This window comes from Psychrobacter sp. UBA5136, from assembly GCF_002414005.1.
GTDB lineage: Bacteria > Pseudomonadota > Gammaproteobacteria > Pseudomonadales > Moraxellaceae > Psychrobacter.
The window spans coordinates 1-89193 of record NZ_DHYG01000052.1 but is presented as its reverse complement, the minus strand read 5'-3'; the positions used below and the strand labels follow the sequence as shown (position 1 = coordinate 89193).

67 protein-coding genes, 3 tRNA genes and 1 pseudogene are annotated in these 89193 nt (G+C 43.8%); 42 read left to right on the top strand and 29 right to left on the bottom strand.

The window, feature by feature from the left end; all coding sequences use genetic code 11:
* On the bottom strand, window positions 1-172 hold a 172-nt coding region (locus B4240_RS07620; protein WP_296237999.1), incomplete at its 3' end, for a transposase.
* A 355-nt stretch (window positions 173-527) separates the two neighbouring features.
* On the opposite strand from B4240_RS07620, the gene tnpB reads away from it, so the two are divergent.
* Together tnpB and gspE are read left to right on the top strand one after the other, a co-directional pair.
* Window positions 528-1679, top strand: coding sequence for an IS200/IS605 family element RNA-guided endonuclease TnpB (gene tnpB, locus B4240_RS07615; RefSeq protein ID WP_296237993.1), 1152 nt, complete (start codon window positions 528-530; stop codon window positions 1677-1679).
* A 255-nt stretch (window positions 1680-1934) separates the two neighbouring features.
* Window positions 1935-3476, top strand: coding sequence for a type II secretion system ATPase GspE (gene gspE / locus B4240_RS07610; RefSeq protein ID WP_296237991.1), 1542 nt, complete (start codon window positions 1935-1937; stop codon window positions 3474-3476).
* 41 nt (window positions 3477-3517) lie between these two features.
* On the opposite strand, the gene B4240_RS07605 is transcribed toward gspE, so the two are convergent.
* Both B4240_RS07605 and B4240_RS07600 read right to left on the bottom strand, forming a co-directional pair.
* Window positions 3518-4006 carry a RidA family protein gene (locus B4240_RS07605; RefSeq protein ID WP_296237990.1) on the bottom strand — a complete coding sequence of 163 codons (489 nt, stop codon included), beginning with the start codon at window positions 4004-4006 and terminating at the stop codon, window positions 3518-3520.
* Between the two features lie 63 nt (window positions 4007-4069).
* Window positions 4070-4816, bottom strand: a complete 747-nt coding sequence (locus tag B4240_RS07600; RefSeq protein ID WP_296237988.1) for a DUF4442 domain-containing protein — start codon at window positions 4814-4816, stop codon at window positions 4070-4072.
* A gap of 398 nt (window positions 4817-5214) precedes the next feature.
* Here B4240_RS07600 and B4240_RS07595 point away from each other — a divergent pair, with 398 nt between their 5' ends.
* The 5 genes from B4240_RS07595 (at window position 5215) to B4240_RS07575 (ending at window position 8883) form a co-directional block, all read left to right on the top strand.
* Window positions 5215-6648, top strand: coding sequence for an McrB family protein (locus tag B4240_RS07595; protein ID WP_296237986.1), 1434 nt, complete (start codon window positions 5215-5217; stop codon window positions 6646-6648).
* An 18-nt stretch (window positions 6649-6666) separates the two neighbouring features.
* Complete coding sequence (locus B4240_RS07590; protein WP_296237984.1) at window positions 6667-8265, top strand: McrC family protein; 1599 nt, start codon at window positions 6667-6669, stop codon at window positions 8263-8265.
* 240 nt (window positions 8266-8505) lie between these two features.
* Window positions 8506-8582 (top strand) — tRNA-Pro (locus B4240_RS07585).
* Between the two features lie 109 nt (window positions 8583-8691).
* Window positions 8692-8768, top strand: a tRNA-Arg gene (locus B4240_RS07580).
* A 39-nt stretch (window positions 8769-8807) separates the two neighbouring features.
* Window positions 8808-8883 (top strand) — tRNA-His (locus B4240_RS07575).
* Between the two features lie 258 nt (window positions 8884-9141).
* Here the strand turns inward: B4240_RS07575 and B4240_RS11600 are convergent.
* Window positions 9142-9525: a transposase family protein gene (locus tag B4240_RS11600; RefSeq protein ID WP_414707106.1), complete on the bottom strand. Its 384-nt coding sequence runs from the start codon at window positions 9523-9525 to the stop codon at window positions 9142-9144.
* A gap of 8 nt (window positions 9526-9533) precedes the next feature.
* A complete protein-coding gene (locus B4240_RS07570; protein ID WP_296237982.1) occupies window positions 9534-9974 on the bottom strand; it encodes a transposase family protein in 441 nt (146 codons plus the stop codon).
* Between the two features lie 557 nt (window positions 9975-10531).
* On the opposite strand from B4240_RS07570, the gene B4240_RS07565 reads away from it, so the two are divergent.
* The 17 genes from B4240_RS07565 (at window position 10532) to B4240_RS07485 (ending at window position 30709) form a co-directional block, all read left to right on the top strand.
* Window positions 10532-11479: an AraC family transcriptional regulator gene (locus B4240_RS07565; protein ID WP_296237980.1), complete on the top strand. Its 948-nt coding sequence runs from the start codon at window positions 10532-10534 to the stop codon at window positions 11477-11479.
* 372 nt (window positions 11480-11851) lie between these two features.
* Window positions 11852-12934, top strand: coding sequence for a hypothetical protein (locus tag B4240_RS07560; protein ID WP_296237978.1), 1083 nt, complete (start codon window positions 11852-11854; stop codon window positions 12932-12934).
* Between the two features lie 79 nt (window positions 12935-13013).
* Window positions 13014-14216: a type II secretion system inner membrane protein GspF gene (gene gspF, locus B4240_RS07555; RefSeq protein WP_296237977.1), complete on the top strand. Its 1203-nt coding sequence runs from the start codon at window positions 13014-13016 to the stop codon at window positions 14214-14216.
* A gap of 445 nt (window positions 14217-14661) precedes the next feature.
* Window positions 14662-15111 (top strand): type II secretion system major pseudopilin GspG, encoded by a 450-nt coding sequence (gspG, locus tag B4240_RS07550; RefSeq protein WP_296237996.1) that lies wholly within the window; start codon window positions 14662-14664, stop codon window positions 15109-15111.
* A gap of 370 nt (window positions 15112-15481) precedes the next feature.
* On the top strand, window positions 15482-15967 hold the full coding sequence (locus B4240_RS07545; protein WP_296237975.1) for a protein-disulfide reductase DsbD N-terminal domain-containing protein: 486 nt from the start codon (window positions 15482-15484) through the stop codon (window positions 15965-15967).
* 112 nt (window positions 15968-16079) lie between these two features.
* Window positions 16080-18266: a protein-disulfide reductase DsbD domain-containing protein gene (locus B4240_RS07540; protein WP_296237973.1), complete on the top strand. Its 2187-nt coding sequence runs from the start codon at window positions 16080-16082 to the stop codon at window positions 18264-18266.
* Between the two features lie 300 nt (window positions 18267-18566).
* Window positions 18567-20048 (top strand): phospholipase A, encoded by a 1482-nt coding sequence (locus B4240_RS07535; protein ID WP_296237971.1) that lies wholly within the window; start codon window positions 18567-18569, stop codon window positions 20046-20048.
* Between the two features lie 27 nt (window positions 20049-20075).
* Complete coding sequence (locus B4240_RS07530; protein WP_296237969.1) at window positions 20076-20891, top strand: ComF family protein; 816 nt, start codon at window positions 20076-20078, stop codon at window positions 20889-20891.
* A gap of 321 nt (window positions 20892-21212) precedes the next feature.
* A complete protein-coding gene (locus tag B4240_RS07525) occupies window positions 21213-21689 on the top strand; it encodes a pilus assembly FimT family protein (protein ID WP_296237968.1) in 477 nt (158 codons plus the stop codon).
* Window positions 21689-22246, top strand: coding sequence for a type IV pilus modification protein PilV (pilV, locus tag B4240_RS07520; protein WP_296237966.1), 558 nt, complete (start codon window positions 21689-21691; stop codon window positions 22244-22246). Before B4240_RS07525 ends, pilV begins: the two co-directional genes overlap by 1 nt.
* The gene (locus B4240_RS07515; RefSeq protein WP_296237964.1) at window positions 22246-23355 is read left to right on the top strand and encodes a PilW family protein; all 1110 of its coding nucleotides are present in this window, start codon (window positions 22246-22248) and stop codon (window positions 23353-23355) included. Before pilV ends, B4240_RS07515 begins: the two co-directional genes overlap by 1 nt.
* A 50-nt stretch (window positions 23356-23405) precedes the next feature.
* Complete coding sequence (locus B4240_RS07510) at window positions 23406-24329, top strand: pilus assembly PilX family protein (protein ID WP_296237961.1); 924 nt, start codon at window positions 23406-23408, stop codon at window positions 24327-24329.
* A gap of 496 nt (window positions 24330-24825) precedes the next feature.
* Window positions 24826-28359 (top strand): PilC/PilY family type IV pilus protein, encoded by a 3534-nt coding sequence (locus tag B4240_RS07505; RefSeq protein ID WP_296237959.1) that lies wholly within the window; start codon window positions 24826-24828, stop codon window positions 28357-28359.
* Complete coding sequence (locus B4240_RS07500; protein WP_296237958.1) at window positions 28352-28957, top strand: type IV pilin protein; 606 nt, start codon at window positions 28352-28354, stop codon at window positions 28955-28957. Before B4240_RS07505 ends, B4240_RS07500 begins: the two co-directional genes overlap by 8 nt.
* Window positions 28958-28959: 2 nt before the next feature.
* Window positions 28960-29385, top strand: a complete 426-nt coding sequence (locus B4240_RS07495; RefSeq protein WP_296237956.1) for a type IV pilin protein — start codon at window positions 28960-28962, stop codon at window positions 29383-29385.
* 298 nt (window positions 29386-29683) lie between these two features.
* Window positions 29684-30052, top strand: a complete 369-nt coding sequence (locus B4240_RS07490) for a prepilin-type N-terminal cleavage/methylation domain-containing protein (protein ID WP_296237954.1) — start codon at window positions 29684-29686, stop codon at window positions 30050-30052.
* A 246-nt stretch (window positions 30053-30298) separates the two neighbouring features.
* Window positions 30299-30709, top strand: coding sequence for a pilin (locus B4240_RS07485; RefSeq protein WP_296237953.1), 411 nt, complete (start codon window positions 30299-30301; stop codon window positions 30707-30709).
* Between the two features lie 4 nt (window positions 30710-30713).
* Here B4240_RS07485 and B4240_RS07480 read toward each other — a convergent pair whose 3' ends face one another.
* The 3 genes from B4240_RS07480 to mutS form a co-directional block, all read right to left on the bottom strand.
* The gene (locus B4240_RS07480; protein WP_296237951.1) at window positions 30714-32609 is read right to left on the bottom strand and encodes a PglL family O-oligosaccharyltransferase; all 1896 of its coding nucleotides are present in this window, start codon (window positions 32607-32609) and stop codon (window positions 30714-30716) included.
* Between the two features lie 190 nt (window positions 32610-32799).
* The gene (gene fdxA, locus B4240_RS07475) at window positions 32800-33123 is read right to left on the bottom strand and encodes a ferredoxin FdxA (protein WP_296237949.1); all 324 of its coding nucleotides are present in this window, start codon (window positions 33121-33123) and stop codon (window positions 32800-32802) included.
* A 105-nt stretch (window positions 33124-33228) separates the two neighbouring features.
* A complete protein-coding gene (mutS, locus tag B4240_RS07470) occupies window positions 33229-36357 on the bottom strand; it encodes a DNA mismatch repair protein MutS (protein WP_296237948.1) in 3129 nt (1042 codons plus the stop codon).
* Between the two features lie 444 nt (window positions 36358-36801).
* Between mutS and secA the strand changes: the two genes are divergently transcribed.
* Window positions 36802-39579: a preprotein translocase subunit SecA gene (gene secA / locus B4240_RS07465; protein ID WP_296237946.1), complete on the top strand. Its 2778-nt coding sequence runs from the start codon at window positions 36802-36804 to the stop codon at window positions 39577-39579.
* Between the two features lie 165 nt (window positions 39580-39744).
* Window positions 39745-40305, top strand: a complete 561-nt coding sequence (locus tag B4240_RS07460; RefSeq protein WP_296237944.1) for a hypothetical protein — start codon at window positions 39745-39747, stop codon at window positions 40303-40305.
* 77 nt (window positions 40306-40382) lie between these two features.
* Here B4240_RS07460 and B4240_RS07455 read toward each other — a convergent pair whose 3' ends face one another.
* From B4240_RS07455 to B4240_RS07435, 5 genes are all read right to left on the bottom strand, one after another.
* The gene (locus tag B4240_RS07455) at window positions 40383-41150 is read right to left on the bottom strand and encodes a YsnF/AvaK domain-containing protein (RefSeq protein ID WP_296237942.1); all 768 of its coding nucleotides are present in this window, start codon (window positions 41148-41150) and stop codon (window positions 40383-40385) included.
* A 203-nt stretch (window positions 41151-41353) separates the two neighbouring features.
* On the bottom strand, window positions 41354-42202 hold the full coding sequence (locus B4240_RS07450) for a PRC and DUF2382 domain-containing protein (protein ID WP_296237941.1): 849 nt from the start codon (window positions 42200-42202) through the stop codon (window positions 41354-41356).
* A 493-nt stretch (window positions 42203-42695) separates the two neighbouring features.
* Window positions 42696-43877 (bottom strand): thiolase family protein, encoded by a 1182-nt coding sequence (locus B4240_RS07445; RefSeq protein WP_296237939.1) that lies wholly within the window; start codon window positions 43875-43877, stop codon window positions 42696-42698.
* 141 nt (window positions 43878-44018) lie between these two features.
* Window positions 44019-45404 (bottom strand): homoserine dehydrogenase, encoded by a 1386-nt coding sequence (locus tag B4240_RS07440; RefSeq protein WP_296237937.1) that lies wholly within the window; start codon window positions 45402-45404, stop codon window positions 44019-44021.
* Window positions 45405-45626: 222 nt separating this feature from the next.
* A complete protein-coding gene (locus B4240_RS07435) occupies window positions 45627-46487 on the bottom strand; it encodes a DsbC family protein (protein WP_296237935.1) in 861 nt (286 codons plus the stop codon).
* Between the two features lie 395 nt (window positions 46488-46882).
* Here B4240_RS07435 and B4240_RS07430 point away from each other — a divergent pair, with 395 nt between their 5' ends.
* Complete coding sequence (locus tag B4240_RS07430; RefSeq protein ID WP_296237933.1) at window positions 46883-47806, top strand: DUF808 domain-containing protein; 924 nt, start codon at window positions 46883-46885, stop codon at window positions 47804-47806.
* Between the two features lie 127 nt (window positions 47807-47933).
* On the opposite strand, the gene B4240_RS07425 is transcribed toward B4240_RS07430, so the two are convergent.
* The gene (locus B4240_RS07425; RefSeq protein ID WP_296237931.1) at window positions 47934-52214 is read right to left on the bottom strand and encodes an Rne/Rng family ribonuclease; all 4281 of its coding nucleotides are present in this window, start codon (window positions 52212-52214) and stop codon (window positions 47934-47936) included.
* A 1237-nt stretch (window positions 52215-53451) separates the two neighbouring features.
* On the opposite strand from B4240_RS07425, the gene B4240_RS07420 reads away from it, so the two are divergent.
* Together B4240_RS07420 and B4240_RS07415 are read left to right on the top strand one after the other, a co-directional pair.
* Window positions 53452-54477, top strand: coding sequence for an RluA family pseudouridine synthase (locus tag B4240_RS07420; protein ID WP_296237929.1), 1026 nt, complete (start codon window positions 53452-53454; stop codon window positions 54475-54477).
* Between the two features lie 153 nt (window positions 54478-54630).
* Window positions 54631-55341: an HAD-IA family hydrolase gene (locus B4240_RS07415; RefSeq protein ID WP_296237927.1), complete on the top strand. Its 711-nt coding sequence runs from the start codon at window positions 54631-54633 to the stop codon at window positions 55339-55341.
* A 242-nt stretch (window positions 55342-55583) separates the two neighbouring features.
* Here B4240_RS07415 and B4240_RS07410 read toward each other — a convergent pair whose 3' ends face one another.
* The 3 genes and pseudogenes from B4240_RS07410 to yihA all read right to left on the bottom strand — a co-directional run bounded on the left by B4240_RS07410 (window position 55584) and on the right by yihA (window position 58250).
* Entirely contained in the window at window positions 55584-56738 is a 1155-nt protein-coding gene (locus B4240_RS07410; protein ID WP_296237925.1) for an RNA-guided endonuclease InsQ/TnpB family protein, read from the bottom strand.
* Window positions 56739-56794: 56 nt separating this feature from the next.
* Window positions 56795-57349, bottom strand: a pseudogene (locus B4240_RS07405) (IS607 family transposase).
* 163 nt (window positions 57350-57512) lie between these two features.
* Complete coding sequence (gene yihA, locus B4240_RS07400) at window positions 57513-58250, bottom strand: ribosome biogenesis GTP-binding protein YihA/YsxC (RefSeq protein ID WP_296237923.1); 738 nt, start codon at window positions 58248-58250, stop codon at window positions 57513-57515.
* A 398-nt stretch (window positions 58251-58648) separates the two neighbouring features.
* On the opposite strand from yihA, the gene B4240_RS07395 reads away from it, so the two are divergent.
* From B4240_RS07395 to B4240_RS07380, 4 genes are all read left to right on the top strand, one after another.
* A complete protein-coding gene (locus B4240_RS07395) occupies window positions 58649-58984 on the top strand; it encodes a c-type cytochrome (RefSeq protein WP_296237921.1) in 336 nt (111 codons plus the stop codon).
* A gap of 417 nt (window positions 58985-59401) precedes the next feature.
* Window positions 59402-60070 (top strand): c-type cytochrome, encoded by a 669-nt coding sequence (locus B4240_RS07390; protein ID WP_296237919.1) that lies wholly within the window; start codon window positions 59402-59404, stop codon window positions 60068-60070.
* A 294-nt stretch (window positions 60071-60364) separates the two neighbouring features.
* Window positions 60365-61507 (top strand): hypothetical protein, encoded by a 1143-nt coding sequence (locus tag B4240_RS07385; RefSeq protein WP_296237918.1) that lies wholly within the window; start codon window positions 60365-60367, stop codon window positions 61505-61507.
* Window positions 61495-61923, top strand: a complete 429-nt coding sequence (locus B4240_RS07380) for an RnfH family protein (RefSeq protein WP_296237916.1) — start codon at window positions 61495-61497, stop codon at window positions 61921-61923. The genes B4240_RS07385 and B4240_RS07380 overlap by 13 nt, the downstream gene beginning before the upstream one ends.
* Before the next feature lie 179 nt (window positions 61924-62102).
* Here the strand turns inward: B4240_RS07380 and B4240_RS07375 are convergent, their stop codons facing one another.
* A complete protein-coding gene (locus B4240_RS07375; RefSeq protein ID WP_296237914.1) occupies window positions 62103-62522 on the bottom strand; it encodes an outer membrane protein assembly factor BamE in 420 nt (139 codons plus the stop codon).
* 323 nt (window positions 62523-62845) lie between these two features.
* Between B4240_RS07375 and fur the strand changes: the two genes are divergently transcribed.
* A complete protein-coding gene (gene fur, locus B4240_RS07370; RefSeq protein WP_068406404.1) occupies window positions 62846-63280 on the top strand; it encodes a ferric iron uptake transcriptional regulator in 435 nt (144 codons plus the stop codon).
* Window positions 63281-63445: 165 nt separating this feature from the next.
* On the opposite strand, the gene B4240_RS07365 is transcribed toward fur, so the two are convergent.
* Complete coding sequence (locus B4240_RS07365; RefSeq protein ID WP_296237912.1) at window positions 63446-64567, bottom strand: PilT/PilU family type 4a pilus ATPase; 1122 nt, start codon at window positions 64565-64567, stop codon at window positions 63446-63448.
* A 186-nt stretch (window positions 64568-64753) separates the two neighbouring features.
* Window positions 64754-65809, bottom strand: a complete 1056-nt coding sequence (locus B4240_RS07360) for a type IV pilus twitching motility protein PilT (RefSeq protein ID WP_296237910.1) — start codon at window positions 65807-65809, stop codon at window positions 64754-64756.
* 364 nt (window positions 65810-66173) lie between these two features.
* On the opposite strand from B4240_RS07360, the gene B4240_RS07355 reads away from it, so the two are divergent.
* Complete coding sequence (locus tag B4240_RS07355; RefSeq protein ID WP_296237908.1) at window positions 66174-66908, top strand: YggS family pyridoxal phosphate-dependent enzyme; 735 nt, start codon at window positions 66174-66176, stop codon at window positions 66906-66908.
* 101 nt (window positions 66909-67009) lie between these two features.
* Here the strand turns inward: B4240_RS07355 and B4240_RS07350 are convergent, their stop codons facing one another.
* On the bottom strand, window positions 67010-68287 hold the full coding sequence (locus B4240_RS07350; protein ID WP_296237906.1) for a hemolysin family protein: 1278 nt from the start codon (window positions 68285-68287) through the stop codon (window positions 67010-67012).
* A 310-nt stretch (window positions 68288-68597) separates the two neighbouring features.
* Entirely contained in the window at window positions 68598-70301 is a 1704-nt protein-coding gene (locus B4240_RS07345; protein ID WP_414707105.1) for an NAD+ synthase, read from the bottom strand.
* An 847-nt stretch (window positions 70302-71148) separates the two neighbouring features.
* Here B4240_RS07345 and B4240_RS07340 point away from each other — a divergent pair.
* The 3 genes from B4240_RS07340 to epmA all read left to right on the top strand — a co-directional run bounded on the left by B4240_RS07340 (window position 71149) and on the right by epmA (window position 74748).
* On the top strand, window positions 71149-72303 hold the full coding sequence (locus tag B4240_RS07340; protein WP_296237904.1) for an AI-2E family transporter: 1155 nt from the start codon (window positions 71149-71151) through the stop codon (window positions 72301-72303).
* Window positions 72304-72437: 134 nt separating this feature from the next.
* Window positions 72438-73592: a 4-phosphoerythronate dehydrogenase gene (locus tag B4240_RS07335; protein ID WP_296237903.1), complete on the top strand. Its 1155-nt coding sequence runs from the start codon at window positions 72438-72440 to the stop codon at window positions 73590-73592.
* A gap of 130 nt (window positions 73593-73722) precedes the next feature.
* Entirely contained in the window at window positions 73723-74748 is a 1026-nt protein-coding gene (gene epmA, locus B4240_RS07330; protein ID WP_296237901.1) for an EF-P lysine aminoacylase EpmA, read from the top strand.
* A 298-nt stretch (window positions 74749-75046) separates the two neighbouring features.
* On the opposite strand, the gene B4240_RS07325 is transcribed toward epmA, so the two are convergent.
* The 6 genes from B4240_RS07325 to B4240_RS07300 all read right to left on the bottom strand — a co-directional run bounded on the left by B4240_RS07325 (window position 75047) and on the right by B4240_RS07300 (window position 80417).
* Entirely contained in the window at window positions 75047-75685 is a 639-nt protein-coding gene (locus B4240_RS07325; RefSeq protein WP_296237899.1) for an NAD(P)H-binding protein, read from the bottom strand.
* A gap of 280 nt (window positions 75686-75965) precedes the next feature.
* A complete protein-coding gene (locus B4240_RS07320; protein WP_296237897.1) occupies window positions 75966-76415 on the bottom strand; it encodes a YaiI/YqxD family protein in 450 nt (149 codons plus the stop codon).
* Window positions 76415-77773 carry a 5-(carboxyamino)imidazole ribonucleotide synthase gene (locus tag B4240_RS07315; RefSeq protein WP_296237896.1) on the bottom strand — a complete coding sequence of 453 codons (1359 nt, stop codon included), beginning with the start codon at window positions 77771-77773 and terminating at the stop codon, window positions 76415-76417. Before B4240_RS07315 ends, B4240_RS07320 begins: the two co-directional genes overlap by 1 nt.
* Window positions 77774-78013: 240 nt before the next feature.
* A complete protein-coding gene (purE, locus tag B4240_RS07310) occupies window positions 78014-78592 on the bottom strand; it encodes a 5-(carboxyamino)imidazole ribonucleotide mutase (protein WP_296237894.1) in 579 nt (192 codons plus the stop codon).
* Between the two features lie 98 nt (window positions 78593-78690).
* Window positions 78691-79656, bottom strand: a complete 966-nt coding sequence (locus B4240_RS07305) for a metallophosphoesterase (RefSeq protein WP_296237892.1) — start codon at window positions 79654-79656, stop codon at window positions 78691-78693.
* A 152-nt stretch (window positions 79657-79808) separates the two neighbouring features.
* A complete protein-coding gene (locus tag B4240_RS07300) occupies window positions 79809-80417 on the bottom strand; it encodes a rhomboid family intramembrane serine protease (protein ID WP_296237890.1) in 609 nt (202 codons plus the stop codon).
* A gap of 777 nt (window positions 80418-81194) precedes the next feature.
* Between B4240_RS07300 and B4240_RS07295 the strand changes: the two genes are divergently transcribed.
* The 3 genes from B4240_RS07295 (at window position 81195) to B4240_RS07285 (ending at window position 85195) form a co-directional block, all read left to right on the top strand.
* A complete protein-coding gene (locus B4240_RS07295; RefSeq protein ID WP_296237889.1) occupies window positions 81195-82910 on the top strand; it encodes a hypothetical protein in 1716 nt (571 codons plus the stop codon).
* A 204-nt stretch (window positions 82911-83114) separates the two neighbouring features.
* Window positions 83115-83255: a hypothetical protein gene (locus tag B4240_RS07290; protein ID WP_296237887.1), complete on the top strand. Its 141-nt coding sequence runs from the start codon at window positions 83115-83117 to the stop codon at window positions 83253-83255.
* Window positions 83256-83473: 218 nt separating this feature from the next.
* Window positions 83474-85195 (top strand): OmpA family protein, encoded by a 1722-nt coding sequence (locus B4240_RS07285; protein WP_296237885.1) that lies wholly within the window; start codon window positions 83474-83476, stop codon window positions 85193-85195.
* Window positions 85196-85350: 155 nt separating this feature from the next.
* Here the strand turns inward: B4240_RS07285 and nagZ are convergent, their stop codons facing one another.
* Window positions 85351-86421 carry a beta-N-acetylhexosaminidase gene (nagZ, locus tag B4240_RS07280; protein WP_296237883.1) on the bottom strand — a complete coding sequence of 357 codons (1071 nt, stop codon included), beginning with the start codon at window positions 86419-86421 and terminating at the stop codon, window positions 85351-85353.
* A 503-nt stretch (window positions 86422-86924) separates the two neighbouring features.
* On the opposite strand from nagZ, the gene B4240_RS07275 reads away from it, so the two are divergent.
* Complete coding sequence (locus B4240_RS07275) at window positions 86925-89135, top strand: carboxy terminal-processing peptidase (RefSeq protein ID WP_296237881.1); 2211 nt, start codon at window positions 86925-86927, stop codon at window positions 89133-89135.
* The last annotated feature ends 58 nt before the right edge of the window (window positions 89136-89193 follow it).

Sequence of the window (89193 nt, the reverse complement as noted above, 5' to 3'; positions counted from 1 at the left end):
TTTTCCACGAACATAACTCTTCAGGTATGTCACGCCAAGGCGCGCCTGTGCGTAGTTTCCACAGTATGGCTTCCATGACCTCTCGACTGTTTTGAGTTTGATAGCAGCCATGCTTTGTCATTGTTGATTGAAGTTGATCCCAAAGCGTATCTGTTAGTGCTGTTCTTGCCATGACTTGTACTTCTCGCATCGTCTCAATAGATGCGGTATTGTAACTATTATTTATGGCTTATCCAATTGAAGACACGCCCTAGTCATCATAGGATAAATAGATGCTTGTGCTGTCTTGAGCCTCATCATACTGATGCTTAAGCGACGAAGCGATAAATCATATGAAAGCCTTGCTACTTGTATAAAACAAAATGTTATTATAACAAACTCATAGGCGCTTACTGATAATCTTTACCAAAAACCGCGCAGAAAGCCCCTACTTCTAAAGTAGCGAGATGAATGCGTTATTGGTAGCAGTCCTTACTACCTATGGTATTATAATTAATAATCATACCACTTATTAACAACAAGCAGCGATGCCAAAGCAAATCTTAAAAGCCTATAAAGTCAGACTATATCCGACCATTGACCAGCAAGTATTCTTTGCCAAGTCATTCGGCTGTGTGCGCTTTATTTGGAATAAGATGCTTAGCGATAAGATTGAGCACTATAAAGAAGCTAAAACAACCCTCAAAAACTACCCTGCTCAGTATAAAAAAGAGTTTGAGTGGCTACAAGAGGTCGATAGCCTGGCATTGTCTAAAGTTGAACGTCATTTGCAAAAAGCCTATCAGTCGTTCTTTAAAAACGGCACAGGCTTCCCCAAGTTCAAGAAAAAAGGGCAACGCGATAGCTACACTACAAACAACCAAAAGGGCACAGTGGCGATCACAAACAACACCGTTAAACTGCCTAAGATTGGCCATATCTCTGCTAAATTCCCGAATAAAATAAACGGTTTGATTAAGAGCGCTACCATCAGTAGAACTCCATCAGGCAAATACTATGTCAGCTTATTGGTTAAAACCATTGCCGCACCACTACCAAAAACACACTCTAACATCGGTATTGATTTAGGATTAACTGACTTCATCGTCTTATCGGACGGGACTAAAGTAGCTAATCCTAAGTTTTTATCGAAGTTGCAAGACAAATTAGCTCGCGCACAAAAGATTTTAACCAAACGTAGAGCAGTTGCCGAACTTGCTAATCGCAAACTGAGTGACAGTCGCAATTATCAAAAGCAAAAATTTAAAGTTGCTAAAGTTTATGAGAAAATAACCAATAGCCGCACTGACTTTCTACACAAACTCTCATTTAATCTCATCAAAAACCACGATGTGATTGCCATAGAGGATTTAAACGTCAAGGGTATGGTTAAGAACCATAAACTCGCCAAAGCCATATCAGACAGTTCATGGTCAACATTCACCACCATGCTTGCTTATAAAGCGGAATGGTATGGCAAAACGCTTGTTAAAATTGACCGATGGTATCCATCCTCTAAAACCTGCTCAGGCTGCAACCACTTGCTGACCAAGGCTGAATTACCCTTGTCATTGCGATCATGGGATTGCCCTAGTTGTTTGCAAACCAATGATCGGGACATTAACGCCAGTATCAACATTCTCAATGAGGGTTTGAAACTGGCCACACTCAAAACCGTCGGTGCGACGGAGTTAGCTTAGTCAATTTACCTAACCGCTGATACAGAATACCGTATCAAGTATGGGTATTACCTAAGAAACCCCTACCTCTAAGGTAGCGGGTAGTTCATCCAGTTTAACGATTTAGGCAGGCGGCTTTAAATAGTCAGGTCAGTAGTGTTTTTTAGAATGTATTAGATTGTGTTTTCAAGACTGTTTTCAAAGCCATTTTCAAAGTTATTTTATAAGTTGTTTTTTAAGTTCTTTTTTAAATTAACCACTCATTAGGTCGTCTTTATGCTGCAGCTGCCGTACAGTTTTGCAAAACGCCATCAACTTTTGGCCATTCTTGCTATTGATCCTGAGTTGCCGCCGACCTTGGTGTTGACCAAAACTACGCCATTGTCCGCCATTAATGAGGCGGTGCGTTTTTTACAGCAGCAAGGCGTACGCGGTGTGCCAAATTATGAAAGTATAAGCATTGAAGATTTCGAAAAACGCATGAATGCCGCTTATGCTGGTAACACGGGCGAGTCGCAGCATATTGCTGCTGGGCTTGAAGACCATCCTGATCTTGATAGCTTGGCCGATAGCGTCCCTGAAACAGAAGATTTGATGGATCAGCAAGACGATGCGCCGATTATTCGTTTGATTAACGCGTTATTGTCCGAAGCGATTCGTCTAAATGCTTCTGATATTCACATTGAAACTTTTGAGAAGCGCTTAGTGGTGCGCTTTCGTGTTGATGGCGAGCTAAAAGAAATCATCACCCCAAAGCGCCAATTAGCGCCGTTACTGGTCTCGCGTATCAAAGTCATGGCCAAACTGGATATCGCCGAAAAGCGCATACCGCAAGATGGACGTATTAGCTTGCGCTTAGCAGGGCGTGAGGTCGATGTGCGGGTATCAACACTGCCGTCAAGCTTTGGCGAGCGGGTGGTGATGCGCCTGCTCGATAAACAAGCTGGTCGTCTCAATATGACGTACCTTGGACTCTCTGATAATGACTACACCGAGCTTAAACGTTTAATCCATCGTCCGCATGGCATTATTTTGGTAACGGGACCAACGGGTTCAGGTAAAACCACCACGCTATATTCTGCATTAACGGATTTGAACGACCAGACGCGCAATATCTTAACCGCTGAAGATCCGATTGAGTTTCAGCTCGATGGCATTGGGCAAACGCAGGTCAATAATAAAGTCGATATGACCTTTGCGAAAAGTTTGCGCGCCATGTTACGCCAAGACCCAGACGTGGTCATGGTTGGTGAAATTCGAGATTTAGAAACCGCTGAAATTGCTGTACAAGCGTCGCTTACTGGACATTTGGTATTATCCACGCTGCATACCAATACCGCTATTGGTGCGGTGACGCGTCTGCAAGATATGGGCGTTGAGCCATTTTTACTGTCGTCATCGCTGATTGGTGTCGTCGCCCAGCGCTTAGTGCGGACGTTATGCACACATTGTCATGACTGGCAAGCTGCCGATAGCGAACAGGTTAAATTATTTACTGAAATTGGTATGACGACAAATGCGAAAAGTTTAACGGAAACAGCGATTAACCTGCCCAGACCCGTTGGCTGTGATAAATGTAATAATTCAGGTTTTAAGGGGCGAACGGCAATCTATGAAGTGGTGCCGATTGACGATACCTTGCGCCGCATGATTCATAGTAATACGGCTGAATACGAGTTAGAAGAGTACGCCCGCCAGCAAACGCCATCGATACGCGCTGATGGACTACGTAAAGTGATAGAAGGGCGAACGACCTTAGAAGAAGTACTACGCGTAACCAAAGAAAGCGCCCTAACTGATGACGCTATTCTTGGTTAACAGTAATAAATATTTTACCTATAAGTACTTTTATAGCGCGGCTATTTTGCGGCGATACATTCTATTTCGACGCTTGCGCCCGCGGCTAGCTCTGCGACACCAAAGGCTGAGCGCACAGGATAAGGCTTCGCCAGTTCTGCTTTATAGACTTTATTAAAGTCATCAAAGTCGTCCATGTCAGTCAGCATCGCCATACATTTGACGATGTCTGACTTTTGGTAGCCATACTTTAATAAGGTTTCATTAATATTATCGAGCGCTTGTTTGGCTTCGGCTTTGACGCCGCCTTTGACCAATTTGCCGTCTTTAAAACCAATTTGGCCTGACATGTATAAGGTGTCGCCGACCCGTACCGCTTCTGAAAACGGATAATTGCCACCGTCACCAAGAAACACAGGACTAGATTTGGTAATGGCTACGTTATTGGTCGCTGGTGCCGCATTGGCACTAACTGCAACGCCTAGTGAGCAGGCGCTAATCAGCACCGCTTTAGATAAATTGGTCGTCAATTTATTGATATATTTCGACATGGCTGTCTCCTTATTATGATGTTTTCTAAATCCATTTTTAGGTGTCATCGTTTTTTTAATCCATTACAATTCATTGCTCTCTAAGTTTTCTTCAGAAGACGAATTGTCTTCTTCACGCTCAGTTTGGGCATTGTTAGATTGTTCATTTGCAAAATTCTCATTTTCTAACTGTTTAGCGGCTTTACCTTGACGGCGCGCTTCTAATTCAGATTTGGGTATCCAAGCCCAGGTCATTTCAACGACGATGGGGTCGCGCTCGCTATCAGATTCACGGTCATGAATCACGCAGGGTATGATCATCTCACCTTTTGGCGTATTTAAAATATCCAAACGCTGCTCGTCAGACAATGAGGCCACAGCGGCAATTTGACCTTTTTTAATCGGGCGATAAAAATTCACCGAATAAGATTTAATCAATAATACGCGGTCAGAGGGTAGGTTTAAACCCAAAATAAATCCGGTCGCGGTTTCAGCAAGTAAGGTAATGGCGACGGCATGGACTGAGCCAATATGATTTTGCACCGCTTTAGTATTGTTTAAGCTGACCACCACTTGATTGGGATCGACGGTCTCATAATAGATGCCCGTTGTGCCCACATACGGCACTACTTTGCCAAAGGCTTTCGATAAAATGCTGGCGCGCGCACCCGCAGGCAAATATTTGGTGACAGATAGCAGCTTGGTAAATTGGTTGCTGATGGGTTTTAGCGTGCTATTTGGCTGTTCGACTGGCACTTTGGTGTTGTCAGAAACCTTGGCTGGCAGTTTGTTGCTCAGTTTGCTAGGGAGTTTTTTTAATAATCCTGACATACAACGTTCCTTAATTTGAAGTGGGATTTGCGATATTTACTACTGATGCTTTGCTGCTGATATTTTGTTACTGGGATAAAAATATTGAGATGATGGATAAGTTAGCGAATTTTGTCTATCCTAACAACTATTTTAGTTATGGTACATCAAGCGCCGTATCGCTACTATTATTAACATGAACTACCGCGCTTATGAAATATGAGTAAGGTAACGATATCGTAGAGGCGAGAAATAACGCCACTGTCTGTTAGGCCAGTTATTCCTGCGAGGTCGCTTAACGTTAGCGGGTCACGTAATACAGGTTATAGTAATACACGTTATAATAGTCAGGTTTTAACGCGGCTAAAGTATTTTTCCGTGATTTTCTTATGCTAGACAATGCGATGCTGGATAACGCTATGCCTGATATATCTCCTTACATACCAACCAATATCATCTATACGGGCGTCGCTGGTACGGGTAAAACTTATCGTTTGCTGCAAATCGCTAAGCAATATACCGATGATTTGCCGCGCGTAAATGATGAGCAATTATTGGCGCAGCTGCTGCAATCGTTAAGCTGGCGTGACGTTGTTTGCTTGATATTTTTGGATTTTAAATCAAAAAAGCAAGACTTGATTAAGGTGCCAGAAATTATCAATCATGAGTTTTTTCTTAGTAAAGCGGCGCAAAATGCGCGTGATAAAAACTTAAGTAATACCGCTTGGTCTGTGCTGCAAATGCATACGCCTAGCAGTTCACAAACGGTGAGTTATAAAAACCGCGCTAGCCAAGCCTATTTTGACAAAGACCCTAGCGGCGCGTGGTATTTGTTGCCAGAAAGTATAGATTTATTAGGCGATTTAGCGCAGCAATTGGCCGAGTTTCAGCAAGTACAGCGCGAAAACAGTAGCCAAAAGCAAGAGTTTCGCCAGCAGCGCTTTAGTATGGTCAGCTTTCATCAAGCCTACGGTTATGAAGAGTTTGTCGAAGGTATTCGCCCAGTCATGACAGCGTCCGAGCATACAACGAATAGTGCGCCGCAAATGAATTATGCCATTCAAGACGGGGCATTCTTAAAATTATGCCAGCGCGCTGCTAACGACCCCGAACAGCGTTATGCCATATTAATCGATGAGATTAATCGAGCTAACGTCTCTCGGGTTTTTGGCGAGCTATTGAGTTTGATTGAGGCCGATAAGCGCGCTGGTATGGCAAACGCGATGACGGTCAATTTGGCCTATTCGGGACGGCCCTTTAGCGTCCCTGCCAACGTCGATATTTATGCTACCATGAACACCCAAGATCACTCATTAGCGCCGCTTGATATGGCCTTACGTCGGCGCTTTCGCTTTATTGATTGTCCGCCAGAGCCTGAACTATTACCTATGATTTATCTTAATCAAGGCTTAGAAGCAGATAATTCAGCAACGATAGACTTGGCTAAATTACTAGCTGGTTTAAATAAACGCATCGCGCAAACGCTAGGGCTTGATGCGCAATTGGGTCATGCGTTTTTATGGTCAGTAGACAGTCTTGAACAATTGCAAACGGCACTTATTGAGCAAATCATTCCGCAATTAGCACAAGCAGCGAGTGGCCAAATCACTATTTTGCAATATATCTTTCAAGATGAGCAGCAGCCGATATGCGCGCAATTTATACAAGACAGCCAAGCGCTCATGAATGATGCAAATAACCTAGCCAATGCTAACAGCTCAAATTCAATGTTTACCGACCCGCACGCATTTCTCGGGCAGCCTATGAGTGCTAGTAGTTATAAAATTAATGCAGATTTAATCAATAATACGGCTGAGTTTGCAAAGCCATTTGTCTATCAGCGTTTATATTAAAAGGATTGTCAGCAAGTGATGAGTAGGGTATTAGCGTCTGATGGCAAAGCGATAGGTAGCAACGTTAATAGCGGTGTTAATAACGCCAATACGACTACGCATGAAGCTCATATCATCACCGTATTTGAGCACCAGCGTTTAACGGCGCACGATTTTACGCACGTAGCGGATTTTCACTGGTTAATGGCGCAAGAATTTAGCGTTTTTACTATTAAACGCCAGCAAGGTCAATGGCAGCTCAAGGTTGGCCATTATATTGGTGTTATTTTATTGCCAAGTGGTATGACGCTTGAGATATTGCCCAAGCTGATGACAAAAAGGCCCACCGATTATCAGCAGCAATATCAGTCCTCTAGCGCCAACGATATCAATCAGACGCGCCAGTGGGTACAAAATATGCTGGCAGATTTAGCCAGTAGCAATCATGATAAAAACAAGCACTCTAAAAACAAGCTTCATAACACAAAAAACCTAGGCCAATTTAGCTCTCAGCTAGCAGCGCTACCGATCAAAGCACTGCCATTATCTGACTGGCTTGTCGCTCAATTTTTACAGCGTCTGATACATTATCAACCGATCAAGCATTATCAGACGCAAATTCATAATCAAGCAGCGCTCCAAGGACGCTTGCTGATAAAAGAGCAGTTACGTCTTAATAGCATGCAGCCGCATAAGTTTATCTGTGAAAGCAGTGTGCTAAGCCAAGAGATGCTCAGTAACCGCTTGATTAAAAGCGCGCTCAACCTACTTGCGCCGCTATTGTCAGCGTCAATGTCACTCCCATCGTTACAGTTATGGCAAAAAATCCCTGCGTTAAATCGTCATGAGCTACAGCGCCTAGAACCGTTATATCAACAAGCAAAGCGCCAATTAGCGCTGCAGCCTTTATCTCGCCAGCAATTACAAGCGGCGCAGCAGTTAGTAGAATTGGCCTATTGGCTATTACAACACTCTGCTGCGCATACGGGCAATGGTATTAATCCGCGAACATCAGTAAATCAGAGTGCCTCTCAACCGCGCTTATGTTTATTGTTTGATATGAATCAAGCGTTTGAGCAATGGGCAAGCCAGCGTATCGCGGACCAGTTTCAGCAAATTAATTTGGCTTATAAACCTTTGTTTCAAGCCCAACGTGTGTGGCTACATGATGCAAAAGGGCAGGCGTGTCTTTCTATTCGTCCTGATTTATTGATATATAAGAATTCTAATGCGCCTACTGGCAAGAATCATAATGGCAAAGATGATGGGGCGATTAATGTAGCTACCGTAGAGTCTAGCTCGCATACATCCTTTCACTCACCGCAATCAGGCAATTATAGTCATGTGATTGATATTAAATGGAAGTATCTGCCACATGCAGGCGCGATTAGTGCGAGCGATGCCTATCAGTTGAGCAGTTATGCGCAGGCTTATCATGCAGAGCAGGGGTGGCTGGTTTATCCGGTACAGGACGCTAGCAGCCAACCAATTCTGCTAAAGCAACAAGCTTATAATGACGCAGGCGCTCACAGGTTAAGTGATCAGCAGTCAAGCCCTGCCAAATTATGGCTAATACCTTTTAATGTACTCACCGGCACTATAAACGGTGGCTTGCTTCCGGATTGGAATGTAGTATAATAAGCGCATCGGCAATTGAGTATTAGGGCTGGTAAAAACCAACGTTGCGACACCGCCATTTTTATAAAAAATGAGTATTTTTGAAAGAATTTAACGATTCTTTAAAATAATCAAAAATAGGTGTTGACACAATCGGCTTTTCCCCTTAATATGTGCACCTCGATAGCGAGGAACATTAACAAGTTGGCAGTATTACTGATAACGAGTTAAACAACAAGCTATCGTGATAATAGAGAATTTCGGAGTGTGGCGCAGTTTGGTAGCGCATCTGGTTTGGGACCAGAGGGTCGTAGGTTCGAATCCTATCACTCCGACCATCTATTTCAAGAGCCTTACAGGCTTTTTTTTATGTATAATGATATTGTTTTTTATCTTAGAAGTTTCTGATATGATAAACAATTCAAGATATGTAAAAGTCCTCTAAGAGCGCCTGTAGCTCAGCTGGATAGAGCATCTCCCTTCTAAGGAGGTGGCCGCAGGTTCGAATCCTGCCAGGCGCGCCATTTAGCCTGTCAATCTTGCCTTATCAGGTAATAGTTATGGCGGTTGTAGCTCAGTTGGTAGAGCCCCGGGTTGTGATCTCGGTTGTCGTGGGTTCGAGTCCCATCAGTCGCCCCATATTTTATTCTGCATTACCCTTCTTATTTAATTAAAAAATCTTTTTTAAATTATTCTATGTGCCTTTATTGGCATTTTTTTTTGCCTGTTTTTTATCTATCCTTTACCTATTAACGAATGTCGCCGAAATTAACGCGAATTATAGACGTCTCACATTTAATTATCTCAGTATTTACTAGCGTTTTTTTGCATTTTTTCTTATGATAGTTATTTTTAATAAAGATTTATTAGACCTCTTGCAAAAGTCATAGTCAAAAGTCATAGTCTAAGCTCGGAATTAATGATACCAGCAAACAGCTTCATTCTAAGATCATAGCGCTGACGACGGTTGCGATATTTATGAGCCACGATTTTGAACCGTTTGATTAAGCCTATTTTGTGTTCAACCATAATACGAAACTTTGCCAGATAGTGATTGGCCTGTTTGCATATCTCCAATAACTGACCACCACGAGGTTTCTTAAATGGTGTGAAAGTTTGGTTATGTAGCTTTGCTAACCCTTGATAACCACTGTCTGCTAGATAGTTAGTACTCTCAGGTAACCAATCAGGACAAGTATCTTTATACAGCTTAAAATCGTGGATTGACCCTTTGGACGTTTGAACATCTAATATTAAGCCTGTTTTCCAATGGACGATCACTTGCGCTTTTAAGGTATGTTGTTTCTTCTTGCCACTATAGTAGTCTCTTTGGTTTTTTTTGGACGCTCAATAGGGGTTTCGGTAGCATCGACAATGACGACTGACCAATTGATGTCGTCATCGACTCTACTAGGCAGCTTTTTAGGTAATTCAAACTTACCTGAATCGATAAGTACGTCTTCTACTTTACGAATGATACGGCTAGCAGAAGACTCATGAATACCAAAGTCCATACTGATATGATAAAGCGTGCGGTATTCACGCCAATAAGTCAGAGCTAGTAGTATCTGCTCCTTAAGACTGAGCACACTTGGTCTACCTGATTTGGTCTTAGATGCTTCATGCTCTTGTATGGCCTCAAGCATGTCATAAAAGGTGGCTTTATGAATGCCAGTGTAGCGTTTAAAACCAGCGTCACTTTGTTTGAGTAGCTTATCTATGTTTGGCATATCTATTAAGTAAGTAGAGTTCAATAATATACGTTGTGTCTTACAACTACTTTTGCAAGAGGTCTATTAAAAGCGTTCCCTCAGACGTTTTATAGTCAGTTTCAAGACAGTTTAATATAAAATACCTTTAAAAAGGCGCGCTGCTGGAGTAAACTTCCCGCGCTTGCTGTGTGCTTTGCACTTCAGAGGCTTTACAATTCAAAGGCCTTGTACTCCAAAAGCTTTGCAAGTTTTATCCCAGTCTCGTTAAATTTTTTATGCTTAACGGACTGACGTTTTCCGACAGTTTTTAGGATTAATAGCTTTTAAGGATAGTTTTCTAAAACTAGTCACTTGGCTTTCAGGTTTTAAGGCAGTTCATTTATTTTGTATTTTTTGGATAACTTTTTATTTGGCACCCATCCTTATTTTAAAAATGGCGTTAAAAATAAAATAAATTATAGTCAAACAAAAAATAATTTTTACCTCAAACGCATCAAGCGAGTTTACGGTTAGAGCAGTTTTACTTTTTGTCTACATTGACGGCTACCGAGCCCCTATTATTGAGGAAATGATGGATGGACGCACTGAGCGTGCTGCTACAAAATGTGCATTTATTCGAAACGAAATATTATCGTTTAAATGGCGCGGGCAATTGGTCTTATTCAATCACCAGGCAAGATACGATTTTATTTTATTTGGTCATGTCGGGCGGCTTTTGTATTGATGTCGGCAATGGCCCACGAGAGACGCGTGCCGGTGACATGATTATGATTCCAAGCGCGCATAAACATGTGAGTTACGCGCTCAATTACAATGGTAATGAGGCTCAGCCGTTAGATGAGCTGCTGAACGATTGTGAAGATCGGACGCTGGAACTTAAAGGCGACGGCAGTGGTGATGGTGAACTTGATTCATCATTAATATTGATTGAATGTAAGTATGATAAAGCGATGATTCGTCCTTTATTATCAGTGTTGCCATCGATACTGCCCGAAGTTAACGATGAGGCTGATGGTAGGTTTGAAGTCATTGATGTCGAGATTAGGCTCCTGACTTTGGAGGCTGAGCACGAGCGCATGGGTAAAACTGCGGTCATCAATCATTGGGCAAGTATTATGATGATTGAATGTTTGCGGGTGTATATTGAGCGTCTGCCTGAAGCCACTGACAATTGGCTAACCGCCATGAAAGACCCGTTTTTGACCAAGGCGCTGGTAGCCATGCATGAGATGCCAAGCGAAAATTGGACGATTAATAAGCTCGCTGAGGTAGCAGGGATGTCACGCTCCAGCTTTGCGCAGCGCTTTAAAGAGGTGGTTGGTATACCGCCACTGACCTATTTGATGGATTATCGCTTGCGCTTGGCCGCCCGTTATCTGCGTCTGCAGCAAAACAGCATTAGCCGTATTAGCGAGCTAGTTGGTTATGCTTCGGACTCGACTTTTAGCCAAGCCTTTAAGCGCGTCTATGGCATCTCGCCAAAAGCTTATCGCCAGCAATACCAACAACAAACGCTTGCTTAGTCAGCTTTTCCATTCTCCATATTTCTAAAAAACGCTAAGGTGATTTATTTATCCTTAGCGTTTTTTTATACCTCAGCGTTTTTTATATTGGTCATACTGGTTTTTTTGGATGTTTTCACTGTTCAATTTAGACTTTATTATTTATTTTGATGCCTAGCATTTCGGCGATGGACAGCTGACAATGTACTTAGGTTCAGGTACTATAGAATAGTGAGTCGCCCAAGCAGGTTAGATGCGAGGATGCGAGATTTTTAGCGCACTTTGTAGCAATAGATGACCGTATGTACTTGACAGTAGCTATATATTAGTAATAGTAGACTACTCACTTAGGGTAACTTGGGCGAAGTTTATTTTTGTAGCTGATGGTATTTTATGACTGAACCGACCGCCAAGCCAACCGTATCAAATAGCCAACACGGCGCTACTGCGTCTGCCACACAGGCAGGCAGCACTAATAAAAATGACGCTAAAGCTAAGGCAAAAAACAAGCAACGTGCGGTAAAAAATAAGCAAAAAGATAACGTCACGCCTGCGCTTGATAAAGCGGCGTTGCTCGCGTTATTTACTTTGCCAAATACTAAATCCAATCCTGAATTAAGCTCTGAGCAGGCACATCTAAATACTGTCAGTAGCAACGAAACGAATAGTAGTAAAACGAACAGCAGCGAGACCAATGTCGCCGCGCAGCGAATAGCGCTTTATCGCAGCCAGCATGAGCGCACGCGTCAGCTGTATATGGCGTCCGCCGCTACCCGTCCTACGTATCTTGTGCAAACGCTAAAAACACAGTTTGCTGAATATCAGCAATATTTACTGGCGCAGCAGCTTGATAAACGTGGTCTTATGGACACCGATGGGCTAGAGCGTTTATGGCAACAGCTGCATGTGGTCGATGACATTATCGAGGACATCGTACGCCATATGCCGGCGCAGCAGCCCGCAGGTTGGCAGCTGACGACACAAGATGGCCATAATCCGCTGCGTTTTCCTACCGTTGGTAAGCTCAAACATGACAAACCTATTTTGGACCAAGGCAGCTTAAACAGTTATGTCCTTGGGCACTTTGGCGTCAGTAGTTTTACTTATGACCGCGCTTATTATATTGGTCATGTGGTTGGTTACTTATTTAGCTGCTATTTTTGCGCCCATTTGTCTATCAGTTATGGGGTTAGCGCACTTGGTCCGCAGGTCGTAAGTGATTACGAATATGCTAGCCTTGAGACGCCGCATATGGTGAGATTGCTACAAGGCTTGGATGGTTATTGCAAAAAACGTGTGTATCAGCTGGCGGTCATTTGCGCGCGCCTTAGCGTCTTTGCCAGTGATAAGCGCATCGAGAGAATGCTGATTGCTGAGGTCAATGACTTTGATAAAAAATTGCAACAACAGCATTTAGATGTTTTATTATTACAAGGCTTAATGCCAGATAGTAGTGATTCTACGCCGCTTTTTTAAGGTTTTTATTCGCTAAAATTTACTTTAAAATTCCTGCTTATCAGCATTTCTCATTGACCACCTTAGGATATTTGCCGCTATGCCCGCTTATCATTATAAAGCGTTAGACGACCATGGCAGTGTCCAAAAGGGTTTGATCGAAGGCGACTCGGCGCGCCAAGTGCGTCAGCAGCTGCGCGATAAACAGTGGACCCCCGTTGAAGTCAACGCGGTCAATGACAGACAAAGTCAACACAAAAGCCGCTATAAAAAACCCTCTGCTTACGAGTTGGCGTTGCTGACGCGTCAATTATCGGTATTGCTTGCCGCTGGCATTCCTTTGGAGGAAACGCTCGCTGCCGTCGCCAAACAATCGCCAAAAACCCATATCAAATCATTGATGCTTGCCGTGCGCTCGCACGTACTAGAAGGCTTGAGCCTTGCGCGCGCGCTGCAACAAGCGGCCAGTTTTCCGCCACTTTACATTGCTACCATTGCCGCAGGGGAGAAGTCCGGTCATTTAGACTTAATTCTCAATCAGCTGGCAGACTACACCGAAAACCGTTTTGCCCTACAAAAGAAAATCCAAGGGGCGATGGTCTATCCAATCATGCTGATGGTGATGGCGGTTGGGGTGATTATGGGCTTGATGAGCTTTGTGGTGCCCAAAATTGTCAAAGTCTTTGAACAATCTGAGCAAGCGCTGCCCTTAATTACCCAAGTGGTTCTGAGTTTATCAAATCTTATCACCCAGTGGTGGTGGCTAATGCTGCTGGTCTTGGCAGGCGCGGCGTTTTTGTTTTATCGCTTTGCCCAAACGCAGGCAGGTAAATTAGCCATAGACAGTATGGTGCTTAAATTGCCGATATTGGCTAGGTTGTCAAAAGGGCTTAATGCGGCGCGCTTTGCCAGTACGCTTGCGATATTGGTACGCTCGGGGGTGCCGCTGATTGAAGCGCTGCATATTGGCGCGGCGGTGACGACCAATTTACACATTCAAAAAACCATTATCACCGCAGCCGATAGGGTAACGGAAGGCTCAAGCTTATCGAGTCAATTAGAAAAATCCACTTACTTCCCGCCGATGATGGTACAAATGATTAAAAGTGGGGAGAATTCAGGCGAGCTTGAAAACATGCTCAGCCGCGCCGCTACCATGCAAGAAGCGGAAGCAACCAACTTTATCAGCACCTTGCTATCGTTACTTGAGCCTTTGATGTTGGTATTAATGGGCGTGGTGGTCATGATTATCGTAATGGCCGTGATGCTACCGATTGTGAATATGAATGATTTAGCTGGTTAGTACGCGCTTAAACCTTTTTAAAATCCCACCAGCTAGTTCAAATTCCATTACCACTATCTTGCTAAAACTTCCGTTAACTTTCTTAAGAATTGCTTACTGTTGTAGATTGTTGACAGCGGCGTATTTTTACTAGAGCAAAACCAAGCTGCAAGCTATAGTGAGCGCTAGTCAAAAGTTCTGCTGATGCAGCGCTGGATAAAAATAAAATCATGGTTTATAGTGATAAATCGGTTTGGTGTTCATTAATTTCCAGTTATTGAATTTATCAAGTAACTTAATGCGCTCTGAACGCCATTTTTCCTATAAGCCGTTTCCCTATTTATATCACCTGATACTAAAAGCGATGACAAAAGCGATGACTACAATTGACACGATGCAAGTAAAGACGATGCCAAAAAACGCTATGAATAACGATAAGTTTCAGGCAGAAAATATAAGCAAAGATATGCCCGCTGCGCTAAAGGACCGTCCGTTACTGCATCATAGCCAATCTGGATTTACCTTGATCGAGATTATGGTAGTGATTGTCATTTTGGCCATTCTTGCAGGTTTAGTCGTGCCAAAAGTAGTTGGGCAAAGCGATAAAGCACGCGTTAAAACCACTGAAACGGCGCTGGCGACGGTATCCAATGCGCTTGATATGTACAAGGTTGATAATTCGCGTTATCCAACCACCGCGCAAGGTCTAGAGGCATTAATCACACCGCCTGCCGACGCCAAAAACTATCCTGATGGCGGCTATATCAAAGGCGGCTATCCGACCGATGGTTGGGACAACGAGCTGCAATATGTCGCGCCAGGTAGCGAAGGTCGCCCTTATGATTTATTTTCGTTGGGGGCTGATGGGCAACAAGGCGGCGAAGGGCAGGACGCTGATATTTATGCCCAGCTATAAGCTTAGCCTTAAAGTAATTAGAGATGAGCCATACAGCATTTTCTAATAATCACACTTTATGCAGTAAAGCGGCGTTAAATTTTCTAGATATCAACCAATAAGGCATTATTGGTTGATATTTTTTATTAAAGCATAAAATAGGTACAAAAGTGCTCCTGGGATAAATTTTGCTTGCTTGCTGTGCCGACATAGCTCGATGCGGCGCAAAATTTCTCTTAATAGCACTGCGTTTTTTATAGTGAACTTACGATTGTCAGTTATTAAAACCCGTCACTAAAGGTAGTTATCTATGTCCATAAAAACAGCAATTTTAACAACTGTCATCAATAAACGCCCTTCTAAAAAATCTCATCTATTGATAATTACGCTTATGAGCACCTCGTTGATGACAGGTTTATCAATGACGACTTTGAGCGCGCAGGCGGCGGGACTAGGCGAATTGTTTGGCAACAATAATGCCGCGCAAGCGAAATTTTTGCCTGTCGGTGAAGCCTTTCAAGTGGGCAGTGTGACCAAAGCAACGTCTAAAGGCACGCAGTTATCGATTACCTTTGATATCACGCCCGGGCATTACGTTTATAAAAACAAGCTGACGGTAAGTTTTCCTAAGGGCATCAGTGCGACGCCACTTAGCTTTAGTCAATCGCCAGTTTCTATTAATGACCCCACCTTTGGGAAAGTCCCCGTCTTTACGCAAAAAAATGTGATCGCTACCACTACGCTGACCACCAATAATGGTAAAGGCGCAAAAAATGTCCCAGTAGTCATCGGCTGGCAAGGCTGCGCCAAAGCAGGACTGTGCTATCCACCTGAGAAAATTAAAACCACAGTGAATATTGGCACAGTACGTAAATAAACAGCCACGTAAATAAACAATCATGTAAATCGGCAAACATGTAAATAAACCAGCACGTAAATAGACAGTGAATTGGTCAATTCGAATTTTGGTAATAAATAGGTAGCCCTTCATGTCCATTAAGACAGCAGAAAAGCCCCCGTCATTAACGAAAAATACATCTTCAAAAAAATCTCGTCTATTAGCATTTGCTTTAACCACCAGCTCACTGTTGACAGGGCTGGCTACTACTGGGCTAACGGTTGCGCCAATAGCCTCGCAAGCAGCAGGTTTGGGTGATTTATTTAGTAGTGATAAAAGTGCGGCACAGCCGAAATTTTTGCCCGTTGACGAAGCGTTTCAGGTCAGCAGTAGCAGCAAACCGGTCAGTAATGGGACGCGCTTAGCCATTAATTTTGACATTACGCCTGAGCATTATGTTTATAAAGACCAAATTAAGCTGACTTTGCCTGCTGGCGTAAAAGCTGCGCCGTTTACCTTTAGCCAAAAGCCTGTTTCCATTGATGACCCAACCTTTGGGAAAGTACTGGTGTTTGACCAAGCCAATATGGTCGCCAGCACCATTTTGAGCAGTAGTAATGGCAAAGGCATAGAAAATGCTGCTATGACGATAGGTTGGCAGGGCTGTGCCAAAGCTGGACTTTGCTATCCGCCGGAAAAGATAAAAACGACGGTAAATATCGCTGCCGCGCCACAATCGGCAGCCAATATTTCAAGTAATACAGCTCTAGATTCTGCGAGCAATAATAACAATGCAGAAACTGCGCAATCATCTACAGATACGACTGATGCCGATAACCTTGCCGCAGAGCAATCCTTGACTGATGATGAAGTAATTGATTATGCCTTGTTAGATGACGAAGCTCTAGACGGGGAGCTTAGTGCGACCAATACGATTTCTGGTGCCGATAAACAGACAATAGCTAGCGATGTAACAAATAATTCTGCGGCAGCAAACGATAGCAACGATAGAGATAATAGCGCGGCAACGAACAATATCGTTACGGGCGATAATGCGATTAATAGCGATCCTTTTGGTTTGGCTTCGCATCCGTGGTTGGCATTGGTGTTATTATTTTTAGCAGGATTGGGCTTGGCATTGACGCCATGCGTGTTACCAATGCTACCGATTGTCGCCAATATTGTTGCTCGCCAGCAAAACCCAACAGTTAAAAAAGGGGTCATTTTAACGACCAGTTATGCTATTGGTGTCGCCACCGCTTACGGTATTTTAGGGGCTGTCATTGCGGTATTTGGCGAGTCATTAGGCATTATTGGTTGGCTGCAAAACCCTGTTATCTTGATTAGTTTTGCCATCGTTTTTGTCCTACTAGCGCTTTATATGCTGGGTGTGTTTAACATTCGCTTACCGCGAGCGATTAGCAGTAAAATGCAAGGTCTAAGCCAAGCGGGAGATAGCAAACTTGGTAGCACGGGCGGCAGTTTAATCGCTGGATTTTTATCAGCACTCGTGGTATCGCCTTGTGTTTCAGCGCCCTTATTTGGCGCGCTATTGGCAGTATCGACGATTGGTAGCCCGCTCCTTGGGTTTGCCGCTCTATTTATGCTAGGTTTTGGTTTGTCGGCACCGCTTATCTTAATTGGCGCGACCCAAGGTAAAATCATGCCAAAAGCGGGCGAGTGGATGAATTGGGTCAAGCAGGGCTTTGCTTTACTGCTTTTTGCTGTGGCGTTATTATTAATTGAGCGCGTCTTTATCTCGCCTGTGATGCTAATGGTGTGGGCGCTCTGGTTTATGGTGGTCGCGATGTGGGCATGGAGCTGGTTGGGCAAAGGTCGTATGCTGACCCAAGCGCTCGGGTTAATTGCTGGTATTTGGGCGACTTGTTTAATCGTCGGCGCGGCATTGGGTAACAATGACAGCTTGCATCCGCTGGCATCATTAACATCGTCAAACGCCGCTCCGATGATGCAAACGGCTGCTGGTCAACCAGCTACGAGTAACGCAACAGATAAGACGGTGACGACGCTAGCTGAATTAGATGCTATTATCGCTGCCAACCCTAAAGTGCTGGTCGATGTGACTGCCGAATGGTGTATCGAGTGCCGTATTATGGATAAAAACTTATTTCATAATCGCCCCACGCAAATGCAAGATTGGCAATTGGTCAGACTTGATATCACCGACACCACAGCCGACTCTAAAGCCATCTTAGCACGCTATCAATTGTTTGGCCCGCCAGCATTGCTCTATTATCAAGACGGACAATTGATCAATCAACAAGTGGGTGAAATTGGCCGCGCAGAGTTTGAACAAACTTTAACGGCATTGGATTAGTCATTTAATCTAAATCAATACCACATTATTTTTAACGTAAATAAGCCAACGTCCTTTGATAATAGGACGTTGGTTTTTTCGATTTTATTAGACAGCGATAACGCTAGTATAGTGCACTTATTTTCATTACAATAAAGCAACATTGCTAAAGGCGCACTACTATAAGTAAGCGCTACCTTGCACCTCCACATTTATTGATTTTCTTTTAGTTCTTATTCTATTTTAGCGTTCACGCTAATGGCTATATTAATTATTACATATACTCTGCTGGCGCTCATGTCAGTGAGTTAAAGGACATTTATGTTTTCTCATATTACTCCACAGCGACCCTCGTCAGCGCTTATCAAAGCGTATAAAACCAACAATATTCAGCTATCTACGCGCTCTAAGCGCTATTTAACGGTGGCCGTTGGTATGGCACTTTCTTGTTTTACGCTACAAGCTCATGCTGCCAATAGCACTCAAACCAATGGCAACGAAAGCTACGAAGAGTTGCCTGTAGAGGCTATCGCGTTTGAGTATGAAAATAATAATTCTCCAGAGAATGTGAGTAAGCGCGTCGTCAATCCGAACGCAGCCGCCCAAAGTGACAAGGTTATCAGTAAAGAGTTTGTCGCCGAGCAAGCAAAATTGTTTTATGAATGTACCCAAGTACAGACCAGTGCCGCACGTTTGGCCTGTTTTGATAAAGTCGCTGAGCAAGGTAAGACACCGAGTTATGTCACGACCAAGCAACCAGTTGATTTGGCAAAAACCTTGCAAAGTACCCTTGCTGGTAATCCGCAAGTTGTCCTTGTAGAAGAAAACACCATCATCTCGGCAAAGGGTAATACTGGGGCTACGGGCGCGGCGAATAATGCGTCAGCCGATGGCGAAAGTTTGGATACGGTTGGACTGACACAAAGAGAAGCGGAAGTGTTAGAAAACGTCGGTGTCACCCAAACCGATATCGAAAAATTTACCCCGCTTAGTTTATCTTATGATTTGGATAAAAATAGCGAGCGCGGCACGTGGACGGTCAGACCGCACCGACCCACTTATCTTATGCCACTTTTTTATACCTTTGATCCTAATTTAAACCCAAGTACGCCTTCACAGCCTAGACCTGATCCGCTTTTAACTTCTAACGACGCGCGTAATACTGAGCTAAAATTCCAGTTGTCATTAAAGACCAAAGTGATGGAAGATTTGTTCGATACCAGCGCAGATTTATGGTTTGGCTATACCCAAGAGTCGCACTGGCAGGTGTATAACGAAGACAACTCGCGGCCATTTCGCGCCACCGATTATCAGCCTGAGATATTCTTAACCCAGCCCGTGACAGCGGATCTGCCTTTTGGTGGTCGTCTACGTATGCTAGGGGCGGGTGCAATTCACCACTCAAACGGCCAAGATGATCCCTTATCACGCTCGTGGAACCGTGCTTATTTGATGGCAGGCGCAGAGTGGGGCAAGCTATCAGTGATACCGCGCCTATGGGCTCGCGTCAATAATGAGAGTTCTAGTAGTGAGGATAATCCAGATATCGAAGACTACATGGGCTACGGTGATATTAAGTTCTTGTATGATTTGCCTGAACAGCAGAGTCTGAGTGGTACGCTACGCTACAATCCTGCTACCAATAAAGGCGCCGCGCAGATCGATTATATCTACCCATTAACCAAAAACGTCAATGGCTTTGTGCAGTTATTCCAAGGCTACGGCGAGTCCATTATTGATTACAACCACGAAAATACTTCGATTGGTTTTGGTATCGTGCTAAATGACTGGAAAGGTTTTTAGGATAAACGCAGCAATGGGCATCGAGTGATGCGACACTTAGCGCCTTATCAAACCGGATTATGGCTGGCAGAGTATGGAGACATACGCTGTCAGTTGTGCCGTCTTTATCGCAGTACGCCGCAATCACAGCTCTTACAAAACCATTCCTCACTGATCTTGCCAAACAACTCGCCAAGCAAACAGTCACTTTTTATTAAACTGCGTCAACGATTTAACGGCCGTTTTCACAGCGGATTGCTTTGCACCCGTTGCCATCACAGTATCGTCTGGCTGCCGAAACCCTTTGACGTTGATATTGCCGCTGGCAAAGCACTATCCATTCAAGCAGCGACCTATTACGACTATCCGATACGTCAAGCTATCCGCGCCTTTAAACATCACGAAGACATGACCAAGCTGCCACTATTGCTCCATGTATTGCGCCAGTTGCCCAGACCAAACGGCTGTCATTATGATAATAGCGTCATTGTTGCCATGCCAACGACAGAGCAGCGCCTTGTTAAACGTGGCTTTGACCCTGTCAGTATTTTGGCCGCGCAGCTGTCTAAGCATTGGCATATTCCGCTTTGGCATGGCGTTCAGCGTATCGACAATACCGTGAGCCAGCAAGGGCTAACGCGTGCCGAACGTTTAGGTAATTTAGACAATGCTTTTGCTTTAGTAGACACACCGCTGGTTAAGCGCTTGCTATTGTTTGATGATGTAGCGACTACCGGTGCGAGCTTGCAAGCATTAGGCCGTGCTTTAAACGGTCAATCTAAAGGGATAGCAGGAATGAATTCTCTTACCTCTCATCAGTATGATATTTCAGCGTATGCGTTGGCACATGGAAGTCAGACGTGAACTCAATTGCGCCCACTTACAACAAGTCTTGTGTTGCTAATATGTTATCTTAACGTTATATTACCAGTATATTTTGACAAAATTTTCGGTTATTTATCAGCTATTTATAAGTAGTGAATGTAAGCTGGCTGTATGGAAAGATAAAAATATAACGTGAGTTGGGGTAAATTTACTACTGTAAAACGAGCTGACTTTGTGGAATAAGAATTGCATAGCTAGGGAGGAATATGTTGATTGGCTTTTAAATGCATTAGCATGAATTTTGAATACTCGCTACTACCGTAAATATCATACTAATGGTTGCTATAAATAGGGATTTGAGTGAAGGTTTCTGAAAATAACGTAGCAAAGAAGTTACGCATGGCCAGCTCAGGGTTTACCCTGATTGAGCTGATGGTGACGATTGCTGTGCTTGCTATTATTGTTAGTATTGCGGCTCCTAATATCAGTGCGCAACTGGCCAATCAGCGCGTGAAGTCGACAACTGCGATTTTAGAAAACGCATTAAAAGAGGCACGTGCTGAAAGCTTGATTCGCAGGCAGGATATTAAGGTAGGAATTGATGACAATGAGCACATGATTAAGATTGAATTAAAAGATACAAGCTCTACTATCGTTGCAAGCTATTCTTACAATACTAAGAGTACTATCACTGGGAATGATGTAGAGTTCCAGTCCTATAAAATTGCCAATGAAGAAACTATAACCATTTGTGATAGTAACTTAGCGGCGGCTACGCGTCAGGTGATGGTCAGCGCAATTGGGCAAGTCACTAGTCAGCTTGGAGGAACCTGCTAATGCGTCAGCATCAACGGGGGGTTGGACTGGTTGAGGTATTAGTTGCGGTTCTATTGTTGGCCGTAGCGGTTCTCGGCTTTAGTGCCCTACAAATGAACGCATTAAAAGCAACAGATGAGAGCTTAAATCGAAGTCGAGCAATGAGTATATCAAAGCAACTATCGGAAAATATACGCTTGAATAACTCAGGCGCTGAAGACTTTACTAAAGAGCTGAATGCACTTAACGCAGACAGCAACAATATTATAGATTACTGTACTAAAGTTCGCCAAGGAAGTAGTAAGTTTAGTAAAGATAGTTGTAAGAAAGATTCGTGCTCTCCCTCAGAACTTGCTGCACTAAGTGCGTGGAAAGCTGCAAACTTAGCATGCGGACAAGATATTATGCTAAATATGACGACATGTCCGGAAATGACAAATATCAATACGAGACAGTGTGTCATCACTTCTTGGGGTAACACTCTACCTATACTTAGTAAGGGCAATAAGCATGCTTGCGGAGATGATAGCGGCGCATATAAGTTAGGCTCAAGCTGTTTAATTATGGAGGCTTACTAGTGAAAACTTCGTGTAATTTTCAATATGGGTTTACGCTAATAGAACTGATGATATCACTGGTATTAGGGCTATTGATATCTGCAGCAGTCATGCAAGTCTATATTATTAATACTAAGACAGCAGGTATTCAGTCTGGTGCTTCTGATGTAATTGAAAATACAGTGTTCAATACACCAATGATTGAACAAAAGATTCGTCTTGCTGGGTTGGGGTTATCTGATAAAGCAAAGGATAACGAGCCGGGCTCAGGTATTGTTTTAACGAGCGCTAATAATGCAACCAAAGATAATGACAACAAAAAGCAGCTCGATAATTTAAAAAATCCAGATGATATTGATACAAATGGTCTTAAGGACATTACACTAGACGGTAACTCACTAAAAGTTACTTTACTTACTCATACAGGTGATGAAACCGATACGGGTAAAAACAATGAGTGGACTGGCGTAAGTAGCGTTAATCTAAAAAGTGGACAGCTCACCATTCAATACCGCGCGCCACAAAATATGTATGATTGTGAAGGAAGGCTAGCTTTAGGACCGAGACAGGTAAAAGTTGGTGGTGTTCTAGAGACCATTGATGGTCAGGTAGTTATAGAGCGTTTTTATCTCAAAGCGCCCAACCCATCTAAACCCTCTGAGTTGTCTTTATACTGTGACGCTGGCAAGTATATTACTGAGATAATGGATGATTATAGGGAGCAAAGTATCCCAGAAAAAAAGCTTCCGACTTCTGTTAATTTTACAACTAACAATAGTATCCGAGATTTCAGTGATACAGGTCAAGAAATCATAACCAATGTAGATTATTTTGATATTTTGCTGATGACTAAAAAAGATCCAACTCTAGCCAGTACACCAAAAGGTGATACTACTTTACGTTATTACACCGTTAAGGAGTATCTTGGTTTAGAGTCGAGTATAAAGCCTGTTATTGTTGGAATTAAGTACGGATTGATTCTGCGCTCAGGGAATGCCGTATTGTCTGAGGATGGCCCATCAGCATTCAATGTATTAGGTAATAAGCTAACCCTTAAATCAGGTTTAAATAAAAACTATATCAGAACAGTAGTTGAATCCAATGTCACGTTAAGGAATATCAATCATTAAAGCAGTTTGGGTATGACGTGTTGAGGTTATTTTATTTGGATATTTGCACTATGAAAAGACATTCAAACTGTCAGATCAGTCACTCTCAAGAGGGAGCCACGCTCATTGCCGTGTTATTGTTTTTAATGCTTATTATTTTAGTAGGCGTTATTGCAGTTAAAAGTAGTATAACTTCTTTAAGATTAGCAACGAGTGAACAAGTTGACACTCTATTATTGACCTCTTCAGACAATACCAATAAGAATATTGAAAATATCATCAATGAGGCAAAATACGAAAATGAAAGTGTAAAGCTATTAGGACCTCTTGGTTTTTTTGGCTACTTTATGAATATTGGCGCCACCTCTAACCGTGGTGACCAAGTCGTATTTTGTTATCGCCCAAGAAAGAATTACTTTTTTAGTATGTCAGAGGCAACGGTGCTAACGCCTTCTAATAAAAGCAAGCTGATAGGGGGAGCCAATGCTTCAGGCGGATTTTGTCAAGTAAATAACGCTGAGGATTTTGTTAACGCAAGACAAAACGTTATGACACAAGTTTCAGTAACTAGACCAAACACTGTATCTATACCAGTAACGCCTTTTGGGCACGTACCTTTAGGACAATCCATCACCTCAGACGATGCAGCCAGTTCTTCACCCAATTTTCGGATTCACTCTACTTCGTTTTTGCCAGCATTATCGAGCGCCTCTGACAGTGAGATTACAGAGTGTCTCAAAAAACCTAGTGAGAATGCCAGCGCTATCGCTTCAGGTGTGGATAATGATGATACTAGCGAGATAACTTATTTCGGTGAAACTCGTAATGAGTGCTTGGCTAAAATCGGGGTGCCAGCTAAGGTTATCGTCGGCGAGGTTCAGCTAGAGAATATGAACAATACCGAAAAATGCATCAAGTTTGGTAAGGGTAGCGGCAAAATAAGCGATGAGTGCCAAAAAATATTAAATGTCACCGCAAACGGTAGTTCTAAATAGCAATCGTATTAGATCTTATATATCAAATATAGTGAGAATCGTCATGAAAACAAGTCAATCTAATAAGTGTCCGCGTCGACCGTTTCGAGCGACTACGTTGACGACGGCTATAGGGGCAATGCTGCTGACTCTTCCTATGCTTAGTCAAGCTGGAACGAGTGATGATGGGTTTGGCAATAAACGCTACAATAAGCTTGGGGACTTGACAATCTACCAGCCGAGCACAGAATCTAATAAACCAACACTCACTTTGATGCTTGATAAGTCAGGGAGTATGTGGGGTAAATATAGCTTTAAAGAAGACGATGTATATCAGCGTCAAGATATATATAAGGCTTCTAGATGTGAAGGTTTTCTTTGTTTTATAGGTATTGGTAAATTTACATATAGGAATTACATAAGTAAAGCAGATATACCAAATGATTTCACTTATGAAAGTAGTTTCAAAAAATATACTGTGCCAGGTTTAACCGGTGCAGATAAACAGTATTGTCTTATGAGTGAAAAATCCAATACTACTTATGCAGAAGACTATAATCCCATTTACGAAACTATCAATGGCGTAAGTTTGGAGTACTGTGAGAAAAATGGCGAAAGAGTTTATGATCGAATGTCTAAGCTTAAATTAGCTATGTTAGAGCTGTTAGCTTTTGACAGTGTCAATGAAGACATCATTATGGGTATCGGGGCTTTTGGTTATAACAGCTATCAAGGTCAAATTAAGGTTGCTGCAAAACCTTTGGATGCTACTCAGAAAGAAAAGATTTATGGGTTTTTAAGAGGGCTAGACCCTTCAGGTGGCACACCTATGGCAACTGCATTTACAGAAGCAGCTGCCTATATGTTAGGCAATAGTACTTATAATGGAGGATCTGATTATAGCGGTATGCGATCCACGAATGACTCATCTATCGTAAGAAACAATCAATATATCGCCCCTGAAACGCAGCAGTGCGGCGCAAAAGGTGTATATCTGCTAACAGATGGCTTTCCTAATAATATAAGTAATCAATCTAACCTAAAAAAGATGATGAAACAAGCATTGAATGTATCGAATAATATTCAGTGTTCGAGTGAACTATTGGAGGGTAATGACAGCGGAGACCAATGGAAGTGTATGGGTGAGTTTGCAACCCAGCTTCGTACCCAGCGCCAAGTCACCACCGCTATGGTGGGATTTGGTTATGATTTTACTGCTGTTGATGACCCTGATAACTATATCTCAGTTGAGCGCGTGATTGATAAATTTAAAGATAGTGACGGTAAAGCCTATAAATACAATAAAAAATATTATGATTGTAACAAGATACCAATTAGTAATCCTGATGCTCGAAATGCTTGTAACTTAGGCATGGAGTCGGGCAAGTTTGATAATGTCGGTGGCTATGGTCAGGGTGGGTTTTATTTTGCTAAAGACACCAAAGACATCGTCGGTAGTGTTTTGTCCGTCATTCAGGACTTAGAGATGGATCTGCCCAGTATTCCAGCAGGAACCATCACCGTTCCTCAAGACCCATTGAGCAGTTTGAGCGTCAAGCCCTATGCTTATTTGCCCATGCTGGAGCCTAAGGTAGGAAGTGATATTGCCATCTGGCCTGGTAATCTTAAAAAATATCACGTCGAGCAAGGCACACTATTTGGTCAAGGCGGCAAAAGGCTCTATATCGATAGCGACAATAAAGGCGGCTTTCCAGATGATCTCAACCCTGATGCTCAGGACATCTGGAGTAAAGAGAACGAGACGATCACCAATGCTGCTGGGGCGACCGTAAATGTCAATGATAGAATTACCGCAGGTGGGTTTTATGCACAATTAACCGCGCCCAAAAAAGCCAACAATACCACTCGAAATGTCTATGTTGAGAGTACTATCAATGGCTCGACTAAACTGGTCAGGGTTGGCGTCACTGATGGCAAATTGGTTGGATTTGGTGCTAATGAGCTTGATAATTCATATACCACATTAACCAAGCTGTATCTACTTGGCTTTTTGGGCTATGACGTTAGTGCTACCCAAGCGGAAGCTGATCGTATTAATAATTCTGCGCGTGGTGTGCAAAAAGAGCTTGAAAAGTTGATTGCCAATCCACCAGGAGATATTAAAGTTTTAGGCGGCGTGATTCATTCAAGACCCGCTCTAGTAAGCTATGGTGCCAATATCAATGTGACAGATAAAGATAGTGACAACGATGGCGTGATAGATGACGATGCAGGAATGGTGTCCAATGACGACGCCAGTCGCGATGATTATGTCATGTTTGGCTCCATGGAGGGTGCGTTACATATTGCATCGGCACAGACCGGTCAAGAAAGTCTGGCCTTTATACCAAAGACAATATTACAAAATCAAATCGCAGCCCTGCAACCGGGCAGTACCGTTGCTAATGCTCCCGTATTTGGGGTTGATGCCCCGTGGACGACAAAAGGCAGCTATAAATATGACTTTAGCAGAACCAGTACCAACTCATCAGGTCAAATTACTGCTGAGGAGCTGTATGTCTATGGTGGCCTACGTCAAGGCGGTAAAGGCTTGTACGGCATAGATGTCACTAAACTTAATAATCCTAAAATGCTATTTAGTATTGACAATACTTCAAATGGTTACCAAGCCCTTGGGATGGCGTGGAGCGAACCGGTTACCGGAAAAGTCAAAATAGGATCAGGTAAAGGCAGCGTTAAAGACGTCATCGTATTCGGTGGAGGCTATGATGAGTGCTATGAAGACCCTACTTTTAAGCTTAATAGTGCCGATAATAAATTTTCAGAATGTAAAAATAAGCCAGTAACAGATGGTAACGCAGTCTATATCGCTGATGCGAAAACCGGCGCGATATTGTGGTCTATTTCTGGTCGCTCTTCTGGTGTTTCCGGTAAGCATATCAAAGTGGATGAAATGAAACACAGCGTGGTTAGTAAGATTACCACATTAGATCGTGATGATGACGGACTCATCGATCATCTATACTTTGGTGATCTAGGCGGTCAAGTGTTTCGTGTAGATCTGAGAAATGGTCAAGCCGTCAGCAGTAGTACTAGTATCAATAACTTCACGCGTCGTGTGGTTAGAGTATTAAATACCAGTGGGGATAGCTCAAGCGATACAACTTCTAAAGCACTTGCGGCAAAAGGATTGCAGTATCGCTTTTATGGTCAGCCTTCAGTCAGCTTTCATAAAGACTCAGGCGTTCTCTTTGCGGTAATGAACATCGCATCAGGCGATAGAAGCAATCCTTTATCTAAACTTCGGGATAATGCCGCAAAAGAGTCCAATCGGTTGTTTGGAATTATAGACCGTGATATAGCCAAACAAAGCTTATATGGTAAAGATGAAGCGGCAACCATAATTACTAAAGATCTCACCTTAACAGATTTAACTGAGCTGCCCTATAAATCGTCGATGGGATCCAAAGAAGTGGTAAGAGCGTCTATGCGTCCCAATGCTGCTACCCAGCAAGGCTGGAGCTATCCACTCAACTTATTTGATGGTTTTAGTAATATAAAAAACGTCAAGTCGATGGGCGATGGATTGGCCATTGGAGATGTATATTATATGACAGCCTATAGTCCTGAGATGAAATACGATGAAGTCAGTGGCTGTTCTGCTCAAGTGGTGGGAGGCTCTGAGCGTCAGATGTATTGCTTGCCTTACGGTATTTGCGAAACAAAAGCACCAGATAATGATACGGCGCTCAACGGTACAGGCGGATTTGTACGAGTAGGAAAGGGCATTCAAGAGTTGGCATTTGGCGCTTTTGATCCCAAAAACCCGACCACTCGCGTTTTATTGGGAACACAAACCTTTAGTGAGTTGGTAGATAAAGATAGTAGAATAGACTATGACACTGGCAGACCGCTGACCTCGACGGGCCCAGGATTAGATACCATATGCCCTGGGGGTAGCTGCTTTGGTGTCAGTGTTCCTAATAGAAAAGGCGGTAGTGGCTCAGGGGGCGGCGAGGTAAACAGCTTAAGCTATCGGTTGTTTAACACTCGCTGGTATGAGCAAACGGTGGATCCTTTAAATGATTAGGCAAAGTGAGCGACAGAGTTGTGTCCCTGGCTTTCCGTGTCCGCGTTCTGGTCACCCTAGCGTCAGGCAACAACAAGGCTTTACCTTGATTGAGCTCATGATAGTCGTTTTTATCATTGGTGTTTTAGCGGCAATCGCTATCCCAAGCTATCGCCATTATGTCATTATCAATGCGGAGCGTGAGGTACAAGCAAAGATGCTTAGCTTACAAGTTGAGCTTGAACAGTGGCGCGCTAAGGCTTTAACTTATAAAGGCTTTGTACCGAAAACAGTAGATAGCGGCGACGATACTGAGTACGGTTATGCAGACGCGGATGACACTATTATTAATGTTCCTGCTGGTAGTGGTGACGATTATACCTATCGTATTACTTTGGTCGATGGAGATACGAGTGGCACGCCTAAGAGCTTAGTAACAGCGTCAGGCGTAGATAACATCACAGGAAGGACATGGAAGATGGTGGCAGTACCGAATACTGATCGGTATATTAAAAATGCTCATAAACTCATGCTGACTAGTATCGGAGTTAGATGCATGACGAAGGACACTATTACAGTTAAGTCAGTAGACTGTGGTAAAGATGGTCAGGTATGGTAATCATGAAAAAAAATTGTATAGAAGCAAATGATGAGCAAGGCTTTACTTTAATAGAGCTGATGATTGTGGTTGCTATCCTCGGTATTCTCGCGGCTATCGCTTACCCAAGCTATCAAGGTTATCTGGAAAAAGGCATACGTGCAGACATGATGAGCGAGATGCAAAATATCGCGAGCCAAATTGAGAGCCGAAAATTGGCACAAGGTCGTTATAGCAATGATCTATTAACTGGCCTTGGCGGCGACTATCCAGCAGACAAGCCGCTATATGAGGTCACTTTTTCCCCAAATCCGCTAACCTCTCAATGGGAAATCCGCGCTGAACCCAAATCAGGCTCACGAATGGCGAGTGACGGTACGCTCACGCTTAATCATCAGGGTTTTAGATGCCGAGATTCCGCATGCGGTACTGGCGATGAATGGAGATAAATCATTCTATCAAGTGACAAAAATTGTCAGTTAGAAGTTACAATTTTCTGTTAAATAAAATTAATGAGACAATTTCAGTAATTTGAAAGTAGCAAAGCGAAAGATTTAGAGTTTTTAACTTAAGAATAAAGCTAAAAAATCATAGATAATATTTCTAGATCGATGAATAATGCTATAAAGTAGCTATAATTATAAATTTGGCACATTATATGCAACATTTAAATTAAGAAAGAAATTCTATTTATAACTGGCAGTAAGATAAGTAATCTACTGCCATATGATCCTAAAGGACAAGTCTATGAACGCTCAAAAAGGTTTTACCTTAATCGAACTAATGATCGTGGTTGCTATTATCGGTATTCTAGCTGCGATTGCTATCCCTGCGTATCAGAACTATACTGCACGCTCTGTTGATTCTCAATGTTTGGCTACGACTAAAAACTATGCTAACCAGGTTAATCTCCATCTGAATGATCCTTCTCCAACTGATGCAGTTTCTGCACCAGAAGCTAAGAATTTTAATACAGGAAACTGTACGATTGAGGAAACTGAAGATACGCCTTATGCTGCAGGTGATACGGTCTATGCTGCAATCGAGAAGGGAGAGCATAAGTTCGCTCAGTGCGTACTTGCTACAGGTAAATGTGAACTGGTTGATACTAAATAGTAGTAGGATCGAATCATTAAAATGAAAAAAGCCAAACATTATGTTTGGCTTTTTTTTATTTGAATAAGTTATTATAAAGGCTGAAGTCATTAAATTAATACCATTCCCAAAAACTTGAGTAGCAAGGAAAAAAAGTGCAAGTACTATTAAGTAGACTAAGCGAGTTTGACACAGCTAATCGTATTTTTTTGGGTTTGGTATAACTTGAATACAGACAAAAAAGGGCAATGGCATAGTGTGTGCAAGATGAGGTTACTATCCACTACCTTTGTGATTATGATGCAACGATATACGACGCACAAGTCCGCAGTTCAAGCTGGATTTAACTTAATAGAGTTAATGATTGTGGTCGCTATCATCGGTGTTTTAGCGGCTATTGCTATCCCTGCATACCGCCTCTATGTCGCAGATGCACAGAGTAGCGCTTGTATATCAGAGGTCAGGCGCTATAGTAGTCAAGTGTATTTGGCTATTAATGACCCTGAGGCCAGTGTGTTACCGATATCGCCTGTAGTAGGTGCTTGTCAATCGATTACAGATGCGAGGGGTTGGACAGCGGTTACCCAACAAAAGATCGAAGCAGTAGCTAAAGCGCCTTCTAATGCCCGAATCGAGTGTGATATCCCTAATGGTAACCCTTGCAAGGTATTGCCTTAGTCCGTTATTCTTCTAGGGCAACTTTTGATGATTCTAGTGCGCACACAGATGTTACATTGCTTTTATTTTTATTTTCTTTGCACTGCCTATATATAACATCAGATACTTGCGTACATCCAGTCGTCATAGACAGTAAAATACTGTAAGTATCCACATTATCTGGATAGTAGTTATTGAGTTGCTTGTAATAAAGCCAGTCACTGGCGTTCCACGCTCCCTTAGCATCACACTGTGTCATTAGATAATAAAAGCTCGTTATTTTGTCAGGCCAATAATGAGCAGTTTTATATAACGATGAATCAAATTCATTAGGTAACTTGTCAGCTGATATTCCTATAATTCCCCTCAACGCTTGAACATCACTATAGAAACTCATTAATGGTTGCTGCTTGCCAATATCTATTATCTTTTTTGCAGTAATCATTCGCTGCTGTTCACTATTATCAAGCCCATGTTGATAGCTCTGCATCTGCCAATATAAAAAATACAATTGCACTGCTACCAATAAATAGCAAAATGAGCAAATAACTATCATCGCTTTTATGCTATAGCGCTTTATTTTATCATTATTTATCTTATTTGCTTTTGTTAGAGGTAGATTTGAGTGACTAGTAGTGAGTAAGATAGACAATAAAATCACGAATACTAAAAAAAAGTGTGCGTACCATAGCGGAAATTCTAGCAAGCTATGAATAGCAGTTACTATTACCATAGCCAATACGACTACCGTTTCAACTTGCCAACTTCTGCTCGATAATGGCTTAAGAAAGTAAGCAAAGCCGCCTAGAATGACCCCTGTACCAACAATACCTGTTTCCGCTAATAAATTTAGTACAATATTATGCGAATGGGTAAAGATGCCGCTACCTGACATATTACCAGCGAAACGAGGGTCTAGAGATATCATAAACCCTTGATAAGTATAGCTACCCCAGCCACTACCAAACCAAGGGTTTTCCAAAAATATCAACCATGCTTTATGCCACTCAGTCAATCTAGAATTATATTCTGGGTTATTCGTTAAGCGTTCAATACTACTTATATTGATTGCTAAATTATCTTGCAGACTGCTTATGATCGGCAGTGTAATAGCTTGAAAGATAAATACCAATGCTACAGTAATCGCCATTGTCTTGATGATCGATTGTGGTAGCTGCTTTTGCCACAATTTGGCGATAATGAGCAGTGTTAAAATCACTAACATATACAGGATGAGTGTTTTAGAGTTGACAGCACCTAGAATAGCCGCCTGAAAAATTATTACTGTCCAACCCGTAACATTAACTAGCTTCTTTTGATGAACGAGATAAGCGCTAGCTAAAATACCCCAAGACAAGTAATGAGCCAAAAGATTACGCTGACCTATATTTCCTGAATAGGCTTGACCAGGTTTGATATAGTTTATCCAGCCTCCTGTCCAATCTTGATGTAGGGTTTGCAGGATAACAACGATATCTTGCGATACAGCGCCAATCATTAATCCGTAACAAACCATAGTTAGTATTTTTTTGTAGCCTTGTTCATAACATAGGCTACTAATGATAATAGAAACTAAGCCACTGAGTAGCAACGAGCCGATATATAGCAATTGTACCGAAGGGTATACTGGCTCATTGATAAATATATCAACAATAAGATAACTTGCTATAGCTGTTAGATATAGTGTTAATCGATTGAAAATTAAAAAATGCTTAATGCCAAAACAAGCAAATAGCAAAAACATTGCTATACAAATAACGCCCGTCAACTCTGAATAAAAAGCAGCTTGCGGTGCGGCTCGCTTAAATAAAAAGAAAGGCAATATTAAAGTAAGAATTAGGAAAATATAAGCAATATCTAAAGATTTGATGCTTTTTAGCTTTTCCAAAGTAAAAGCACGTTCTTTAGATATTATTGCCATTTTCTATACTCTTTATTTTTAGCGAAAAATATGGGATTTATATTATAATGTTATTGAGACTATAAAGTATGTTTTCAAAGAATGTTCATCTCTATCAAAACTAGCTTGGTAGTAAAACAGCCATAAAAAAAGGCTGTGCTAAAAGTCACAGCCTTTATTTTAATAATCTAAACAAATAGTGATTTACGAACTACTTCTCTAAATACTGAATCTTGCCTTCCACACCATCCCACTTAGCCGCTTCTGGCAGCGAGCCTTTCATCTCTGTGATGTTTGGCCATTTTTGTGCCAGCTCTTCATTGAGCTGAATAAAGACTTCCTGCCCTTTTGGCACTTCATCTTCTGAGAAGATAGCATTGGCGGGGCATTCAGGTTCGCATAGTGCGCAGTCGATGCACTCATCTGGATCGATGGCGAGGAAGTTTGGGCCTTCATAAAAGCAGTCCACAGGACAGACTTCCACACAGTCGGTGTATTTGCAAAGAATGCAGTTATCTGTAACGACAAAGGTCATAGTGATGTCTACCTGTTATTGGTTTGAGGCTATATACAATGGTAAGTACAATAGCTGTAAAATAAAGCATATTTTAGCGCTTTTACCCCTATTTGACAAATCCCTTTACTGACTGATGATTTGCTTTAAATGATAAAGTAAGTCATGCGCTTGCTTTGGCGTGAGGTTGTCAGGATTAATTGCGGCCAGTTCATCTTGCAAGCTAAATAATTGATTTTGCTGTGGAATGCCAGCTGTGTTTTGATTATTTTGCATACTATTTATATTTTCTTTTTCTATGTCATTGTCACCAGTTTGCAAGCTTTTATCCTTTACTGACTTAGCTAATTCACTTTTATCATCAATGGTTTTCGCGCTCTCAGTTTTTAAATTATCTACTAAATACCGCTTGGCATCATTTAGCACCTGCAACGGAATACCGGCCATTTTTGCGACATGAAGTCCAAAGCTGGAGCTTGCCGCGCCATCTTTGATTTGGTGCAGTAACAGCAGTTGACCATCGACTTCACTGGCAGCGACATGTACATTGCGGATGCTGGCGTGTTGGTTGGCATGATGGCTAGCGTGTTGGTTGGCAGTACGGTTGACCAATTGCGTCAGCTCAAAGTAATGGGTGGCAAATAATGTCAGGCAGCCAATTTCGACCAGCCTGTTGACACAAGCATGGGCGATTGCTAATCCGTCTGTCGTTGCCGTGCCGCGGCCGACTTCATCCATCAGCACCAGTGACTTATTGGTCGCTTGGTTAAGGATATTGGCGGTTTCAATCATCTCAACCATAAAGGTAGATTTACCGCCTGCCAAGTCATCGGCTGAGCCAATACGGGTAAAAATACGGTCGATATCACCGATATGTGCGCTCGCTGCAGGGACAAAGCTGCCGCAATGGGCAAGTAGGACAATCAGTGCAGTTTGGCGCATATAGGTCGATTTACCGCCCATATTGGGGCCAGTAATCATCAGCAGACGCTCAGGATGACCCTCGCTGCCGAGCGTGCAGTCATTGGCAACAAAATGGCTACTAGGTTTCGTACTGCTTTGATTGACGATATTGCTCGTATGGGTTGGATTTAACGCCGCTTCAACGACGACATGACGACCTTGTTTAATATCAATATTGGTTTGGCTACCATTTTTCGAATAACTGCCATTTTTTGAGCCGTTACCCATGACTGGTCGTTGCCAATGGTAAGTTGTCGCCAGATGTGCCCAATTACTAAGGACATCTATTTGCGCGATAGCAGCGCTAAGTTGTTGCAGTTCGGCTAAATGGCTACCTAATGTGGTCAAGAGCTCGTGATATAACTGTTTTTCACGAGCTAACGCTAGGCTTTGTGCACTTAGGTATTCAGTTTCGACTTCTTTTAGCTCGTCGGTGATAAAGCGCTCGCTACTTTTTAGCGTTTGCCGTCTGATAAAATGGGCAGGGGCGTTTTTCGCTTGCATTTTGGGCAGTTCAAAGTAAAAGCCGCTGACTTTATTAAAGCCCACTTTTAGGCTGGGTAATTGGTAGTCTTGCTGCGCGCGCTCAGCCATCTCATCCAAAGTTACTTGGATATTGTCATGCAGATGCGTTAAGCGATCAAATTCTGCATCAAAGCCTGCCGCAAGCATGCCGCCATCACGGATATGGGCGGGCGGCTCTAAGATAATAGCGCGTTCAATCAGCTCGGCGACGGATTGTACTGCAGGTAGCTGATCGGGCAATTGCTGCATCAGCATGGGCAACAGACCTGCCTGCTCATGGCTGATACCTGCTGCCGTCAGTAAATTGCTGAGCTGGGCGCTACTTGTAATGCCATCAGCCAATTTACGCAAATCACGCGGTTTGGCGCTCATCAGACCAATACGGCTAGTGATACGCTCGATATCGCCGATGGTGTGTAAGGTTTCGCGTAAATCACTGACTAATGAGCTACTTGCTAAATTTTGTTCAGCTGAGATCGTTTGATTGTCCGTATTTAGCAACCTATCTATCGCATCCAAACGTAGATTAATACGCTCGTGTTGCCGCAGCGGGCGCTTCATTTGCTGAACCAGCAAACGTCGTCCCATCGGCGTTTGGCAATGATTAAGCACCGATATCAGTGACGTGCCATTGCTGCTAACTGGCGAAAATAGCTCAAGGTTTTGCTGGCTGTTGGCATCGATAATTAAATAATCGTCGCTATATTCAACGATTAGCTGATTAAGTTGCGGTATATGACGCTGCTGCGTCTGCCGTGCATAGTGTATCAGCGCCGCACAACTAGACTGACTAAGCGTGGCATCGTTAATACCAAGCCCATCGAGGCGTTGCACCTCAAACTGTTGACAAAGGGTTTCATTGGCATGTTGACGGTGAAAGTCATTTGCCGCAACTTCGATAATAGGACAGTCGAGATTTTGCCGTAGCCACAACGACCAGTTTTCACCAGTTTTTTCAGTAAGTGCTTCGCTAATGATACATTCACTTGGCGCAAAACGTGCCAGCACCGTCAGCATTTGAGTTTGCAAATCTTCGATATCGTTATGACTGTTATTATAGCTGGCGTTTAGTGTTTGCGTAGTTAACGTCCCAGCAGCCAAGTCCATTTGGCTAATCGCAGCTTGTAGCGGCTGACTGCTATTAGCTTTTGGCAGCGCAATATCAATCGCAACGACGGTTGGCGTATGATTGGGTGCAATGAGCGCATCATCGGTAATGGTGCCAGCGGTCAAGGTTTTCACCACTTCACGGCGCATAATGCTACCTGCCGCCGATTTACTTTTATCTTTTTTCTGCTTCTCACCCATCGTAGGCGCATTGGACGGGCTGCTAGTGGTTGAATCGTCAATTTGCTCACAGACAACCACCGTTTGCCCAGCCGCAATCAGCCGCGCCATATAGCTATCAGCCGCATGAAAGGGCACGCCTGCCATGGCGATGGTATTACCCGCTTTATCAGTACCGCGGCGGGTTAGGGTAATATCGAGTATCTGCGCCGCGCGCTTGGCATCGTCAAAAAATAACTCATAAAAATCACCCATCCGGTACAGCAATAATGCTTGTGGATAGTTGGCTTTCATGGTCAGATATTGCACCATCATTGGCGTATGATCGGCCAAATGATAAACGGTATCGCCTATCTGTAATTGATCGGCGTCTACCTGCTCAGACTTTATGAGCCCAGAGCTTAAAGATTTAGTGTTTAAAGGTTCAGGTTTATCGAGCTTTGAGGCGTGATGGCTTTGAGCGAATGGCTTAACGGTCATGCAGAATCTCTTATGATGCTTAAATGAGTTTACTTAGAAAAATGAGTGTTTTTTAGAATAAATAGCGAGTGAGGGCTGGCAAATATTGGTGTTAATAGATGGCACGAAAAAGCTGTCAAATTAAGGGTATAGGCGCTATTTTAACACGTTCAGCGACCTTTTTACGTCGGCAAATATCTACTCGCTACCCTTGTATCCATCGGCGTCATAACCATATATAATGACGGCACACTTAATTGGGCGATACTTCATTAAGCGACGCATCATTAGTCAGTACCTTATTAGTCCGTACTTTGTTCAGAAGGGCTTTGTTAAGAGCAACTTTGTTCAAAGGTGATTTGTTCAGAGGTACTTGGTCGGTGATGACTGTTATGTTAAGGCGGCGGTATGTGAGCCTTGGCGAATGCGCACTAATTATCGAATATTTCCATAGGTCAAAAAATTATGTTATCAAAGATTATAGGCAGTGTCGTTGGCACCAAAAATGACCGCGAACTCAAGCGCATGCGCCGCGTGGTCAGCAAAATCAACGCACATGAGGCTGAAATACAAGCCCTGTCTGATGAGCAATTACAACAAAAAACCGCAGAATTTAAAGAAAGACACCAAAATGGCGAAAGCTTAGACGCCTTATTACCAGAAGCGTTTGCCGTCTGCCGCGAGGCATCCTTGCGCGTTAACGGCATGCGTCACTATGACGTGCAGCTCATCGGTGGTATCACCCTGCACGAAGGCAAAATCGCTGAGATGAAAACCGGTGAGGGTAAAACCTTGATGGGAACGCTAGCCATGTACCTAAACGCCATTAGCGGCAAAGGCGTACATTTGGTCACGGTCAACGATTACTTGGCGACGCGTGATGCGGAATTAAACCGTCCTTTATTTAACTTTTTGGGCATGACCGTCGGCGTCATTTATTCGCAGCAGCCGCCGCAAGAAAAAATCGATGCCTATCAAGCCGATATCACGTATGGTACCAACAACGAATACGGCTTTGATTACCTGCGCGATAACATGGTCTTTAGCTTAGCTGAGAAAAAACAGCGTCCGCTAAATTACTGCATTATTGATGAAATTGATTCTATCTTAATCGATGAAGCGCGTACGCCGCTGATTATCTCAGGGCAAGCGGAAGATTCATCACGCATGTATGCGCTGATTAATACCATTATTCCCAGGCTGAAACGCTCAAAAGATGAAGAAGCCAATAAGAATAACGAAGACGAAGATTTTTGGATTGATGAAAAAAATCGTCAAATCGAAATCAGTGAAAAAGGCTACGAGAAAATTGAGCGCTTCTTAATCGAAGTGGGCGAGCTTGGCGAAAACGAAAGTTTATATAGCCCAAGTCGTTTACCGTTATTGGCTCACGTACAAGCGGCAATCCGTGCGCATCATGTGTTTGTCAAAAACGTCCATTATATCGTTGATGACGGCGAAGTGATTATCGTTGATGAAAACACTGGTCGTACCATGCCCGGTCGCCGCTGGTCAGAGGGGCTGCATCAAGCGGTAGAAGCCAAAGAAAACGTTGAGATTCAAGCGGAAAACCAAACGCTTGCGACGACAACGTTCCAAAACTATTTCCGTCTCTATGACAAATTATCCGGTATGACAGGTACGGCTGATACCGAAGCGGCGGAATTTAAATCAACCTATGATTTAGATGTCATCGTGATTCCAACCCATGAGCCGATTGCTCGTATCGACATGGATGACCAGATTTTCTTGACCAAGCTTGGTAAATATAAAGGTATCATCCGCGAGATTAAAGAAATCCAAGCCAAAGGTGCGCCGGTCTTAGTTGGTACGGCAACGATTGAAGCCAGTGAAGAGCTGTCTTATCTGATGGATCAAGAAGGCATCAAGCACAATGTCCTAAACGCCAAGCAGCATGAGCGCGAAGCAGAAATTATCGCGCAGGCGGGTAGCCCAAAAGCGGTGACCATCGCCACCAATATGGCTGGTCGTGGTACGGATATTATTCTGGGCGGTAACTGGCAATCGTTTATTGAAGATATTGATGCGGTCAGTCCGGAAGAGATGGCGCGCCTAAAAGCAGAATGGCAGGTCAAGCATGACCAAGTCGTTGCAGCAGGTGGACTGCATATCATTGGCTCTGAGCGTCATGAATCACGCCGTATCGATAACCAGTTGCGAGGTCGAGCCGGTCGTCAAGGTGACCCTGGGATGTCGCGCTTTTTCTTATCGCTTGAAGATGATTTGATGCGTATCTTTGCTGGCGACCGCGTCGTGAATATGATGCGCGCCATGGGCCTTAAAGAAGATGAAGCCATTGAACATAAAATGGTTTCTAAATCGATTGAAAATGCGCAAGGCAAAGTAGAAAGCCGCGATTTCGATGCGCGTAAAAACCTACTCAAATACGATGACGTGGCCAATGAGCAGCGTAAAGTGATCTATGGCCAGCGTGATGATTTGCTCGCTGAGATGGACTTAAAAGAGGCCATCGAAGTCATGCATCACGAAGTCTATAATGCCATGATTGATCAGTTTATTCCGCCAGGCTCTATCGATGATCAGTGGAATATCGATGGCTTAGAGGACGAGCTTGAGGATGAGTTCAAAATCTCAATGCCGATTAACGATTGGCTCGATGAAGACCGCCGCCTCGATGAAGAAGGCCTACGTGCCAAAATCATCCAAACGGCATTGGATCGTTATCACGCTCGCCGCGAGCAAATGGGCGAAAAAGACGCGGCCCAGCTCGAGCGTCACTTTATGCTACAAAGTTTAGATAAGCATTGGAAAGAGCATTTAACCCAAATGGATCAGCTGCGTAAAGGGATTCATCTGCGTGGTTATGCGCAAAAAAATCCTGAGCAGGAATACAAGCGCGAATCATTTGAGCTGTTCCAAATGATGCTTGGCGCAATTAAATCTGAGACGGTTCAAGATTTATCGCGCGTGCATATCCCAACCAAAGAAGAGTTAGAGGCGTTAGAGGCTCAGCAGCGTGAAAATGCGGCGCAGATGCAAATGCAGTTTGAGCACAGTGATATCGACAACATGGATAGCGGTGTTGATAGAGCTGCGGCGCAAAACCGCAGTGTTGCTGGCGGCGCAGCTGCAGCTGGTGCTATTGCGGGTAGTGGCAGCAAAAACGAACCTGACCCCTATGCTGGAATGAATATCAGCCGTAACGCGCCGTGTCCTTGTGGTTCAGGGCTTAAATACAAACAATGCCATGGTAAAATCTAAACATTGATAATCAACCATTGTTAAGTTATGATAAAAAGTCCCTGTCTAGATTAGATAGGGACTTTTTTATAGCCATAAGAGTTTCAGGTGATTAATTACAAATTCAACATAGGCGTAAATTTACGGACGCGCTATAGTATTTAATATATTTTTTTGGAGAGTGTAATGAATATAGAATTATTAAAACAGTTGCGTACCTCTGTTGTCCTGACAGGATTATTGGCTGGCGTCATGACGGTTAGCGCCTGTCAACAAAAACAGGAACCCGAGCAAAGTCTAGAAGACGATATCAGAGAAGAGCAGTCGGTGCCCATGTCCGCTGAGCCTGCCGAACCAAATGATGTCGTGGTAGATACCCCGGTGAGCGATGTGGAAGAGGATACCGTGGCGTCTGTCACTACTGGTGTCAACCAAATGACCTATTCGTGTACGCCTGAGCTTGCCGTTAAAGCGACTTATAAAAACGCTGAAAAGCAAGTTGTCCTTGAAACTCCTCAAGGCACAGTGACGTTGATGAAAACCAATGGTGATGCTATTAATCCTGAAGTCTTCAACCTAAATACGTCATTCGATGGAGGCGAAGGCTTTATCCAGTGGCGCGTGGCTCATGAAGATCGGGATACGGGAGTGATGCGTACAGCGGGAGCCGACTCAGAAAACGTCAGCACTTATGAATGTAAAAAATCAGAAGAGACCGCAAGCACAGATATAGAAGCGGCAGCATAAACGCATCAACCCCATAAAAAAGCAACGTTTACGTTGCTTTTTTTCAGTTTGTTTTTCGCGGTTTTAGCAAAAACGCTCTATTTTTTAAAAGTAGCATTTCGCGCTTGCTCGTGCGCCAAAAAACCTTCTTCATTAACCTCTAGCTCTTCATGTTTAAGCGCTACTTGGATGCTGTCGGTATGGGTATGCGTGGTTTTATTAATTGCTACCTCTTGAATGACATGGGTATCTTTGGTAATTGTCGCTACTTGACGCGATAAAACAATCTCAATCGGCGCGTCACCAATCTCAACCTGTTTGCCATTGATGGTAACGACCGCTTTGCTATCTAACGCTGGCTCAACGTGACGCAGTATGTCCTTATCATCATAATTGCCTGATAGTAAATCCTGACTTTCTGCATCCTGATAATCGGTGCGTACGGTAATATATTCCTCTACCAGTTCAATAGGGACGTCGATAGTTTTGCTACGCGTGTGCTTGGTCACTGTAACTTTGCCAACATCCAAGCGCTCTTTATTAACCACAGGACGCTCTTCTAGCAACTCTAAATAACCACCGTTTTCTGTATTGGCCACATTGCTGGCTAGGTTATCTGCTGCAGGATTTGTTAAATTCTCCTGTTGGTGGTTTGATGCCGCTTGCTGCTGATTCGGATGAGAGTGAGACAAATCAGGCGCAGATAAGTCAGGCGCGGGTAGTTTATTCTCATCACTGTGATCGGCAATTTTATCCAAATGAGAAGATGGCGTTGCCGCTAAATGGGTCTCCTGATTGAGCGTTTGCTTGTTAATGGGTTCTTGTTTTATTTGCTGTTGTTTGTTTTTATTGTCATCGGCCGTCATGGTTATATTCCTTAAGAGTAGGTAGAAAAAGAGTAGACATAAAAAATTAGGGATAAAAAAAGACCAGAGGCGAGCTCCGGTCTTTTTTACTGAGCTTATGTCTCAGCTGCTAATGACTGTCATACAGCGCATACTCTGATAGTGTTTATTTAATTTTAAATATCATTCTCAGAAATCATGCCACTGTACAAAAGCATTGCGTATTACATACCACGAGCGCGGCGGACGTCTTCGGCGGTGATATCATCGCGGTCATAGCGATTGCCTTCACGGTCAATCACGTTACCTTCGTCATCAATATCTAACTCTTCACGCTGAATGGTTTCAACGATGGTTTCGGTACGATGCTCTGAGGTTTTACCAACGTTAACTTCTTCTGCGACATACGTTTCTTTGTTCACACGGGCGCGTTCTGCTTCTAGCTCAACCTCAACCGTTTGGTCGCCATCCATATCACCGATACGGCGGTCGGTTGGACGATCGACATTGGTACGTTGGATATTGGCATGTTCTTCTTCAAGATCAACATCAATGTTACGCTCTTCAGTAACCACATGCTTACCAACTTTGACCAAACCCGCAACGATGCGATCTTTATTGACTGTCAAACGCTCTTCTAGTAGCTCTAGCGTATTTGGTGCATTATAAGAGTGGTCGGCAATTTCCATACGCTCTGCTTCTGGTACGGTATCAGCCGCAAATGTTTGACGATCTTTTTCGTATTGCTCTTTATAGCTATACTGATAGTCGTGATCGTATTCTTCCATCGCTTCTACTTGTGCTTGCGTTAAGCTATCAAAGAAGACGTCATCACCTACGATACGTGCGAGACCTGCTGGTACCAAAACTTCTTTTGAGCTAAACCATCCGCCTACATCAACGATTAAATAACGAATGCGGCCTGTGGTATCTTCAACCAAAGCGCCTTCGATTTTACCGATTTTTTCTTCATTGACGCCGTAAGCGGTCTTGCCTGTTGGGTCATAATAGTCATCACCAATCAGGTCACGGTGAGTTGCTTGAATGTCTTTTAAACGAATTAGTTGGCTCATTATTATCTTCCTTTTTTATGAGTAAATTTGGTTGAATACGTTAATAATTACTTTTTATAAAATAGCCATGCGATAAGCATCACATCGCCAAAAACGGTTAATTAATTCTCTTAAACTTAGAACTTAAAAGGCTGTATTAAAGAAGCGGTATCAATAAACCGCCTCTTCATCAACTTGTTATTATCGTAGCAGTACGTTTTTCAATGAGATATATAAGCAAGGTAGCAAAGTGTGCGCTTGAGGTAATTGCGTGTAATAGGCTGTAAATGGCGCCGCCGCTATATAAAATTAAGTTAAGGCTTTCTTACAGTGATGCACAGCTTTGCTTTATTTGACATTTTTGCGTATAAAAAAACCGCACAGCCATTAGCCATGCGGTTTTTAAATATTAAGACAGTCGGTTATCAAGATAGTCAGTTGAACTTTTAAATTGTAAAGCCAATTCTAAAAGCCCAACTATTTTTAAAAGCTCAATTATTTTAGTAGCTTAAAATTAAGCAAGTTCAATGGCAACAGCAACGGCTTCACCGCCACCGATACATAGCGTAGCAACGCCTTTTTTGCCGCCCGTACGCTTAAGCGAGTTGATAAGCGTGATTAAGATACGCGCGCCAGAGCAGCCTACTGGATGACCAAGGGCACAAGCGCCGCCTTCGACGTTAACTTTAGCGTGGTCGATATTTAGCTCATCCATTGCCGCCATGGTCACCATCGCAAAGGCTTCGTTGATTTCCCATAAATCAACATCAGCCACTGACCAGCCAGCCTTGTCTAGTACTTTTTCAATCGCACCAATCGGAGCAATGGTAAACTCGCTTGGGTGACGCGAGTTTGAAGCAGTGGCAATAATACGCGCTTGATAATCCAAACCTTCGGCTTTGGCTTGTGACTCTTTCATCATCACAACCGCAGCAGCGCCGTCGGAGATTGAGCTGGCGTTTGCCGCCGTAATCGTACCTTCTTTTGCAAACGCAGGACGCAGCGTAGGAATACGATCTGCATTGGCAAGCGCAGGCTGCTCATCGGTATCGACCGTTTGCTCACCTTTACGCGATTTAAAGGTGACTGGCTCGATTTCATCTTTAAAATGCTCATCTTTAATCGCTGTCAAAGCGCGATTTAATGATTCAATCGCAAATTCATCCATTTGCTCACGGGTATAGCCTTTTTCATCGGCCATTTCTTGCGCAAATTGACCCATTAATTTGCCAGTTTCGGCATCTTCTAGACCGTCTAAGAACATATGGTCTTTGACTTCTTTATGGCCCATACGGTAACCGCCGCGCGACCCTGGCATGAGGTAAGGGGCATTGGTCATTGATTCCATACCACCAGCCACTGCAACATTAAAGCTGCCCGCTTTGATCCCATCGTGCGCTTGCATGACTGCTTTTAGACCAGAACCACAAAGCTTATTAATGGTGACGGCGCCAGTGGCATCATTGAGGCCTGCTTTACGCATGGCTTGACGGGCAGGGCCCTGACCAAGACCAGCGGTCAAGATACAGCCCATGATGACTTCGTCGATATCGTCCGTACTCACGCCTGAACGCTCAACAGCGGCTTTGATAGCCGTCGCGCCCAATTCGGTTGCGCTTACGTCTTTTAGGGCGCCTTGAAAACCGCCCATCGGGGTACGGGCGCCATTTAAAATTACAATTGCATCATTTGACATCGTTATTTTTCCTTTTTCGGTATTTAAAACGAAAGTGTTTTCTAATCTATCAGTTAAAAGTACTATATTTTGCTTAACGTCGTTTTACTTAACGTCATGCGCTTGTTGACGAGTAGTATTTTAGCTTATCTATAACGTAGATTACGCCAGCTCATCTAAGCGAATACGTACTACTTTATCAGTAATCGTCTCTAGCTTCTCGATTTTTTCAATAGCCAAATTCATCTGGCTTTCAACCACAGGTAGGGTCAAAATAATCACCGGGACTTGCCCAAGTTTATGGGCAGGTTTTTGTAAAATCGCATCGATGTTGATACCAGCGTCGCTCAAAATACGGGTGATATCGGCTAAAACGCCAGGATTGTCATAGGCGTGTACACGCAGGTAATAGCCAGTAATCATTTGCTCAGCGCGCAAGATCGGCGTGTCTGCTAATTGCTCTGGAATGAAAGCAAGATGCGGAACATGGTGACCGTGGTTGTTTTGCTGACTGTTACTTTGCTCGTTGCTATCTTTATTGCTGAGAATACGAACCAAGTCCATGACGTCGGCCATTACCGCAGAAGCGGTTGCCCCTGCGCCTGCGCCATCGCCGCAATACAGCGTTTGCCCAAGCGGATGCGAATTGACTAGCACGGCATTTTTTACGCCATTAACGTTGGCAAGCAAAGCATTTTGCGGGATGAGCGTTGGATGAACGCGCAGCTCGATGCCGGCCGCGCCATTATTATCTTGATTACCTTGGCCATCACCAGAACCATTACCTTCGCGGCGCACGGCAAAACCTAGATGTTTGATGCGGTAACCAAGCTCTTCTGCGTAGTTGACGTCCTGCAAAGTGATGCCCGTGATACCTTCGCAGTAAACTTTATCAAACTGTAGCGGAATACCAAAGGCGATAGAGGCAAGTAGGGCAAGCTTATGTGCCGCATCAATACCTTCAACATCAAACGTTGGATCAGCTTCGGCGTAACCAAGCGCTTGCGCCTCGCTTAAAATATCGGCAAATGGGCGGCCTTTATCACGCATTTCGGTCATGATAAAGTTGCCCGTACCATTAATAATACCAGCAAGCCACTCAATCTTATTGGCCGCAAGCGCTTCACGCATGACTTTAATAATCGGGATACCGCCTGCTACCGCCGCTTCATAAGCAACGTGTACGTTATTGGCTTCAGCAAAGGCAAAAATCTCATTACCGTGTTCCGCGAGCAATGCTTTATTGGCCGTAACCACATGCTTGCCGTTTTTGATGGCATGCATAATCACGTCTTTAGCCAGCGTCGTACCACCAATCACTTCGATGACAATATCGACATTGTCACTGGCAGCGATTGCCATCAAGTCACTGTTTTGTATGATATTAGGGTCGATATCGTCGCGCTGACGACGGGTACCGACTTCGGTAATCACAATGTCGCGTCCGCTACGGCGTTTTAATTCATCTAAATTATCACTGATTAGATTGATCACGCCCGTTCCGACGGTGCCTAGACCAAGTATCGCTAGTTTGATGGATTTGCTCACAGTATCCTCAAGAGATTATAGAGTTGGATAAAAATGCTTCTATGACAGCGCTTATTTAAAAACACTGATACAAAAGTGCTTAAAAAGCGGCTTATAAAAAGAAGAAGAGTATAAAAATATACGGCTAATTTTACCTAGCGCTTCATCGTATCATACCGACAAGCGCTTGTGGCGTCTACCCAATCTCAATGTCGCTAAAGTCAGCAATACCAAGATGGACAACTAGCTGGCGTCTATTGCAGCTTGTGCCAATTGGGCGGCTGGTAAATAACCGCCGATTTGCTGTCCAGATTCGGTAAAAATGGCTGGCGTGCCGCGCACACCGAGCGTCATGCCAAGCTCGATTTGCTCTCTGACAGGATTATTACAGCTAGGTGCTTGGACGTTGGCACCCATTTTTGCTTGATCCATCGCAGCTTTGCGATCTTCGCTACACCAGATGGCTTCCATCTTTGGAATGCTGCCTTCGCTGCGTGGCCATGCCAAATAGCGCACTTCAATGCCGCGCGCATTAATGTCGCTCATTTCTTCATGCAGCTTGGCGCAATAAGGACAGTCGGCATCCGTAAAAGCATAGACAACTGACTTGGTCGCGCCTTTTGCTGGATAAATAACCATGTCTTTTTTATCGACCGCTTTTAGAGCGTCTTGTGCGGTTTTGGCGACCAAAGCGCCACTGATATCAACGGGCGCTTCTGCCCCAACGGCGATGATTTGCCCTTGAATAATGTGTTTGCCAGATTTATCGGTAAAAAAGGATGGCAAGCCCGCCGCCGTCACCCAGTAAATATCGTCCATGTCTGTTGGCACGGCCGAAATGATGTTCTCTTCAATACCTGAGGCTTTTAAGTTTTCTTGCAAGGCTTTAACCACCGCGGAATCGCTATCGGGCGATACTTTTGCGCTGCTGACTTTAGCCGCTGCGCTATTGACGATACCTGTATTGCTGGTCGCATCAGCCGCATTATTCGAGCAGCCCGCCGCCACCACAACCAGTAATGCGCCCATCATCATACGCGATAAAGGATTGCGTGAAAATGTAGCGCGGGTGGGCGTGGCTTTAGAAAAAGAAGGTAAAAACATAGGGTGTTTCCTTTAGGCGGTAATGCCTAAGCAAGATATAGATATAAAAACAGGGACATAAATAGTGTATGAACGCTTATCTCATATACGCTAGATTTTGTTATCAGAGCGTTATATTTCAAGGATGAGGTGCAATTTATTGATAATAAAAGATAAGTGGCAACACCTGTCATATTAACATATTTTTCTAAATAACCACTAAAGGCTATTGCGTAGCCTTGTTAAATTTACTATTTATAGATAACCATTAAAAAAGCAGAAATAAAATACATTTGTACTCTTTTATCTTGGCGGATGACTAGGTACGCTAGCGCTTATAATGATTGTTTATGATCATATTGCAACTTATTTATTAAAACGATTTATCTCATTTTCTAATTTTCAAAGGAGACTGTATGGCAGGCGCCAGCTTATTAACCCTACTTGATGATATCAGTGTGATACTCGATGACGTTTCGGTCATGACTAAAATCGCCGCCAAAAAAACCGCGGGGGTGTTGGGTGATGATTTGGCTTTGAACGCTGAGCAAGTCACGGGCGTCAAAGCAAATCGTGAGCTGCCCGTCGTTTGGGCGGTCGCCAAAGGCTCTTTGCTAAATAAGCTGATTCTGGTGCCAGCGGCGATTCTTATCAGTGCCATTTACCCGCCTTTAATCACCTTTTTACTGATGTGCGGCGGCTTGTTTTTGGTTTATGAAGGCGCTGAAAAAGTGATTCACCGATTTTGGCCGCATGCTCTGCCAGATGATGAGGAGCAAAATGCCCGCCGGCAAGCCAACGCCGATGAAACGGTCGATTTGGTGGCTTTTGAAAAAGAAAAAATCAAAGGCGCGGTGCGAACCGATTTTATTTTATCAGCAGAAATTATCGTCATTGCGCTCGGAGCGACGGCAACGGCGACCTTGTTACAGCGCAGTTTGGTGCTGTCGATTTTAGCCGTCGGTATTACGATTGGCATTTATGGTTTGGTCGCCGGTATCGTTAAAATCGATGACTTGGGCCTGCATATGATGCAAAAAGACGGCGAATTTACTCAAAAAGTCGGTAAGGTTTTATTCACCTCAGCGCCCAAATTGATGAAGTTCTTATCGATCGCTGGGACTTTGGCCATGTTCCTAGTTGGTGGTGGTATCTTGGTGCACGGTATTAACTTTTTACACCATGAGGTTGAAGACATTGCGCATTTGACTGGCGTGTTTGAAAGCTTTACCACGGCGTTATTAAATGGCGTTATTGGCTTTATCATTGGCGCTGCGATTGTTGCTTTATTTACTGTTATTAATAAAATACGCCATAAAGACGAGCCTTCTGCGCATTAATTTGTTCGTTAATTGCTTTGACGGCATTAATTAAAAAACCATGGTAAATAAAGCGTAAAAAAAGCCCCAACGCTGCTGACAAGGTTGGGGCTTTGACATTTTATGGAAGACTATTTATAACAGGCTGTTAGCTTTCGCTATCAGAGTTATCAATACCTGAGCCATCAGATTCTGATTTTTCCGCTTGCGTCGGCTTTTTATGCTCTGCCTTTGGCTTACGCGTGCGCGCCTTTGGCACCTTTGGCGTGGTTAGGTTAAACATGCCTTTTTGTGGTAGTAATTGCTCAGCCACGTTTTCGATCATGTTTTTATAACTGGCGATGGTCGTTTTTGACTTCGCCGCCTGTATTTCTTCCTTTGTCGCGGCCTCTGCTACTGACTCAGATTCTTGCTCAGGCTTACTTTGCTCGGTATTGGCATCGTCAACGTTAACCTCAGAAGCTTTCACCTTAGCATCTTCTGCCTCAGGAGCATCAACCTCAGATCGCACAGCGTTATCTGTTTCTAGCGCTTGCTCTACTTTTAGCAGCTCTTCACTATCAGCGCTGATATCGTCTGTCTGACCTTGATCGGCCAGCGCAGTCGCTTCTACACTATGTGCATCCACTTCGCTATCCGTTTGCTTAGAGTCATTCTTCTGCTCTTCGGTAGCCATCGCTGCGTCTGTTTCTTGATAGCCAGGATGCTGACCGCGAGGGTCGTTGCCGGCGCGCTTACTAATCGGGCGTGGCTCAACGGCTGTCTTACCTTGCGCTGCGGCAAACTGACTGACCGCTTGCGTCATCGCCGCAAAGCGTGCGAGATAATCCGCTGCTAGCGGCTCATAACCGTAGTTGCTAAAGTCGAAATCACGGTTAGCGCTTTCGTTGGTTGCAACCTGATGCTCACTACTGCTATCGAGATTGTCGTTTTTCGCATTAGACTGCTCTAAATGCAAAGCAATAGCAGCGTTAAAGCAGTTAATTACCCCTTCTGCTGCCAAGCGTGCTTGCGCCTCTGGTAGCGTTGCACGAATAAACTCACCAACCGTACCGCGAATGGTTGGCGCGTTTGTAGCGATTTGCTTTTCTTGCTCATTTGCCTGAGGCGTTTGCGCCACCGATGTTATAGTTATCGGTGCTCGACCTTGCTGACGACGTACCACGCGTGGGTCATTGCTGGCTTGACCAAACTTTTTAGCCGTCACGTAGCGTTTAGCAAACAAGGCGGCATGGTCGAGCTTAAACGCTGGTTGACTGCTACTGTCGGTATCATCCGTACTAGAAGCAACATCAGAAGTCGTTTTCTGCGCTTTTTCTGTCGGTGCTATATTATCAGCTTGACCATCATCTTTGTCAGCAGCACTTTTGACATCAGTGCTACTTTTAGACGTCGCTTGCTTATCCGCTGCAGGTTGCGTAGCATCGATATTATGCTCATCTACAGATTTAGACTCAGATTTTTGTGCTTTATCTTCAGTAGCGCTTGGCTGGGCTTCATCTACTTTCGCCTCTGCTACCACTCCATTTTCAGTTTGAGCGTCGTCATTTTTAGCCGCTTTAGTAGTATCGGCTTGCTTACTGCGCTTTTGACTGCTACCAACCGATTCGCTGCTGTTTTTGGCAGATTGCTCGTCAGTTTTAGGCTTATCAGCATTTTCCGAACGACTGTCTTGTTGCTGCGCGCGCTCTGTATCGGCTCGATTGCTAGCCTTTTCTGAAGACTGTTTTTCAGAGACTTGTTTTTCAGAAGCTGAGTCTGCCGCTGGGACAGATTTGCTGTCATCTAAAGACAAATGCACAACTTCTGGCGATTTTAGTTCCGTAGCGGCTTCATTGACCTGTAATACAACCTCACTAGGATCTTGATGACGGCGCGCACTGGTTTGGTTCTTGCCATTGTCATTATCAGCGTTTTTAACATCTTGCTCGGCAGGTTGTTCGCTTTGCTGCTGTTTTTGCTGCGTATTATCAGCGCTTAACGTTTCACCGCGCTCAAGTTTACCGCGTGAAGGGCGTTGACTGTTTGATTTACGCTTAGCATGCGTCTGCTCGTTTGCAACGTTCGCATCTTTACTATCAGCGTCATTGCGCTCACTAGTGCTGCTTTCATTACTATTACGACCGTTGTCTTGGCGATTGTTGCGATTACGCTCGTTAGTACGGCGATTGTCCTGCTGACGTTTATCTTGGCTATCAGCTTGTTTGTCATCAGTGTTGGTTGCGCTGCTATCTACATTATTGCTAGCGGCGTTATTATTGCTTCCCTCTGGTTGCTCTTTTCTTTGACGCGTTTTAGAGGGTCTTGACTTACGCGGCTTACGTCTTCTTCTATCTTCAGTATCGCTACTATCATCGGTATTGCTGCTATTGGCTGCTTGTTGACGGTTGCCATTAGCATTCGTCTGTTGGTTGTTAGACTGCTGATTGCTCTCTGGCTGCGGCGCTGCAGAGGCTTGATTGTTAGCATTTAATGCACTGTTATCGACTTGACCAAACGAGCCAAGGCTTTGCGCGCCCGTGTTTACTAGCGCCTCAATGGCTTCGGCGGCATCACGGCTACTGACGTTAGGCGTCGTCGATGCTTGCGGCGCTTTTGCAAATAAATTGGACAACCAAGCAACTGCTTGCGGCTGCGCGGCAGCATTATTGTTTTGCGTTGCTACAGTCGGCGCACTTTGCGGCTGTGTTTGTCGTTGGGATGCGCGCGCTGATGCAGCATTACTGCCATTAGTATTGGCATTGCTACGATGGTCATTGCTATGACGGGTCGAGCTTTGCTGCTGTTGCTGTTGGCTATTGGCATGAGTAGTCGATTGATTGCTGTTATCGGCTACCTGACGTGGCTGGCGGGTAGGCTGCTGCTCTGGGCGCACTGAATCAGCGGTTTGCCAATCGACGTTATAACCAAGATCGCTATGTTCTTGTTGCTGGGTGTCGGTGATACGCTCATAGCTCGATGGGGCGAAGCCATCGCGATTAAAGTGTAGCTTAAAGTTTGGCGATTCTAAATGGGCGTGGGGCAAAATAGTAATACGAGTGCCACTGTCTTGCTCAAGATAAACCAAGCTATCGCGCTTTTCGTTTAATAAAAATGCAGCAATATCAGTTGGCACTTCAGCCTGCACTTCACCTTGACGTTCTTTAAGGGCGATTTGCTCAATTTGACGCATAATTGACAATGATAGCGAGCGCAAATCACGAATCATGCCATTGCCATGACAACGCGGGCAGATATAACCAGTTGACTCTTCTAATGACGGACGCAAGCGCTGACGGCTCATTTCCATCAAGCCAAACTTAGAAATATCGCCAAACTGCACGCGCGCGCGGTCATATTTGGTTGCTTCAACCAGACGTTTTTCTACCTCTTTTTGGTGCTTGTTGTCATTCATATCGATGAAATCAATGACAATCAAGCCGCCCATATCGCGCAGGCGTAACTGGCGGGCTATCTCGTCAGCGGCTTCTAGGTTGGTGTGATAGGCAGTTTCAGCAACATCTGAACCTTTGGTCGATTTGGCTGAGTTGATATCAATAGACACCAAGGCTTCGGTCTGGTCAATAACGATTGAGCCACCAGACGGCAAGCGCACTTCACGTTGATACGCCGTTTCAATTTGTTTTTCGATATTAAAGCGCGAAAACATCGGCTCATAATCGGTATATTTACGCAATTTTTCCGCTTGTTTTGGCATCACGGCATCGATAAAACCGGCCGCTTCGATATAAGCGTTTTCGTTGTCGATCCAAATCTCGCTAATATCATCGCGTAGATAATCACGCACGGCACGGGTGACGACGCCCGCTTCTTGGTGTACCAAACGCGGAGACGGATATTTTTGATTTTGTTCTTGGATGGCTTGCCAGATATTGAGCAAGTGATTTAAATCGTGTTGCAAGTCTTCTTGGGTCTTGCCAATACCAGCAGTACGAATGATGACACTCATGCCTTTTGGCAAATCAAGATTGCCGAGCATGCGCTTCATATCTTCGCGTAATTTGCCCGAGATTTGACGCGAAATGCCACCGCCACGAGGGTTGTTTGGCATCAACACCAAATAACGCCCTGCCAAAGAGACATAAGTCGAAAGCGCTGCGCCTTTATTGCCGCGCTCTTCTTTTTCGACTTGGACGATAAGCTCGTCACCCTCTTTGATTAATTTTTTGATGTTTTCATCGCGTGGATTGCCGCTTAAATATTCAGCAGAAATTTCTCGAATCGGTAAAAAGCCTTGGCGCTGTGAGCCATATTCGACAAACACCGCTTCAAGCGATGGCTCGACACGGGTAACGTGACCTTTATAAATGTTGGATTTTTTTTGCTCGCGGGTACGGTTTTCTAAATCGAAATCGTAGAGGTGATTACCTTTACAAAGGGCAACGCGAATTTCTTCGTTTTGAGTGGCGTTGATTAAAATGCGTTTCATATTTGAATCCTATGAGTACGCATAACAACGACGGGGCAGGCTTTAGGACAAGGAAGCAAGTGCGGTTAAGGGTAAATCAACCTGAGCAGATGTTAGTGAGCAGTAGAACGTAAAGCAGAAATAACGGCAAGCATATGAGCTTTTCGTAACTGCTTTTTGACCTAAAATGTATTAGCCATTTATGCTGCTAATATCGGTAACGTTTATATAGATAAGGTAGGGTGTAAGGCTACTATCTATATCATATTATGAGTAAGCTGCTTGCTCTAACGATTAAGGCACGCGCGGGTTTGTGGTCTCTTGACAGTCATTTATCCAAGTTTAATCCGCACACCTTGTAAGGGCGGCGATGGATAAGGGCTGAGATTTAAGAGGTCACAATTACCAAAAAAGCATCGTGTTGTCACAATTAATCAATCAAGGTCTAGCAATCATATCGCTGTTAATAAAGGACTGTTTTATTGGTAAGTGCTGGTGCATAAAACAGCGCCGTGCAGCGGTTATCCTTTTAGGTAAAGCAATTGGTCATTCTTTATTTATCGTTCTTTTGGGTATCACGTCAAAAATATCTGGGGTGACTCAAAGCTAGGTGGCACTGCTCTAATCATCAGCGGGGCGTACTTGGCAAACAGAATAAATGACCGGCTTATCGGCGCGGTGTCTTTTGTCTATCCTACTTCGCGTGCTCTGTTTGACCACCAATACTCAGGCAGCTATCGATAATCAATCAATGATGCTCGATTCTGGCTCTAAGCGACCCATACTTGCTCAACTGTGCGCTAAAGGACTGGCTGATAATTAGTTATGCGTGATAAATAATTATCAAAATAAGTCGTGGTTAGGCGGTAGTGAGTAAATGTTATGTTGTTATCGCGCGATAAAATGGTTATTAGCCAGTTTATCAAAGCGATGTCGTTTAATATCAGCGTGTTTTGTCTTGATAAAAAACCTTATACTAAAAATTTTGGGTACTGATACATCCTATATATAGATAATTATCAGCGTTGTTCTTACAATTTATGGGGCATTATAGGGTATATCAAGGGATATAACACCCTTAAAATCAGATGAAACGCACAAGTTTGGCAACCTTTATAACGGCCATCGCCTGACTAACCAGTAGTAGCAACGGCGTAATATTGTCTGTAACAACAAGGAATTATTGTCGCAGCCTCTGCTTAATTGGCGCTCAACATGCTAAACTATAGCAAATCTTTGTGTAAATACCTAACTAAAAATGACAAACTCAAAAATGCCAACCGAACAGCCTATCCATGAAGCGCCCGCTATCTTTAATAGCAAAACGCGCCCGCAAAGTGCCGATGACGAAATCAGTAACTTTGAAAAGGTCAATTACCTTGAAGTCACGCGCCATCAGCACGACCAGCGTTTGGATAACTTTTTGCTTAATCGCCTAAAGGGTTTGCCGAAATCCCACATCTACAAGATGATTCGCTCAGATGAAGTGCGCGTTAATAATAAACGCTGTAAAGCGCATGACAGATTGCAGCGTGAAGACGTGGTGCGTATTGCGCCTGTACAGCTCGCGACCCGTGACAAACCGATTATCAGCGCTGAATTTGCCAATAGCTTATTGGCGCGGGTAGTCTACGAAGATGAGGGTCTAATCGTACTTAATAAGCCTGCTGGTATTGCTGTGCATGGCGGTAGTGGTTTAGATTTTGGCGTTATCGAGGCCATGCGCGAAGTGACAGGTAAAAAATATCTCGAGCTGATTCATCGTATCGATAAAGATACTTCAGGTCTGCTGATGATTTCTAAAAAGCGCTCAGCGTTGAAAGTGCTCCAGCAGCATCTTGTCGATAGAACCATTCAAAAGCATTATCTTTGCCTAGCGAAAGGTCAGCCTGCGCTCAATGAGCAGCGTATCGACGCGCCCTTACTGCGCTATACGCTGGCTAGCGGTGAGCGCAGGGTGAAAGTAGACGCCCAAGACCCACAGGCGAAAGAAAGCCAGACAGATATTATCGTGCATGGTCGCTTTACCTTAAATGAACAGCCAGTGAGCCTGCTTGAAGCAAAACCTTTGACCGGTCGCACCCATCAAATTCGCGTACATTTGGCGCATATCGGTCATGCTATTTTAGGTGATGATAAATACAATGTGCATGACAAATCGGGCGTGCATCGTTTGTGTTTACATGCGTGGCGTTTAGATATTCCTGGCTATGAAACCATTACCGCGCCATTACCAGATGAGATGAAAGATTGGTTACCAGCGGATATTCAGTTGCCTGAATAGTTTTTAAAGACTGTTTAAAGACTGATAGTCAATGCAGTTTTTAAATGATTATTTAACACAATCGTCACAGTTGCTTATTTGCGCATACATTCGCCAAATAAGTACCTGTGACGTTTTCATATTTGCCATTTGTTATTTTTAAAGGGTTAGACCATGACAGCACCTATCGCTAATAAAACAGCGCCAACCAATACTTCTGAATTAGCAGCCGAGCATCATTTAGCGGGTAAAAAGCTGATCATTTTTGATTGGGATGGCACCTTGATGGATTCGATTGGCCTAATCGTTGAGTCGATGCATATAGCGGGCGAGGCGCATGGCTTTAGGACTACCGATCAGGCCGTCAAAGACATTATCGGGCTGAGCTTAATGCACGGCATTGAGATTTTATATCCGCAAGCAAGCGATACGCAAAAGCTCGCCATTCAGCAAAGCTATGCAGAATACTATATTCCGAACAGCCATCGTACGCCGTTTTTTGCGCCTATTGAAAATATGCTCCTGACGTTAAAGCAGCAAGATAAACAGCTTGCAGTCGCCACTGGTAAGAAAAGAAGAGGGTTGGATCGAGTGTTAGATGGCTCTGACAGTCATCACTATTTTACCATCACGCGCTGTGCTGATGAATCCGGCTCCAAACCTGATCCGCAAATGCTGCGCGATATTTTAGATTACACCAACCAGCTAATCTCACAGGCAGTATTTATCGGTGACAGTATTTACGATATTCAAATGGCCAATCGCTTGGGCATGACCAGCATTGCCGTCAATTACGGCACAGCGTCAAGCAGCGAGCTTGCTGCTGAGCAACCGACTTATCAAGTGGACACGCCGCAAGAATTAGTGGCATTGTTATGTGCGTAAATAAAATCACCTTTAAGCTTGGCAAATAGAGTTTCTAAAAATATGACTATAAAAAAGGGTTTATCGTTATATACGTTAAACCGTTCTGAAAAACCTACCTAAACTTACCTGTAGTAGTTTAGTTTAGTGTTTTCTTTCTGCTTCATTGTCACGTGCCCCCTCTTGTTTAAGATTTGGTCTTACCACGACTCCACAGACTTTTTTGATTGGCGGTGGAACTCACCGTCCAATGAAAAAGGGTGCTATGTATTGGTCAGAGTGACTGACGCATTGTTTAAAATGTTAATGCTGGCGTTAATATCGCGATCGTGTGTTGTTTGGCATCTGAGGCAGGTCCAAGCGCGCCTATTTAATGTCAACTCATTCTTGCCAAGAATATGATTGCAGTTTGAACACGTTTTTGAGCTTGGATAAAACCTATCGACTAACTTTACGCTTTTACCTTGCTCACTGGCTTTATAAATAAGCTGGCGCTTAAACTCATAAAAACCCAAATCACTGATAGCGCGTGACAATCTACGGTTCTTCATCATGCCTTTGACGTTTAGATGCTCAATAGCAATGGTATTAAAGTCATGCACTAAGCTAGAGGTAAGTTTGTGCAGGCTATCTTGGCGAGTACATCTGATTTTATAATGAAGCCGTGACAGCTTGGTTTTCGCTTTGGCACGGTTTTTACTGCCTTTTTGTTTTCGGCTTAATGCTTTGCTAAGACGCCGAAGCTTTTTTAGATACAGCTTTAAAGGTTTTGGGGCTTTGATTTTTCGCCCATCGGATAGAGTCAGTAAATCGGTAACTCCTAAATCAATACCAACGCTTTTGCCTGTTTTTTTGGTAAATTTTATAGGAGTGGTGATCTCAACGGCAATGCTTACAAACCATTTACCGCCACGACTAAATATCTTAGCTGACAATATTTTGCCGTCAAATCGCAATGCCTCACGCATCTTAACCCACCCTAGATTTGGTATTCTTATCCTCCTGTCTTTAATGGCAAATTGATCATTTGATAGGTTAAATCGGTCATTAACGCCTTTTTTGCGAAACTTTGGGTATTTAGATTCGCCTTTAAAGAATCGCTGATAAGCATCACCCAACTGCATAATGGCAAGCTGTGGGGCGCACTTGGTAATCTCAAGCATAAAAGGGTATTTGTCACCCTTTATGGCGTTAAGCTTGCGCCTAAGCTTTGCTTGTGATGGTCGGTTTAATTTGTCTTGGTTAATGTCAATATTTTGGGCTTTGCAGTGGTCACGATATGCTTTATCAAGAGCGTATTGTCTTTGCCATTCCGCAAGCGCCCAATTGTAAGCAAGGCGAGCCACGCCACAAGCACGAGCAAAATACGTTGCTTGTTTATGATTAGGGTTTAACTCAATGACATGACCGCGAATCATGACAAACTTTCCTTGACTGCTTCTATTAATTTTTTATTTTTCTTGCTACGTGAGCCTTAAAGCCTTGCCGAAAAAACAGTGGTAATCTCAAGAACATCTTGAGCCAACTCTTCTTCAAATGATAGGTTTTCACCTTGATTGACAATAACAACTTCAACTTGACGCGCCTCGCAAAGTGCAAAAACAAGTTCGGCGCCAAAACGTAACAATCTGTCTTTATGAGTCAGAACCAGTCTGTCTATTTTATTATCAAGGATATCATCAAGAAGACGTTTTAAGCCTTTTTTATGGTAATTCATACCACTACCTAAGTCGCTTATCACTTCAAAAGACCAGCCTTGCTTAGCACAATATAATGCCAATAACTGTACTTAGGGCTCTAAATCAGGTTTTTAATCACGACTTGATACACGCGCATAAGCGATTGTTTTTCTACTCGCAATCTCCTGTTTGTGTAATAAGTTTGGATTAATCTTAGATAAATCATATCTACGATGACCTTTAGGGGTTCTTTGCGCGACAAGTTGCCCTGTCTCATCCCATCTTCTTAGGGTTGAGACTGACACGCTCAGCCCATCAGCAGCTTTTTTTATGCTTAATAATCTACTCATAATAGATAATTATACGTAGTTTGGATAGGTCTAAAAGAGCTGTTTATAACCCTTTTTTCTACTTATCGTTTGCAAAAGTGACTATATCTAAACTCGCCTTTAAATCATCCCTGAAATCATCAAACACGCAAATTTATTCAGTACCTTTTTGCTTATCAGCGGTTTAGTCGCCATTTTCTATGTCGTTTTCCATGACATTTTCTTGTTTTTCAGGAACAGATGACTCACTGTTTTTATCATCTTCCAGCTGATACTCGTACCAGTTGCCCATGACCCCTGCCAACTCATCAAGGCCTTCTTTTCTTAATGCGGAAAATAGCTGTATCGTACAGTCTAAGTCCAACTGCTTAAGTCTTTTACGAGTATTAAGCAGCGCAGTTTTAGAGGCACCGTATTTAAGCTTATCCGCTTTGGTCAGCAAGATATGCACCGGCAACTCGCCATCTTTTGCCCAGTGCAGCATTTGCTCATCAAAGAATTTAAGCGGATGACGGATATCTGTCATCAGTACCAAACCTGCAAGGCTGGCGCGCGATACCAGATATTCTTCCAGCTCAACCTGCCATTCTTTTTTCATCTCAAGCGGGACGGCAGCATAACCATAACCCGGCAAATCAACCAACCGTCTATCCGTGTCGCCAATGCTAAAAAAGTTAATCATCTGCGTGCGACCGGGTGTTTTAGACGAGCGAGCCAATTGACGCTGATTGGTCAGCGCATTGATAGCCGACGATTTCCCAGCGTTCGAGCGACCAGCAAAAGCAACTTCTAGCCCAGTATCCGGCGGACAAAGGCGAAAGGTCGGCGCGGACGTCATAAATTCAGTTTGCTGAATACGCTGACGGGCTTTGGTATTAAAATCCGCATGTTCGGCGGCGACATCTTTAAACGGGGTACTCATAAATGACTCATTAATCTTAAAAAATTAGATACGGTAGTGAAAAGTTTCTGAATTAAGTAGGGCTTTAAGGAGCGCCTAAAATGGGTGAGCGGCAAAACTTAGACCTCAATAAAATAGACGCTTCAAAATAGTACCTATTCTATACTATTATGCTGCTTAGTTATTGAAATAACGGCGAATACCCTCATATTATTCTTAACATAACCGGAAATTAAAGTAATTTTTATAGCAAAATTTTGCTTAATTAGACCGTTTTAACAAACCTAAACTATATTTATATATATTAATATGTCATATATTGTTACAATCTTTAGTGAGATAGATTGAATGATAGTTGAACGATAGACGCTTAATAAAATCATGGATTAAGCGCACGAAAAAAAGAGATGAGGTGTCCTATGTTTTCAATCACCGAAATTTTTGCCAAAAGCTGCCGCTTTTTAGTCACCAGTGGCGCTGCGCTAATCATTAGTACGGCCATGATAAGTCATGCTAGCGCCGCCGACACTGCCACCACCTATAATAACTCATGTGCCGCCTGTCACGATAGTGGTGCGCTAAATGCCATCAAAAAAGGCGATAGAGCAAAATGGCAACAGCTTATCAAACAAAAAGGCATGCCAGCACTGGTTAAATCCGTTAAAAATGGCATGATTCAAATGCCAGCAGGCGGCCTGTGCGACAATTGCAGTGACGACGACTACCGCAAGCTTATCGAATATATGAGCAAGTAGCAGACAGGTATTAAAAGTAAACCTGTATGTAAAGCAAGCCAGTATCAGCAGTATCTCAGCCTAAAAACTAAAATAGTCACTTAGATAAACGATATGAGGCGCGAGGTGGACAAACCTTTTGCGCTTTTTATTTTTATGCGTTTTGTTTTTTATACTTCTTGTTTTTTATTGAGTGAGCAAAGGCGATAGCCGTAGAAAAAATAGGCAATGCTACGATTAAGTAGGCAAATAGTAAAAAGTCTTGCTATAATAATCCAAAATAAACCCTGATATTAGTAAGTACTTTCGGGCTGCTTGTGATAAAGACCGCATAATAGATGGCTTAGCCGTTTAGATAATGGCTTGGTACCTGCTGTGTCTTTTGATAATGCAATCACTCTAAATAATGCTTACGTCGAGTTAGTAGGATTTGTATCAATGAAAAAGTTAATCGCTGCCGCCAGCTTATGTGTTGCAAGTTTCAGCGTACAAGCTGCTATTATTGTTCCTGAACATGACGTCAATGCAGGTAAGCAAATTGCAGAAACCGTTTGTGCGGCTTGTCATGGTGTTGATGGTGTCAGTCCTGTGCCAGCCCAGCCGAATCTTGGCGGTCAAAACGTAAAGTACTTATATAAACAATTGGTTAATTTTAAATCAGGCTACCGTAAAAACGGTATCATGCAATCACAAGTTGCCAATTTATCTCAGCAAGATTTAGCCAACGTCGCAGGCTATTATGCCAGCCAAAAACCTTGGGGCGTGGCATTTGGTAATCCTGCGACCACGCAAGAAGCAACTAAGCTATTTTTAGGTGGTGATAAATCACGCGGCGTGATCGCCTGTGCAGGCTGTCATGGTCCAGATGCAGCAGGTAACGTTTGGGCGGCATTTCCACGCTTAGGTGGTCAGCATGCAGAATATATTGCCACGCAGCTAAAGTTATTCCGTGCGGCGGGACGCGCTGATGATGTCGATAGCGAAGAGCAAAAACGTGTCAACGATGCGGAAAAAGAAGGCGAGAAGGGCATGATGCAAACGGTTGCTTCAAAGCTATCTGATCGCGATATTCGTATCTTGGCAGATTATGTGAGCGCGGTTCACTAATCCGCTACCGATTTAGCGGCTAAGCTTTTAACGGCTGTGACTTTCAACGTGCATAACGTGCATGGCTAGTTTAAATAAAAGTTGTCCCATTTCATGCAGCCGTTAGATGTAGCGATTAAACCCCGATTTCGGGGTTTTTTTATAACTGGCAGTCCTTATATAGCTGACATAGGCTTTGGTAACACCTATAAGAATTAAGTCGCCTTTATATAAAACTATCATAGAAAAGATAGGCAGTTATCAGTGCTTTATATCCTTAAATATTGTTCACTTTGAATCGCTTGGATTTAGATTATGATGATTCGCTACGCTTCTTACTTTATCGCCGCGCTGCTACCGCTATTATTATTTCGCTGGTTTGCCCCAGCATCCATAGGCGAGATCGATTTTTGGTTGCTATGGCTTTTGGCGATGCTACTGGTCTCGCTACCCGTGGTGTATGCTGAGATTGCTTTGGCTTACCGTAGTGCTGAGGCGCCCTTGGCTGGCATGCAAAAGCTTACGCGTGAGGCAGATGCCAGCGCCATGTGGCGCAGTTTTGGTTGGTTAGCGGCTCTGGTTTCCATCATTATTGCAGCGCTTGTCATATCCGGCGCCAGCACAGGAATTTTAGCGGCTTTAACAGAGCTCAATAGCGTGCCCGATGTATCAAGCTTTGCCATTGCGGCAGGGCTGATGGTCATCGCCGTCTTATTAAGCTTACTGGGCGTAGCGCCTCTACCAATTGGCTTAGGTCTAATGTTGGTTGGTTTGTTGTTAGGCGTCGCAAACGGCCTGCCAAATATTGCTTTTGCCATGACCGATGTCAGCTTGAGCGAGTGGGCGCGCGCCGTGGCTTTGGCATTGGTTAGTGTGGGTGCGGGTACAGGCTTATACTGGTTTGGTCAAAACCTAGTCAGCAAACAAGCAGTCACGGCGGTAGGGGCTGATAACCACAACGCGCAAAAATCCTCTCGCCATCATGCGGCGCAAGAGTATCGGGCGACCAAGCTGGTACTACCAATCTGGATATTACAGCTTGTGGTTGGCGTCGTTGCTTTATTTATCAGTGGCATGGCGCTACCACCCATTGGTCAGCTATTGTACTGGGTCGGCGTACTATTTGTGATCAGCTATTTACTTCATTATAGTACGCAGCAATTGGCGCATAAATTTGGTTTGCTGGTCAGTCTGGTGTTAACGCTTGTGCTAGCGCTATTGTTAGTCGTTGCTATACCCACCAATTGGCTGGTCGGTATCCTGGTGATTATCAGTAGTATCGCGGTGTTATTGCTGTCAATTTTTGCCGGTTGGCAGATGAAAATCAGCCATTTGCGTAAATCTTTAAACTTTGGTAATGAAGCCTTTTATAACTTATGGCGAGTGGCAATACGGTTAGTTGTGCCCCTAGCGCTACTTTTAGCCTTAGTCGGTTGGGTGATGCAGTGGTTAAGCTAACAGTTGATGCTAAGAATAGTAAAGCTAGCAATATTGCAACCAATAACGCTGAAGCTAACCACAACAGCAATAGTGGCAATGCGCAACACATTGAACAGAGTCATTTAATGACGGTATATCTGGCGTATGCAGAAGCGGCAGCGCGCCAGCATTATCTAACTATCCAAGTCAGTCAGGGTACAACTTTGTATGAAGCACTGGCGCAGGCGGGTTGGCTGACACAGTTTGCTGAGCTAGCAACATGGTGTAAACAGGTGGCTGATATGACGACGCCAACGGCTAGGCGTTGGCATGTTGGGGTATACGCACAAAAGCAGCCGCTAAACTATATATTGCAGCCTTTTGATCGGGTAGAGGTATATCGCAGCTTAAGCGCTGATCCTATGTCACAGCGCAAAAATAAATCTCGCGGTTGATGATTGGCAGTTGCAGGTTACTATAGTAAGTACAGTTAGTAGGTGCAGATTAAAACCGATAGAGTGCGACTGGAATGAATTTTTCGTAGCCTCTGTGATAGCAGCAAGCAAGGAAAATTTATACCAGTCGCACGTCGCTATTAACCTATCGATTTTATTACGAACTGACTATATTAAAACTATGAGGCAGGCAGGCTGTCGATACCTTCGATGCGAGTGACCAAACCATTATCATCGAAATAGACAATTAAATGCTGGCTGGCATTTTTGACATCGGCGATACCCTTACGGCGACCTTCTGTTCCTGCTTTATAATCATAAATATAATCCCAACGTTTTGGCGCTAGCGTATCTCTGATAGCTGGGCTACCAAGAATATAAAGCACCTGATTTTGATTCATACCCACTTGCAGTTTTTGCGCTTGCGCTTGGGTGATGGCGGTCCCTTGTGGCAAATCAATCTTATATACACTCAGTAATGAGCAGCCAGACACAGCCACAGTGGCACCAAGCATAGTAGTCATGGCAATCTTGCGTAATGCGTTTGCAGAGCTTAACGAACGAAAATTAAAGGTCTTTATCATGGTAAGATGACTCATAAAAAATGGGTTAGGCGCTGCTAAAAACCGATAATGGGGGTCTTGCAGGCAATCTTGCACAAATGATACGTCATTTACTTGCAATTGCCTACCACTTACGACATTATTTACCAAGCGCTATTTTGCCGCCTTTATTATTTATATTTAAATTCATACACTTGGCAGCAGTTTTTTATAAAAAAATGTCTTAAAAGCACGCTCAGTAATTGCCAGTTTTTTATGATAATCATTTTTTTATCAGTAATTCATAGCAACCATTGATGTTTATTTAACTCCTGTTTTTGAATTCATTTGCTAAGACTTTCATAGTCAGAAGGGATATTATGGCTTCTTTTACCAATCAAGATTTACGTAAAGCGGGTTTAAAAGTAACGTTACCACGTATCAAAATTTTAGAGCTGCTTGAGAGTGCGGAGCTGCATCACATGAGCGCAGAAGAGGTATATAAAGCGCTGATTGACCAAGGTGAGGATGTGGGGCTAGCAACCGTTTATCGCGTATTAACCCAGTTTGAGCAAGCGGGTATCGTTGAGCGCCACAACTTTGAAAACAATCTCTCAGTGTTTGAGATTACCCAAGAAGAGCATCACGATCATCTGGTTTGTGATGTGTGCGGCAAAATTGTCGAGTTCCATAACAAGACCATTGAAGAGGAGCAGACCAAAGTGGCGGCAGAGCATGGCTTTAAGCTATCTGGTCATTCTTTGGTACTATACGGTATTTGTGATAATCAAGCTTGTAGAGACAACGCCAAGTAAGCGTTTAAAAGTCCGACTATCTTATACTTTGATTTAAAGACTGTTAACTTGAAAGCTATTAATTTAAAAGCTATCAAAAAGCCCTCACCTGTGATGAGGGCTTTTTTATGACAAAAATCTCGTTAAGTAATGCCACGTTAAGTAAGCATGCTAGGTACTGTTCTACTAAGTAATATCTAACGATAAACTATCGGCGCCTTCATCTAAATTAGCCGCGCCATTCTTACCGCTTAATTTAATTTTTAGGCGTAAATCATTAGGGGAGTCGGCGTGGAGAATGGCTTCTTTATAGGTAATTTCACCATTTTCGTATAAGTCAAACAGCGCTTGGTCAAAGGTTTGCATGCCGCTATCGCGTGAGCGTGTCATCACATCTTTGATTTCATGCACCTCGCCTTTACGGATATAATCACTAATCAATTGTGAGTTTAATAAAATCTCAATAGCGGCGCGGCGTCCTTTACCATCGGGCGTGGGAATCAATTGCTGAGCGATAATGGCTTGCAAGTTTAAGGATAAATCCATAAACAATTGATTATGGCGACTGGTTTCAAAGAAGTGAATAATACGGTCGATTGCTTGGTTAGCGTTATTGGCATGCAATGTTGCAAAAACCAGATGCCCCGTTTCTGCGTATTGAATGGCGTAGCTCATGACTTCGCGGTTACGAATCTCACCAATCAAAATGACATCGGGCGCTTGGCGCAAGGTATTTTTTAGTCCCGCTTCAAAAGAATGGGTATCGATACCAACCTCGCGCTGGGTAATGATACAACCGCGATGCTTATGCACAAACTCAATCGGATCTTCGATGGTAATAATATGACCGTGTGAGTTTTGATTACGATGTCCAATCATCGCGGCAAGGGTAGTCGATTTGCCCGTACCTGTCGCGCCAACCAGCAATATAATTCCGCGCTTTTTCATGGCCAGCTCTTTTAGGGCGGGTGGCAGGCGCAGCTCTTCAACGGTCGGAATTTTATTTTCGATTTTCCGTAAAATCATCCCTGCCATGTCGCGCTGGATAAAGGCACTGACCCGAAAACGGGCTTGCTGCGCCTGATCCGAAATCGCAAATTGACACTCATTGGTCTCTTCAAACTCTTTTTGCTGGCTTGGCGTCATGACCCCTTTAACCAGTCTCATGGTTTGCTCAGCGGTTAATGGTGTTTTACCAACGGGCAAAATTTTGCCATTGATTTTCATGGACGGCGCGACGTCAGCAGTAATAAAAAGGTCAGAGCCATTTTTATTAATCATCAACTGTAAAAGTTTATCAATGTCCATAACGTACCTACATTTGGGATATATAGATTAAATTTGCTGCCATAAACTTTTAAAGCGTGCCAATAACGCTCATTAAAAATAAATAAAACCAAGCAAAAATCTATGAGTGTCTATTTGTGATTTTAACAAAAATTCGTGTGTTAACCTTTGGTACTGTGTAAATCATTGGTACTGTGTAAAGCAATACTAAATAAATGCTTCAGGCTGCTTGGCATAAGGGCGAGCAACGTCTTTACTAATCGTACCTTTTGAGACGAGGTTTTTGAGCGTTTGATCAAGGGTAATCATGCCTTCGCCAGCCCCCGTCTGAATAGCAGAATACATCTGCGCGATTTTGTTCTCACGTATTAAGTTACGAATCGCGGGCGTGCCGAGCATAATTTCATGGGCAGCAATACGTCCGCCCGTTTGGCGACGCAGTAGCGTTTGCGAGATAACGGCCTGTAATGATTCTGAGAGCATCGCCCGAATCATGTCTTTTTCGGCGGCAGGGAAGACGTCAATCACGCGGTCAATGGTTTTTGCCGCTGAGCTGGTGTGCAAGGTGCCAAAGACCAAATGCCCTGTTTCAGCGGCGGTCAATGCCAAGCGAATGGTCTCAAGGTCACGTAACTCACCAACGAGGATAACGTCTGGATCCTCACGTAGGGCAGAGCGCAGGGCGGGCTCGAAGCCTAGCGTGTCGCGGTGGACTTCACGTTGGTTAATGAGGCTCTTTTTAGACTCGTGGACAAATTCAATCGGGTCTTCAATGGTTAAAATATGCTCTTTACGGGTTTCATTGATATAATCAATCATTGCTGCAAGCGTGGTAGATTTCCCTGAGCCCGTTGGGCCTGTGACTAGAACGACGCCGCGTTTAAAGTCGGACACCCGTTTAAACACCTCACCCATACCTAGGTCTTCCATGGTGAGCACTTTAGATGGAATGGTACGAAAAACAGCGCCAGCACCGCGGTTTTGGTTAAAAGCGTTGACACGAAAGCGCGCTAAGTTTGGAATTTCAAAAGAAAAATCGGTCTCAAAAAACTCTTCAAAGTCGGCGCGTTGCTTATCATTCATGATGTCATAGATAAGCTGATGCACGACCTGATGCGTCATCTCAGGCATATTAATACGGGTCATCTCACCATCGACACGAATCATCGCTGGCATACCGGCTGAAATGTGTAAATCCGATGCTTTATGTTTAACGGTAAAGCGCAGCAAGTCTTCGATGTTTAAAGTATGCTTTTCTGCCATGATTGGATATTCCTATCAATAAATAAAGATGAGCCAAAAAGCGCTAGAACGTATCATCGTCCATGAGTCTATTCCGCTATTTAGAGGAGGCTCCTTAAAATTCGTCGGTCTTTACGGTTACCATTACGATGTTTTTTAGTAGTATTCGTGAGACCATGTAACAATATCATAACAAGACTGTGGTTATTTAACCATCTACTATATGAGGAAAATGCAAAAATAGTCCAGCTCTCCCTTGTTTTAGTAATATAACGTTACTGCTACTTCTTATTAAAATATTGATGATTTAAATTGTCATTTTCTTATCTCATTTCTTAACTCAAGAACCGCTAAAATAACTGCATAATTTCCCTGTGAGTCCTTTATGAACGATATCTCTAACCAACAAAATAACGAAAACCATTTCGATGCTGCAAAATTAATTAAAAACTGGCAGCAAGTAAGCGAACAGGTGGCGCAGGCTTGTAACATTGCTACAAGAAAAGAGGACGATATTACCCTGCTAGCGGTGTCCAAAACCAAACCTGCCGAGATGATTGCGGCTTTAGCGCGTCAAGGGCAGCGTGATTTTGGTGAAAACTATCTGCAAGAAGCGCTTGAGAAAATACAGGCTTTAAAAGAGCAGGCGGAATGCAAGCGCATCGTTTGGCATTATATTGGCAGTATTCAGCGTAATAAAACCCGTGATATTGCTGAGCATTTTGATTGGGTACAAACGCTTGAGCGGGAGATTATTGCCAGACGCCTAAACGAGCAACGTCCCGCAGAGCTGCCAGCGCTTAATGTGCTGGTACAAGTCAATATTGACAATGAAGACAGTAAGTCAGGATGCCTGCCAACTGAGCTTTCGGGTTTGATAAGCGCTATTAAACATTATGAACGCTTGCAATTACGCGGGCTGATGATTATTCCCGCAAAAACCAGCACCGATGCCTTTGCTCGCACCAAGCAGTTATTTGACAATATCAAGCGTGAACATCCAGAGTTACAGCAGTGGGATACGCTGAGTATGGGCATGAGTGATGATATGAGCGCCGCCATTGCCAACGGCTCGACCATGGTACGCGTTGGCACGGCAATATTTGGTGCGCGAGCCTGATTTTAGTCATGCCATTAAATCCATTAAGCAAATCATCTAAAGGATAAATTTTTTAAATTTGCATGGCTATCAATTTTGACATCTACTTTAAAATGCATCTTTTATAAAACTGTGTCTTCAAGCTTAGTGACGAGTAGCTGGGTAATTTTGAGGTTGTCGGTTGCGATAATCTCAAAACGATAATTGGCGTACTCGATGGTATCCGTTTTCTTAGGAATTTTACGCAGCATATACATCATAAAGCCGCTAATGGTTTCATAGTTTTGGCTGCGCGGTAAATTGACAATATCTAGCGCCCGAACCACGTCTTCAATAGGCGTCATACCATCGATGAGCCAAGAATTGTCGGTACGCTGGACGATGGGCTGTTCCTCAACGGTCACCAACTCCCCCATGACAATGCTCATCACATCGCGCAGGGTAATAACGCCAACGACTAAGCCATACTCATTGACGATAACGGCAAAATCAGCGCCCGTTGATTTAAACATCTCCAACACTTCAAATAAAGACAAGGTATCCGGTACAAATAACGCTGGTTTTAATAGCGTCTTGTCGGTTAGGCTGACTTCTTGCTGATTTAGCACTAAGGCTAAAAAGCTGCGCGACTCGACATAGCCGATAATTTGCTCTAAATCATCTTCGTGACAGACCAAAAACTTATTGTGCGGCTGCGCAATCATCACCTCGACCACTTCCTCGGTGCGGGTCTTGCTGTCAAAATAGATGATATGCTCGCGCGGGTTCATGACGGAGGTGACGGTACGTTCCTGCATCTCAAAGATATTTTCGATCAAGTGGTGTTCTTGCTTTTTAATTACCCCAGCTTCAGCGCCAGCATCCATCACGGCATAGATATCTTCTGGCGTCATATCATCTTGGCGCGTGGTTGAGATACTGAGTAAATCAAAAATAAGGTTTGCTGCGCCATCAAACACCAAAATCACCGGTTTAAAAATAAACGTCAGCGCCATCATAGGGCGTACCAGTCGCACCGCAAAGATTTCTGCATTCGACATCGCCAAACGCCTGGGCATTAAGTCGGCAAGTAGGGAAAATAAGCTGGTAATCAGGACGAATGAGATGACGGATGACACCGCTTCGTTATTGACTAATAGCTGCAAATAAGGACTAATCGCCGACTCGCCAACCGCTCCTGCTGAGATGGCAACCGCATTTAACACCACTTGCACCACAGTAATAAATCCACCGGGGTTTTCTTGCATATGCAGGACATCAAGGGCGCGGACTTCGCCTTCTTTGGCCATGATTTGCAGCTTAATCTTGCGCCCAGCAGCGATAGCAATCTCTGCCCCAGAAACAAAAGCACTCAAGGTAAGTAATAAAAGAAGGAAAACACTAGCGGTTAGCAAACTCATGACGGACTCGAAGAACGATAGGTAGGGTAGTTCAATTAAAAGTAGTAGTTAAAACAGTGACAAGTAAAGGATTAAGGGTAAATATTTGGATGTATCAATAGATGAGCAATATGTTTGGCAATAAAAACTAAAAAAGCTGGGTAAGTACCCAGCTTATTATAGAATATTTTGATTATATTATATCAAATTATATAAAAACTTAAAGTTATTCAACCTTTTAGCGACTATTCAAATTAAGAGTCAATTTAAAATAAAGACAAATCAAAAAGGTTGCAATGATACCTTTAAATGAGCCCTTTCATAGTAGCGCTTAGCCCTTGATTGACCACTTATTGACGAGTGGGAAACGGCGCTCACGGCCAAAGGCTTTATGGCTAATTTTCGTGCCAATCGGCGCTTGGGCGCGTTTAAACTCGTTATTGTCCACCATTTTAATCACTCTAGCGACCAAATCGGCATCAAAACCTTTATCGACAATGTCCTGATAGCCCATATCTTCGTCGATATATGACATCAAGATACCATCTAGCACATCATATTCAGGTAAATTGTCTTGGTCTTCTTGGCCAGGACTTAGCTCAGCCGATGGCGGACGTACAATCACGCGCTCAGGGATAACGGGCGTGTCCTCTAAACGGTTGCGATAACTGGCAAGTTTATAAACCTGCGTTTTGTAAACGTCTTTTAGCACATCAAAGCCGCCCGCCATATCACCGTATAAGGTTGAATAGCCAACCGCTATCTCTGATTTATTACCCGTGGTGATGACCAAATGACCAAACTTATTGGACAAGGCCATCAGCACCACACCGCGTGCGCGCGCTTGGATATTCTCTTCGGTGGTATCGACAGGCGATTTGCTAAATAGGGGCGCTAGCGTATGACGAATGCCCTCAACCGCATCAAAAATCGGACAAACCGTATAAGAAACATTTAAGCGGCGTGCTTGCGCCTGCGCGTCTTCTAAGCTGATTTGCGAGGTATACTCATAAGGCATCATGACCGCATAGACCTTATCGGCGCCTAGGGCATCGACGGCGATACACAAGGTTAAGGCTGAATCAATACCGCCCGATAAGCCAACGATAATGCCAGAGAAACCTGAGAGGTTGACATAATCACGCAAACCAACGACGAGCGCTTGGTACATCTCTGACTCGCGGCTTAATGATAAAGGCGCTTTTGCTTGCGTATCAAATTTTGCCGTTTTTACATCGAATGTCGCCAGCATGAGCTGATTCATAAAGCGGGATGCTTCGTGGGCAACGCTGCCGTCGGCTTGAACGGCCATAGAGCCGCCGTCAAACACTAAATCATCCTGACCACCAACGGCATTTAGATAAATGATAGGCAGATCGTTTTCGCGACTACGTTTGGCGAGCATGGTTTTACGATTGTCTTGTTTTTCAATCTCAAACGGAGAGGCGTTTAGGCAGACAATAAGGTCGGCACCTTGTTTTTTAAGCTCGGCTATAGGGCCTTTTTCCCACAGATCTTCGCAGATAAGCAGGCCAATAGTGATGCCCTTATAGTCAAATAAAACTTGATTGCGACCTTTATCAAAATAACGGCGCTCATCAAAGACGCCATAGTTTGGCAAGATTTGCTTATGATAAAAGCCTTTTTGATGGCCATTATGCAAAATAGCTGCCGAGTTAAAGGTGCCATGATGATCGACGTGCGGATAGCCAACAATCATCACGATATCATCGATGTCACTTAAGCTTGACAACGCGCTTTTGACCCGGCCAGACAAGCTTGGGCGTAGTAATAAATCTTGCGGTGGGTAACCAAGTAGCGCCAGTTCTGGAAAAACGATGACATCAGCACCTTGCTCACGTGCTTGCAGTGCCAACGTACGCATTTTTTCAGCATTGCCAGTGATATCACCGACTAAAAAATGGGACTGGGCTAACGCAAAGGTCACGCTATCTGGCGATTTAGCAGCCATACTGGCGTCATTTGACGAAGTTAAGTTGGGGTTATCAGTATCTTTTGCAGTGTCTTTTGACATTGTTATTGTTCCTATCAATAGGTTGTTTAAATGTATTGAATCCATTTTGGTTTCAAATAAAACCAAATCAAAATAATTTGTGAAATTAACGCAAAATATCAGTGTTTATTTATGCTCTGTTTACCTAAGCTCTGTTTATTTGTGCTCTCAAAACAGACTCTTAAATAGGGAGTCTATGCTGAAGGCAACGCTTGAATAGGCATTTATGCCATGCTTATCGGCAATAGCAAAATGTGCAGCGCCGCTCTAAAAGTGTGTGTTTCAGACTGTCTAGAGTAGGGTAACACATGAGGATTGCGAGAAATAATTTTAAAAATGCTGGGGCTGGTTCCAATAAAAATAAATAAAATCAAACCCACTTAACGGCATTTAAACGCTCAAATTAATTTCTTTAGTATAACATCAATTGTCCGTACGAATAGAACTGAGCAGTGATTTAGCGCGCGCGATATCACAGCAGACGTCAATAAAAAGGCGATAAATGACCATCCTTTTAAAGCAATAATTCTACTCGATAATTTTTAAAAGGACGTATCAATATTCGTGCCTGCGGCGTACAGATAAATGTAAGTAAAGATTACAACATAGCCTTATTTATTTGGCTAACTTTAAGGCATAATAAGTCGTTGTTATGGTTTGGTTTAACCTACTATTTGTAACCAAATAACGAAGACTTGCCGCTTTGTCTAAAATTGATTAGCCAAAACTTATTACTCAAAAATTACTATATTAAACACTCGCTAATGGATACAGCGACGGACATGGTCTGTTACTGTTTTCCACCTATTTATAAACGTTACAGCAGAGCCAAAAGGGCTTTCTGCTGCCCGCTCTTGGTTTATACACTATGATTGAAAACTGGACAAAAGAATTTATTATTCAGCGCTTATTGGCCATTACTCTGCTGGTGGTGCTGATTGTATTGTGTTTCCAAGTTGTACAGTTTTTTATTGTACCGGCGCTGTGGGCAGCGATTTTAGCGTACGTGACCTTTCCTATTTATAATTTTTTTCACCAGCGGGTGCGCTTTAGCTCAAACTTAAGCGCTGCTATTATGACGGTGAGCATCACGCTTATAATAGGTCTGCCGATTGTCGTCGGTGTCTTTATCTTGCAGCAAGAAGCGCTAAGTTTAATCAGCAATTTAATCTATCGCATCAAAGTTGGCTATTTAGACGTGCCAGACTCTATCAAGGATTTGCCTGTGATCGGTCAGCAAGTCAAAGATATGCTGTGGAGAATCAACAAAAACCCTGAGGGAACGCTAGAGGCTTTTCGTCTGTGGGTGCAGTCGCATCTGTATTATGGCAAAGTGGCTTTCGATGTCGTGTTTAGTGGTCTTGCCAAGCTTGGTATGGCGCTGATGACGCTGTTTTTCTTTTATCGCGATGGCACAAGTTTGGTACGTCAAATCCGCCAAGCGTTACGCAATATCATTGGTAATCGTATTGATGGTTATATTGATTCTGTCGGTACGACCACGCGCGCGGTGGTGTACGGTATTGGCCTGACCGCTTTAGCACAGGCGCTGATTGCGGGTGTTGGTTACTATTTTGCTGGCGCCCCAAGTCCTATTTTACTCACCATTGTGACTTTTATTATTGCTTTAATCCCCTTTGGCACGCCATTTGTTTGGGGCGGGGTATCGATTTGGTTATTAAGCCAAGGGCATACCGTAGAAGGGATTGGCTTGGCGCTGTGGGGCATATTGGTTATCAGCTGGGTTGACAACCTTATCCGCCCTATCGTTATTAGTGGCGCGACCAAAATTCCTTTTATCATTATTTTTATCGGCGTACTGGGCGGTTTGACGGCGTTTGGTTTTGTAGGGCTATTTATCGGCCCTGTGGTATTGGCAATCGGTCTTGCCGTGTGGCGCGAGTGGATATCGCAGCATAAGAATGAGTTATTCGCTCAGCAAGAAGGCATGCTTACTGACGCGCAGCTGCAATCTAAAGTCACTGAGCAAAATACAGACGAAAACATCGTTTCTGCTGATTAGCGCGTATCCTTAATTTAAGTAACCATTTAAACAAAAATAAAGTTAAACAAGAATAAACTGAAGCTATGAAAAAATACACGTTGCTAATCGTGCAATCACGGATAATAAACCTTTGATAATAGGAAGATGTAAAGATGGCTAATGCGAGCACTACGAACAATAAAAATACGCGTCCTCTTACCATCGTTGCTGATAGCAATATTGCCAGCCTTGATGAATTTTTTAATGCGTTCACGCTTGGGCAAGACTCTCAGCGTTCGCAGCGTCCGGTAAATATTATTGCCGTTGCTGGACGCGATATCAATGATCAGCTGCTTGCAGAATATCAGCCTGACGTGCTATTGATACGCTCGGTGACGCCAGTTGGCGAGGCGCTATTGGCAGACAATAACAGCGTTCAGTTCGTGGGTTCGGCGACTATTGGCACTGATCATGTCGATCAGGATTATTTGGCAACGCGCAACATTACCTTTGCCAATGCCGCAGGCTGCAGTAAGCATTCGGTTGCCCAGTATGTGTTAACGGCTATCTTAACCTTGCGGCCGCAATATTGGCAGCCATCAACGCCGCCATTAACGTTGGGCATTATCGGGCTGGGCAATATTGGTAGCACCCTTGCGCAATACGCTTATGATTTGGGCTGGCAGGTGTTGGGATATGATCCGCTATTGCCGGCGTCAAACATCAATAACGCCAGCTTTGCGCAGGTGCTTAGCCAAAGTAATGTGATTAGCTTACATGTGCCGTTGACCGATAAAAAACATAGTACTAATGCTAGCGGCAGCGATTATCCAACGCGGCATTTAATCGATAAAAAGGCATTAGAGGCGATGCCATCAGACACTTTGCTCATCAATAGCGCGCGCGGGCCCGTCATTAGTGCGCACGATTTAGAGGCAAATATTGCGCGTACTGGACGGCAAGTGGTGCTCGATGTGTTTGAGCATGAGCCAAAGATTGCTGAAAGCTTATTATCTAAACTTGCTATTGCCACCCCGCATATCGCGGGCTACACGCTAGAGGGTAAGCTGCGCGGTACGCAAATGATTTATGATGCGCTTTGTGAGGACTTGGCGGTAACCCCTGTGCAAACCATGCATCAATTACTACCGCTAAATATGTTTTTATGGTCTGAGCTAAAGGCGCATCCAGAGAGACTGGTGAAGTTTTATGACATCATGGCAGATGATGCTTCGCTACGAGACAAGTTAGCGGATGGGCAAGTAAGTGGCGCCGACTTTGATCAGTTGCGCCGAGAATATCATCTGCGCCGCGAATGGCAGTTTTAAAAGATAAAGTTGGTTCGAAATAAAATTCATCCCAGTCACCCTGCTCGGTCTTATAGTGAGCCTAATATAGTCAGCTTTAAAACTCAAAATATCGCTTCAAAATTCATTTTTCAAATTACAGTAAATAATAATGACCCAAGCAAATAATCTTTCTTTTAATCCCAGCTATGCGCCGACGATGACAGTAGCGATGGCACAAAAGCGCGCGCAATTTATCTGTGCTATCCGGCAGTTTTTTGCCGCGCGTCAGGTGCTCGAGGTACAGACGCCATTGCTCTCACAAGCGGGTAATACCGATACCTTTTTGCAGTCAGTTGCCGCGCATCTCACTTATCAAGATAAACCTTGTACCTATTATCTGCACACATCGCCAGAGTTTGCCATGAAGCGCCTACTTGCCAGCTGGCAGGTGCCCATTTATCAGATTTGTCCGGTATTTCGTGATAATGAGATAGGCGTGCGCCATAATATTGAATTTACTATGCTTGAATGGTATCAGCCGAATTATGGCCTAGATGATATGGCGGCTGAGTTGGGCGAGCTATTGGAGGCGCTTTACGGTTATCCGATTGTGCTAAGCCACTACCGCTATGTCGATGCCTTTATGGATTTTGTTGGCATTCATCCACTGACTGCCAGCCTTGCGGCGCTACAAGCGGTGGCAGAGGATAAGGGTTTAACAGGGTTTGATTTTAATAGTGCAGAAAATGGCGCCATCAATAATGAGGATGATATTCGGCAAAGCTGGCTGGACTTATTGTTTAGTCATGCGGTCGAGCCAAACTTGGGTCACGATTTGCCAACATTAATTATAGAATATCCGCCCGCGACCGCGGCATTAGCAAAAACGGCTGTCGATAAAGACGGTAATACGGTTGCCAAGCGCTTTGAGCTTTATATTAACGGTATCGAGATTGCCAATGCTTATGATGAGCTGGCAGATGGGCAGGCGTTAAGAGCGCGCTTTGAGCGAGACAATCAATTGCGCAAGCAGCATCACTTGCCGCAAATGCCAATCGATGAGCACTTATTAGCGGCGTCCGATGATTTAATGCCTTGTAGCGGTATCGCGGTTGGGGTTGATAGGTTGCTGATGGTTGTCACGGGCGCTAGCAGTTTAGAAGAAGTCATGCCGTTTCCAAGTGGTCTGGCTTAGTTTAGTTGCTTGCCTGCTACTAGATTTTGACGTATAGTCAAAATATCCTAAAAACGCTACGGTATTGCTGATATCAATTTTTTGTAGCCTCTGTCTGCGTAGGCACAGCAAGCAAAAAAAATTGATATCAGCAGTGCGTGATGTATCGATATTACTTTTCACTCACTATAGCTAAAAATTAGACGAAAAATTCATAAGAAAAAAGCCCGTAAACCAGACAGCTCACGCGCTTTTCTATTTCTGCGACTTTTTTCACAATGCTATAAAGCTGTACGCTGTTTACTATAGCTTTTGTGTATTACAATTTTTCGATGGCTTCTTTAATGGCAGTTTCACCGTTATGGATACTAAAGACTTTTTTACTGGTATTCTTAGCATTTAATACTGCAGCCAATGTGGTAGCGACATCTTCAATAGCGTTTTCACTCGCATTGTCATCGTTAATGGTGATTTTGCCCGTACCTGCACGCTCTTTTAAGGCGCCTGCTTGAACGATAGTGTAATCAAGGCTGCTGTTCTTAACCAACCACTGATCGGCGTAGTGTTTGCAAATATAGTATTCTTTTAAATCCGCAATACCAGGGTTTTCCCACTTGCTAGTGTCTAAAGAAAATACCGTGCTTAGCATGATATAGCGTTTGATGCCTTTATCTTCTACGGCTTGCATGGTTTTAACCGCGCCATGTAAGTCGACTTCTAAAATATCTTTGCCGCCAGAGCCAGCAACAAAATAAACCGCATCGATATCTTGCTCGATTTGTTGTTGAATAGCGTCTTTGTCAGCCGTAATGTCTAAATCTAACTGACTATAATTGTCCTCGCTAAACAGTTTGTTATCTTGACGGGTTGTGCCTATCACTTGATGGTTATCAGCTAATAATTGTTTAACCAAATCAGAACCCACTCGGCCGCTGGCGCCTATCACTAAAATTTTCATTATTATTCCTATTCTTATATATGTTATGGTTTTTTAAAACTTACTGCTCAAAAACTGATCGTTCTAGAACTTGTGGTTTTAAAAGCTGCCTATAGCGTAACAAGAATGGCTGGCATACTTGGTTATGAAGCGTGCCAATTGCATAGTATTTGGTTATGGCGTGTATACCCTTTGCAAGGTTGCCGTTTATAAAGTCTTTAGAAATAAAAATAAGAGATTTATAAAAAAGTTAGAAAGTTAGTTATCAGCTTAATAAGTGAGCGATTAACGAACCAAGCAATTAACGAACCAAGCGATTAAGACCGTCGGCAAAGGCTTTTTTATCACGGTCGCCGTACGGTTTTTGTCCGCTCATTTCTTGTAATTCAAGCACGCCCGTACCGCGCATGGTATCCATAAAATCACGCATATTAAGTTTTTGCTTGATATTATTTTTATCATAGACCACGCCGCGTGTGGTAAGCACTAAGCCGCCTTTATCTAAAATATCATTGGCTAAAGGTATATCGCTCGTAATTGCTAAATCGCCTGGCTGGATTTGCTCGACGATATAATCATCAGCCTTATCAAACCCCGAGGGCACCACGGTCATGACAAGCAGCGGTGATTTACGCAGTTTGATGGGCTGATTGGCGACAAATATCGCTGTGGTTTGTGTGCGCTCAGCGGTTTTGATAATCAAATCTTTCGCTATCAGTGGCACTGAGTCGGCATCTACCCAAATCTGCATTATTTCTGAGCCTTATCTGTATTTAATAGCGCCTCTCTCAAAGCGTCTTTTGAGCTATCTTTTACACTGCTATTAGCATCTCCTAAAGCACTATTGGGTTCAGTGCTGTTTGCTTCCTCTAGTGTTTTTGCTTGATGCTCGGTAATAGTAGGCGCTAATTTTTTATCAAGACCTACTTTATTAGGCAAGAGAGCCACCAGCTTAGCGAGGGCAGGCTCTAAATCTGCAACGTCATTTGGCATCAAGGTAATATGCGCAATCTTACGATCGTCGCGTTCGGCCTTGTGGTAGCTATGATAATGGGCGCCATCGATACTTAATACCGCGCTGATATCAGGATACTGGCCTAAAACGTTGAGCATAATCGCTGGATGAACGTTGTCGGTATCGCCCAGTGGCAGATTCACCACCGCACGAATGTGATTTTCAAACTGACTGGTGATAGCGCCTTCAATGCTCCAATGTCCAGAGTTATGGACGCGCGGGGCGATTTCATTTGCGAGCAGATAGTCGTTACCGCGAGCGTCTTTACTGACAAACAGCTCAAGCGCCATGACACCGACATATCCTAAGTGGTTCATCACCGTAGTAATCGCGTCGGTTGCTTGCTGAAATAAATGACTGGTACCAACGGCAGGCGCACGGGTTTTTGCCAAAATACCGTTGTGATGATGGTTTTCGACCAAATCATAGCAGCGCACTTGACCGTTTTGCGCGCGCACGGCAATGATAGATACTTCACGGCTAAAGTTAATAAAACCCTCAGCGATTAATGGCGCAGGCGCGGACGTCAGTGCGCCTTTACCGCTAACCGCATCTTTAAGCGCTTGCCAAGCGGCTTTGATATCGTTTTCTTCTTTGATGACAAACTGACCTTTACCGTCATAACCGCCGCGACTGGTCTTAAGGACAATCGGCAAACCTAACTCATCACAAGCCTGTGTTAATTCAGCTTCAGAACTAACCGCCATAAACGGCACGGTGGCGATATCAAGCTCATTAAACATCTGCTTTTCTTTTAAGCGGTCTTGGGCGATATCAAGGGCAATTGGTGGCGGAAACATACCTTGTTTGTTGCCAGATTTTGATAAATTAGCCAACTGCTCGACAGTCGCTGTTGGTGTGTTTTCAAACTCTAAAGTAAAGACGTCAGCTGCCGCGATAAATTCATCTAATTGCTCGCTAGAAAAAACTTTTCCATAAAGACTGGCAGGGCAGTTGGCGTTGTCCTCTAAAAACACGCACTGGTAACCGAGCGGCAGAGCAGCCTCGGCAAGCATCATACCAAGCTGACCACCGCCTAAAATACCGATGGTACGAATGGTTTGGGTAACAGGATAAGCGTTTGCGGTAGTCATGTCAGGCTCTTTACATTTAAAATGAATAAGGGGATTGATGTATGAATCTCTAAGAACACAATATTAAAAAGACAGCATTAAAAATAGGAAAAGGTGCACTGTATGCACCTTATATTTAGTAAAACTCATTTGGCTATAAATATCAAGTTTAGAACATTAATAGCAAGATTATTTATGTTAGCAATGTTTGCTAGACGTTAGCGCTAAGTCTATAGGTTTTATGGTGCAAGCCCACGGGTTTTATGAATTAATAATACCGGGCGTTGGGCTGGCAAGGATGGTATCAGTTTGCGACTGGCGTAGATTATCCAGCTTAGTGGCAAGCGCCTCATCATGCAGGGCAAGCACCTGAATGGCAAGGAGAGCGGCGTTATACGCGCCAGCAGTACCAATTGCTAAGGTGCCAACGGCCACGCCTTTGGGCATTTGTACGATAGATAGCAGACTATCCCAACCACTCAGCATCGATGATTTTACTGGAACGCCAAACACAGGCAGCGGCGTTTGGCTGGCGCACATACCGGGCAGATGCGCCGCGCCGCCAGCGCCAGCGATAATCACTTGTAAGCCGTTATCTTTAGCGCTTTTGGCATAATCAAACAATCGATCGGGCGTACGATGCGCGGATACCACTTCACAGTCAAAAGCGATATCAAAGTCAGCAAGCAACTGGGCCGCCGCGCTCATGGTGGCCCAGTCAGACTGCGAACCCATGATAATGCCAACTTTTGGCTGACCCGCAGGGGAGGTGATGGGACCGTTTTGGTCGATAGCAGCGTTTTGTTTGGCAGGGTTGTCAGTAGCGGAAGTGGTGCTCATGCTTTGATATCCTCAAAAAGACCATCATACAAAAGTTTTGCGGTCTTCGTAAAGCCAAGTTTACTGTTTCATACCAAAGCAAGCTAAATAACGCTATTTTATAGATTTTTCCTTGCGTCTTCATCATGGCGATATTGCACAAAGTTACTGGCCTTTAGTGGTAATGGCTGCTCGGTATCAAGCTGATAACAGGTCATATAGCCGCTATCCACTGCTGCTGAATAATCGGTGCAAACCACCTGTGAGCTTAATGGTTCAGGATTGCCAGTGAGCCAATAATGACCAACGAATACCGGTTTATGAGTTTTAAGAGCAAATTCAATGTTTTCGGCCATGGCATCGTTTGGAATCTGCGCAAGTCCTGACTTTGGCGCCCGAGCTATCTCATGGATAGTGCGTTTATTTAGCTCATCAAGCCACCAGCGCACGCGTACTTGCGAGCGCTCCGCACCATCTTTATCAACCATCACCAAACCATCTGGTAATGCTGTCTCCACGCCTTTTAGTACGCGCTCAAGCGCTTCATAAGCGGGGCTATGTTTTTGTGAGGTGGCAATCACCGCTTCAGGCGTTAAGCAGTTATCAGCAGTTAACAAAGGCTTTAAGACGGCCATGCTATCGACATCCCAGCAAGCGTGTACAAAACAAGCGTAATCAGTCTCAAGCCAGAGCGGAATCTCATAAAAGCGCTGTAGCCAGTATTGATGCGCCTCTGAGCCAAACGGTACTTCGGCTAAAAACGCTTCATGCTGGCGGACGTGCACATCGCTATGCGAGCGTAAATAGCGCTCAGGCTCTTTTGGGTCCGTCATGGCAAAAGCCAAGGCATTATATTCATGATTGCCCATCACCGCATCGGCAACGCCTGCATCTAGCATCGCAAACACAATCTCAAGCGTAGCAACCTGCTGCGTTCCGCGGTCAATCAAATCGCCGATAAATAGTGCCCGATGACCCGCCGGCGGTACAAAATGATTGCCGTTATGTACATAGCCCAACTGTTTTAGCAGCCCAACCAGCTTGTCTGCATAACCGTGAATATCACCGATAATATCTATAATCATAATTTTTTATCAAATGTTAAATGGTTTGTTCAATATAAATGACTAAAAATATAAAGCAACCTCGTTAACGGCAATGACCGCCCACTTATGAAAACTGCCGTCCTAAACTAAGCCTAAATTTCTACTTTTATAACTGAAATTTACGGCTATTTCTAAAACCCGGGCGATAACAATGCATTTAAAAAGTGCGGCAGTACGCGTGGTTCTAAAATAATTGTCGCAATCACTCCAAACGCGCCGCCCCACATGTGCGCCATATGATTTATGTTAGAGCCGCCGCGTTTATCGGCGTAAATACTATAAGCAACATAGGCGACGGCAAATAGTATCGCTGGTATCGGGACAATGGCAAATAGATAAATCTTTTCCCACGGCGCGAGCAAAATAAAGGCAAATAAAACCGCTGATACCCCGCCTGAAGCCCCAAGGCTTAAATAACTGGCGCTTTTTTTATTCTTAAGGTAGCTTGGAACCATTGCGATTACGATGGCCAACACATAAAAAATCACAAAACCGTAGCCGAATAAAAACGACTGATACAAGCCTTCGATAGCACGACCAAAGAAGTACAGGGTGAACATATTAAACAGCAAATGCATCGCATCGGCATGAATAAAGCCGTGCGTTACAAAGCGATCCCACTGGCCATTATTCACGGCTGGCGGATAAAATATCAGCCGATTAAACAAGGCCTTATTTTGCCATGCTAATAAACTGACAATAACGGTGATGATGATAATAAGTGTCGTGTGGTTAAGCAAAGGACAATCCTTAGGCCGAGCCTGATAGTTGGCAGTGGTAGAGCGTCGTGCTTAAAGCCCAAGTGTGTTGGCTGAATAATAACGAATAACGATGGGTTCCGATGTCTTATATAACTAATATTTATGAATTAGTCTCTATAAATGAGCATTGTCTTTATAATGATCACTACTACAGACGAATAGTGCTAAACAGTTAGAGAGTGACGTAAACACAAACATTAATAACAATACTAAAATAACAATATTAAAAGGCCGTAAACCATTAAGCGACAAAAGTATGCTTTAATAAATATTTATAGTGAATAATATAACAGGGTGCAGGAACCAGTGAGTAATACTTCGTATACTGACCGTAATGATTCACGACAAAATAATAAGTAACATTAAAAATGAGTAATGGACTGCTGCTATTCATTCAGAAACATTGCACTTACAGCGTGCACATTTAACAAAATACGGAAAGACATAAAAATACATAGAAAATAAGCAATTTATATACCAATATTGCTAAATAAACCGTTAGTTTTGTAAATGTCTTAGAGTTTACTCAGTATAAAAATAAATCACGTTATATATGGTAGATCCACTATAGAAAAATACAGCGCTACTGATAGCGTTACTGAAATAAATTTGTGCAGCCTCTGGCGTGACGAAGTTACACAGCAAGCAAGGAGAATTTACACCAGTAGCACGCCCTAAAGCCTGTACTCTTTTATTTAAGACTCACTATATTTTAAATCGTTGCCGACAGTCAGTCGCCTACAAAGGCCGTAACTTATGAATATTATCGACCAATTAGAACAGATAGTGACCCCAGCCGTTTTAGGCAGCCTTATTAATAGTGACCCTACTAATAACTACTATACCGATAGCGGTCATATTAGTGACGACTACACCAATAACGCAAGCTTCATTGATAACGGCAGCGTGTCCTATATCAGCTTATTAGAACAGCTTTATGCCATTTTGGCAGCGCGTTTGGCGTTGCCGCAAGTTTACTCGCAGCTGCTGCGTGACGATTCGCTAATCGATAACGACAATGTAGTAGAGGCGCCCTTGTTTGAACAGCTGTGGCAGGCGCCAAACGCGCGTCAAACCATTATCCAAGAGCTTGCGGCAACCCATCACGTCGCTGAGATTACTACTATGAAGCTCATCATGAATGCCGCACCGCTTGCTTATCGTGAGCTTAAGGCAATGGCAAACGGACAGTTTTTACCCGCATTTTTACAAAACGAGCAACCATCATTGCGTCATTATTTGCCGATATGGGCAGCACCTATCATTACCGTAACGCAAAACGCTACCGCGACGCAAAACACTACAGATGAATTGTTTGATTATCAAAACGCGGTAGTCAACGATGCGGCAGTCGCCGTCGCGCCTGTCTCTTTAAATAAGTATGATAGCGCTGAAGCAAGCGTGATAACTCCCACTGCAAGTGTGGCAACCGATCCTGTTAACGCCAGTCTTGATGACTCTCTTAACACGGTGAGTATAGATACAAATGCTCTAGATACAGGCGCGATTCACGTCAACCCTGCTGAGCACCATTTAGCAGAGAACCCTAGCCTAAAGCGTGAGAGAGTACGAACCCGCAACCAACGCAATGATTTATTGGTACGGGTGTTCTTATTGTTGGCGGCCATTGCAGCGATTGGCTTGGTATGGGCTTTATTAATCAAACCTAATGAGGCGCCGCCCGTAGCGCCAGTGGTCACAGATACCCCTGTTGCGCCGCCTACAGATGAGCCACCAGTGCAGGTTTTGACCCCTGCCGAGCTTATCGTTGGCGTGGATGATAGTGGTAGCTTATACACCTGTAGCGCCACCGTTGGTGACGCCGCGCTACAAAGCGCGCTGCAACAGGCACTTACGAGCAGTTTTGGTGAGCAGGCAAGTATGTGTCAATTTACAGTACAAGAGGGCGTTGCCAAAAATATTGCCAATATGCCCATTGAGGCGCTACCCAATATCTTGACATTACTAAGAGCGACACCGTTCGCCCGTCTACAGTTGCAAAATGACCGCGTGACCGTAGAAGCGCCCGATACGATGCAATTGCAAAGATTAACCACCGACATACGCACTTTAGTACCAGTGATGATGGTGGATAGTACCGCGCCACTGCCATTACCTAACAATGGCGGGAGCAGCATGGAAGCAAATAATGTGACGACGATGAATGGCGCAAACAATCAAGTTGCCACTACAGGTAACGGCGTAAACGACCCGTACGCTGCTAATAATACTAACAACAATAATAATTACCAAGCCGCTGACGATAACACGGGTGATAGCGTGGCGCCTGCACCTGCGCGTAATAATAATTTTAATAATCCACCTCTGAATAACATTCCTAGCAATAACGAACGCCTTAACAATGAGCGTTCAAACGATGTTTCGACGAGACCGTCTGGTCCTATTTCAGAATCAGAAGTGGATGACATGGCAAACAGTGTGATTGTGGCAGAGCCGGCACAAGTAAGATAAATGGCTGAGAAAATAAATCTCGCTGTTATAAAAACAACGATAAACGAAGAAAGCAAAAAGAGTGCAGTTTCATAATTTTCTATGCTCCTTTTTATTTGTAGCAAATTATCTTTAGCAAAATGAAGATAACGAAAATAAAAAGGCGCTATTTTAAGTTCATCTTACAAATGACTACTTACACTATGAAGTGTTAAGCGGTTAATTATGAATATGTTAGAGATTTGTACTTTAGATGGCTTGTCGTTACGTGTAACAAATGAAACATTACTTAACGTAGCAATTGCACAACAGCCTATTGATTGTGAACGCAGCCTTAATAATTCTATAATAATAAAAGCTGAATAACAGGGCGCTGGTATTTACGGTGCTGATTTTTATTAAAGTAGCTTTTTATTAGCGTGGCTTTTTATAAAAAGTGACTTTTTATTAAATATCAGTCATTACCTTAAGTATCAAACATCGGGGAGTAAACATCCGGTACTAAATATTAGCGTCTTATTTTCGAGAATTTATTTTTTACTAAACAAACAATGCAAAATAATGATTAATTGAGGAAGGAAACTATGGATATTATCAGTCATTTAACACGGACGGTTAGCCCAGCGGTACTAGGAGACGATCGCGATCCCGCCAAGCAAAATTTACTCGAACAGTTTTATGCCATTTTTGCGGCCCGCCTAGCAGACAACGACACCTATAATCGTTTTGCTAATGCCAATATCGCGCGTGATGATCAAGGGTTTTATGATCAAGTGTGGACCGAGAGCGCGCACCGCGACCAAATCGCACGCGAACTTGCGGGCAAACACAATGTGGATATCACTGCCACTCGGGGTTTGATTGCGATGGCCGCACCCCTTGCTTATCATGAGATAAAAAGCTTAGCAGGTACCACGCCAGTTCCGCAATTTTTGAATGACAATTTGGCCAGTTATCAGCATCATATCCCAGCATGGGCAAGTACCGTTTTGCCTGCTGGTATGATTGCCGCGGCACCGGCTGGTGCCCACGTGTCTGATACGGTCAGCACCGATCCTATCCGCCGCCAAGAAGAAGAAAAAGGCAGCTTTATGAAGGCGCTGCTACCGATTATTGGCTTGATTATTTTAGGGGCGTTGGCGTGGGCGCTGCTAAGAGGCTGCCAAGACAATCCTGAGCCGGTTGGCACGCCAGTTGCGACTGAGCAACAAGCCGTCAATGATGATGGCCAAACCGCGGTTGCGGCTGCTATAGAACCCGCTTCTTTACGTATTGCGACCGGTGAAAATAATGAATTGTATGCTTGCCGCATGAATGTCGGTAATGAGACGCTACAGGGCAATGTTATGGATGCCTTGACCGCGTCATTTGGAGATGAGGCCAATAAATGCCGCGCCGATGTCGATGATAACTTCTCGATAGATATGCCTGCTGCCGCTCAGCTTTCTTCTATTTTACCCATCGTTAAAAACATACCAAATGCCAGTATGCTGATTAAAGGCGACACTATCACTGTAAATGCTCCCGATGCTGCGGCATTAGATAAACTGGTTGCTGACTTACAAGCAGCAGCACCAGCGATGACCGTGCAAGCAGAAGGTCCGCTCGATGAGCAAAGCGAGATTGATCGCAGCTTAGCAGCATCGCAAACGGCGATGGCCAATCTTGGTGAGCATCCAGATCCTCGCGATGTAGCGCGTGCGTTAAGTCTACAAGTGGTGAATTTTGAAGTGGATAAAGCTGTTATTCCAGAGGCTAATAAGCCGTTGTTAGACAACGCCGTTCAAATTATGGAACAAGTGCCAGATATGAAGCTCATGATTATCGGCCATACCGACAAAACGGCCGATGCAGCTTATAATATGAAACTGTCACAAGAGCGCGCGCAGTCGATGAAAGATTATTTGGTTGCTCAAGGTGCCGATCCAAGTAAGCTGATGACCAAAGGTATGGGTGAGACAGATCCGATTGCTGATAACGCTACTGAGCAAGGTCGTTTCCGTAACCGCCGTATTGAGTTTGTCGTATATGATGAAACGACAATGGCCAACGATGGTATGGCGATTAGCAACAATGCGCTTGATCCGGATTTAAACCCACTAGACAATAATAACGATGATGTCATGCCTGATGGTGATGACCGTACTGGGAACAATTTACCTACACCTAAAAGTTCGATACCAACACCAAATAGTAGACCTATCGACCCTGACTTAAATCCATTGGACCGTAACAATGATGACATGTTGCCGGATGGCGATGACGCTAGCCGTGGTAGCGCGCTAGACCCAAAAGCCAGTAATTAATACGAGATTTTACTGACTTATAGCGAGTAAGTTTTAAATGAAGTATCAGTGACAAGAAAACCGCATCTTAATAAAGGTGCGGTTTTTATTCTTCTGCGGTTTTTATTTTTCTGCGGTTTTTATTCTCCTAAAACGGCTTGGCTACTATAAACTCATCATTTATAAGCAGTAGGGTCTTTTAACGCGGTTTGTGTTTTTGTCTGATCCGCAAAAAAGGTCTGTAAGATATTATCTTTTGCTTGCTGCCAATAATCAAACTGCTGGCACGTCGATTCAAGGTCGCCTTGCCAAACAGGGATCTGTCCGCGCATGGTTTTGATGCGTTTTTGGTTGGGATAGGGCAGCTCTTGTGCCGCTTTAGCCGCTTCGTGCGCTGCAACGCGATCGTTACAGACCAAGGCAATATCGCAGCCAGCTTCAATCGCTGCTTTGACGCGGGCGCTGACATCGCCCGCAGCTTGCGCGCCTGCCATCGATAAATCATCAGAAAATAAAACCCCATCAAAATTTAGCTGCTTGCGAATAATGTCCTTGAGCCAAATTTTTGAAAATCCGGCGGGTTTATTATCGACTTGTGAGAAAATCACATGCGCGGGCATTAAGGCATCAAGCCAAGGCAGGGTCTGCGTAAAAGGCTGCATGTCGCTATTGATAATTTCCTCTAAGCTGCGAGTATCGATGGCTTCTGCCACGTGCGAGTCAGGCGCAACAGCGCCGTGACCGGGGAAGTGCTTACCCGTGGTTGCCATTCCCGCCGCTTTCATGCCGTGCATAAATTGGCTTGCCAAAGCGATAATGGCTTGCGGCTTATGATGAAAACTGCGATCGCCAATCACTTGGCTGATACCGCCTCTATCGAGTACGGGCGCAAAGCTCAAATCAATGCCGACCGCCAACACTTCTGCTGCCATCAAATAACCACAATCGTAAGCAAGGCTCAGGGCGCGGCTGGGGTCTTCATTAAATAACTCGCCGAGGCGTCCCATCGCTGGCAGCGGCGTAAAACCTTGTCGCAATCTGGCAACGCGGCCGCCTTCTTGGTCAACGCCAATCAATAAATCGGCATTGTGCTGGCGTATGTCGTCACACAAGGTTCGCACTTGTGCTGCATCTGCCACATTACGGGCGAATAATATGACCCCGCCCACCTGTGCTTGTTTGATTAAACTGACATCTTCAGCGGTCAGGGCGGTACTATCAATATCAATCATTAAGACGCCATACATTGCGTAATCCTTATCAGGCTATACAGTTATTTTTACCATTATGGTTTTTGGCGCTATCAATCGCCATTTTGCATTATATTATGACAGTTATTACAAGATGAGCATAATAGCGGCTTAACTGGTTTAAATAAGGTAAATTTAAACGCTTGATTTGGCCGAGCTGTTGAAGACTGATGAAATAGCGTATCCAAGATATTTTTTAAAACGTTTAGAAGTAGGACGATAAAACACATTAACCTCGTGTGTAAGATTGTTTATACAGTTTGAGACAGTGGCTTATTTATAGCTGTGCTAGTATTGACTGATTTTTTAACGACAAAACTAAAATAATTATCATGTATCTGCGTGCTTTTAATGCTAGCGTAATGCATGGTTTAATGGTAAATATAATAGAATGAAAAACCGCTGAATTTTGTAGATAATAGTCTATTAGACGACCTTTATTAGCAATAACAATTGAGCAAGTTTGCATATTTTTAACTGAAAATAATTAGGTATATATGATGAAAAAACAACCAGCACAGTGGTTACTCAGTGCAGCGTCAGTGGGCGTCGCTGGTCTTATTCTTACTCAAAGCTATGGCACCGCAGTGGCTGATAGCAATACTGCAGGCTTTAAAGCGACCCCTGAGCAACAGGTCACCACCCGCCAAGTAGCCGCCTTGCTGGATCGTAGCCACTATCTTAATAAGCCACTCGATAGCGCAACGGGTAGCGAGATTTTGTCTATGTATATTGATACTCTTGACCCAAACCATACGTTATTTTTGCAATCTGATGTCGATGAGTTTAAGAAAAAATATGCCGATGAGTTTGCCGCTCGCTTAAAACGCGGCGACTTGTCCGCTGGGGTAGAGGTCTTTGAGCGCTACCGTAAGCGCTCTAATGAATATTTTGCCATGGCAAAAAAGCTGCTAAAGACAGATCTTGATTTGACCAGTAAAGAGAGCATCGTCCTCGACCGTGAAAAGCTCAATCATTTTAAAACCAAAAAAGAGCAGCGCGATTATTGGACGCGTCAGCTGAAGTTTCAGCTAATGAGCATTACTCTAGGTCAAGAAGACGAGAAAGCAAAAGAGAAAGTGTTTTTAAGCAATCCTGATATCACGCGCGGGCAAGACTTGGTGCGTAATGACGAGCGCACGCCGAGCGAGATTTTGCTCAATCGCTTATCGCGTCAGCAAGAACAGCTTGCCCGTCTAAAAGACGATGAAATCATGGAAACCATCTTGAATACGGCGATGCTCACTTATGACCCGCACAGTAATTATTATGCGCCGATTCAAGCCAATGAGCTGCAAATTCAATCAAGCTTACAGTTAGAAGGGATTGGGGTTTCTATCCGTCCTGACCGTAAAAACCCAGATTATACCCGCATTGTCACCTTGGTAGATGGCGGTCCAGCGGCAAAATCTGGCCAAATTAAACCCAATGATTTGATTATCGGTATCGCCAAAGACGGCGAAACTATGGTTGATGTGGTGGGCTGGTCAACGCGAGAAATTGTCGGTCTGATTCGCGGCAAACGCGGCACACCGGTGACCATTAAAGTACGTCAACCAAATGCCCCTGATGCTAGTGCCCGTAATGTAACCGTGGTGCGCGATATTATCCAGCAAGAAGAGTCCGGCGTCAGGCAGCGCGTCATCGAAGTACAGCGCCCCAACATTGATAAAACGCCGAAACGTATTGGCGTACTTGAAATACCAAGCTTTTATTTAAACTACCGCGCCCGCCGCAATGGCGAAGAGTACCGTAGCGTCAGTATTGATACCGAAAAAGCCCTTAAAGCGCTCAATAAAGAAAATATCGACGGTTTGGTGGTAGATTTACGTAATAACCCAGGCGGCTCGCTCGATGAGGTTGCCAAGATGCTCGGCTTCTTTATCAAGAGCGGCCCACTGGTGCAAATTCGCGACAATCGCGGCAACATTCAGGTCTACCGTGATGACGATGGCGGTGAGCAACTTTATGATGGCAAGATGGTTGTTCTTACCAATCTTGCCTCGGCGTCTGCCAGCGAGATTTTTGCCGCCGCAATTCAGGATTATGGTCGCGGCTTAGTGGTCGGTAGCACAACAACTGGTAAAGGCTCAGCGCAAATTCAATTAGACAGTTTGGCTTTGGGGACGGCAACCCTAACGCAGCGTAAGTTCTACCGCGTCACTGGCGGCAGTACGCAAAATAAAGGCGTGGTGCCTGATGTCGAATTGGTTAACATTTACGATGATGCAACCTTTGGTGAGCGCGCCCAGAAAAACGCCTTACCGTGGGACACCATAAAAACCGCGCCTTATAAACCTGAAGGCAAGTTTTCGGACAGTACGCTAGCGACGCTAAATCAGCAATCAAAAATCCGGCAGCAGACAAATCCGCAGTTTGTTTATCTATCAACGCTAAACGATATTCGTAATATGGAAGATGAGAAAAAACCGATTCCTCTTGATATCAATAGCCGCCGCGCCAAAATGCAGCTGATAGAAAAACGCTCACTGGAAGCTGAAAATAAGCGCCTTATCGCAACGGGTGAGCGTCCTTATGCCAATTGGAATACCTACCAAGCCGCAATGGATGCAAAATTTGAAGAGCGCAGTCAGATGAAAGAAAGTGAGCGCCCTGAGCTACCTGAAGACGAAGCCTTTATTAAAGAAGCGGCGTATATTATGCTTAGCGCCGAGGCAGAAGTGCAGGCCAGTCCAGAAGAAAAGCTATAGAAATTTCAATTTTCAAAGCGTCGCTATCGTCATTAAAAATGCGTGTAAGCATATGCTT

What these genes read in the sequence shown, in the direction of transcription:
- tnpB (WP_296237993.1), top strand. Translation starts at nt 528, where the DNA reads ATGCCAAAGCAAATCTTAAAAGCCTATAAAGTCAGACTATATCCGACC.
- gspE (WP_296237991.1), top strand. Translation starts at nt 1,935, where the DNA reads ATGCTGCAGCTGCCGTACAGTTTTGCAAAACGCCATCAACTTTTGGCC.
- B4240_RS07605 (WP_296237990.1), bottom strand. Translation starts at nt 4,006, where the DNA reads ATGTCGAAATATATCAATAAATTGACGACCAATTTATCTAAAGCGGTG.
- B4240_RS07600 (WP_296237988.1), bottom strand. Translation starts at nt 4,816, where the DNA reads ATGTCAGGATTATTAAAAAAACTCCCTAGCAAACTGAGCAACAAACTG.
- B4240_RS07595 (WP_296237986.1), top strand. Translation starts at nt 5,215, where the DNA reads ATGCCTGATATATCTCCTTACATACCAACCAATATCATCTATACGGGC.
- B4240_RS07590 (WP_296237984.1), top strand. Translation starts at nt 6,667, where the DNA reads ATGAGTAGGGTATTAGCGTCTGATGGCAAAGCGATAGGTAGCAACGTT.
- B4240_RS07570 (WP_296237982.1), bottom strand. Translation starts at nt 9,974, where the DNA reads ATGCCAAACATAGATAAGCTACTCAAACAAAGTGACGCTGGTTTTAAA.
- B4240_RS07565 (WP_296237980.1), top strand. Translation starts at nt 10,532, where the DNA reads ATGGACGCACTGAGCGTGCTGCTACAAAATGTGCATTTATTCGAAACG.
- B4240_RS07560 (WP_296237978.1), top strand. Translation starts at nt 11,852, where the DNA reads ATGACTGAACCGACCGCCAAGCCAACCGTATCAAATAGCCAACACGGC.
- gspF (WP_296237977.1), top strand. Translation starts at nt 13,014, where the DNA reads ATGCCCGCTTATCATTATAAAGCGTTAGACGACCATGGCAGTGTCCAA.
- gspG (WP_296237996.1), top strand. Translation starts at nt 14,662, where the DNA reads ATGCCCGCTGCGCTAAAGGACCGTCCGTTACTGCATCATAGCCAATCT.
- B4240_RS07545 (WP_296237975.1), top strand. Translation starts at nt 15,482, where the DNA reads ATGAGCACCTCGTTGATGACAGGTTTATCAATGACGACTTTGAGCGCG.
- B4240_RS07540 (WP_296237973.1), top strand. Translation starts at nt 16,080, where the DNA reads ATGTCCATTAAGACAGCAGAAAAGCCCCCGTCATTAACGAAAAATACA.
- B4240_RS07535 (WP_296237971.1), top strand. Translation starts at nt 18,567, where the DNA reads ATGTTTTCTCATATTACTCCACAGCGACCCTCGTCAGCGCTTATCAAA.
- B4240_RS07530 (WP_296237969.1), top strand. Translation starts at nt 20,076, where the DNA reads ATGCGACACTTAGCGCCTTATCAAACCGGATTATGGCTGGCAGAGTAT.
- pilV (WP_296237966.1), top strand. Translation starts at nt 21,689, where the DNA reads ATGCGTCAGCATCAACGGGGGGTTGGACTGGTTGAGGTATTAGTTGCG.
- B4240_RS07510 (WP_296237961.1), top strand. Translation starts at nt 23,406, where the DNA reads ATGAAAAGACATTCAAACTGTCAGATCAGTCACTCTCAAGAGGGAGCC.
- B4240_RS07505 (WP_296237959.1), top strand. Translation starts at nt 24,826, where the DNA reads ATGAGTGAAAAATCCAATACTACTTATGCAGAAGACTATAATCCCATT.
- B4240_RS07500 (WP_296237958.1), top strand. Translation starts at nt 28,352, where the DNA reads ATGATTAGGCAAAGTGAGCGACAGAGTTGTGTCCCTGGCTTTCCGTGT.
- B4240_RS07495 (WP_296237956.1), top strand. Translation starts at nt 28,960, where the DNA reads ATGAAAAAAAATTGTATAGAAGCAAATGATGAGCAAGGCTTTACTTTA.
- B4240_RS07490 (WP_296237954.1), top strand. Translation starts at nt 29,684, where the DNA reads ATGAACGCTCAAAAAGGTTTTACCTTAATCGAACTAATGATCGTGGTT.
- B4240_RS07485 (WP_296237953.1), top strand. Translation starts at nt 30,299, where the DNA reads ATGAGGTTACTATCCACTACCTTTGTGATTATGATGCAACGATATACG.
- B4240_RS07480 (WP_296237951.1), bottom strand. Translation starts at nt 32,609, where the DNA reads ATGGCAATAATATCTAAAGAACGTGCTTTTACTTTGGAAAAGCTAAAA.
- fdxA (WP_296237949.1), bottom strand. Translation starts at nt 33,123, where the DNA reads ATGACCTTTGTCGTTACAGATAACTGCATTCTTTGCAAATACACCGAC.
- mutS (WP_296237948.1), bottom strand. Translation starts at nt 36,357, where the DNA reads ATGACCGTTAAGCCATTCGCTCAAAGCCATCACGCCTCAAAGCTCGAT.
- secA (WP_296237946.1), top strand. Translation starts at nt 36,802, where the DNA reads ATGTTATCAAAGATTATAGGCAGTGTCGTTGGCACCAAAAATGACCGC.
- B4240_RS07460 (WP_296237944.1), top strand. Translation starts at nt 39,745, where the DNA reads ATGAATATAGAATTATTAAAACAGTTGCGTACCTCTGTTGTCCTGACA.
- B4240_RS07455 (WP_296237942.1), bottom strand. Translation starts at nt 41,150, where the DNA reads ATGACGGCCGATGACAATAAAAACAAACAACAGCAAATAAAACAAGAA.
- B4240_RS07450 (WP_296237941.1), bottom strand. Translation starts at nt 42,202, where the DNA reads ATGAGCCAACTAATTCGTTTAAAAGACATTCAAGCAACTCACCGTGAC.
- B4240_RS07445 (WP_296237939.1), bottom strand. Translation starts at nt 43,877, where the DNA reads ATGTCAAATGATGCAATTGTAATTTTAAATGGCGCCCGTACCCCGATG.
- B4240_RS07435 (WP_296237935.1), bottom strand. Translation starts at nt 46,487, where the DNA reads ATGTTTTTACCTTCTTTTTCTAAAGCCACGCCCACCCGCGCTACATTT.
- B4240_RS07430 (WP_296237933.1), top strand. Translation starts at nt 46,883, where the DNA reads ATGGCAGGCGCCAGCTTATTAACCCTACTTGATGATATCAGTGTGATA.
- B4240_RS07425 (WP_296237931.1), bottom strand. Translation starts at nt 52,214, where the DNA reads ATGAAACGCATTTTAATCAACGCCACTCAAAACGAAGAAATTCGCGTT.
- B4240_RS07420 (WP_296237929.1), top strand. Translation starts at nt 53,452, where the DNA reads ATGACAAACTCAAAAATGCCAACCGAACAGCCTATCCATGAAGCGCCC.
- B4240_RS07415 (WP_296237927.1), top strand. Translation starts at nt 54,631, where the DNA reads ATGACAGCACCTATCGCTAATAAAACAGCGCCAACCAATACTTCTGAA.
- B4240_RS07410 (WP_296237925.1), bottom strand. Translation starts at nt 56,738, where the DNA reads ATGATTCGCGGTCATGTCATTGAGTTAAACCCTAATCATAAACAAGCA.
- yihA (WP_296237923.1), bottom strand. Translation starts at nt 58,250, where the DNA reads ATGAGTACCCCGTTTAAAGATGTCGCCGCCGAACATGCGGATTTTAAT.
- B4240_RS07395 (WP_296237921.1), top strand. Translation starts at nt 58,649, where the DNA reads ATGTTTTCAATCACCGAAATTTTTGCCAAAAGCTGCCGCTTTTTAGTC.
- B4240_RS07390 (WP_296237919.1), top strand. Translation starts at nt 59,402, where the DNA reads ATGAAAAAGTTAATCGCTGCCGCCAGCTTATGTGTTGCAAGTTTCAGC.
- B4240_RS07385 (WP_296237918.1), top strand. Translation starts at nt 60,365, where the DNA reads ATGATGATTCGCTACGCTTCTTACTTTATCGCCGCGCTGCTACCGCTA.
- B4240_RS07375 (WP_296237914.1), bottom strand. Translation starts at nt 62,522, where the DNA reads ATGAGTCATCTTACCATGATAAAGACCTTTAATTTTCGTTCGTTAAGC.
- fur (WP_068406404.1), top strand. Translation starts at nt 62,846, where the DNA reads ATGGCTTCTTTTACCAATCAAGATTTACGTAAAGCGGGTTTAAAAGTA.
- B4240_RS07365 (WP_296237912.1), bottom strand. Translation starts at nt 64,567, where the DNA reads ATGGACATTGATAAACTTTTACAGTTGATGATTAATAAAAATGGCTCT.
- B4240_RS07360 (WP_296237910.1), bottom strand. Translation starts at nt 65,809, where the DNA reads ATGGCAGAAAAGCATACTTTAAACATCGAAGACTTGCTGCGCTTTACC.
- B4240_RS07355 (WP_296237908.1), top strand. Translation starts at nt 66,174, where the DNA reads ATGAACGATATCTCTAACCAACAAAATAACGAAAACCATTTCGATGCT.
- B4240_RS07350 (WP_296237906.1), bottom strand. Translation starts at nt 68,287, where the DNA reads ATGAGTTTGCTAACCGCTAGTGTTTTCCTTCTTTTATTACTTACCTTG.
- B4240_RS07345 (WP_414707105.1), bottom strand. Translation starts at nt 70,301, where the DNA reads ATGTCAAAAGACACTGCAAAAGATACTGATAACCCCAACTTAACTTCG.
- B4240_RS07340 (WP_296237904.1), top strand. Translation starts at nt 71,149, where the DNA reads ATGATTGAAAACTGGACAAAAGAATTTATTATTCAGCGCTTATTGGCC.
- B4240_RS07335 (WP_296237903.1), top strand. Translation starts at nt 72,438, where the DNA reads ATGGCTAATGCGAGCACTACGAACAATAAAAATACGCGTCCTCTTACC.
- epmA (WP_296237901.1), top strand. Translation starts at nt 73,723, where the DNA reads ATGACCCAAGCAAATAATCTTTCTTTTAATCCCAGCTATGCGCCGACG.
- B4240_RS07325 (WP_296237899.1), bottom strand. Translation starts at nt 75,685, where the DNA reads ATGAAAATTTTAGTGATAGGCGCCAGCGGCCGAGTGGGTTCTGATTTG.
- B4240_RS07320 (WP_296237897.1), bottom strand. Translation starts at nt 76,415, where the DNA reads ATGCAGATTTGGGTAGATGCCGACTCAGTGCCACTGATAGCGAAAGAT.
- B4240_RS07315 (WP_296237896.1), bottom strand. Translation starts at nt 77,773, where the DNA reads ATGACTACCGCAAACGCTTATCCTGTTACCCAAACCATTCGTACCATC.
- purE (WP_296237894.1), bottom strand. Translation starts at nt 78,592, where the DNA reads ATGAGCACCACTTCCGCTACTGACAACCCTGCCAAACAAAACGCTGCT.
- B4240_RS07305 (WP_296237892.1), bottom strand. Translation starts at nt 79,656, where the DNA reads ATGATTATAGATATTATCGGTGATATTCACGGTTATGCAGACAAGCTG.
- B4240_RS07295 (WP_296237889.1), top strand. Translation starts at nt 81,195, where the DNA reads ATGAATATTATCGACCAATTAGAACAGATAGTGACCCCAGCCGTTTTA.
- B4240_RS07290 (WP_296237887.1), top strand. Translation starts at nt 83,115, where the DNA reads ATGAATATGTTAGAGATTTGTACTTTAGATGGCTTGTCGTTACGTGTA.
- B4240_RS07285 (WP_296237885.1), top strand. Translation starts at nt 83,474, where the DNA reads ATGGATATTATCAGTCATTTAACACGGACGGTTAGCCCAGCGGTACTA.
- nagZ (WP_296237883.1), bottom strand. Translation starts at nt 86,421, where the DNA reads ATGTATGGCGTCTTAATGATTGATATTGATAGTACCGCCCTGACCGCT.
- B4240_RS07275 (WP_296237881.1), top strand. Translation starts at nt 86,925, where the DNA reads ATGAAAAAACAACCAGCACAGTGGTTACTCAGTGCAGCGTCAGTGGGC.